A 112,813-nucleotide genomic window follows, 5' to 3' on the forward strand; every position below is an offset into this window, starting at 1 on the left:
CCTAGACGCCAGCAACTGCGCGGCTTTGAGGGGGGGGTGGGTTCACTCGCCAGGGGTCTTGCTGGCACCTCCCTCCGGCCTCCAGTTTGCCAGCTTGGCCGCTTCCTCTACGCCTGTCGCGTTCGGCGTGCCATCTTCCTTGGTCAGGCCATAGGCGGCGGCGTGTTCGTTGAGCCACTTGGTTAGGGCTTGCTTTGGCGTCTTTCCGCGCAACCGTTCGGGGTCGCTGGTCACGGCTTCCCATGCCCGAATGGCTGCTGCCAGCTTGGGCGCATAGTTCGGGTGCGTTTTTTCCAGATAGCCGGGCTGGCCTTCCTCTCGGTTGGGAAAAAAGAACCCAGCGGTAAAGCCGCGTGTCAGCAACCAGGCGCGGATATCGTTCGTTGCGATTGATGTCAGATCCCAATCAATGAGCGGCTTGTAAAAAAGCTTTCCATCAGCAGAAAGCACTTCCCCTTCTTCCGCTGTTCGGCCGCGACCATCCTCAAAAAGAATTTCGTTGTATTCAACGTCGGCGAGTGCGTCCGCATAACCATATTCTCGAGGAGAAACTCGGATTTTGGCGCTAAGTGTTCCGTCTCGGATCGCCCCTTTCAAAGCAGTAACCGCTGCCTGAAAGCTTGGGTCTAACCGAGATGGCTGCGAATTGTATTCAGCTAGCCGCAAGTAACGATATTCGCCATTGTCAATTAAGCTCGGCGTCTGTCCTATAATCAGTGCGGCAGCTTGATAAGCGTTCAGCGACTCGCAAAGGCGCCAATAATCAAGTTCATCCATTGCACCCTCCCAGGCGCTCCCACTTCCTAAATAAATCGGCTGGTCAGGCGGTGGGAAGTCCGCTTTTCGCTCCGTCGAGCTGGGCCAGCCAAAAAAACCGTTAAGCCTTGCGCTTGATGCTCACTACATTGGCGCCAGCACATAGCGCGTCTATCGAATCGGCCCAGGCTTGCATCATTTCCCGGCGCTGCTCCAGGTAGGTGGCGTGGTTGTAAATATCGCGGATTTCGTCGTTGTCGCCGTGCGCTAGCTGGCGTTCGATCCAGTCGCGGTTATAGCCGCGCCCGTTGAGTTCGGTGCTCAGCAGGTGGCGGAAGCCGTGTCCGGTCTGGCGGCCTTCGTAGCCCATCAGGCGCAGTGCCTTGTTAATCGTGTTCTCGCTCATTGGCCGGTCGGGGTTTTGCTGGCCTGCAAACACTAGCGGGTAATCGCCTGTGATTTCCTTGAGCTGGCGCAGGATGGCAACGGCTTGGCGGGGCAGGGGAACCACATGCGGGCGGCGGGCTTTCATGCGCGCTTTCGGAATGGTCCAGGTGGCGCCGTCCAGATCGAACTCCGACCACGGCGCCTGGCGCAGCTCACCAGGGCGAACGGCTGTCAGCACCAGCAAACGGATGGCGCAGCGGGTCAGGGTGTTGAGCGTGGTCGATTCGATCTTGCCCAGCAGCTCGGGCAGTTCGGCAAAGGCAACGTGCGGATGGTGCCGGGTGGCTTTAGGCGGTGCGGCTACTACGTCCAGATCGGTGGCAGGGTTGGCTTCGACTACGCCACTGGCCAGACCAAAGCGGAATATCTGGTGTAGCCATTGGCGAATCTTGCCAGCGGCATTCAGCGTGCCCCGCGCTTCGACCTTGCGCACCAGCTCGACCAGATCGGGGCGGGTGATGGCTTTGACCGGGCGGGCACCGATGCCGGGTATCAAGTCGTTTTCCAAATACAGCTTGGCTTTGTATGCCGTGCTTTCGGCCCAGCGTGGCGCGTTGTAGGCATACCACTCCCGCGCCAGCGTCTCGAATGTCACGCCATCGACCCGCTGCGCTTGTCTGGCGGCTTTTCTCTGCTCGCCGGGGTCGGTGCCCTCGGTTAGCAGTTGGCGGGCCTCGTCGCGCCTCTGGCGGGCTTTCTGGAGCGTGACGGCAGGATAGGTGCCAAGCGCCAGCATCTTTGCCTTGCCGTCGAAGCGGTAGCGATAGCGCCACAGCTTCGAGCCGGTCGGCGCCACTTCCAGGCATAACCCGTTGGCGTCCGTGAGCCGGTATAGCTTTTCCTTCGGCTTGGCGGTGCGGATGGTGGTATCGGATAAGGCCATTGCAATTCCCTCGCAAGCCGCGCCATTCGGGCGCCCCATTGTGTCGCTGTGAGTAGATTTTTAGACCGAACCGGCTCTACTCACGAATCTACGCACAATTGTTTGGGCTTACAAGGGAAGGGTAGGGAAGTGCAGACAACAAAAAACCCGCACTAGGCGGGCTTCTTGTGGGCTTTCGGGTGGTTTTGGCACCACCTGAAATTAATAGATGGTGCCCAGGGACGGAATCGAACCGCCGACACGGGGATTTTCAATCCCCTGCTCTACCGACTGAGCTACCTGGGCAACGGGGCGCTATTAGACGGATTTGCCGTTTGCCTGTCAAGCGTGGCTTTGAAAATATTTAGTTAGAACGGGCATTTAGCGATATATGCAGGCGCTTTGGTCTCTAGGCGCGACAGCAAACCTTGGCGCTGGCTCTTGCTGCGCCAAGGTTGCGAATACCTTATTCGCTCGGCGGCACGTAGCCTTCGGCCTGGGCGTATTCTTCGCCGGAGAGATATTTGTCCATCTCGGTCTGCAGGAATTTGCGGTCCTCGGCGTTCATCATGTTCAGCCTGCGCTCATTGATCAGCATGGTCTGGTGTTTCTGCCAATCGTCCCAGGCCTTCTTCGAGACGTTTTTGTAGATGTCTTCGCCCTTGGCGCCAGGATAAGGCGGGCGCTCCAGACCGGGCAGTTCTTCTTTGTACTTGCGGCAATTCACGGTGCGGGTCATGACATCTCTCCTGCGTTCAATTCGGCGGCGGCGCGCTTGAGCAGCGTCTTTACCGGGGCGGCAAGCCCCAGTCGCGGCGGGGTGGCGAGGTTATACCAGAGCCAGTCCGGCTCGGCCACGGCGCCGACTTCTGACGTGACTCTGATCAGCCAGGGCTCGATGGCCAACTGGAAATGACTGAAGGTATGGGTCAGGGTGGGGAGCTCGCGGCGCTGCTGCAATTGCAAGGCGTGACGTGCAGCGAGCGGGTCGAGCGCAGCTAGATCATCCAGCTCCGGCAGGCTCCAGAGTCCGCCCCACAGTCCCGTAGGTGGGCGGCGATAGAGCAGTATGGCGCCCTCATGGTTGGCCAGCAGCGGCATCAGGGTGCGCTTGCGCGGTAATGTCTTGCGCGGCTTGGGCGTCGGAAACTCGGTTTCGCGGCCCAGCAGGTGGGCGCGGCAGCCAGTCTTCAGTGGGCAGAGCAGGCAGCTGGGTTTGCTGCGCGTGCAGAGTGTCGCACCCAGGTCCATCATTGCCTGGGTGTAATGGTTGACTCGTGTTTGTGGGGTCAGCCGCTCGGCCACGTCCCACAGCTGCCGGGCTACCTTTGGCTCGCCTGGATAGCCCTCCAGTGCGGCAAAGCGGGCCAGCACGCGCTTGACGTTGCCGTCCAGAATTGGTGCCCGCAGGCCCATGCTCAGGCTGGCAATGGCGCCGGCAGTGGACCGTCCAATGCCGGGCAGCTCGGCCAGCTGTCCCACGTCCTGCGGAAATTCACCGCCATGCTCGGCAACAACCAGTTTGGCGGTCTTGTGCAGGTTTCGTGCACGGCTGTAGTAACCCAGCCCGGTCCATAGATGCAGAACTTCGTCCTCTGGCGCGCTGGCCAGGGCTTCGACGGTGGGTAGCGCTGCCATGAAGCGGTCGAAGTAGCCGAGCACGGTGCTGACCTGCGTCTGCTGCAGCATGATCTCCGATACCCACACACGGTAGGGCGTGATGCCTTGCTGCCAGGGCAGATCCTTGCGCCCGTGGCGGTCGTACCAGTCGAGAACGGCGACGCTGAACTGCGCGTCGCTCAACGCTTGCTGGGTCATCGATTGAACAGGCCTTTCAGTGCGTCTTTTAATTCGGGACTGACCTTGTCGCCCAGCTTCTCTTCGATGGTCTCGTTGAGCTTGTCTCCGGCGAGCCGGGCGGCGATTTTGCCGAGGCGGTCGTTGTCGAAGCGACAGGCCTTGGCACCCAGTTCGAGCGGACCGCGGCAGCGCAACGGCCATTCGATACCGACATACCGTTCATTAACTGCACAGGCCGGGTCGGGCATGTCGCCCTTGTCACCCTCGATCACGAGGCCGATGCGGTAGTCCATGCCGAGCACGCGCAGGTCAACATCACCTTCGCCGTTCACCGTGAGACCGGGAATGCTGACCTTCAGGTCGGGGTTGCTGGCAACGCCATTGCGCAGGGTGAGGTTGCCTTTCAGTTCGCGGAATGGCGTGTCCTTGCCGCGCGGCTCGCTGCTCAATGGTTTGCGGTTGAGGGTGGCAATGGCGCGACAAAGCTGCTGCTCGAGGTTGGCATCGACGAGGATGCCGTTGTCGATGATGAAGCCGATCTTGCCGTTGAAGTTGTCGATCCAGGCTTGCTGGCTGTTGCCCTGGGTGCGGATGTCGCTGTCCAGGTTGAGCAGGCCTTTGATCACCACCTCTTCGCCCTGGCTTTGCAGCAGGCCTTCGATGGGGACGCGGGCCAGGCGGGTCTGGGCGGTAATCAGGGGCACCTGCGGTCGGACATCGAGACTGGCGGAAGCTTCAACTCGACCGTTGTAGAGGCCGCCACGCAACTGCTCCAGCGTCAGCAGACCGCCCGCCGTGCGCGCTTTGAGGGCGAAGCTGTCGACCGGCAGCTTCATTGCAGTGAGGTTATCGATGCTCAGGTTGATGCGCGTGTCCAGATTGCGCAGGGCGCTGACCGGCAGAGCGGTGGTGCTACTCCATGCCTGCTGGGTTGGTTTGTCTGGCAGAGGCGTGGTGCCACTGCCGATAACTGCCGCTTGGGTAACTTTGACCTCGCTTTGACGCGCAGCGCCGGCAGAGTCTTCCTTTGCTGGCGGCGGCAAATAGCGGTCGAGATTCAGCTGGTCCCCGCTCAGGTCGACTCGCAATGCTTGCTTGGCAAAATCACTGACCGCGATTTGGCCGGTAAAGGTGCTGCCGTCCAGCTTCAGATTGATCTCTTCGAAGGTCAGGCTGGTCGGGGTGCCGGCAAGGCGGGTGACCAGCTCGGCCTTGCCCAGCGCGGTGTTGTCGGCCATGGCCGGGAGCTGTTGGCCGATGCTCTCGAGGAATTCTCGCAGGTTGAATTCGGCGATCGACAATGCTCCGGTGATTTTTGGCTGGTCCTGCAGATCGCGGGCCTTGAGTTCGCCAAGACCACGCAATTGATTGGCCGTGAACTTGAGGCTGGTCCACTCGGCGATATCGGCAGCCAGATCGGCCAAAAGCTGGCCCTGGGCGCTGAACGACAGTGTCTTGCCCTGCAATGGCTCGCCAGAGGCCTCACCGCTCAAGCGCAGATCTTCGAGCTGATAGCGCTGCAGCTTGGTATCGAAGCGCAACGCCCCCTGCAATTCGGTACGCGCGCGCATGACCGGCTTGTTGCTGCCGAAAAAGGCGTTGAGCTTGACTGGGATCGAAGTGGCTTCGCGAATGGCACCCGTGGTCAGTTCGATGCCTTCAGCGCTGAACTGCTGTCCGGTCTGTGCATCATGGTAGGTCACTCGTGCGTCGCTGATGGTCAGGCTGTCGATGTCCAGTTGCAACGGGCGCTTGGCGTTATCTGCCGTCTGCTCGTCATCCCCGGGTTCGGCCGCTTCTGCGGGTGGCGTTGCGCCTGGCGGTGTTTCGCTAGTGTCCGGGCGGCCCACGCCTTCCCAGTTACCACGTCCCTTCTCGTCGCGGTTAAGTGTCAGGTTCAGCCCATTGAGGGTGATGTCGCTCATCTCCACTTCGCGACTTAGCAACGGCAGTACCCGGACCGACAGCCCCAGCATGCGCAGGTCGGCGAAGGGGTGTTCGGGTGTCTGCACGCTGGCCAGGGTGGTGTCGTGCAGCTCCAGGCCGAGCCAGGGAAACAGGCTCCAGCCGATATCGCCGGCGATGTTCAGTTCGAGTCCGGCCTTGTCGCGAGCGAGTGTGCGGATCTCGTCTTTGTAGTCGTTAGGGTCGAACAGATGGGTCAGGGCAAAGCCCAATGCGACGATGAGGAGCAGCAACCCGAGGATTACCAGGCCCAGGATCTTGCCGAGCGCTTTCATGGACAGGTCCTTTGTGTTTGGCATTTCAAAAGCAGCGAGTATAGCGTCACGAACCACGGCTTTTGCCGTGGCTGGCGTTGGAGTGGTTACCTGCGTCTGGGTTCCTGTGTGCGATGGCGGTGCTGCCAGAGGACTATGACAGTCGGGGGAGAAACGTCGGCAGGGCTTAGATTGCGTCCAGTGGGAGATGTGCCCGTGCGGCCAAAGCTTGAGCCTCCAGCTGGTCTGCCGGTGCCGCCAGGTGCAGATCCTGCCCGGCTTCACTGGCCAGACGCCGACTTTCTTCGAGGATGCGTGCACCTACGCCCCGACGGCGAGTGAGCTTACGTACGCACAGGTGCGACAGACGCCAGTTGGACGAGCCTCGTTGCAACAGGGCGGCACCGAGCAGCCGGTCATTGAAACGACCCCCGATCAGGCTGTGGTCGGCCAACCCGGCCTCGATAAGGGCTGCTGCATCTGCGTAAGGCGTCAGGAGCCAGGCAGGGGCGTCGGCGAAGATTTTCGCCAGATCGATACGGTCCTGCTGGCTGGGCTCGGTTACGACTTCAACGAAAACGGGCATGTTGACCTGGCTGTTGTGGTGAGTGACGGAAAGGATAACCGTGCCGGCTCTGCGACGCACGACAGCGCAGCCGATAGGCCGGCCGGTGAGTCGTTGAGCGGTCAGCCTCCGTGCTGCTCGATCAGCCAGCCGGCAGTTTGCAGCAGCCGAGCCGCAGGGCGCGTATCGACGAGGGTAGGTTTGGGCCTATAATGCGGCTCATTTTTCGCCCCACGATCAGCGGAGCTGTTGATGTCCGAACGTACGGCTTGCGTAGAGCGCAACACCCTGGAAACCCAGGTCAAGGCCACCATCAACCTGGACGGCACCGGCAAGAGCCGCTTTGCCATCGGCGTGCCGTTTCTCGAGCACATGCTCGACCAGATCGCCCGCCACGGCTTGATCGATCTGGACATCGAATGCCAGGGCGATTTGCACATTGATGACCACCACACCGTCGAAGACGTTGGCATCACCCTCGGCCAGGCATTCGCCAAAGCTGTTGGCGACAAGAAAGGCATGACCCGTTACGGACATTCCTACGTGCCATTGGATGAAGCGCTGTCGCGCGTGGTGATCGACTTTTCCGGGCGTCCGGGTCTGCAGATGCATGTCCCCTACACCCGTGCCAGCGTGGGCGGCTTCGATGTCGATCTGTTTCAGGAATTCTTCCAGGGCTTCGTTAACCACGCCTTGGTGACCCTGCACATCGACAACCTGCGCGGGCACAACACCCACCACCAGATCGAGACCGTGTTCAAGGCGTTCGGCCGCGCGCTGCGCATGGCGGTGACGCTGGATGAGCGCATGGCCGGGCAGATGCCGTCGACCAAAGGTTGCCTGTAATGCAGACCGTCGCAGTCATCGATTACGGCATGGGCAACCTGCATTCGGTCGCCAAGGCGCTCGAGCATGTGGGTGCCGGTCGGGTGCTGATTACCAGCGATGCCCAAGTCATTCGCGAAGCCGATCGCGTGGTGTTTCCCGGCGTCGGCGCGATTCGCGATTGCATGGCTGAAATCCGCCGGCTGGGCTTTGACGAGCTGGTCCGTGAAGTCAGCGTCGATCGGCCGTTCCTCGGCATCTGCGTGGGTATGCAGGCACTGATGGAGCGCAGCGAAGAGAACGGCGGCGTCGATTGCATTGGCCTGTTTCCCGGTCAGGTGCGTTTCTTCGGCAAGGATCTGGAAGAAGACGGCGAGCGCCTCAAGGTGCCGCACATGGGCTGGAACCAGGTCGAGCAGGCTGTCAGCCATCCGCTCTGGCACAACATTCCCGCCGATGGCCGCTTCTATTTCGTACACAGCTACTACATCGAGGCCGGTAATCCGCGCCAGGTGGTTGGCCGTGGCCATTACGGCAAGGATTTCGCCGCCGCGCTGGCCGACGGTTCGCGCTTTGCCGTGCAGTTCCATCCCGAAAAGAGCCATACCCACGGCTTGCAGCTGCTGCAGAACTTCGCTGCCTGGGATGGCCGCTGGTAATGAGCCGGGCGAAGCTCAAGGCGCCGGTCTTGGCACTGGATTCAGCTCAGGAGCAGGCCGCACAGCAGATCATCAAGCGCTTTCTGGAAGACCGCTTCGAGTTGGAACTGGGTTCATTCGAGGCGCAAGAAGTGCTCGATCTGTTCGCTCGCGAGATCGCTCCGCTGTACTACAACAAGGCGATCTTCGACGTGCAGACGCACCTGAAAGAGCGCTTCGAAAGCATCGAAAGCGACCTGTGGGCGCTCGAGAAAAACTAGCGGCAGCGGCAGGCTTCTGCTGACGTTGCCAGAAATAGATACGCAGGCATGCTCGCCGCTATCGGCTTGCAGCTTGCCGCTCGTTTGACGAAGGAAAAAGCATGCTGATCATTCCCGCCATCGATCTCAAGGACGGCGCCTGTGTGCGTCTGCGTCAGGGCCTGATGGACGACGCCACGGTGTTCTCCGACGACCCGGTGGCCATGGCCGCCAAATGGGTCGAGGCCGGCTGCCGTCGCCTGCACCTGGTCGATCTCAACGGCGCCTTCGAAGGCCAGCCGGTCAATGGTGAAGTGGTCACCGCAATCGCTAAGCGCTATCCCGACCTACCGATCCAGATCGGTGGCGGCATCCGCTCCCTGGAAACCATCGAGCACTACGTTCGCGCTGGCGTCAGCTACGTGATCATCGGCACCAAGGCGGTCAAGCAGCCGGAATTCGTCGGCGAAGCCTGCCGCGCCTTCCCGGGCAAGGTGATCGTCGGCCTGGATGCGAAAGACGGCTTTGTCGCCACCGACGGCTGGGCTGAGGTCAGCAGTGTTCAGGCTGTCGATCTGGCGCGACGCTTCGAGGCTGATGGCGTCTCGGCAATCGTCTACACGGACATCGCCAAGGACGGCATGATGCAGGGCTGCAACGTCGAAGCCACTGTGGCGCTGGCCAATGCCAGTCGCATCCCGGTGATCGCCTCTGGCGGCATTCACAACATCGGTGACATCCAGAAGCTGCTCGACACCAACACGCGCGGGATTGTCGGCGCAATTACCGGTCGTGCGATTTATGAGGGCACGCTCGATGTTGCCGAGGCGCAGGCGCTCTGCGATCTGAAGTACAAGGACGAATAAGCCGTAGGGCGGACAACGCTTCGCTTGTCCGCCCTGCATCCGGTGACCCGGTGGACAACGCTGCGCGGTTGTCCACCCTACGAGAGAGATCGACCATGGCCTTGGCCAAACGCATCATTCCCTGCCTCGACGTGGACAACGGCCGCGTGGTCAAGGGCGTCCAGTTTGAAAACATCCGCGATGCCGGTGATCCAGTGGAAATCGCCCGTCGCTACGATGAACAGGGCGCCGACGAGATCACCTTTCTCGATATCACTGCCAGCGTCGACAATCGCGACACCACGCTGCATACGGTCGAGCGCATGGCCAGCCAGGTGTTCATTCCGCTGACCGTCGGCGGCGGTGTGCGCTCGGTGCAGGATATTCGCAACCTGCTCAACGCCGGCGCCGACAAGGTTTCGATCAACACCGCTGCGGTGTTCACGCCGGAGTTCGTCGGTGAAGCGGCTGATCGGTTCGGCTCGCAGTGCATTGTCGTTGCCATTGATGCCAAGCGGGTTTCCGCTCCGGGCGAAACCCCGCGTTGGGAGATCTTTACTCACGGTGGGCGCAAGCCGACCGGGCTCGACGCCGTGCTGTGGGCGCAGAAGATGGAAGCGCTGGGCGCTGGCGAAATCCTCCTGACCAGCATGGACCAGGACGGCGTCAAGAGTGGCTACGACCTGGGTGTGACTCGGGCGATCAGCGAAGCGGTGCATATTCCGGTGATCGCCTCTGGTGGCGTCGGCAATCTGCAGCATCTGGCCGATGGCGTTCTGCAAGGCAAGGCCGATGCGGTGCTGGCCGCAAGCATCTTCCATTTCGGCGAGTACACCGTGCCGGAAGCCAAGGCCTATATGGCCAGCTGCGGCATCGTGATGCGCTGATCGGCGCGTACCGGACTGCTCGAAGCTGCACTTACAACATACAAGGACACAGCCGCGACATACCGCGGCTGCCGCATCAAGGGACCCCGCCATGTTCAAAAACACATTGTTGTCGCTGGCCGCCAGCCTGTCGCTGATCACTTCTGCTGCGCACTCCGCGCCGGAACCAATCAATCTGCTCACCGAAAATTTCCCGCCCTACAACATGGCAGTCGACGGCAAGAATTTTGCGCGCGACGAAAACATTACGGGTATCGCCGCCGACATCGTCCGCGAAATGTTCAAGCGTGCCGGTGTGGAGTACACGCTGACGCTGCGTTTCCCCTGGGAGCGGATTTACAAGATGGCTCTGGAGATGCCAGGGTACGGCGTATTCGTCACTGCTCGGTTGCCGGAGCGGGAAGAGCTCTTCAAGTGGGTGGGGCCGATCGGTCCGGACGACTGGGTGCTGTTGGCCAGGGGCGACAGCACGATCGAAGTCAGCAGTCTCGAGCAGGCCAGCCAGTACCGCATTGGCGCCTACAAGGGTGATGCGATTGCCGAACACCTCGCGGCACAGGGGTTGGAGCCGTCGCTGGCCCTGCGCGACCAAACCAACGTGGACAAGCTCCAGGGCGGCACGATCGACCTCTGGGCCACCGGTGATCCGGCTGGGCGCTACCTGGCCAAGCAGCAAGGCGTAAACGGCCTAAAGCGGGTGCTCAAGTTCGACAGTGCGGAGCTCTACCTGGCGCTCAACAAAGGTGTCCCTGATGAGACCGTAGCCAGGCTGCAGGCCGCGCTGGAGCAGATGCGCGCTGACGGCACGCTAGCCAGTATCCAAGGTCGTTATCTGTAAGCGGTCTTTCCGGCCGCATCTCAGCTTGTTCCGATTCGTAGCGTTGTTGCGCCACAGCGCCCCGTTTCGGAACGTTATGCTGAGTCTCCTCAGCGAGCACAGGAGAGTCTCCTTCCGTTTCGCCCGTCGCGCAGCTGTAAGGGCCTGGGGTGATGGCAATATGATGCTCAAGTTTGTGCGGTTCGTCCCATTTCGGCTGTAGCCACGCTACGCCTGGATCGCAAGTTGCTAAACATTAAAGGTGCGACACACGCATGGGCTCTGCTAGTCAGTTGTCAGCGTTGTGTCGCCTGCGGATGTTTTGCATACGGGGGAGGGTGCGATGAGACGAATTCTAGCGGCCGGGCTGTTGCTGGTAATGGCCGTCTCGGCCAGGGCAGCACTGCCTGAAGACTACAAGGTGGTGCTACTGACCGAGAATTTCCCGCCGTTCAATATGGCAGCGGACGGCAAGAACTATGCAGCAGACCACAACATCAGCGGGATCAATGCCGAGATAGTGCGCGAGATGTTCAAGCGTGCCGAGATTGATTACAGCCTGACGCTGCGTTTCCCCTGGGAGCGCATCTACAACCAGGTCCTGGAGCATCCCGATCAGGGACTGTTTTCTACCACCTATACACCTGAGCGTGAGCCGCTGTTCAAATGGGTCGGCCCGCTGGCCAGTACCGGATGGGTGCTGCTGGCCCCGGCAGGCAGCCCGATGCGGCTGAGTTCGCTTGAGCAGGCCAAGCAGTACCAGGTCGGCGCCTACAAGAACGACGCGGTTAGCCAGCACTTGGAAAGCAAGGGTTTCGAGCCGATCAACTCACTGCGCGACCAGGAAAACATCGGCAAGCTGCTCAAGGGGCAGATAGATCTTTGGGCGACAACCGACCCGGTCGGGCCCTACCTGGCGAAGCAGGAGGGGGTGAGCGGTCTGACTACGGTGTTGCGTTTCAACGACGCGCAGTTGTTTCTTGCCCTGAATAAAGAGACGCCGGATGAAGTCGTCTCTCGGTTGCAGAAAGCGCTGAATGAGATGAAGAGTGACGGCGCCATCGATGCCATCATGCGTCGCTACCTCTGACCTTTCGTCACCGATACAGGCCGTTTGCGCCATGGGCGATCATGGCACGGTTGCCTCGGGTGGCGATCATTTGGCCGAGGTCCACCCAGTCGATACCCTGAGCAGCCAGCTTCGGCAGCTCCCGCTCCAACAGGGCGAGCGTTGCCGGGTGTGGGTGACCGATCACCACCACTGAACCCTGCCTGCGAGCGAGCTGTACGGCGGCGTGAAACTGCGCGGCCACGGCTTCGGGACTGGGGTCGTCATCGAGAAAAATGTCACGAGAAAGACTCGCCAGGCCGATGCGTTGCGCAGTCGCAGCTGCAACGGTAGCGGCATTGGTACGACTGTCGAGAAAGAACAGGTGGCGTTGTTGCAGCTCGCGCATGAGCGAGGCCATGGGCTCTTGGCGGTCGGTCATCTGGCTGCCCATGTGATTGTTAACACCGCTGGCATGCGGCACCTTTGCGAGGGCATCGTTCAGCCGCCGGTCGAGCTCCGCTGCAGGCAACTGCGGTTGCCAAGCGTAAGGCCCATCAGCAGGGGCCATGGGCAGGTGCAACATAACGGTCTTGCCTGCCGCGTTGGCTCGCTCCGCCAGCTCTGTGGCATGCCGAGTGTCAGGCAGGATCGCCATGCCCACAGGGCCAGGCAAGGCCAGAACGCGTGCATCGCGCGCCGCGTTCTGGCCCAGGTCATCCATGACCAGTGCCAGTTTTGGCATTCGCGAAACGGATGCCAGATCGACGGCATCGCCGTTGTCATGGGCATGGGGCGCGATATCCGTTGCGCCAACAGCCGCAAGCGGAACCAATACCCCCAACAGCGAAGCTAGAACCCTGGGCATCAACTACTGGCCGCGGGTGAGGTTCAACCCCTTGAGCAGATTCAGCGCCTGACCGAGTTGGTAGTCCTCATCCTGAGGGCGTGGAGATTCACTGACGATCGGCGCCGTTGTGGGCCGGTCCTCGCCCCCGTTGCCATTGCCAAGGTGTCCGGCCAGATCGGCCTCGCGAATGCCTTCCGCAGATTGTTCACGCGTCAGTTTGGCGCGGGTGACCCGAATATCCGGCTCGATTCCCTGGGCCTGGATGGAGCGACCATTAGGCGTGTAATAAAGCGCAGTGGTGAGCTTCAGAGCTCGGTCGTTATTCAGCGGAAGTACCGTCTGCACCGAGCCTTTACCGAAGCTGTCGGTCCCCATGACCACGCCCCGTTTCTGATCCTGCAAGGCGCCGGCCACGATTTCCGACGCCGAGGCGCTGCCTCCATTGATCAGCACGACCAGCGAAACGCCTTCGCTGGCGTCGGCCGCGTCTGCGTTGAAGCGCAGTTCGGAGTTTGCGATACGGCCTTTGGTATAGACGATCAATCCGTCAGTCAGGAAATGGTCGGATACCTCCACTGCCGCTTGGAGCACCCCTCCGGGATTGTTGCGCAGATCGAGCACCAGTCCGTTGAGCTTCTTGCCATTTTCCTTGCGCAAGCGTGCCAGGGCCTTACCCACTTCCTCGCCAGTATTGATCTGGAATTGCGTGACGCGCAGGTAGCCATAGCCCGACTCAAGCAGCTGACTCTTGACGCTGTTTACCTTGATCACGGCGCGGGTGAGCTTGACCGTAAAAGGCTTGCCGCCCTCGCGCACCAGCGAAAGCGCTATGTCGCTGCCGGGTTTGCCGCGCATCATGCCCACCGCATCCATCATCGACATGCCCTTGGTCGGCTTGCCGTCGATCTTGACGATCAGATCGCCCGCTTCGATGCCGGCCTTGGACGCCGGGGTATCGTCGATCGGCGATACCACCTTGATGAAGCCGTCTTCGATCCCGACTTCGACGCCCAGGCCGCCGAACTCGCCGCTGGTGCTCTCCTGAAGATCGGCGAAGGCATCGGGTTCAAGGTAGGCGGAATGGGGGTCGAGGTTGCTGAGCATGCCCTTGATGGCATTCTCCAACAGTGTTTTGTCGTCGACCGGCTCCACGTATGCGGCCTTGATCCGGTCCAGTACTTCGGCAAAAGTCCGCAGTTCTTCCAGTGGCAGAGGCGCTTTTTGCGTCGCGGTGTTCAACTGGAGCGGTTCTGGGGCGATCTCGGGGGGCGATTGCTGCGCCAAGGCGCTACCGTGCATCCCCAGCATGATGGTCAGGGCCAGGGTGGTGGGTTGGGCAAAACGGCACAGGTGCAGCATGTCTGACTCCAGTTGTGAGGGGCGCGCTAAGGCCTGATTGGCCTATCCCTGAGCGCGACACCATTGTGCCGGATCGCTCGGGCGACCCTGTTGGCGAATGGCGAAATACAGTGCGGCAGCCTCTTGCCCGCCACTGGTTCCTACGGTGGCGATCGGGTCGCCTGCCTTGACGATGTCTCCTGCATCACGCAGCAGACTTTGATTGTGTCCATAGAGGCTGAGATAACCGTTGCCGTGATCAAGGATCACCAGCAGGCCGGCACCACGCAACCAATCGGCGAAGACCACGCGGCCTCCATGCACAGCTCGGACTTGAGTGCCAACGTCAGCGCCAATCAGCACGCCGTCCCACTTGGTTCGAGCATCGCCGCCGCGCGGAGTGCCGTAGCGTGCCACCAATCTTCCGTCTACCGGCCAGGGCAGCTTGCCCTTGGCCTTGGCGAAAGGACCGCCAAAATTTCCGCCCGCACTTGAGACGAGCGGGCCGGACGGTGCTGGGCTAGGGCGGCCGGCCTGCTGTTGACGCGCCTGCTCTTGTTCGCGCTCGCGGGCCATGGCCAGTTCGCGTTGGCGCGCTTGTTCAGCTTCCCGCGCCTGGCGTGCAAGGGTTTCTTCAATGGTCTTGAGTACGCGCTCCAGCTGCGCCTGCTCCTGCTTGCGTGCTTTGAGCTTCTGGTCGCGACTGGACAGGTCTTTATCGAGTTTGGCCAGCGCCAGTTGGCGCTCCTCACGGACTTCGGCCAGTTGCGCCCGCCGTTGTTTGAGGCCGTCCTGCTGCTCGGCCAGCGTGGCCTGCTGCTTCTCAATACCGGCTTCGACGCCGGCCAGCTGACGCAGCGTTTCATTGAAGCTTTCGAGCTGCTCGAAGCGGGCTTTGCTGAGGTAGTCGTAGTAGGTCAGGGTGCGGCTGAATTTTTCCGGATTCTGCTGGTTGAGTAGCAGCTTCAGGTATTCCTCACGACCGCTCTGATAAGCCGCGCGTGCCTGTATGCCGATCAGGCGTTGTTGTTCGATACGGGCGCCTTCAAGCGTGGCTTTCTCGTCATTGAGGCGTTCCAGCTCGGCCTCGCTGCGATCAATTTCCTGTTGCAAGGAGTCGACCTGTTTCTCCAGCTGGCCCATTTCGCTTTCGGTCGTCTGCAGTTGCTTCTGGACCGCGGATTTCTCCTGTTCGATCTGTTTGAGCAGCTTCTGCAATTCTGCGACGTCCTGGCGTGCCGCTTCGATCTGCTTGCGCGCATCCGCGCGCTCGTCCGCAATGGCTGAGCCAAGCAGGCAGAACAGTGCGAACACGAGAAATATACGGGACATGAGAGGGCGTAACCGAGAGTTCAACGACCGTCGTAGTATGCCTAAAAAAGCACGGGCAAGCTGCACGCCATCTGCTACAGATGACGTGGGCGATAACCGGTACGCCTTTGCGGGCGCATCGGTGCTTGTCTCGTGGCGTTTAGCAGTTAGAACGATTCAGCTCAGCTCGACAATTGAGCGTCCGGTCATCTCTGGGGGTACCGACATGCCCAGCAGCGTCAGCATGGTCGGTGCCACATCGGCGAGCACGCCGCCTTCGCGGATGGTCAGGTTGCGCTTGCCCACATAGATGAAGGGTACCGGCTCGCACGTATGAGCTGTGTGTGCCTGTCCGGTCATCACGTCTTCCATCTGCTCGACGTTGCCGTGATCAGCGGTGATCAGCGCTTCGCCGCCGACCTTGTCCAGCGCTTCGACGATCCGTCCAACACACTTATCCAGGCATTCCACGGCCTTGACCGCGGCGTCGAAAACACCGGTATGGCCAACCATGTCACCGTTGGCGTAGTTGACGATGATCACATCAAATCGCCGGTTCTCGATGGCATCGACGATGCGGTCGGTCACCTCTGGCGCGCTCATCTCCGGCTGCATGTCGTAGGTGGCGACCTGCGGAGAGGGAATCAAGATGCGCTCTTCGCCGGCAAAGGGTTCCTCGCGGCCGCCCGAAAAGAAGAAGGTGACGTGAGCGTACTTCTCTGTCTCGGCGATACGTAGCTGGGTCTTGCCATTGTCCGCTAGGTATTCACCGAGCACGTTCGTCAGACCTTCCGGAGCAAAGGCGCTTGGCGCCGGGATGCTCGCGGCATATTGGGTCAGCATGACGAAGCCAGCCAGCGCTGGCACACGGGCGCGCTGGAATTCGTTGAAGCCAGGCTCGACAAAGCAGCGGGTCAATTCACGTGCGCGATCGGCTCGGAAGTTCATGAACACCACGGCATCACCGTCCTCCACGCGGACTGGCTCGCCAATGGTGGTGGCCTTGACGAACTCATCGCTCTCGCCGCGCTCGTAGGCTGCAATCAAACCGTCAACTGCATAGTCGGCGCGGTGTTCGGCCTTGCCGTCAACGATCAGGCTGTACGCCTGTTCGACCCGGTCCCAGCGGTTGTCGCGATCCATCGCGAAGTAGCGGCCGATCAGGCTTGCGACGCGACCCTTGCCCAAGCGGGTAAAGGTTGCCTGCATCAGTTCGATTGAGTGCTGTGCGCTTTTCGGTGGCGTGTCGCGGCCGTCGAGGAAGGCATGCAGGTAGATTTTATCGGCGCCGCGCTTGGCGGCCAGTTCCGCCATCGCGACCAAGTGGTCCTGGTGGCTGTGGACGCCACCGTCGGAAAGCAAGCCGAGGATATGTACCGCTTTGCCTGCACCCACGGCTTTGTCCACTGCGGTGCAAATGGTCGGGTTCTCGAAAAACTCGCCGTCACGGATGGATTTGGTGACCCGCGTGAAGTCTTGGTACACCACTCGGCCTGCACCCAGATTCATGTGGCCGACTTCGGAGTTGCCCATCTGGCCGTCCGGCAAACCGACATCCATGCCGCTGCCTGAAATCAAGCCGTGCGGTTGGCTGGCCAGCAGGCGGTCATAGACTGGCTTGTTGGCGGCGTGGATGGCATTGAATTCGGGACTGTCACTGTGTCCGAAGCCGTCGAGGATGATCAATACCAGGGGTTTGGGCGCGGCGGGCATGTGTCGGGCTCCTTGCACAGGTCGCGAAAAAAGGCGGCCAGTCTAATAGTTGGCCGGTTAGGCGTCACGATCCGCAGGGTTCAGCCCGGTGGGGGGGCTGTGTATACTGGCCCGCATTTTATCCCCCGGGTACCCTTTAGATGGTCGCTAACCTGATTGAATTTGTCTCTAATCACTATGTTCTGGTCAGCATCTTTCTGGTGTTGCTGGTTCTTCTTGCCATCACCGAGGCACGCAAGGGTGGCAAGAGCCTGAGCAACCGCGAACTGACCGGCCTGGTCAACCGCGATGAAGGCGTGGTGTTGGACGTGCGCGCGAAGAAGGAGTTCGACGCCGGCCATATCGTCGACTCATTGAACATTCCCCACGAGAAGCTGGTCAGCCGACTGGGCGAGCTGGAAAAGCACAAGGGCAAGACGATTGTGGTTGTCGATGCCATGGGCCAGCACGCCGGAACGGCCTGCCGCGAGTTGCAGAAAGCGGGCTTCACTGCCGCGAAGCTGTCCGGAGGGATTTCCAGCTGGCGCGGCGAAAATCTGCCAGTGGTTAAATAACTATGTCGAAAGTCGTGATGTACACCACCGCCTGGTGCCCGTTCTGTATCCGGGCCAAGAGCCTGCTTGATCGCAAAGGCGTCAGCTACGAAGAAATTCCTGTCGACGGTAAGCCTGCGTTGCGCTCGGAAATGGCGGCGAAGGCTGGAAGAACTTCTGTCCCGCAGATATGGATTGGTGACGAGCACGTCGGTGGCTGCGACGAGCTGCACGCGTTGGAGCGGGCAGGCCGCCTGGATGCGATGCTTCAGGCGTGAATCGATAAAAACGGCCTGTCGGTAGCGGATGAGTATTCCGCTACGGGCGGCGCGACTCAAATACGACATGCACAGCGAGAAGGCTTCACATGACTGAACAAGCAAACAACGGTGCCGCCGCAGGTCAGGAAGAGCAGGGCGCGCAGTTTTCCCTGCAGCGGATCTACGTCCGTGACCTCTCTTTCGAAGCCCCAAAGAGTCCGGAAATCTTCCGCCAGGAATGGAATCCGAGCGTTGCGCTGGATCTGAACACCAAGCAGAAGTCGTTGGAAGGTGATTTCCACGAAGTAGTGCTGACGCTTTCCGTAACGGTCAAAACCGGAGAGGAAGTGGCCTTCATTGCTGAAGTGCAGCAGGCGGGTATCTTCTTGATCAAAGGTCTCGAAGCGCAGGCCATGAGCCATACGCTTGGCGCGTTCTGCCCGAACATTCTGTTCCCCTACGCTCGGGAAACGCTCGACAGCCTGGTCACGCGCGGCTCCTTCCCTGCGCTGATGTTGGCGCCAGTGAACTTCGACGCGCTCTACGCCCAGGAAATGGCCCGCATGCAGCAGGGCGGTGAGGCTCCAGCTACCGCGCATTGATTCGGCGGCTGCCGCTCGTTGCGCACGGCTGTGGGCAACGAGCGAATCCTCTCTAGCGGACCTTCACGACCAGCTTGCCCACCGCCTTGCGCTGCCCCAGCGTATTGATTGCATCGGCTGCCTGTTCCAGGGCAAATGTCTGTGACACCAGTGGCTTGAGCTTGCCCTCGGCGTGCCATGCGAACAGCTGCTTGAAGTTCGCCGCGTTGTCGTGTGGCTGCCGTTGGGCAAAGGATCCCCAGAACACACCCACAAGCGAGGCGCCTTTCAGGAGTGGCAGGTTAGCAGGAAGCGAGGGGATATCTCCTGCTGCGAAACCGACCACCAGCATTCGACCATTCCAGGCGATGCTACGAAACGCTTCCTCGAACAGTGCGCCGCCAACCGGGTCGTAGATGACGTCGACGCCCTGGCCAGCAGTAAGCTCTTTCAGCTTTTCCTTGAGGCTGGTTTCGCTGTAGTTGATGAGTTCGTCGGCTCCTGCTTTTTTTGCCACTTCCAGCTTCTCGGCAGTCGAGGCGGCGGCAATGACCTTTGCCCCCATTGCCTTGCCGATCTCTACGGCAGCCAGGCCGACCCCGCCGGACGCGCCGAGGACCAGCAAGGTTTCGCCCGGCTGCAGATTGGCGCGCTGCTTCAGTGCATGCATCGAGGTGCCGTAGGTCATGCTGAAAGCCGCGGCGGTTTCGAAATCCATCTCCTGAGGAATCGGCAATACGTTGTGTCCAGGTGCCGCGACCTGTTCGGCGAAACTGCCCCAGCCGGTCAGCCCCATGACGCGGTCACCGACCTTCAGGTGAGTAATCTTTTCGCCTACGGCCGCGACCACCCCGGCCGCCTCGCCACCTGGGGAAAACGGAAACGGTGGCTTGAACTGATACTTGCCCTCGATGATCAGTGTGTCTGGGAAGTTGACGCCCGCTGCGTGCACATCGAGCAGCACGTCGCCCTTCTTGATCTGAGGGCTGTCGCACTCTTCTACGACGAGATTTTCGGCCGGGCCGAATGCTTTGCACAGGACAGCTTTCATCGAGTTTCCTTTTATTGTCGTATCTGGACTGATGGCACTCATGGCCTGGGTTGTGTCCGGTCAGTCTAGAAGGCTGCTCGGTCGACGCAACGAGCATGTTCGGCTCTGATGGCAATTCATAAGGCTGGGCTTGGGTCCGTGCGTATCACTGGGTATGCTGGCGCCAATAGCCCTAGGAGCAGTTCTGTGAAACGCATCATTCTTCTCTGTCTGGCCCTGGGCCTCGCGCTGCCCGTATTCGCCAACTCCCCTGAGCCCGAAGAGGGCGCAGCTGCAAAGACTGTCTACTACGGGTTGGTACCCGCATTGGTCGGCAACTATGGTTCCGACGGTAAACTCAAGTACTACAAGGCAGATATCGCGCTGCGAGTGACCGGCAGCGAAGCCGAGGCCAAGGTCAAGCACCATGAGCCGCTCATTCGGAATCAGCTGGTCATACTGTTTTCCCAGCAAACGGACGCCAGTCTCGGCTCGGTCGAAGCCAAGGAAGCGTTACGTCAGGAAGCGCTCAAGCAGGTACAGGCGGTGTTGACTCAAGAAGAAGGCAAGCCCTTGGTCGACGACTTGCTGTTCAACAATCTGATCATTCAGTAGCCGTGGTTCAGCGGGCGGCTTGCCTAGTCAACGCAGTGAAAGCACGGCCTGCCATTCCGTCTCGGAAACAGGCATGACCGAGAGCCGACTACCTTTCTTGACCAGCGGCATCTGCGAAAGCGCCGGCTGCGTCTTCAGTTGGGGCAGCGTCAATGTCACCGGAAAACGCTCGACGAAGCCTACGTCCACAGCATCCCAGGGATTTTTGGACGTAGTTGCCTTCGCATCGTAATACGGGCTGTCGGGATCCAGTGCAGTTGGGTCCTGATAAGCGCTGCGGGTGATTTTTCCGATGCCTGCGATACCTGGTACTGCGCAGCTGGAGTGATAGAAGAAGAACAGGTCCCCCTCGATCATGTTTCGTAGGAAGTTGCGCGCTTGATAATTGCGCACACCGTCCCAACGACCGGTTTCTAGTTGCTGTAGGTTTGCGATTGAAAACTCGTCGGGTTCGGACTTCATGAGCCAGTACGGCATGGTCTTTGCTCGCTGCTATCTGCATCTTGGGTTCTCAAGCGAAACTCCCCGACAACCGGTCGCAACGCCTGTTTGCGCGGCATCGGTGCATAGCGGAGAATGCCGCGCTTGAGGTTGGCATTGTCGAGTCTGAAAAACTAAAACGATACTGACTCGAATGAAACTATTCGCCTGGCAGGGGGAGGCGAAAACTATGAAACGCAAGCCAGATATTCTTTGGATATTGGTGCTGATCTTTGGCCTCGGTGTCGTTACTACCGGCTATACGCAGGGCCTTTGGGAGCAATCAGGAGATTCGTCTTCGATGGTTCCGATCAGTCACTCTCAGCAGCTTCAGCGCTGATCGAGTCCGCCGCATGGATGCGGCTAGCGACACTCTCCGCGTCACCCGCCCCGCCTCATCCCCCGTACCAACTCAGGTCCGTCACGGTAGCCTGCAGGCTCACATCCCAGGGTTCTAGCGGTAGTCGGTCCACCTTCTGGCACTCATGCGCGAGCCCAAGAAGTGTCGGTTTGTGACCATTTTTGCGCCTGCCGCGATATGCCAGGCTTCGGTCGTAAAAGCCGCCGCCCATGCCCAAGCGCCCACCGTCCTCGTCAAACCCCACCAAAGGCATCAGTACCAGATCGAGTGTCCAGATGCGCCTTTGCCGATTCGGGCGAAACGCGGGTTCTGCAATGCCAAAGCGATTCGGCCTTAGGCGCTCGTTCGGCATGAGCCGTTGAAACACCATGCGTGTCCGCGGCCAGGCGTTGAGCACTGGCAGATAGGTCGCCTTGCCGCGACGCTGCGCTTCAAGCATTAACGGGCGAGGGTCGATCTCGCCGTCGTTGGGCAGATAAAAGGCGATATGGCGAGCGCGACGAAACACCGGGTGCTGGGCAAGTTGACGGTAGAGATCTCGTGCCGCCAGCCGTTGCCGGGTCGGAGACAGTTGGCGGCGCGCCTGGCGCAGCTGACGTCGCAGCGCTGGGCGAGAAAGGCCTTTGGCTACGATCATGGGATGAGGCTCCCCAGCATGCCGCTGCCCGCGTAGGCCCTTGAACCCGAGAGTTCAAGGTGGCGACTACAGAGTACCTTAAGGCTTTCCGTCAGGCGGACATGCACACCGGCACTACGTGTAGCCTCCATGGTGTTGCTTATCGGGAGAGGGTCATCGCAGACTGGCGAACATGCCAGGGAGTGGGCGGGATTATAACGCAATCTGGCTCCCGTTCATCAGTTGCCGGTAGGGTTTGGATCGGCGGCTAAAGCGCTGTCGACTCTTTCCAGCAAAGAGCGAACATGCTCGCGGGCACTGTTGGCTTCGGCGTCCAGGCGGTCATGCTTGTGAAGCAGTTCATGAGTGATGTTCAGCGCTGCCATGACGGCAACGCGATCGGCACCAATGACTTTGCCACTGCTGCGAATCTCGCGCATCTTGCGGTCCAGATAATGGGCGGCGCCTTCGAGATTGCTACGCTCTTCGGGCGGGCAAGAAATGCAATATTCCTTGTCCATGATGTGCACGGTAACGGTGTTCGGCTGGGTCATGAGTCCTGCTCCAGAGCTTTCAGGCGCGAAATCATTGATTCGACCTTCACGCGGGCCATTTCGTTCTTTTCAATCAGATGAGCGCGCTCCTCGCGCCACGCCTGCTCACTCTGGCGCAGGAGACGATTCTGCGCCTTGAGTTGCTCGGTGCGCTTAATCAGCTGCTCCAGCTTGGCAGTCAGCAATTGCAGGTCGGCGTCTTCCATGGGATTCCCGGGTCAATGGCGCGAGCGCTGGGTGGGCCGGCTTCGATGGTCTTGGCTCGTGTGCCGATGCTAGGATACAAGGCCTTCATTCTAGACATTAGCGCCTCTGCGCGCCTAGCTGCCAATGCCCATTCAGAACTCGCCTTACGCTGCTTTCGCTACATTGTTGGCCAGCAGTGCCCAACCCGTCACACCCGCCGAGCTGCATGGCCTGTTGCTCGGGCGCAGCTGCGCCGGCGCTGGCTTCGATGCCGAAGCCTGGCTGATCGATGCTGTCGAGCTGCTGGGCGCCGAACCTGACGAGCCGGTGCGCCAAGCACTCATCGGACTGCAGGAAATGGTCAAAGGCGAACTCGCCGGCGATGACATTGCCATTGTCCTGCTGCTGCCCTCCGATGATGCACCGCTTGCCGAGCGCGCGCTCGCACTGGGGCAGTGGTGCCAGAGCTTTCTGGCCGGCTTCGGGCTGGTTGCCGGTGACCGTGCGCTGAGTGGCGAGGCCGTCGAAGTCTTACAGGACTTGGCGGCCATCGCCCAGATTCAGGATTCGCTGGACGAGTCCGAGGACGGCGAAAGCGACTACATGGAAGTCATGGAATACCTGCGCGTTGCGCCCTTGCTGTTATTCACCGAGTGCGCAAAACCCGTACCGCCGACACCCAAGCCCTCCCTGCATTGAGGACCGCCTGTCCATGACCCGCATTCCGAGAACCGAATACGTTCGCCGGCGCAAGGCGCTGATGGCGGAGATGGAGCCCAACAGCATTGCCATCCTGCCGGCAGCGCCGATGTACATCCGCAACCGTGACGTCGAGCATATCTACCGTCAGGACAGTGATTTTCAGTATCTCTCTGGCTTCCCCGAGCCCGAGGCTGTGATTGCGCTGATCCCAGGCCGGGAGCACGGTGAGTATGTGCTGTTCTGTCGCGAGCGCGATCCGGCTCGCGAGTTGTGGGATGGCCTGCGCGCAGGGCAGGACGGCGCCATCTCGGAATATGGCGCCGATGACGCGTTTCCTATCGGAGATATCGACGACATTCTTCCCGGTCTGATCGAGGGTCGCTCTCGCGTCTACTACGCCATCGGCAGTAACCAGGAGTTCGACCACCGGTTAATGGAGTGGATCAACACCATCCGCTCCAAGGCTCGACAGGGGGCGCAGCCGCCGAACGAGTTCGTTGCGCTCGATCACCTGCTGCACGACTTGCGCCTGTACAAGTCGGCGAACGAAGCAAAGGTGATGAGGCAGGCGGCAGAGATTTCTGCGCGTGCCCATATTCGTGCCATGCAGGCTAGCCGTGCGGGACTCTACGAATACCATCTGGAAGCTGAGCTCGATTACGAGTTTCGCAAGGGTGGGGCGAAGATGCCTGCTTATGGGTCGATCGTCGCTGCCGGAAAGAATGCCTGCATCCTGCATTACCGCGAGAACGATGCGGTGTTGAAGGACGGCGATCTGGTGCTGATCGACGCGGGTTGTGAAATCGACTGCTACGCCAGTGACATTACCCGGACGTTTCCGGTCAGCGGCCGTTTTTCGACGGAGCAAAAAGCGATTTACGAGCTGGTGTTGGCTGCCAACGAAGAGGCGTTCAAGCACATTGCGCCTGGTAAGCACTGGAATGAGGCACACGAGGCGACCGTGCGAGTCATCACCGCCGGGTTGGTGGAGCTGGGGCTGCTCAATGGCGATGTCAATGAGTTGATTGCCGCTGAAGCCTACAAGCCTTTTTACATGCATCGCGCTGGCCATTGGCTTGGGATGGATGTGCATGACGTCGGTGACTACAAGGTCGGTGGTGAATGGCGTGTGCTCGAGCCTGGCATGGCGATGACAGTCGAGCCGGGCATTTATATTGCGGCTGACAACCAGGATGTGGCGAAGAAGTGGCGCGGTATCGGCGTTCGCATCGAAGATGATGTAGTGGTGACTCGTCATGGTTGTGAAATTCTCACGAACGGCGTGCCTAAATCGGTTGCCGAGATCGAGGCACTGATGGCGGTTTCCGCCGAGGTCGCGTAGATGGCCGCGCTGGCAATCGTTGGCGGCGGGCTGGTTGGCGCCAGTTTGGCGTTGGCGCTGCAGCCTGGCGCTAAAGAGCGCGGCTGGACAATCGAGCTGATTGAGCCGTTCGAGCCGGGCCACGACTATCAGCCGAGCTACGACGCGCGTTCTACGGCGTTGTCCTACGGCACACGGCTTATCTACCAGCACTTGGGCGTGTGGGATCAAATCGCCGAGCGTGCAGAGCCGATCACCGATATTCATGTCTCCGACCGCGGACGGGCAGCTGTCACTCGGCTCGATGCCGCCAGCCAGCAAGTGCCAGCGCTGGGTTACGTGGTGGAGAATGCCTGGATCGGTCACTGTCTCTGGCAAGCACTTGATGACGATGTGGTGACCCGCCGCTGCCCTGCCGAAGTCGAACGCATGCGAGCGGTGCCGGGCGGCTATCGGCTAACGCTGACTGACGGTCAGACGCTCGACTGCGATCTCGCTGTGCTGGCCGACGGTGGCCGCTCGGGGTTGCGCGAGCACCTCGGTATCGAGGTCAAACAGTCTCCTTATGGGCAGACGGCGCTGATCGCCAATGTAACGCCCGGCACCCCCCACGGCGGGCGCGCGTTCGAGCGTTTCACAGATGAAGGACCGATGGCGCTGCTGCCGCTGCCTGATAACCGTTGCGCTCTAGTCTGGACTCGCCCGGAGCGGGATGCCGCGCGTCTTGCCGCAGCCCCTGAAGCCGAGTTTCTCGAGGAGCTGCAGCAGGCGTTCGGCTATCGGCTTGGGGGGTTCCAACAGGTTGGCGCGCGGCACCTTTATCCGCTTGTGCTGATCGAGGCGGAAGAACAGGTGCGCTCCGCTCTGGTCGTGCTGGGCAATGCTGCACACAGCTTGCACCCGATTGCCGGGCAGGGTTACAACCTATCCCTGCGGGACACCGAGGCGCTAGCGGTCGCGCTGTTGCGTAGTTCGGCGCCGCTGGGCGACCTGAGCGTGCTGCAGGGCTACCATCAACAGCAGCGTTCGGATCAGCGACTCACGGTGGGTTTTTCCGATCAACTGACCCAGCTGTTCGGTGAGTCGGGGCGCCTATCGGTCGCCGGGCGGAATCTCGGATTGCTGGGGTTGGATTTGCTGCCACCCGCCAAAGCCTGGTTTGCACGACAGGCTATGGGGATGGGCGTGCGCGAGCGTTAGGACTGAGTCGAGTATGCTGCGTTAGCAAGTACCGACACGTCGGACCAGCAGTATTTCGACCAGCCGCTGCGGCTGAACCCAGAGGTAGAATGCTCGAAGACGCGTTGGCGCGCGAGCGGACCGACTGTATGCAGGCTAGACGGGCAGGAGAGAGCAGTAATGCAAGCGGACCTCATCATCGTTGGCGCCGGAATGGTTGGCAGCACCCTGGCTTTGGCCCTGCAGGACTCCGGCCTTTCCATCATGCTGGTCGACGGCGGATCGCTGGACGTGCATCCGTTCAAAGCGTCGGACCCCTTCGAGCCTCGCGTCAGTGCCCTGTCGGCTGCCAGTCAGCGGATTCTCCAACGCGTGGGTGCCTGGGAGGGGATTGTCAGTCGGCGCGCCAGTCCTTATATGGACATGCATGTGTGGGATGGCTCTGGCACCGGTCAGATCGACTTCTCCGCCGCCGCGGTGCACGCCGATGTGCTTGGCCATATCGTCGAGAATCAGGTCGTGCAGGATGCTTTGCTCGACGCGCTGAAGAACCGTGGCTCAGTAGTACTCAAGGGCGATGCACGACTTGAGCAGCTACAGCAGAACGAGGACGGGTGGACTCTGACACTGTCTGGCGGACAGCAGCTGAGCGCCAACCTTGTAGTTGCGGCCGACGGCGCCAATTCTACGGTCCGCCAGCTGGCCGGCTTTGAAACTCGCGAGTGGGATTATCTCCATCACGCCATAGTCACCAGCGTGCGCTGTGCCCAACCGAACGAGCAGGCCGCGTGGCAGCGGTTCACCGACGAAGGGCCGTTGGCGTTTCTGCCATTGCAGCGGGAGGGCGATGCACACTGGTGCTCCATCGTATGGTCTGTCACGGAGGCTGAGGCACAGCGGCTGATGGCGCTGGACGATGATGCGTTCTGTCAGGCGCTTGGTCGCGCCTTCGAATATCGCTTGGGTGAGATAGTTGAGGCCGATCCGCGCTTATGTATCCCGCTGCGTCAACGCCATGCCAAGCGTTACGTGCAACCTGGTTTGGCATTGATTGGCGATGCGGCACATACCATTCATCCGTTGGCTGGCCAGGGCGTTAACCTTGGGTTGCTCGACGCAGCCGTGCTTGCAGAGGTGCTGCAGGCCGCGGTCGCGCGAGGCGCGCAGCTGGGAGATCCGCGGGTATTGGGGCGTTTCGAGCGGCGCCGAATGCCACATAATCTGACCATGATGGCGGCGATGGAGGGGTTCGAACGTCTGTTCCAGGCCGATCCGCTGCCGCTGCGCTGGTTGCGCAATGCGGGCCTGAAAGGTGTTCAGGCGCTACCGGCAGCCAAAGCGCTGTTTGTTCGTCAGGCGCTGGGCTTGAGCGGTGACATGCCGGACCTGGCTCGGATCTGATCGGTTGTGAGTTTCCCCGCCGTCGGGGCGCGCGAATTGTCGCGTTGAGAAAGTAAATGACATTCAATACTATTCAGTCTCTTGAACAATTTATAAGAGGCTGATCCATGCAGGCAAGCAAAGGTTTACTCGCCGTTCTCGCGCTCACCGCGCTGTCGAGTGCTGTACAGGCTGCCGACGAAGTAGTGGTTTACTCTTCGCGGATCGATGAGCTGATCAAGCCGGTTTTCGATGCCTACACCGCCAAGACGGGCGTCAATGTCAAGTTCATCACGGACAAGGAAGCGCCGCTGATGGCCCGCATCAAGGCTGAAGGCGAAAATACGCCTGCGGATCTGCTCCTGACGGTAGACGGCGGCAACCTTTGGCAGGCCGAGCAGATGGGTATTCTGCAGCCGATGAACTCGGCGGTTGTGAACGACAACATCCCATCGCAGTACCGCTCTTCTACTGATGGCTGGACAGGTTTGTCGCTGCGAGCGCGGACCATCGTCTATTCGCCTGAGCGTGTCGAAGAAGGCGAGCTGACTACCTACGAAGCGCTGGCCGACAAGAACTGGGATGGCCGTCTGTGCCTGCGGACCAGCAAGAAGGTCTATAACCAATCGCTGACCGCCACGCTGATCGAAACTCATGGCGCCGAGAAGACCGAAGAAATCGTCAAGGGCTGGGTAGACAACCTGGCCACAGACGTATTCGCCGACGACACCGCGTTGATTCAGGCGATCGACGCCGGTCAGTGTGATGTAGGTATCGTCAACACCTACTACTACGGTCGCCTGCATGCACAAAACCCGGATCTGAAAGCCAAGCTTTTCTGGCCGAACCAGGACGGTCGCGGTGTGCATGTCAATCTGTCGGGTATCGGCTTGACCAAGCACGCGCCGCATCCGGAGGCTGCACGCAAGCTGGTCGAGTGGATGACCACCGCCGAAGCTCAAAACATCTTCGCCGACATCAACATGGAGTTTCCGGCAAACCCCGAGGTGAAATCCTCGGCTGAGGTTTCTGCCTGGGGTGATTTCAAGGCGGACACCATCCCGGTCGAAGTGGCCGGTAAGCGTCAGGCCGAAGCGATCATGCTGATGGACCGTGCGGGTTGGCGATAAGCCGCTCTCGGCTGGCCGCCTAGGCAGCCAGCCAGGCTCTGTGCACATCTGAGTGCTGGGTTGCAGTTTGCAGCACGGCTATAATCGACGCCCCCGCACGCCGGGGGCGTTGTCTTTTTTGCTGTTGAGGCTTGCGTGTCCCACCCCGTCGAGCGCCGCTGGTATCCCATCACTTTCGCAATTGCCGCGTTGGTATTGCTGCCGCTGAGCGTCCTGCTGTTCAGTTGGAGCGATATCGATACGGACATCTGGTCGCATCTCTGGCAGACCCAGATGCCGCGCCTGATGGCCAATACGCTGACGCTGGTTCTGGGCGTTTCGGTGGGTGTAACCGTGCTCGGCGTGAGCCTCGCGTGGTTGACTTCGTTATGCGAGTTTCCGGGGCGGCGCTGGCTGGATTGGGCGCTGATGCTGCCTTTTGCGATTCCCGCCTATGTGCTGGCGTTCGTCTTCATTGGCCTGCTCGATTTCGCTGGGCCGGTGCAGACGCTGGCTCGGGAGTGGTTCGGCAGCGGCGTGCGCTTTCCGCGGGTCCGTTCCACCGGCGGTGTCATCACCGTGCTGGTGCTGGTCTTCTACCCGTATGTCTATCTGCTTGCCCGCTCAGCCTTCATTGCTCAGGGTAAGGGGCTGATGGAGGCGGCGCGCGTCCTCGGCAAGTCTCCCTGGAAGGCCTTCTGGAGCGTCGCGCTGCCGATGGCGCGCCCGGCTATCGGTGCCGGTCTGGCGCTGGCCTTGATGGAAACATTGGCCGATTTCGGTGCCGTTGCGGTGTTCAATTTCGATACCTTCACCACAGCGATCTACAAAACCTGGTACGGGTTTTTCAGCCTCACCAGCGCGACCCAATTGGCCAGTTTGTTGTTGTTGGCGGTAATGCTGGTGCTCTACGGTGAGCGGCGCGCGCGGGGAGCGGCCAGGCCGGCGAATGATCGGGCGCGCTCGGCGGTGCTCTATCGCCTTCGCGGTTTCAAGGCTCTGGCCGCCAGCAGCTGGTGTGGCCTGGTGTTTCTTTGCGCTTTCGTCATACCCGTGCTGCAGTTGCTGGTCTGGCTCTGGCAGCGCGGACGCTTCGATCTCGATGAGCGCTATACCGGCTTGATCCTGCATACCCTCTATCTGGGCGGTCTGGCGGCGTTGATCACGGTGACCGTGGCTCTGTTGCTGGCCTTTGCTCGACGCCAGGCACCGCTGCGTCCGATAAAAATGGCAGTAGGGTTGGCGAATCTGGGTTACGCGTTGCCGGGGTCGGTGCTGGCCGTGTCGATCATGCTCGCGTTCAGCTACCTGGACCGCGAGCTGGTGGTGCCGCTGTCCGGCTGGCTCGGTGGTGCGGAGAAGCCGATCTTGCTCGGCAGTCTCGGGGCTTTGCTGTTGGCCTACCTAATTCGTTTCATGGCGGTAGCCTTCGGTCCGCTGGAAAGCGCGCTGGCACGCATCCGGCCCTCCTTGCCGCAGGCATCACGCAGCCTTGGTGTCGGCGGCCCGGCGCTGTTCTTTCGGGTCTATCTGCCGTTGTTGTTGCCCGGAACACTAAGTGCCGCATTGCTGGTATTCGTCGATGTGCTGAAGGAAATGCCCGCCACGCTGCTGATGAGGCCATTCGGTTGGGACACGCTGTCGGTGAGGATCTTCGAGATGACCAGCGAAGGCGAGTGGGCGCGTGCTGCACTGCCTGCGCTGACGCTGGTGCTGGTGGGGCTGTTGCCGGTCATCCTGTTGATTCGGCGCTCTGCCCGGCGAGTCGGTTGAGCGCTCCATCACCTCACCGTGACCTGTCACGGCCTTGGGGCTACAATGCGCGCCATTCAAAATACGTCGGGCCGGCTGCTCGGCTCTAATAAGCTCTACACACGCCGCTTTGGCGACCTGCCCGGAAGGAGAAACCCATGGGTCAGCGTACTCCCCTCTACGATCAGCATCTTGCACTTGGCGCCAAAATGGTCGACTTCGGCGGCTGGGACATGCCGCTGCATTACGGCTCCCAGGTTGAAGAACATCATCAGGTGCGACGTGATTGTGGGGTCTTCGACGTCTCCCACATGACGATCGTCGATGTCGCGGGGGCGGATGCTAAGGCCTACCTTCAGCGTCTGCTGGCCAACGATGTGGGCCGCCTTGGGCAAGACGGCAAAGCACTCTATTCGGCGATGCTCAACGAGCGCGGCGGCGTGATCGACGACCTGATCGTCTATCTCACCGATTGGGGATATCGCCTGGTCGTCAACGCCAGCACCCGCGACAAGGACGTGGCCTGGATGCAGGCGCAGGCCGAGGGCTTTGCCGTGGAGGTGACCGAGCGTCCAGAGCTGGCGATGCTGGCTATCCAGGGTCCCCACGCACGGGCACGGACCTCCGAGCTGGTCAACCAGGCCCGCGCTGCATTGATTCACGAGCTCAAGCCATTTCATGGTCGTGCCGTCGGCGATTGGTTCATCGGCCGCACGGGCTACACCGGTGAGGACGGCCTGGAGATCATCCTGCCGGCCGACCAGGCGCCGGACTTTCTAAGCGAGTTGGTCGGTGCCGGTATTTCACCGATCGGCCTGGGCGCGCGTGACACGCTGCGACTGGAGGCTGGGCTGAATCTATACGGCCAGGATATGACCGAAGACGTCTCGCCGCTGCAGGCCAACATGGCCTGGACGGTAGCCTGGAAGCCGATGGAGCGTGACTTTATAGGGCGCTCCGCGCTGGAGACTCAGAAGGCGCAAAGCGATCTGCCGAAACTGGTAGGGCTGGTGCTCGAAGAGCGCGGCGTTCTGCGTGCCCATCAGATCGTTCGGGTCAATGGTATTGGTGAGGGCGAGATTACCAGCGGCAGTTTTTCGCCTACGCTTGGCAAGGCCATCGCGCTAGCGCGTGTTCCTGCCGGTTCAGGCGATCGTGCCGAAGTGGAAATTCGTGGTAAGTGGTATCCCGTGCGCGTGGTGCAGCCGACTTTCGTGCGTCACGGCAAAGTACTGGTGTAAATTCGGCCGACTGCAATTTTGCAACGGGCCGCAAAGCCTGCTTCGTGCCCGCAACCGACAGTTTTATTGAGGACCTACGAATGAGCGATATCCCCAGCGATCTGCGTTACGCCGCCAGCCACGAGTGGGCCCGTCTCGAAGCCGACGGTAGTGTGAGCGTCGGTATCTCCGACCATGCCCAGGAAGCGTTGGGCGACGTGGTGTATGTGGAACTGCCAGAAATCGGCCAGCAACTGACTGCTGGGCAGCAGGCCGGTGTGGTGGAGTCGGTGAAGGCTGCGTCGGACATCTATGCACCCCTCTCCGGAGAGGTGGTCGCTATCAACGAGCAACTCACCGACTCGCCGGAAGCTGTCAACAGCGAGCCCTATGGCAGCTGGTTCTTCCGGCTTCAGCCGAGCGATGCTTCGCAACTGGAGAAGCTGCTCGATGCAGAGGGCTACAAGGCCTCCTGCGACGCCGAAGCCTAAGCCTTCCCAACTCAAAAGCCCCGCAGTGCAGGCGCGTGAAAACCGAGCGTAGTCGCTTTTCACAGCAATCCGGCATATCGGGGCTTTCCTTTTTCGAGAGAAGCAGTGATGTCTCAAGTGCCGCGCCTTTCCCAGCTCCAGCAATCTGACGCCTTTCTGCGTCGTCATCTCGGCCCTGATGCCGCTGAACAGCAGGCCATGCTCGAAGCGCTCGGCTTGTCCAGCCGCGAAGAGCTGATCAAGCAGACCGTGCCGCCGGCGATTCGTCTGCAAGGCGACCTGGCACTGCCGGCTGCGCTGGACGAGCAGGAAGCATTGGCGCGCCTGCGGAGCTATGCGGAACAGAATCAGCTCTGGACCAGCCTGATCGGCATGGGTTATCACGGCACCATCACGCCCCCCGTCATCCTGCGCAACGTGCTGGAGAATCCGGGCTGGTATACCGCTTACACGCCTTATCAGCCGGAGATCGCCCAGGGTCGCCTTGAAGCGCTGCTGAATTTCCAGCAGCTGACCATCGATCTCACCGGGCTCGACCTCGCCAACGCCTCGCTACTCGATGAAGCAACCGCTGCAGCGGAGGCCATGACCCTGGCGCGGCGCATGGCCAAGAGCAAAAGCAACTGCTTCTTCGTCGATGAGAACTGTCATCCGCAGACGCTTTCAGTGGTGCAGACGCGTGCCGAGGCCTTTGGTTTTGAGCTGGTGGTCGGTGCGCTTGAGGATATCGCGGCGCAGGACGTCTTCGGCGCACTCCTGCAGTACCCCGACACTCACGGCGAAATTCGCGATCTGCGTCCGGCGATCGAAGCGCTGCATGCCAAGCAAGCGCTGGCCTGCGTCGCAGCGGACCTGCTCAGCCTGCTGCTGCTGACACCGCCTGGCGAGCTCGGCGCGGATGTAGTACTCGGCTCGACCCAGCGCTTCGGCGTCCCCATGGGCTACGGTGGTCCGCACGCCGCCTATTTCGCCACCCGCGACGCCTTCAAGCGCGCCATGCCTGGCCGCATCATCGGCGTGTCCAAGGACGCCCGCGGCAACACGGCGCTGCGCATGGCACTGCAAACCCGCGAACAACATATCCGTCGCGAAAAGGCTAACTCGAACATCTGTACCGCCCAGGTGCTATTGGCCAACATTGCCAGTTGCTTCGCGGTCTACCATGGCCCTGAAGGGCTCAAGCGTATCGCTCAGCGCACCCATCGGCTGACGTCGATTCTGGCCGGTGCGTTGGAGCAACGCGGCATCAAGCGTCTCAATCAGCACTTCTTCGACACGCTGACTCTGGAAGTCGGTGGCGCACAGACCGCGATACTCGAAAGCGCACGTGCCGCTCGGATCAACCTGCGCATCCTTGGGCGCGGCAAGCTGGGCGTCAGCCTGGACGAGACCTGCAACGAGCAGACGGTCGAGAGGCTCCTAACGGTCTTCCTGGGCGCAGATCATGGGCTGAGCGTCGTAGAGTTGGATGGCGGCGAAATCGTCAGCGGTATTCCGGCTGAGCTGCAACGCAGCAGCGGCTACCTGGCGCATCCGGTGTTCAATACCCACCACAGCGAAACCGAGATGTTGCGCTACCTCAAGCAGCTGGAAAACAAGGATCTGGCGTTGAACCAGGCGATGATCCCACTCGGTTCATGCACCATGAAGCTGAACGCCACCAGCGAGATGATTCCGATCACCTGGCCAGAGTTTGCCGACCTGCATCCGTTCGCTCCGCAGGAGCAAGCTCAGGGTTACAAGCTGATGATCGACGAGCTGGAAGCCTGGCTTTGCACGATCACCGGCTTCGACGCGATCTCTATGCAGCCAAACTCCGGCGCGCAGGGCGAGTACGCGGGGCTGGTTGCCATTCGTAAGTATCATGAGAGCCGCGGCGAAGGGCAGCGTGATATCTGCCTGATTCCGTCCTCGGCGCACGGCACCAATCCGGCGTCGGCACAGATGGTCAGCATGCGCGTGGTTATCGTCGAATGCGACAAGGCCGGCAATGTGGACCTGGAGGACCTCAAGCGCAAGGCCGCCGAGGCGGGTGACAAGCTGTCGTGCCTGATGATCACCTACCCATCGACCCACGGCGTCTATGAAGAAGGCGTCCGCGAGATCTGCGAAACCATCCACGCCCATGGCGGCCAGGTCTACATGGATGGCGCCAATCTCAACGCCCAGGTCGGCTTGGCGCGGCCGGCTGACATCGGTGCCGATGTCTCGCACATGAACCTGCACAAGACCTTCTGCATTCCGCATGGCGGTGGCGGTCCGGGCATGGGCCCGATTGGCATCAAGGCGCATCTGCAGCCATTCGTTGCCAACCATCCGGTTATCGAGCTGCAAGGTCCCAACCCAGAGAATGGCGCGGTCAGCGCAGCGCCCTGGGGGAGCGCCAGCATCCTGCCGATCAGCTGGATGTACATCGCCATGATGGGCCCGCAACTCCGGGATGCCACTGAGGTTGCAATCCTCAGCGCCAACTACCTCGCGATGCGTCTCGGTGAAGCTTTCCCGGTTCTCTACAGCGGTCGCAACGGCCGTGTGGCCCATGAGTGCATTATCGATCTACGACCCTTGAAGGCGCAGACTGGTATCACTGAGGAGGACGTCGCCAAACGACTGATCGACTATGGTTTCCATGCGCCGACCATGTCCTTCCCGGTCCCTGGCACCCTGATGATCGAGCCGACCGAGAGCGAGTCGAAAGCCGAGCTGGATCGTTTCGTCGAGGCGATGCTGAGCATCCGTGCGGAGATAGCCAAGGTGCAGGACGGCGGTTGGCCTGCAGAGGACAATCCGCTGGTACGGGCTCCCCATACATTGGCCGATGTCACCAATCTTTGGGATCGCCCTTACAGTATCGCCGAAGGCGTTACGCCCAGCTCACACACCCAGGCGCACAAGTACTGGCCAGCGGTGAATCGGGTCGACAACGTATTTGGTGACCGCAACCTGTTCTGTGCCTGCGTACCGGTTGAGGACTATCGCGAGTAGTGCCGCTCCGCCCGGTTTGATTTTTGAATCAGACTGGGCGGCATCTCTCCCTAAGGGTCAGCCTTCTTGATAAGGCTCGTCGGGCGCATCCTCGTCTTCTTCGCCGATCATTCCCAGCAGCTGCGCCAGCACCAGCTGTGCTTCTTCCACGCCCAGGCGTTTCGGTGCCGAGAATAGCTGGACGCTCACATCGTCTCCCCAACCTTTGCGGATGTCGCGCTGGATGGCCAGCAGCGCGTTCTTTGCTGCGCCAAAGGCAAGCTTGTCCGACTTGGTCAGCAGGATATGCAGCGGCATCTCGCTGGCGTTGGACCAGTCGAGCATCATGCGATCGAACTCGGTCAGCGGATGGCGGATGTCCATCATCAAGAACACTCCCGCAAGACTCTCGCGACTGCTCAGGTAGGCTTCCAAGTGACGCTGCCAATGTTGCTTCAGAGGGATCGGCACTTTTGCATAGCCGTAGCCAGGGAGATCGACCAACCGGTGGTGCTCGTCGAGGCTGAAAAAGTTGAGTAACTGGGTGCGTCCTGGCGTCTTGGACGTGCGGGCCAGGCTGGCGTGGGTGAGCGTGTTCAGCGCACTGGACTTGCCTGCATTCGAGCGACCGGCGAAAGCGACTTCCAGGCCTTCGTCAGCCGGGCATTGATCGACCTTGGCGGCACTGGTCATAAACGTGGCTTGCTGGCAGAGGCCTAGAATCGGGTTTTTTGGGAGCATGGGCTTTCCGGTGAGTGCGCGCGGGGGGTGCGGCAATGGTTCATTTCCGTTTCAGGAACGCCAGTATATAATGCCGCAGATTTTGTGTGCGCTTTGGTCTAAAAACGAGCCGGCTAGCCGCTCTGTCGGTCGCTTATGGCGATCGGTCGGAAGCGAGTGAGGCGTTGCTCCAGCGCCAGGTCAGACGTCACCCTGTTTATAACGAGCGTCGCCATGGCCCTAAGCGGTCGGACTGCCGAATAAGATTTCTTTAAACCCTTAGCCGTAGTTGGATGAGCTGATGAACAAAGTACTCGTGAGTCTGCTGTTGACCCTTGGCATCACCGGTATCGCCCACGCGGCTGGAAATGCAGAAGCAGGAAAAGAAAAGGTTGCCGTCTGTGGTGCTTGCCACGGTGCAGACGGAAACAGTGCCGCACCGAACTTCCCGAAGCTCGCAGGCCAGGGCTCGAACTATCTGTTCAAGCAGCTGCAGGATATCAAGGCGGGCAGCAGCCCCACAGCCGAGCCGGGCGTTGGCCGGAAGGTGCTGGAAATGACCGGTATTCTTGACCCGTACAGCGAACAGGATCTTCAGGACATGGCTGCCTATTTCGCCAGCCAGAAGATGACCATCGGTACTGCCGACCCGGCTCTGGTCGCCCAGGGTGAGCAGCTTTTCCGCGGTGGTAAGCTGGAACAGGGCATGCCAGCATGCTCCGGTTGCCATGCGCCTGACGGTGTCGGCAATAATCTTGCGCGGTTCCCGCGCTTGGGCGGTCAGCACGCGGCCTATACCGCCAAGCAGCTCACTGACTTCCGTGAGGGTGATCGGACAAACGATGGCGATGCGGCCATCATGCGCACCATCGCGTCGAAGTTGAGCAACAAGGAAATCCAGGCCCTGTCGAGCTACATTCAGGGTCTGCACTGATCGTTAATCCGATCAGCCTGCAAAAGGCGTTCAGGGCTTGAGCCTGGACGCCTTTTTTTGTTTTTGCCCTCGCTATAATGATTGTCAAGATATTGAAAAGCGTCGGAAAGCGCTGGCGAGCACGCATGAATTGCTGCAGCCTGTGGCGCTATCGGTCAGCCGTTCATTACCAAGGGAGTCACCATGCGTAAACTCGTTCTCAGTGCCCTTCTCGTTACCGCCAGCCTGTTTGGCTTTTCAGTCAGTGCGGCAGAGTTTCAGGCAGGAAAGGAATATGTTGAGCTGAAGAATCCGGTACCGGTTGCCGAGCCGGACAAGATCGAGGTTGTCGAGCTGTTCTGGTATGGCTGCCCGCACTGCTACCAGTTCGAGCCGGTGATCAATCCATGGATCAAGCAACTGCCTGATGATGTCGATTTCAAGCGCATTCCGGCGATGTTCGGTGGCGTCTGGAACACCCATGGGCAGATGTTCCTAGCGCTCGAGTCCATGGGGGTCGAGCAGAAGGCTCATGACGCCGTGTTTAGCGCCTATCATCGCGACGGTAACAAACTCGACACTCCGGAGAAGATGGCGGAGCTCCTCAAGGAGCAGGGAGTCGACAAGCAAGCGTTCCTCAAGGCTTATAACTCCTTTGGCGTGAAGAGCCGTGCCGAGCAGGCGAAGAAGCTGGCAATGGCTTATCAGATCACTGGCGTTCCGGTAATGATTGTCAACGGCAAGTACCGCTTCGATATCGGTTCCGCTGGCGGCCCGGAGCGGGCATTGGATGTTGCTGACTTCCTGATCGAAAAAGAACGCGCGGCCCGGTAAGCGCAGATGCTTCGTCGCTGGAGTTCACCGCGCTTGGCTGGCCCGGGCCAGGCGCGAGTCAATCCGATTTGTCTGGATTCCAGTGGCCTGCCCTGCGACGGCCGATTGCGTCTGCTGAGTTTCAACATTCAGGTCGGCATCAGCACCGAGCGCTATCATCATTACCTCACCCGCAGCTGGCAGCATCTGTTGCCGCACACTGGACGCGCGCGGAACCTGCAGCGCATCGGCGATTTGCTGGGCAACTACGATCTTGTGGCACTGCAGGAAGCGGACGGAGGCAGCCTGCGGTCAGGCTATGTCAACCAAGTCGAACATCTTGCGCAACTCGGCGCCTTTCCCTATTGGTACCAGCAGCTCAACCGTAACCTGGGACGCTTCGCTCAGCACAGTAATGGCGTATTGAGTCGACTGGAGCCGCAGGGACTGGAAGACCATCCATTGCCGGGCCCGTCCGGGCGCGGTGCGATACTGCTTCGGTTTGGTCAGGGTGAGGACGCCCTGGTTGTCGTGGTGATGCACTTGGCCCTGGGCGGCGGCGCGCGCACTCGCCAGCTGGCTTACATCCGCGATTTGATCGGCGGCTACCGCCATCAGATTCTGATGGGCGACATGAACACCCACGCCAGTGATCTGCTGGAGCATTCACCGCTACGTGATCTTGGCCTGCAAGCGCCGCAAATCGAAGCGACGTTTCCCAGCTGGCGTCCGCAACGCTGCCTGGATCACATCCTGCTGAGTCCCAGTCTGACCCTTGAACGTGTCGATGTGCTGGCTCAGGCGACTTCTGACCACTTGCCGGTAGCGGTGGAAATCCGCTTGCCAGACGCACTGCACGGTGCTGATGCATTGCCTGTACCTATGGATAGGACCTGATGAGCGACGACGCGCAACGCTGGAAAGACAAATATCTGCAGCAGTTGGAACAACAGGAGCAACTTGAAGGGCGCTGGAATACGCGACTGGATCTTCTGCGTCGTAGCCTGGTTCGCAGCAGTTTTGCCGTAGACGGCGCAGATCCTGCCGTCGAACGTTGCATGCGCGAGCTGCGTGACGTGCTACGTGACGACGTGCAGGATGATCGTCTGGGTGCCCTTGTCCCCCGACTCGAGCGCGCCGTACTCGACACCGAGCGCAGTAAACAGGAGCGCCTCAAGCAGTTGACCGAGGCGCTTGATCGACTGGCTTCGCAACTGCTTGAGCTGCCGCTGCCCAGTGAAATCCGCAAGCCACTGAAGCAGTTCTCACGGCAGCTTGGTGCGCGAGCCGCTCAATCGCGCGAGCTGCCCACATTATTGAGTGAGCTGGGTGAGTTGCAGAACCAGGCGTTGACTGCACAGCGGCCTTTAGGCGGCGCCACTTCGGTGGGCTTGCTCGGTCGGCTGTTCGGACAGCGCGAGCGCGCCAATGAGATCACAGCGAAACCCAGCGGTGATTCGTCAGCGTTTCCCGCTGAGCCTGCAAAGTCTCTTCAAGGACTGCCGCCCGTTGGGTCGCCGGAAACGCCCGAGCCTCTGCCTCAGCCAGACGGCCCGGATTCCAGTGCGCAGGCGGCGCAAGCGCTGCAAGCTGCCATAGATATCGCGGAACCGCGCAGCGATGTGCTAGCCGATGTGACGTTGCCGGAGCCGACGCCGGAGAATCAGCCGGCCGACCCGTATCGGTTGCCACCTTCGCCAGAGCAGGCCTATAGCGCTATCGCCGAGCGTGTTGAGTCGACGCTGCTCGGACTGCTGGAGAACCTGCGGCTTCCCGAACACCAGCAGGCGCAGGCGCAGGCCATGCGTGAGCGAATTCAGCAGGGCCTCAACTGGTATGAGCTGGTGCCAGTGCTCGATGATCTGGCTCAGTTGATGTTGGCGGTGGCGGATCAGGGGCAGCGTGAATTCGAAAGCTATCTTGGTCTGCTCAACGAGCGGCTGGCCACCATGCAGGACAGCCTTGGCGCGGCCCGTGAAGGGCACGTGCAGAGCAAAGAAACGGCCCAGGCGCTTGACGAAGAGCTGCGCCAGCAAGTCGGTGGCCTGCAAGACAGCATGCTCGGCGCCAAGGACCTTCCGAGCCTGAAGCAGACTGTTCAATTACGGCTTGATGGTTTGCTGGAGACCGTCGATGCGTATCAGCGTCAGCGAAGTGAACATGAACAGACCTTGAGTGACCGCCTTGGCACCCTGGTTGAGCGCGTGGCAAGCCTCGAAAAGGCAGCTACGGGAATGCGCGAACACCTCGAAGAGCAGCGCCAGAAGGCCCTGCGGGACCCGCTCACCACCTTGCCCAACCGAGCCGCCTGGGATGAGCGCCTAGAACTTGAGGTCGCACGTCATCAACGTTACGGCGGTGAGCTGCTGCTCGCGGTGCTGGACGTGGACCATTTCAAGCGTATCAACGACAGTTTCGGCCATCTGGCTGGCGATCGGGTGTTGAAGATTATCGCCAATGAGCTGCGCAAGCGGTTGCGCAAGACTGACTTCATCGCCCGCTTCGGCGGCGAAGAGTTCGCGCTGTTGCTGCCCGCGACGCCTCCCTCGGCGGGGCTCAAGTTGCTGGACAATCTGCGCACCGGTATCGAGAACTGTCCTTTCCACTTCAAGGGAGCTCGCATCCAGGTAACGCTGTCGGGAGGGCTCGCAAGCTTCGCTGCAGCCGATCGAGCCGAGCAGGTGTTCGAGCGCGCCGACCAAGCTCTCTACCGGGCCAAGGATTCCGGTCGCAACCGTATCGAAGCGGGCTGACGGGACGCGCTGGGAGCCCAAGGGCTGCCCCGGTATAATCCCGCGCTCTGTTCTGGCGCCGATCTCTCGGCGCTTCTCTGCGGGCCGCTCTCTGCCCGATCAGATGTTTAAGTCTGCGTCCTGTCGCTGTCGACCAGAGGTCTCCTATGAAAACCTTGATCCTCGCCCTGTTTGGCCTGTTGCTTGCCGGCTGCGCCAGCGGTCCGCGTATCGATACCCGCCATACTTCGCTGGGACATGACAGCCGCGCGCAGTTCATCGTGCTGCATTACACCTCAAGTAATCTGCAGCGGTCGCTGGAAATTCTCAAGGGCGACGGTGTCAGCAGCCACTATCTGATCGGCGAGGCGCCCGCGACCATCTACCGTCTGGTTGATGAGGATCGTCGTGCCTGGCACGCCGGGGATAGCCAATGGAACGGGCGCACCTGGCTTAATTCCAGCTCCATCGGTATCGAGCTGGTCAATCGAGGTTATATCGAAAGCGGCAACGGACGGCTTTGGTATCCCTACTCCGATGAGCAGATCGACGCTTTGATCGTGCTGCTCAAGGACATCATGCAGCGTCACAGCCTGCAGCCTGGCGCTATCATCGGGCACAGCGACATTGCCCCGCAGCGCAAGGTCGATCCCGGCCCGCTGTTTCCGTGGAAACGGCTGGCGGACGCCGGCCTGGTGCCCTGGCCGGACGCCCAGGCCGTAGCCCGTCAGCGCAGCCTGTTCGCGACGGCTTTGCCAGACGTGGCCTGGTTCCAATCGCAGTTGGCGGAGCAAGGCTACAAGGTGCCGGAGCACGGCTATCTGGATCTGGAAACCCGCAACGTCATTGCGGCGTTCCAGATGAAATACCGCCCGGCACGCTTCGATGGTGAGCCGGATGCAGAAACCGCAGCGCTGCTCGCGGTACTGAATGCAGCACGCTGAGGCATCAGCTCAACTGCGCGGGTTACAGCCGATCAGTCGTGAGTCGGCGAGTGCTGCGGTGCGGTGGATCGTGGCGACGCGGTATTCCGGGTCCGCCAGCATGGCGAGGAATGCTTCAGGCGAGGGATAGCGCACCAGCAGCACCTCGTCCCAATGTTCGTGCTCTGGCGCAATCAGCGCGACGCGGGCGTTGGCCATGATCTCCACGTCGCCTCCGGCTGCACGCACCTTCTTGATGGCCGTGCGGCTGTAGACTGCATAGGCTTCTCTGCCGGAGCACGGCTGCTGGTCACTCTCGGCAGGGTAGGCGGCTTGGTCGTTGAAGCGCAGCAGGTTGAGCATGAGGATTGGCTCGCCGGCCGGCATCTGCTCGGCGAAGCGCTTCAGCTGATCCTGGCTTGGATTGAGGCTGGGCATGGGGGCTCCTTTTTTATTCTGCTCGCCCTGCCTGGCTCAAATGGGCAGGGCGATATAGAAGATGGTGCCGTGGCCGATCCGTGAATGCACGCCGATACGACCACCATGCAGCTGAGCGATTTCCTTGCATAAGGCAAGGCCCAGTCCTGCGCCGCCACGGCGCCGACCGATCTGCACGAACGGCTCGAATATGCGCGCCTGCTGGCTGTAGGGGATGCCTTCGCCGTTGTCTTCGACACTCAGAATGACCCGTTCGCCGTGATGCCGCGCCAGCAGGCGGATCTCGCCGCCGTCCGGTGTGTGCCGCAGTGCATTGCTGAGCAGGTTGTCGAGTGTCCGGTCCATCTGCTGCCGATCTAGCAACAGGCTTGGCAGCGGCGTCTGCAGTTCCAGCTTGATTTCAATGCCGTTTTGCGCGGCGCTTGGCTGGAAACGCTGCCGTGCTTGCTCAAGGAGCGCGGCCGGGTCGCACGGCACGCGCTCGAGCTTTTGCTGGCCGCTCTGGTAGCGGGAGAAGTTCAGCAGATCGTTGATCAGTGTGACCAGGCGCTGCATCTCCTCATGCACAGTGGTGAACAGGTCGGCTTCGCGGCTGTTGTCTGGGTAATGCGTTCGTTCGCGCAGTAGGCTGAAAGCCATCTGCATGCCTGTTACCGGGGTGCGCAGTTCATGCGAGGCACGCAGGACGAACTCGTTGCGTACCCGCTCGAAAGTGCGCTGGTCAGTCACATCGTGCAGCACCATCACCGCACCGCTGATGCGGCCGTCGTGATGGTTCACGGGGCTCATGCGCCATGACAACAGGCGGCGCTCGCCGTCGGCTTCGATCACCAGATCTTCCGGCGGGGCGGATAACGGCGTGTCGGCCAGCACTTGCTGAGCGGCCTCGTCCAGCTCGGGGTAGCCGAGGGCTTGGCCAAGCGTTGAGCCGAGGTGTTCTGTCTCCCAGGCCAGTTGGCGTTGTGCGACCGGGTTGGCATGTTCCAGACGGCCTTGGCGGTCGATGATCAAAAGCCCGTCATCGATGCTGTCGAGCAACGCTTGCAGCCGTTGCTGGCCATCGACCAGCGCTTCGACATTGGTTTGTTTGAACTGGTGCAGGGCCTGTGCCATCAGACCGAAGCGACGAATTAGCGATGACAGCTCGGCGATAGGCGAGGTGGGCAGGCTGATATTGAAGTCGCCGCGGCCGATCTGGTCGGCCACGCTGGACAGTCGCTCGATGGGGTCTCCGAAACGCCGGGCAAAGCTGTGTGCGGTAACGAACCCGATCAGCAGCACCGCAATACCAGTCAACCCCAGCAGCCCGGCGAGCAGCTGCGCCCGCTCGCGGCTGCGAATCTCGGTGTCGCGAATCTGGTTGTAAGCAGCCTGCTGCATGTCGACCATCAACTCACGAACGCGGTTGAAGGATTGGCTGAGGGGATTATCCTCGAGCAGTGTCGCGTTCAGATTGGACGGTATTTCCAGCTGCACGGCAAAACGGGTGTAAGCGTCGCCGATGGCCTCATAAGCTTTGCGGTCCTGCTCGTCGGGGGCGTCCGCCATGCCGCGCGCCAGGGCGCTCAGGAAAACTTTGCGCGAAGCGTCCAGGGCTTCGGTGTCGCGGTCTTCCCGGACCAGCAGCAGCAGCTGGTTTCCCAGCGCCTGGCGCAGCTGCTGATTGACCTCGATGACACCGAAGTTATCGCGAATGAGGTGCTCCTGACTCTTGGCCATTTGCACGACGCTGACCAGGGCCAGCAGTAGCCCAAGCAAGGCCACAGTCATCAATGCGGAGAACCCCAGGAACAACCGGGTCCTCAGCTTCATCTGGATTTTCATAGGCCGTATTGCTTGCGTTTTCGATAGAGCGTCGAGGCGTCGATGCCAAGGATTCGGGCGGCTTGATCAAGGGTGTCGCTGGTGCTCAACACGCCCGAAATATGCGCTTTTTCCAGCGCTTCCAGACTGAGCGGCTCACCGATGCGCGGAGCATTGCTAACCGCCTGATCGGCCAAGCCGAGATGGCTGACTTCAATCATGTCCTGCGGGCAAATGATGCTGGCGCGCTCGACCACGTTACGCAGTTCGCGCACGTTGCCAGGCCAGCGGTAGGCTTTCAGTGCGCCTATGGCGCCGTCGCTGAAGCCGCGCGCCGGGCGTCCATAGCTCTTCACGAAGAATGCCAGGAAGCGTTCGGCGAGGGTCAGCACGTCTTCCGGCCGCTCGCGCATGGGCGGCAGGTTCAGGGTAATGACGTTCAGGCGATAGAGCAGATCCTCGCGGAATTTACCTTCGCGAACCATCTCCTCCAGATTCAGGTTGGTGGCAGCAAGAATGCGCACATCAGCGCGTCGGGTGACTGGGTCACCGACGCGCTCGTATTCTTTGTCCTGGATGAAACGCAGCAGTTTCGGCTGCAAGGCGAGCGGAAAATCGCCGATCTCGTCGAGAAACAGTGTGCCGCCGTCAGCCTGATTGACGCGCCCCAGGGTGCTTTCGGTGGCACCGGTAAAGGCCCCGCGGTTGTGTCCGAACAGCTCGCTTTCCATCAGGTCCGCCGACAGCGACGGGCAATTGATGGTGATGAAGGCTTTCTTCGAGCGCCGGCTCCAGTTGTGAATCGCCCGCGACAGTTCGCCTTTGCCCGTGCCTGACTCGCCAAGGATGAGGATGTTCGCGTCGGTATCGGCCACCTGACGGGCCGTTTCCAGCACATTCATCATCGCCGGGCTGTACGAACCCAGCGCATCGCTGCGTTTTTGCACCTCGCCTTCCAAAGCCTCAAGACGCGCTGCCATCTGACGAACTTCCAGCTGCTTGGCGGCCGACAGGCGCAGCTGCTCCGGGCTACATGGCTTAACCAGGTAATCCGCAGCGCCCGCCTGCATCGCGTCCACCGCGGTGTCCACGGCCGAATGAGCGGTCACGATGACTACGCGCATCCACGGCGCAAGCACACGCATCTGCTGCAGGACATCAAGACCGTTGTCTTCACCCAGGCGCAGGTCCAGAAAGCACAAGTCGAATACCTGTCGCTGCAGGATCGCTTCGGCCTGCGACGCGCTGGCCGCCGTGACCACCGTATAACCACGATCCTCGAGGCAGTAGCGGAACGTGCGCAGGATCGCTGCCTCGTCGTCCACCAGAAGGATGCGGCCGCCGGTGTCGGTCGTTTGGTCCATGAATGCTCCAGTCAGGCAAAAGCGGTAAATGTATGGCGAGTCGTTTGGGGGAAATCCCGGTGCTGTATCGCCGCCAGGTCGCCCGGCGCCAGCGTTAGTCTACGCAAAGCCATGCAAGTTGCACGGTGCATGAACGTCTTTCCTGCAGGCTGCAATCAGCACTGAAGCGACGATGAAGCGCAAGGCATTGATTATAAGAGGTTTCAGACGTTTTTATGGCTGGCACGGGGCTTGCGGTCGTTTAGCGGTAACGCGCGTATCGGCAGCAGTCGAGGCGCATCGCATCTGCATCAGGAGGCCCCCATGAACCAAGACATCACCCACCTCAACGAGCTCATAGAAATCACCCGCGATGGTCAGCATTTCTATCAGCATGCGCTGGAAGAAGTGAAAGATATCGAACTGCAGCATCTATTCCGCGATATGGCTCAGGCTAAGACGCACATCATTCAGGCGCTGTCGGTGAAGGTTGCGGCGAATCAGGAACAGCCCGCACAGGGAGGTACTACAGCTGGCAAGCTTCGTGAAATGTACGCCGATACCAAGGCACGGTTGGGCGACAGTGACGCGGTGTATATCGACCAGCTTGACCAAACCGAAGAGCGCATCCTGGCCGCCTTCGAAGATGCATTGAAAACTGCGGACCCTGATGTGAAGGCATTGCTGGCCATCGAGCTGCCGAAAATCCGGGCCTGCCATGAGCGTATTCACACCCTCAATCACCGTGACAACAACAGCAGGGATTAGTCCGTCGTGCAAATCGCCCGGCGCGGCGCAAGCGCATCGTGCAATATAAATTGGCGCAGCGACATTTTGATTGCATAAGTTGTTGAATATAAAGGAATAAATGTAAATCTCAGGAGTGGCACGAGCCCTGCAACATAACCACTAAGACAGACATGGCCCGCATGCTTAGAAGGAGTTGAGGATGAATCGTCAAGCACGTTTCCTACTGGTTGGAAAAGGTTTCCTTACCGCCGCTGTGGTCACGCTGATCGTTGGAGCCGAATATCCGATGTCGGAGCCGCTCAGCCAAACGCAGCAGGAGTCAGCGGAACGAATCCATATGTACGACGCTCAACCTGTAGGGATTGTGCAAACCGGACCTGCTCCGCAGACGATTGATTATGTGCAGGTGCGGTCTGAGCAACGTTGGGTTTTCTAGTTGGAGCTCGGCGAGCCGATCGTTAGCGATAGGTCCCGCTGAGGATGTTCTGAACCGAAGAGGAGTTACACCATGCTGAGTTGGGCTATCACGTTTCTGATTATTGCCATCATCGCTGCAGTACTGGGCTTCGGTGGTATCGCGGGCACTGCAACGGGCATCGCCAAGATCCTGTTTGTGGTTTTCCTGGTGCTGTTTGTCGCTTCGCTGATTTTCGGACGGGGCCGCGGCCCACGAGCCTGATGCATAACGCCGCCCGTCAGGGCGGCTGCACCGGCATAGGGAGGTTACAGCGGCTGGATGCCTTTATTTGAGCCTTCGCAGGAAGCGGAGTGCTAGTTACTGAGGTGAATCGTCCGAGGATCACCTATCAGCCCCTACAGCGGGGGAGCCAAGGGGTCGGGACGCTCTTCGATGGAGCGACCTAGGGGTACAGGGAGTGCCTCCGTAATGGACCGGGCTCGGCGAGTGCCAACCGAAGGTGGGACCTCCACCTTCGGTTTGCGATTTCTCCAGCGCTTCACGTCCTGCGTTATTTGTTCACTTCAAGGGCTATTCGAGCCCCGGCTGAACCAGCCTCAGCACGTTTTCGCTTCCCTCCGTATTTCTGCGCCCACCTTCGCTCGTCCTGTTTGGTTCATGGCTGTTCTCCAGCCGCACCGCTATCATCGCGCGCAGTCACTCGTTGGAGAATCACATGCTCAACGGCCTTTGGCTGGGCTTCTTTCTGGTCGCGGCAGTTGCTGCGCTCGGGCGCTGGCTGCTCGGCGACGACCCGGCTGTGTTTGCCGCCCTGGTCGAAAGTCTATTCGCGATGGCCAAGCTGGCTGTGGAGATCATGATCGTGCTGTTCGGCACGCTGACGCTCTGGCTCGGTTTTTTACGCATTGCCGAGAAGGCTGGCCTGATCGAGCAGCTGGCGCGTTTGCTCGGGCCGCTGTTCCGTCGGTTGATGCCGGAAGTGCCAGCCGGGCACCCGGCGTTGGGGTTGATCACTCTCAATTTCGCTGCCAACGGCCTGGGTCTGGACAATGCCGCCACGCCCATCGGCCTGCGCGCAATGCGAGCCCTGCAGGAGCTCAATCCGAGCAAGACGGTCGCCAGTAACGCGCAGATCCTGTTTCTGGTGCTCAACACCTCCTCGCTGACGCTGTTGCCGGTGTCGATCTTCATGTACCGCGTGCAGCAGGGCGCTGAAGACCCGACTCTGGTCTTTCTACCTATTTTGCTGGCCACCACCGCATCTTCACTGGCAGGCCTCTTGGCGGTTGCGCTGGTTCAGCGCCTGCGTCTCTGGGACCCGCTCGTTCTCGCCTACCTGGTCCCTGGGGCGCTGCTGCTAGGCGGCTTCATGGCGTTGCTGGCCGGGCTTTCGGCCACCGCGCTTTCATCCTTATCATCGCTGCTCGGCAACCTGACGTTGTTCGGTTTGATCATCGCGTTCCTCATCGTCGGTGCGCTGCGCAAAGTGCCGGTCTACGAGAGCTTTGTCGAAGGTGCGCAAGAAGGCTTCGATGTCGCGAAAAGCCTGCTGCCGTATCTGATCGCGATGCTGTGCGCTATTGGTGTGTTCAGAGCCTCCGGCGCACTCGATTTCGGACTCGACGGAATCCGTTGGCTGGTGGAAGCGTTGGGCTGGGATACCCGTTTCGTCGACGCGCTGCCCACTGCGCTGGTCAAACCGTTTTCCGGCAGCGCCGCGCGCGCCATGCTGATCGAGACAATGCAGAGTCAGGGCGTGGACAGTTTTGCTGCGCTGGTTGCCGCGACCGTACAAGGCAGCACCGAAACCACCTTCTATGTATTGGCCGTCTACTTTGGGGCGGTGGGCATCCAGCGGGCGCGGCATGCGGTGGGGTGTGCCTTGGCGGCGGACTTCGCCGGCATCGTTGCGGCGATTCTGGTCTGCTATTGGTTCTTCGGTTGACCGGTGCAAACAAGGGTTTCGAGTAGCGCTAAAAAAGAACCCGCCAATCGGCGGGTTAAAGCGTGGCTCGTTGCCAGACCCGAAATAACGGTTCGGCGAGAAACATCACCAGGAACAACCGCAGCACCTGCAAAGCGGTGACCAGCGCGACCGATAGCTGCAGCGCCTCGGCTGTCAGGCACAGCTCAGTAATCCCGCCTGGCATCATCCCCAGCATCAGCGACGTCTGGTTCAGCGTAGCCGCCCAACCGAGCACTTCGGCGAGGCCCGCTGCAGCGAGCATGGCCAACAGCGTAAACAGCAAGATGCGCAGCATGAATCGCGGCGCGCTGCGAAAGAACGGCCGATCGAAGTGACAGCCCAGCGAGCAGCCGATCAACCATTGTCCAAGCTGGCCAACACCCTCAGGCATGCCCAGATGCAGATCGAAGGTGGCACTGGCGACGGCACAGACCGTCAGCGGCCCAAGCATCCAGGGGTTGGGTTGGCCGAGCCGCTTCCAGAGCAGCGCAAGCAGCCCGCCCGCCGGCAATAGCACAGCCAGCCAAGGCCAGCTGACCGGAGACGGTGGTGGGGCGTCAACGGAGGGCAGGCTCCAGGTAAACAGCGCGGGAATGATCAGCACCACCAGCAGCAGACGCATGCTATGCGCTGCGGCCACCATTGCTGGCTGCGCCGCGTGGCGGCTGGCCAGATTGACCATCTCGCTGGCGCCGCCCGGCATGCTGGAGAAGAACGCCGTGGCGCGGTCGGTGCCGCTGCGCAGCAGGATGAAGATGCCGATCAGGCTCAAGAGCAGGGTGCACAGTGCACCGGCGAGAATCACTCCAAAGTGCTGGAGCACCTGCTGCATGACCTCGCTGGTGAAATGCAGACCGATAGCGCTGGCGATCAACCACTGGCCGGTCTGGCGTCCTCGGGGGATCTCGTTGACCAGCCACCCACTGCAGCGCACCGCAATGACCGCCAGCAGCGAACCGACCATCCATGGCAGCGGCCAGTTCGCCAGGCTTGCCAGCCAGCCGCCGAGGGCGCCGACCAGAGGCGTCGCCCACCAACCCGGCAGCGGGCGCGGCATATCAGGCGTGCGCCTCGTTCAGTTTGGCGCGGCGGCGCTGGCGCCACCAGCGCAGGCCCGGCATCGCCAGCATCAGAGCGGCCATAGCCCAGAGCACCAGGGTGATCGGGCTACCCCAGAGGATGCCCAGGTCGCCTGCGGAGATCGACAGCGCACGGCGCAGGTTGTCTTCCATCATCTCGCCGAGGACGAACCCGAGGATCAGCGACGACAGCGGGAACTCAAGCTTGCGCAGCAGATAGCCGAACACACCGAGACCCACCATCAGCACCAGGTCGAACGTGGTGCTGTGCACCGAGTACACGCCCACCACGCTGATCGCGGTGATCGCCGGCACCAGCACCCAGTTGGGCACGCTGAGCATCTTGGAGAACAGCCCGACCAGCGGGATGTTCATCACCAGCAGGATGACGTTGCCGATGAACAGCGAGGCGATCAGACCCCAGACCACGTCAGGCTGCTGCTCGAACAGCAGCGGGCCGGGTGTGATGTTGTACAGCGTCAGCGCGCCGATCATCACCGCCGTGGTGCCAGAGCCTGGTACACCGAGGGTCAGCATCGGGATCAGTGAGCCGCAGGCGGAGGCGTTGTTGGCGGCTTCCGGTGCGGCCAGGCCGCGCAGGTCGCCCTCACCAAACTTGCCACTATCACCGGCCATGCGCTTTTCGCTCATGTAGGTCATGGCGCTGGCGATGGTCGCCCCGGCGCCGGGTAGGGTGCCGATGACGAAACCCGCGCAAGCGCTACGCACCATGGTCCAGAAGGTCTGGCAGAACTCCTTGAAGTTGAACAACAGACGTCCGCTGGCCTTGACCGCTTTTTGCCCGCTGTGAGTCTTTTCCAGCATCAACAGCACCTCGCTGACGCTGAAGAAGCCGATCACCACGATGACGAACTGGATGCCGTCCGACAGGCTTACGCTGCCGAAGGTGAAGCGGTAAACGCCGGTCGTGGAGTCCACGCCGACCGTTGCCAGACCAAGGCCGATCAATGCTGCCATCAGCGTCTTGACCGGCTTGTCACCGACCATGCCGCCCAGGCAGGCGATGGCGAAGATCATCAGCACGAAGTACTCAGCCGGGCCGAACGCCACGGCCCATTTCGCCAGCAGCGGCGCGAACAGCACCACACCGCAGGTGGCGATGATGCTGCCGATGAACGAACTGACCGCCGACAACGACAGGGCGATGCCCGCCTTGCCCTGACGTGCCAGCGGATAACCGTCGAGGGTGGTCATCACTGCAGCTGCGTCGCCAGGGACATTTAGCAGGATGGCCGAAATACGCCCGCCGTACTCGCAGCCCAGATACACAGCAGCCAGGAGGATAAGTGCGGTTTCCGGCGGCAGGCCCAGGGCAAAAGCCAGGGGCAGCAGCAGAGCCACGCCGTTGATCGGGCCGAGTCCAGGCAGCAGACCAACCACAGTGCCAACAAAGGCGCCGAACAGCGCTACAAGCAGGTTCATCGGTCGCGTGGCGACATCGAAGCCCTGCCACAAGAAATTCAAGGTTTCCATTTTCAGCTCTCCAGCAAGCGCAGCACACCGAGCGGCAGCGGCACATCAAGCAACAGGTCGAACAGGCCAAAGAGCAGCACGCCCATCAGCACGCCGCTGATCAGGCACGGCAGCAGGCGTCCGTTGAACAAGAGGCCCAGGGCGAAGGTGGCCAGCGCCGTGGTGATGACAAAGCCAAGCTTCTCGAACAGCACTGCGTACGCCAGCAGTACCAGCACGCAGTAGAGGGCGCGACGCGCCATCGTCCAGTCGAAACGAGGCGTCGGCTCGCCGTGTGGTTTGCAGAGCAGCCAGAGCGCGCCGCAAGCCATCAGGAACAGCAGCAGTAGCGGGTAGGCGCGCGGGCCGACCGGGTCGTAGGCGAAGGGCGCCTCGAACCCCCAGGCGAGCAGCGCGAGGCCGGCGCAGGCGAGCAGCCAGGCCGCGGCAAAGACACGAACGTACATGATGGAATACCTCGGGAGGAGCCGGCCGCGGCTACCGGTCCGTCGGGACCGAAAGCCGCGAGCGGCAGGGTGTTACTTGACCAGACCGAACTCGGCAGCGAGTTCCTTGTAATCGGCGACCTGCTTGTTGACGAAGGTCTTGAGCTCATCGCCGGTCATCGACAGCGGGAACAGATCACGCTGCTCGCGCAGCTTGGCAAAGTCCTCGTCGGCCAGCAGGGTGTCGAACTGGGTCTTCCACCAGTTGAAATCTTCATCACTGACTTCTGGGCCCATGTAGAAGCCACGGATCACCGGCCAGCTGATGTCGTAGCCCTGTTCCTTGGCTGTTGGCAGATCCGACAGCTTGCCGGGCAGGCGATCATCGGACAGCACGGCGAGCACGCGAATCTTGCCGGCTTCGAGCTGCGGGGCGACTTCGCCGAGACCGCTGCTGGTCACCTGGACGTGGCCGCCCAGCATGGCCGTGAGGGTTTCACCGCCGCCTTCGAAGGCGACGTAGCGCAGCTTCTTCGGATCCACGCCAGCGGCACGGGCGATCAGCGCGGTCTGCATCCAGTCCTGACCACCAATGGTGGCGCCGGCACCAAAGACAACGCTGGCCGGATCCTTCTTCACCGCAGCGATGAGGTCGTCAAGGTCCTTGTAGGGCGCGTCGGCGCGTACCGAAATGGCGCCGTAATCGGTGCCGATGCCGGCCAGCCAGCGCACGTCGGTTTCGTCGTAACGACCGAACTTGCCCTGCGCCAGGTTCAGCAGCGAGCCGCTGGAGAACGCCGTGATGGTCGACGGGTCGTCGGCGCGCTGGGCGATCACCGCGTTGTAGGCCACAGCGCCGACACCGCCAGGCATATAGGTGACCCGCATTGGCGCCTCGAGCAGACCGGAATCTTTCAGCCCGCTCTGGGCCAGCTTGCAGGTGAGGTCGAAACCGCCGCCGGGCTTGGCCGGGGCGATGCACTCGGGGCGCTTGGGCTCGGCCATCAGCTGGCCGGACAGAACCAGGCAGGACGAAAGCAGGGCGATACGGCGGATTGCAGTCTTCATGGGTGTCTCCTTTGATTCTTATTGTGGACGGCTTTACCAGATCGGCAGGCTGTAGCTGACGATCAGACGGTTTTCGTCGGCGTCACGGGCGAAATCGGAGCGGAACATGGCGTTGCGCATGCGCACGGCGACATTCTTCAGCGGACCGGTTTGCACGACGTACTTGAGCTCGATGTCGCGTTCCCACTCGCTGCCGTTGCTGCCGCCGCTGTATTCGGCGTTGTCGCCGGAAATGTAGCGGGTCAGGAAGGTCAGCCCGGGCACGCCGATGGAGGCGAAGTTGTAGTCGTAACGCGCCTGCCAGGAGCGCTCGTCGGCATTGGCGAAATCGTTGATCTGGACGAAGTTGACCAGGTAGGGATCGCCGCCATCGATATAGGCGTAGCCGGTGTCGCCATTCATCTGCTGATAGGCGAGGCTGAGCTTATGACCGCCGAGGCTGTAACCCACCATGCCGTTCCAGGCCTGGTTGTCGATCTTGCCGGCATTGGCCGCGCCGGTGTCGTCGCTGATCATCAGGCGCAGGTCGGCGGTCAACGCCGAGTTCTTGCCCAGCGGCTGCACGGCCTGCAGATTGAAGAAATGCTGGCGGTAAATGTCGTCTAGCTCAGCCGCGTAGTAAGTGCCGATGAGCTTTTCGTTGAAGTCATAGCGCGCGCCGGCAAAGGTCAGGTGATCGGCCTCGGCCGCGCTGTCGAAACGACCATTTTTGTTGTTGATCTGCAGTTCCTGGGAATTGGTCGAGGCACGGTCGATGACCTTGTCCAGGCGCCCACCGGTCAAGGTCAGGCCGGTCACGTCCTGAGAGATCAAGATCGCACCTTCGAAGACCTGGGGCAGGGTGCGGCTGTCACTGGCTTTTACCACGGGTGTTTCCGGGATGTGGCTGCCGTAGCGGAGTTCGGTTTCCGAGATCTTCGCCTTGGCTGTCAGGCCGAGGCGGCTGAATTCGTCCGGGGTGCTGCCATCGTCGCGGACAGGGAGTAGATCGGTGTTGGCGCGGCCGCCGCCGGAGTCGAGCTTGACGCCGAGCATGCCCATGGCGTCGAGGCCGAAGCCAACGGTGCCTTCGGTGAAGCCGGATTCGATGTTGAGCAGAAAGCCCTGTGCCCATTCTTCACGTTTGGACTGGCCGGAGCCTTCGCGGAAATCGCGATTGAGGTAGATGTTCTGGGTTTGCAGAGTCGCGCTGCTGTCTTCGATGAAATCGGCCTGAGCCATGGGCGCCAGGGAGGCAGCCGCGACGGCGAGGGCAAGACGAGCAGGGGCGGGTTTAATTCTGACGACAGTCAGCATCCTTCAATCTCCACTATTGTTTTTGTTGTGGCGGCGTTGTGCCGCGCCAGGTGGATCGAGCCACCTGATCCCGATCCTAGGCGGCGAAACTTTCGCCAGGCTTTCAGGGGTGAAAGCAGCGTGTGGCGTGCCTTGCCGCTACACTGGCGCCCCGTTCCGTGTGTGGCAGAGGACAGGCAATGCGGATTCTTCTGGTCGAGGACCACCCCCAGTTGGCTGAAAGCGTGGCGCAGGCGTTGCGCGCGGCCGGATGGACGGTTGACCTGCTCAACGATGGCGTGGCTGCTGATCTGGCGTTGTCGACGGAGGACTACGCACTGGCGATCCTTGATGTCGGGCTGCCCAGGCTCGACGGCTTTCAAGTGCTGTCGCGCCTGCGCAAACGCGGCAAGACCCTGCCGGTGCTGATGCTCACAGCGCGCGGGGAGGTGACCGATCGGGTGCATGGGCTCAATCTGGGTGCCGATGACTACCTGGCCAAACCGTTCGAACTCTCCGAGCTTGAGGCACGAGTCAAGGCGTTGTTGCGGCGTAGCGTGGCCGCCGGCGAACGTCAGCAGAGCTGCGGGCCGCTGGTCTATGACCTGGATGCGCGGCGTTTCAGTCTCGGCGGCCAGCCGCTCAGCCTGACCTCACGCGAGCAGGCGGTGCTCGAGGCGCTGATCACCCGGCCCGGTCGGGTCATGAGCAAGGATCAACTGGCGGCGCAGGTATTCGGTCTCGACGAGGACGCCAGTGCCGATGCGATCGAAATCTACATCCACCGGCTGCGCAAGAAACTCGAAGGCAGCTCGGTGCGTATCGTGACCTTCCGTGGGTTGGGCTATCTGCTGGAGGCAGCGGATGCCTGACGCGCTACCCGCGCGCGCGGGCAGTTTGCGCGGTGGCTTGCTGCGCAGACTGGCCATGCTGCTGACCCTGCTGATGCTGTTCAGTGGCTGGAGCGCCTACTGGAACGGGCGCGCCGCCGCCGACACCGCCTATGACCGGACCTTGCTGGCCTCGGCCCGCGCCATCGCGGATGGCCTGGTCGCCAGCGATGGGCAGCTACGCGCCAATGTGCCCTATGTGGCGCTGGACACCTTTGCCTACGACAGCGCCGGGCGTATCTATTACCAGGTGCTGGATACCGAAGGGCGGCTGGTGAGCGGCTACGAGCATCTGCCGGCGCCGAGCGCCGAGATTCGTCGCACTGATGACTATCCCGCGCTGGCTCGCTTCTATGACGGAGAATTCCGCGGCGAGGGTGTGCGGCTGGTGAGTCTGCTGCAGCCGGTGAGCGAGCCAGAGCTCAACGGCATTGCTGAAATCCGCGTCGCCGAGACGCTGGGCGCGCGTGAGCGCCTGGCTCGCAGCCTCTTGATCGACACCCTGTGGCGGGTCGGTCTGCTGGCTGTTACCGCGCTGCTGCTGGTCTGGCTAGCGGTCAGCGCGGCGCTGCGGCCGCTGGGCAAACTCAGCGAGGCCGTCGAGGCGCGACAGCCTGACGATCTGCGGCCGTTGCCGTTGATTACCGTGCAGCGCGAACTCAAACCACTGGTTGCTGCGCTCAATCAGTTCACCGAGCGTTTGCGCGGGCAGTTCGAACGGCAGGCGCAGTTCATTGCCGACGCCGCCCATGAGTTGCGTACGCCCTTGGCGGCGCTCAAGGCGCGTATCGAACTCGGGCAACGTGAGGCGCAACCGCAGCGCTGGCAGGAAACCCTGGAAGAGGCTGGCGCGCACACCGACCGGGTAATTCACCTGGCCAATCAGCTGCTGTCGCTGGCGCGCATCGAAACCGGTGCGCAATCGATTGCCGAAGGCGGCGCCCAGCGCCTCGACCTCAGCCAGCTGGCACGCGAGCTGGGGCTGGCGATGGCCGCGCTGGCGCACAAGCGCGGCGTCGCGCTGGCGCTGGAAGCCGAGCAGCCGGTCTGGATCGACGGCGAGCCGACGCTGCTGACTGAACTGCTGAGCAACTTGCTGGATAACGCCCTGGCGCACACACCCAAAGATGGCAACGTGGTGCTACGGGTAGCGAAAGGCGGCGTGCTGGAGGTCGAGGACGATGGGCCGGGAATACCGGAGCCTGAGCGCGACAAGGTCTTTGCGCGATTTTATCGGGTGCATCAGCAGGGGCAGGGGGCCGGGCTTGGCCTTGCCATTGTCGGCGAAATTATTCGTGCCCATCGGGCCACTGTCGAGCTCGGTCAGGGCGCGCTGGGCGGGCTGCTGGTCAAGGTGAGCTTCCCTCCACCGGCTCCCGCTTCAGCTGACTGACAGCTCGGTGGCCTCGTCCGGTTCGGCAATCGCCACCTGATTACGGCCGTTGTGTTTGGCCCGATAGAGTGCCGTGTCAGCGGACGCCAGCAGTTGCGCTGAGGTGCAACTCGCCGGCGGCTGCAGGCTTGCGACGCCGATGCTGATGGTCAACGCCAGGCGCTCCCCGTCGTAAACAGGCCGCAGCGCTGCCACCGCCGCGCGGATTCGCTCAGCTTGCTCGCGGGCTTCGCGGCTGTTCATGCCGGGCAGCGCCATGACGAATTCTTCGCCGCCATAGCGTGCAACCACATCGCCCGCCCGTTGACCGTATTGCCTGAGCGTATCGGCTACCAGGCGCAGGCAGTCATCGCCGAACGGATGCCCGTAGCTATCGTTGACCCGCTTGAAATGGTCGATGTCCAGCAGCAGCACCGACAGCGGCGTCTCGGTGCGCTGTGCGCGGCGGATTTCCTCGTCGATCATCACGTCGAAATGGCCGCGGTTCGACAGCTGGGTCAACGCATCGGTGACGCTCAGGCGAGTGAGCTGTTCGTTGACCATTTCCAGGCCGCGCTTGGCATCTTCAAGCGCACGGGTGCGCTCGTAGACCCGTGCTTCGAGCGCCTCGTTTGCGCGTACCTGCGCCTCCAGGGCCTGTTGTTGCGCCTGCAGACGCTGTTCGCGTTCATGAACAAGCGCCTCAGATGCTTGCAGTGCGCTCTGCTGAGCCAGAACCCGGCGGTCCCGCTCCTGATTGATGCGCTGCGCCAATGCCATGGAAAGCAGAACGAACTCGGCAAACATACCGATCAGCTGGCCGTGCAGGGTCAGCGGGTTCAACGGCAGCATGCCGTCCAGCGCCAGCAGATGGACGATGGTCGCCAGTAGCAGTGTCGACCAGGCAATCGTGAACAGCCTTGCCGAACTGTTGCCGCGAACCCACAGGTTGATGACGGCGGCCATCGTCAGGATGCAATGCACCAGCGCGATCTGCTCGGCCATTAGATAGCGTCCGAGCGAGGGCGCGAACAAGAGGACCAGAATCACCACGCCCCAGTAGCCCATCAGCACCCAGGTGACCAGCCAGGGCCAGCCGCCGTAGCGACGAATCTTGAGAAAGCGACTGGCGAACACTAGCGGGGTAAAAAAGCACAGCGCCGCGGATAGCGCGTAGAAACGGCGGGCGATCTGTGGCATTTCGGGCCACAGAAACAACTGACCGAAGCCGGTGATCGTAAGGACGTAAAAAAGCGCGCTGAGCAGATAGAGGACATAGAGCAGATAGGCCACGTCCCGAGTGAACACAAACAGGCTGCTGTTATAGAGAAGGATCACCAGCATCCCGCCAAAGAACAGGCTGATCAACGCGATGTCGGTAAACTTTCCTGCTGCGAACGCCGTCTCGTCAAAGATGACCATTGGCAAGGCCATCAGCTCGTGCGCCTGTACATGCATGTACACCACGGCTCGATCATTGGCCCGCAGCTCCAGCGGGAAGACCAGGTTGTGGTCTGCCAGCGGTTGATGGCTCTTGGGTATGTGATCGCCAGCCTGCATCAGCGGACCCCACTCGCCCTCGGCCGGGTAGAACAGGCGAACACGCACATTGTCCAGGATTGGCCATTGCAGGCTCAGGTACCAGCGGTCGGCGTTGGCTGCCCGGCTGTCAAGGTCGAAGCGCACCCAAACGCCTTCAGGCTGTTTCTTGAGGTTGGGCTTGGCCAACGGCTGCCATTGCCAGGAGGCCGCTTGAGCCGTCGCGAAGCCGGCGTCCGAATGCCCGGATACCCACTCCAGCCCGCCCACTTGGAGTGCTGCACCGCTTTTACTGACGACGCCAGGAACCACAGCAGCGGTTACCTGGCCCGACATGAGGCTGGCAAAGGCTGTTAGAAGGCAGAGTAAAAGCCGGCGGAAGCGCATCGGGTGAAAGGTCTCGTCAAACGACCCGTCGCGACGCGTAGGCAACCGATAGGGTCAGGCAGTGGTTTGGCCATTCAAACGATACGGCTAATGTCGCTTTGATACCACTGCCAGGCTACTAACGGCTCGGCCATCCATCGGAACGGGGCTCGGAGCCTTCTCGGCCGGCTAGCCGCGTCGCCGAGTCCAGAATTGCTGTACCAGCATTTCCATGCTGTCAGCCAGCTGAGCGACACCCGAAGCGGTCTCTCGGCTGCGCAGTCCGCTTTCTACATGGTGGTCGGAGCCGCTGCGAATGCTCACGATGTTCTGATTGATGTTCTCGCTTACGGCACTTTGCTGCTCGACCGCCGAGGCAATCTGCAGGCTCATGTCGCTGATCTCGTTCACTCGATGGTTGATGCCTTGAAGCGAGCGTGCCGCCTGCTCGGCCTGCTCGACACTTTCCATGGCCTGATCTCGGCTGCGTTGCATCACCTGCACCGCCTGACGCGCTCCGCCCTGCAGCGCCGCGATCATGGCGTTGATTTCCTGGGTGGACTGCTGTGTCCGTGACGCCAGGCTGCGAACCTCGTCCGCGACCACAGCGAAGCCACGCCCCTGCTCCCCCGCCCGGGCGGCTTCGATGGCAGCGTTGAGTGCTAGCAGGTTGGTCTGCTCGGCGATGCCGCGGATGACATCCAGCACCTTGGTAATATCGTTGCTGTGCGCCTCCAGCTCGTGAATGACATCGCCGGCGTGCTGAATGTCCTGGGCCAGTCGGCCGATAGCTGCGCCCGTCTGATTGACCACATCCGTGCCGGTTGCAGCTTCACTGTTCGCTCGGCTAGCCGCTTCGGCGGTGCGCTGGGCGTTGTTGGCGACTTCCTGCACGCTCATCGCCATCTGGTTGATGGCGGTGGCAACCTGGTCGGTTTCGCTCTGTTGGCGCGATGCGCTCTGTGCACTGCTGTCCATGGCGCCCACCAGCTCCCGAGCATGCGTGCTCAGCTGGCGTGAAGCATCGCCAATTCGGCCGACCATGGCGCCGGCTTCGGTTTCCAGAAGTTTCATCGCATAACTGAGCTGACCGAACTCGTCGCGGCGGCCCGCATAGACCAGTTGACCGACTGCATCGTCTCCAACCTGACGAGCCTGAGCAGCGAGACGTTGCAGCGGTGCCAGCGCAACGTACGCCAGCACGCTCCCACCCATCGCTGCCGCTGCTGCTGCTCCCAGCGCGGCCACAAGGCCTGCGCCACCTAACAATGCGCCCCCGATGGCGCAGGGTGCAGCAACGAGCGCGACGAGAAGCGCCACGCGGCTGCGGGCACTGAGGGGCGCGCGACGCAGAGCCGCTGGTGGCCGCTTTTCCCGAAGCTGCGCATAGAGCGTTTCGGCTGCTGCCACTTGAGCGGCCTGCGGCTTGGTCCGCACCGATTGATACTCGACCACCTTCCCGTTGCGGCTGATCGGGGTGACAAAGGCGCTGACCCAGTAGTGATCACCATTCTTGCAACGGTTCTTCACCATGCCCATCCATGATCTGCCAGCACGAACGCTGGACCAGAGATCACCGAATGCTTCGGGAGGCATGTCGGGATGGCGGACGATATTGTGATGCTGACCCAGCAATTCACATTCTTCAAAACCGCTGATCTTGATGAAATCGGGGTTCACATAGGTGATATCACCGTTGAGATCGGTGGTGGACAGTATGTTGGCTGTCTCACTGAAGGATACGTCGCGTCCGGTGACCGGTAAGTTCAAGCGCATGGTGAAGTTCTCTGGAGCTAGCTAGTTGTTCCGCCACGGACGTCTTGACCGGTGCCCGGACTGGCGCACCTCGCAACCTTGCTAACCACCTTGCGGTGAATTCCTCGGACTTCCAAACGGATCCTGTTCGGTCTCGCTGAACCCTGCATCAGTCGGCCTCGGAGCGCTGCGGCTCGCAAATAGCTCCGGTCGTAGGGCAGCAACAATGATGTGGGTGATGTCATTGTGATATCACGGTATCCAGTCATCTATTCGACCAAAAGACCGAGCTCATTAGTCGGGTAATGGCGCGGTGCCATGAGCAATCTTATACGCATTAAGATTCCTGTACATATATCTGTATAGGTTTTTCAGGTTTTATCCACTTTGACGAGCAACCCTGTATCTCGAAAGCGGTCATAGCCAGGGTCATAGGGCGGCCATGAAGCGCTGAGGTTGCCGTCCGGGCTGTTAGCGGGGCATCGGCCTGCTAGACTCCAAACGTCCCGCGTGGCTCACGAGGCCTGCAGGGCAATTCCAAAACAACCAATAAGGAGTGGATCCATGAAAGGCAAATCCTTGGCATGGATATTTTCCGCCGCGTTGGCGGGAACTGGTCTGAGCGGTATGGCTCAGGCGCAAGAGCAATTCGTCACCATCGGTACCGGTGGTCAGACGGGCGTCTACTACGTCGCGGGTCAGTCGATCTGCCGCTTCGTCAACCGTAACGCCGAGGACCTCAAGTGCAACGCGCCAGCCAGCGGCGGCGGCGTGGCGAACGTCAATGGGCTGCGCAGCGGCGAGTTCAACTTCGGCATCATGCAGTCGGATCACCAGTACAAGGCTATGGAAGGCCTGGAGCCGTTCAAGAGCGAAGGCGCGATGGAAGACATCCGTGCCGTGTTCTCGCTGCAAAGCGAAGTCTTCACCGTACTGGCGCGCCGTGATGCAAACATCAAGAGCCTGGATGATCTGAAAGGCAAACGCGTCAATATTGGTAATCCCGGCTCCGGTCAGCGGGACACCCTTGAAGAAATCATGAAGGAGAAGGGCTGGGACAAGTCGGCCTTCTCGCTGGCTGCCGAACTGAAGCCGGCTGAGCAAGCCAGCGCTCTGGGCGACAACAACATCGATGCCATGACCTATTTCGTCGGTCACCCCAATGGCGCGATTCAGGAAGCGACCACCACCGTCGATGCCGTTTTGGTTCCGATCACCGGCCCGGAGATCGACAAGCTGCTGTCCGAGAAGAGCTACTACACCAAGGCTGAAATCCCGGGCGGCATGTACAAGGGCAATGACAGCGCCACGCAGTCGATTGGCGGCAAGGCAGTGCTCTCCACCACGTCCAAGGTCGATGACGAAGTGGTCTACAAGCTGGTCAAGTCGGTGTTCGAAAATATCGAGCGCTTCCAGCGTCTGCACCCTGCTTTCAAGGACCTGAAGCCGGAAGACATGATCAAGGTAGGTCTGTCTGCACCTCTGCATGATGGTGCAGTGCGCTACTACAAGGAACGAGGCTGGATGTAACGGCCTTACGGCTCGCTGCATCATGGTGGGCGGTCCTCCGTCCGCTTTCGCCTGAGAACCCGCGTGCCTTGTGCCGCGGGTTTCGCGGTTTCCGTTCCCTGAAAAAACAGGCCAGATTTCATGCAAGACAACCAACTTTCCACTGAAGAGCTGATTGCCAAGGACGTCGGCGCGCGGCTGCCCGAAGGCGTCATGGCCAAGCTGATCGCCGGCCTCGCGCTGCTCTGGTCGCTGTTCCAGCTGTGGATCGCCTCGCCGTTGCCCTTCATGCTGCGCACCGGTGTGTTCAACAACACCGAGGCGCGTTCGATTCACCTGGCGTTCGCCTTGCTACTGGCGTTCCTCGCCTATCCGGCATTCAAGCGCTCACCGCGCGACCGAGTGCCACTGATCGATATCGCGCTCGGGCTGATCGCTGCCGCCAGCGCCGGCTATCTGTTCATCGCCTATGAGCAGCTGGCACAGCGCCCCGGCAACCTCACCACCATGGACCTGGTCACCGCTTGCATCGGCATTCCGCTGCTGCTGGAGGCCACGCGTCGCGCCCTTGGCCCGGCCCTGGCGGTGATAGCGCTGATCTTCCTCGGCTACAGCCTCGCCGGCCCGTACATGCCCGGCCTGCTGGCGCACCGCGGGGTGAGTTTCACCGCACTGGCCAACCACCAGTGGATCACCACCGAGGGTGTATTCGGTATCGCCCTGGGCGTCTCAACCAGTTTCGTGTTCCTGTTCGTGCTGTTCGGCGCGCTGCTCGAACGCGCGGGTGCAGGCCATTATTTCATTCAGCTGGCCTTCAGCTTGCTTGGTCATTTTCGTGGTGGTCCGGCCAAGGCTGCGGTCGTGGCGTCGGGCATGACCGGGTTGATCTCCGGCTCCTCCATTGCCAACGTGGTGACCACCGGCACATTTACCATCCCGATGATGAAGCGCACGGGTTTCTCTGCGGAGAAGGCCGGCGCGGTGGAAGTGGCCTCATCGGTCAATGGCCAGATCATGCCGCCGGTGATGGGTGCTGCGGCCTTCCTGATGGTCGAGTACGTCGGCATCCCCTACGTTGAAGTGATCAAGCATGCCTTCTTGCCGGCGCTGATCTCCTACATTGCGCTGGTCTACATCGTTCATCTCGAGTCGCTCAAGCTCGGCCTTACGGCGTTGCCTCGCGCAAACGTGGCCAAGCCCTGGATGCAGCGGCTGATTGGCTTTGCCTTTGGCGCCGCACTGATTTCCGGTGTGTCGCTGGCGGTCTACTACGGGCTGGGCTGGCTCAAGCCTGCGCTGGGCGATGCGGCAATCTGGGTGATTGGTGTGTTGCTGGCCGTGGTCTATGTGGCCCTGCTGAAGGTCGCCGCGAGCAACCCGCCTTTGCCTGCCGAAGATCCCGACGCCCCGCTGGAGAAACTGCCGCAGACGCGTCCGGTATTGCTCTCAGGGCTGCATTTCCTGCTGCCGGTGGTGGTGCTGGTCTGGTGCCTGATGGTCGAGCGTCTGTCGCCCGGCCTGTCTGCCTTCTGGGGTTCAGTGATGCTGGTCATCATCCTGCTGACCCAGCGACCACTGCTCTCAATGCTGCGCAAGGATGGCAGCCACCAGCACGGCACCTTCATGGATGGCGTGGTTGACCTGCGCGAAGGCCTGATTGCCGGTGCGCGCAACATGATCGGTATCGGCATCGCCACAGCGGCGGCCGGGATCATCGTCGGCGCGGTGTCACAGACCGGTGTGGGCCTGGTGCTGGCTGACCTGGTCGAGCTGCTGTCCATGGGCAACCTGATGCTGATGCTGCTGCTCACGGCATTCCTCAGCCTGATTCTCGGCATGGGGCTGCCGACCACCGCCAACTACATTGTGGTGTCCAGCCTGCTGGCGCCGGTTGTGGTGGCGCTGGGTCAGCAAAGCGGGCTGATCGTGCCACTGATTGCGGTGCACCTGTTCGTCTTCTATTTCGGCATCATGGCGGACGTCACGCCGCCGGTCGGGCTGGCCTCGTTCGCGGCTGCTGCTGTGTCCAAGGGCGATCCGATCAAGACCGGTGTGGTGGCGTTCTACTACAGCCTGCGCACCGCCGCGCTGCCATTCCTGTTCATCTTCAACACCGACCTGCTGTTGATCGATGTGGACTTCTGGCACGGCGTGGTGATTTTCGTCATCGCGACGCTGGCGATGCTGATCTTTGCGGCGGGCACGCAGGGCTACTTCCTGGTTCGTAGCCGCTGGTATGAAAGCATCCTGCTGCTGTTGATCGCCTTCACGCTGTTCCGCCCAGGCTTCTGGATGGACATCGTCCACGACCCGTACCGGGATATACCGCCGAGCCAGCTGGTACAGGCGCTAGAAGCGGTCGATGAGGACAGCCAGCTGCGCCTGCGCATCCGCGGCGAAGACGCTGTGGGTGATATGCGCGAGTTCAGCCTGCTGGTGGCGATCCCTGACGGCGAAACCGGCGAACAGAAGCTGGAGAAGCTCGGCGTGATGACCTACGAGGAAGACGGAAAGGTGCTGATCGACAGTGTGACCTTCGGCAGTCCAGCCGCCGATCTGGGACTGCAGTTCGACCAGGAAATCCTCGCGGTGCGAGCGCCCACTGACCGCCTGCCGAAGGAGTGGATGTGGCTACCGGCCTTGCTGCTCTTTGGTCTGGTGGTCTGGATGCAGCGCCGGCGCAAGCTGGACTGACCATCTCGCAGCGCTGACTAGCCCCCGGCCATGCCATGCATCGCCGGGGTTTTTTTGCCTGTGGAACCCTGTAATTGCGTGGGCCGGGCAGGCCTAGTCACTGCGCCGATTAGGCTGGCTTGCCGGGGAGGTGCTCGGTTGTAGGTGTTTCCCGAGCAGTCGAAGTCTCGCCAGTAGCGCGTTGTTTGCCGTTGCCGGAGCCTTCCAGCGCCGCGTAGGCCGCGCTGCAGAACAATGAGTTGAGCCGCTTCATGTCGGCGATCAGCTCCAGATGCGCAGCGCTGGTTTCGATGCTTTCCACCACCTGCTGATGCAGACGATGGACATGGGCGTGGGCCAACTCGCGCTCGAGCTTGCGGAACTGGCGCTTCTGCTGCAGCAGCTGGCGGGCGCTGTGTGAATCACCGGACAGAAACACCGACAAGCCCAGCCCGAGATTGGCAGTGAGCAGGGTATGCAGCTGGCTGAGCTCATCCAGTCCGCTGTCGGAGAACGAGCGGCGTTTGGAAATCTTCAGGTTCTGCACCTTGCCCAGCATATGCTCGATGATGTCGCCGGCCTGCTCCAGATTTATCGCCAGTTCGATGATCTCCGCCCAGCGCCGGCTCTCCTGTTCGGCCAGATCGTCACGCGGCATGCGTGCCAGGTAGAGCTTGACCCCGCTGTACAGGGCGTCCACGTCATCATCCAGACGACGTATGTCCTCGCCGGGCTCCGGCCGGTCTTCGCGCAGCGCCTCGAGCAGGCGCGCCAGCATCGTTTCCACCAGGTCGCCAATACGCAGGGTTTCGCGCGTGGCATTGGCCAAGGCGAGCGTCGGCGTATCCAGCGCAGTGGGGTCGAGATGGCGCGGCTGGGCAATGCCGTTGTCCTGAACCCGCTCCGGTAGCAGTCGCTCGCAGAGCCCGGCCATCAGGCCCACCGTTGGCAGCAACAGCAGGCAGCGCAGCGAGTTGTAAGCCAGGTGAAACGCGACCACCTGGGTTTGTGCGCTGAAGCCAAGCGTCGCCATCCACTCGACCAGCATCGGAAGAAACGGCAGCACCAGCAGGCCAGCGAGCTTATACAACAGGTTGCCGAGCGCTACTCGACGAGCCGGAGCAGGTTGCGGCGTGGCGTTGAGCCAGGCCAGAACACCGCTGCCAACATTGGCGCCGATAACCACGCCAAGGGCAACCGGCAGGCTGATCAACCCGGCACTGGCCAGGGTTGCGGTCAGCAGCACGGCGGCAAGGCTGGAATAGGACAGTACGGCAAACAGCGCACCGACCACCACGGCGAGCAAGGTGTCGCCGGCCAGGGACGAGAACAACACCCGCATGCCGCGCGCTTCGGTGATGGGCGCGGCCGCGGCCACAATCAGTTGCAACGCGAGAATGATCAGGCCGAGGCCGATCAGCACCCGGCCGAGTTGTCCGGCGCGGGTCTGTTTGCGCGAAAGAAACAGGCAGACCCCAAGCAGGGTGAACAGTGGTGACAGCCAAGCCAGGTCCAGCGTCAGCACCCGCGCCATCAGCGCCGTCCCGACATCGGCGCCAAGCATGATTGCCAGTGCGGTGGGCAGCGCCATCAGGCCCTGGGCAACGAAGGAAATAGCCAGCAGGGCGGTGGCGTTGCTGCTCTGTACCAGCGCAGTGACGCCAATCCCGGCGGTAAAAGCCATGGGCGCGTTGGCCATGCTGTGGCCGAGCAGCCGACGCAGATGCGAGCCATACACCCGCATGATCCCGGTGCGCACGATGTGCGTCCCCCAGACCAGAAGCGCGATGGAGGACAGCAGATGCAACAGCGTCAGCATCGGGCAAGGCCTCCGGCTCTGGATGGTCAACGGCCACAGCTCCCTGCACCTGGGAGGACAAAAAGCTGTGAGTTATAGAACGTTGACCATCGCCGGTAGCCGGCCGTTCACCAAAATGACATCAGTGATGACGCCACAGGTGCCTATTGCCGAGCCGTCAGGCTCATTTAGGTGTGTAGTAGCCCACGCCCAGCAGGACGTCATCGACTCGACGGATCAAGGTGTGTTTTTTCTCTACCGCATTGGTGGCCGGGTTGCGCCACACGTAGTCGACGGTGCCGATGCCCTTGTCCTTGGCCATTTCGATCATCTGCTTGAACAGCGGCGTACCGGCGGCGTCGGTGATTTCACGAACGTCGACGCCCACCAGGTTGGGCGAAGCGCCACTCGCGCGGTATTTGCCGTCCTCCAGGCCAATGACGAAAACGTATTCGTCGTTCATCACGAAGCGGCCCTGAGGGTCGTTGAAGGCCTGATAGGCTGCCTCTTCTCCCGAACGTTTCACCAGCGAGACGGCTTCGTCGAGCATCTTCTGAGCGTGCTCGGCGGAGGAGCGCGGGATGTAGTAGCCGACCACCAGAATCTGATCGCCGACCTTGCGGTACAGGCTGGTCTTGTTCTCGACCTTGTTGTCGGCCGGGTTCAACCAGTGGTACTTGACCTGGCCGCTGTCGCTGGTCTTGGCCCCTTCGACTATCTCGCGGATGAAGGGCTGGCCGGCGGCATCCTTCAGATCCATCACGTTGAGTCCGACCAATGCACGGGAAGCGCCGTTGCTGGCGAGCATGGTCCCGGCCGTGTCCAGAACAAACACATAATGCTGGCCGTCAACGAAGCCGCCCTTACGGTCATTGAAGGCTGCAAGGGCTTGCTCTGGCCCCGCTTGCTGCAGGTGTGTGGCGGCGCGATCAAGCAGTGCGTTGGCCTGTCGTGCATGGCTGCGTTCTACCGAGCCTTTGGCCTGGGCTCCATCAGTGGCGGAATACGCCAGCGGTGAGGCGCATAGCGCTGCGCCCAGTGAAAGAATCAGCAGGTTCCGGTGGTTCAGTTTCATCGGTTGCTCCTAGCCTGAGGCAGGCGATGGCTGCAAAGGTGCATGGGGACTGCCTGCTATGAAATATCCTACGGCCCGTGGGGGCATTGATATTGATCACAAGGACCGTTGGCTTCCTGCAAAAGGAGTAGGAACAATCGCCGCATGGCAGATGGGCGACACGCTCCGCGCGCCGACCCGAACTTGCTACCCTTGCCCGCTGACCCAACCGAAGCCGCCCCGATGCTCAGCCTCTATCACGCTCCTGACCTTGAAACCCTCGGTGAACTGGCCACGCGCCTGCTCGCCCAGCCGCTTGCCGACCCCTTTGCCCCGGCGCTGGTGGTGGTGCCGAGCCAGGGCATGGGTCGCTGGCTGACGCTGGAGCTGGCGCGCAAGCAGGGCATCGCCATGCAGCTGGAGATTCAGCTGCCGGCCAAGTTCGTCTGGGACCTGAGCCGCACCGTGCTGGGCAGCCTGCCGGAGCAATCGGCGTTCTCCCCGACCACGCTGACCTGGCGCCTCTATGGCTGGCTTTGCGAGCCAACCAATCTTGAGCTGGCGCCACGTCTGGCGCAGTACCTCGACGGCGGTGACGAGCGCCGACGATTGTCGCTGGCGGCGAAGATCGCTGACGGCTTCGACCAATACCTGCTCTATCGCGACGACTGGCTGGCGGCCTGGGAACGTGGCGAAACGCTTGATCTCGGCCCCGACGAATCCTGGCAAGCACTGCTCTGGCGTGAGCTGACCAAGGACGGCCACCCGCACCGCGCGCGGCTGCTCGGCGACCTGCTACAGCGGCTCTACAGCGACGAACCCTTACCCGGTCTGCCGGAGCGTCTGCTGGTGTTCGGTATCAGCAGCCTGCCACCGCACCACCTGCGCGTGCTCGACGGTCTTGCGCGGCATATCGACGTGGTGGTCTGCGCGCTCAATCCAAGCCGAGAAGCGTGGGGCGAGATCAGGGATATCCGCGAGCTGGCGCGCCAGCCCGAGAGCGGTGCTGACGATTGGTACCTGGACGTGGGTCACCCGTTGCTGGCCAGCCTTGGCAAGCAGGGCCGGGACTTCTTCGATTCCTTGTTCAGCCTGACAGCCAGCGAAGGCAGCCAGGAGTTCGGCCTGTATTCCGAAGACGAAGACCTGCGCGACGACAGCCTGCTGCACGCGTTGCAGAACGACATCTTGCGCCTGCGCACCCGGCAGCCCGAGGAGCGCATCAGCCTGGCCGAGGACGACCGTTCGCTGGAAGTGCATATCGCCCATTCGCCGCTGCGCGAGGTGGAGATTCTGCATGACCAGCTGCTGGCGCGTTTCGCCGCCAACCCGGCGCTAACGCCTGATCAGGTGGTGGTGCTGACCCCCGATATCGAGCGCTACGCACCCTTTATCGAAGCCGTGTTCGCCCCCCGCGAGGGCAGCCCGCGGATTCCCTACAGCCTGGCCGACCGCAGCCTGCGCGCCGAGATGCCGCTGATCGAGGCCTTCCTCGAATTGCTGATGCTGGCGCAGAGCCGTTTCACCGCCGAGGAAATCCTCGCCTGGCTGGAGCAGCCGGCTGTTGCCCGTCGCGCCGGAATCGAAAGCGAAGACCTGCCGCTGCTGCGCGACTGGTTACACGACGCCGGCGTGCGCTGGGGCCGTGACGGCAGTCAGCGGGCGCGTCTCGGCCTGCCGGACGAATCGGCTTTTACCTGGCGCCAGGGTCTGGACCGTCTGCTGCTGGGCTTTGCCGCGCCGCCGCAACTGGCTGGCGACCACGCGCCACTGCTCGGCGAACACTGGCCACTGGATGCCCTGGAAGGCGCGCGCGGGCAGTTGCTGGGGCGGCTGGTGGAATTTGTCGAACGTCTCGGCACACTGGCCGATCAACTGGCTCGGCCGCGTCCGTTGGCCGAGTGGGCCGATGACCTGCAAATCCTGATTGACACCCTGTTCGACGAGCGCGAAGCCGGCGACACGCTGCTGCTTTTGTCCCAGGCCTGCGCGGCGTTGCGCGATCAGGCCCAGGCTGCTGACCTCACGCGACCCATCGAACTGGAATTGGTGCACCAGCAGCTCAGCACCGCCCTGCAGCAGGGCGGCGGCGCCTCGGGCTTTCTCACCGGCGCGGTGACCTTCTGCACCATGGTGCCGATGCGCAGCCTGCCGTTCCGCGTGGTCTGCCTGCTGGGCCTGGACGATGGCGCCTTCCCGCGGCGCACGCCGCCGTCGGGCTTCGACCTGATCGGCCGCCATCCACGGCGCGGGGATCGTGCACGACGTCTCGATGACCGCTATCTGCTGCTGGAAACCCTGCTCTCTGCGCGAGAGGCGCTGTACCTGTCCTATGTCGGCCGCGACCCGCGTGACAACGCGGTGTTGCCGCCTTCAGTGTTGCTCAGCGAAGTGCTCGAAGCGGTCGATATGACCGCTGTGTTGCCGCCTGCTGATCTGACATCCAAGAGCGCCAACGAGCCTGCGCCCAAGACGGCTAGCCAGAAGATCCTTGTCGCCCACCCATTACAGCCGTTTTCTCCACGCAATTTCGGCGACGCGCCCTGTGCGGGTTTTTCGCTGCCCTGGTTCCGCGCCGCGCAGCGTCTGGCCGAGCCGCCGCAGACCCAGCCGCAGCCGTTCGCCAGCCTTCTCTCCGAGCCTGACGAGGCCTGGCTGACCATCGAGCCGTCGCAGCTGTTGCAGTGCTTCCGCCATCCGGCGCGCTTCCTGCTCGAACAACGCCTCGGTTTGCGCCTGGCTGACGATCAGGAATCGCTCGCCAGCGACGAGCCCTTCGATCTGGAGATGCCGGCCTGGAACGGCCTGCGGCGCCTGTCACTGCAGGCGATGGAGCACGGCTGGAGCGATGAAGACGAACGCCGCATGGCCTGTGCTGCCGGTTGGCTGCCCACCGGCGAGCTGGGGCAGGCGCTGTGGGGCAAGCTTCGCGGGCCGGTGCTTGCCTTCGCGCCGCGCCTGTTCGAACTGCGCCCGGACGCCGTGCCCGAGCCGCTGCCGGTCGATATCACCCTGGCCGGCGTGCGCGTGCACGGTTGGCTCGACGGCGTGACGCCGGCCGGATTGTTCGGCTGGAAACTCGGCAAGCTGGGCGAATGGGATCTGCCGCCGTTCTGGCTGCGCCATCTGCTGCTAAACCTGTCTGCCACGCCGGGTATCGAACGCAGCAGTTTGATGCTTTCGCCTGCAGGCGATTGGCAGCTGGGCCCGCTGGCGAACGCCACCGAGCTGCTCGAACCCTGGCTCGCCGCCTATCGCAGTGCCATCCGTGAGCCGCTGCCGCTACTGCCGCGTAGCAGCCATGCCTTCGCCAAGGGTTATCGCAAGCCAGCCCGCGGCAGCGAACCGCTCGACTGTGGCCGCAAGCGCGCCCGTGAAGCCTGGCTGGGGGCGGAATTCAGTCCTATCGCTGCCGAGGCTGAAAACCCTTGGAACGCCTTGGCCTTTCGCGACCGTGATCCGCTGGATGAGCGCTTCGAAACCCTGGCCCAACAGCTAATAGGTCCCGCACTGGATGCCTTGGCCGATGAGGAGGAAGACCAATGAAACTCGACCTGCTCGATTCGCCTTTCGACGGCCGCTCGCTGATCGAGGCCAGCGCCGGCACCGGCAAGACTTGGACGCTGACGGCGCTTTACGCCCGTTTGCTGCTGGAGCGGCAGTTGTCGGTGGGGCAGATCCTCGTGGTCACCTACACCACTGCAGCCACGGCCGAACTGCGCGAGCGCATCCGTGCGCGGTTGGCCGATCTGCTGGCGGTCTATGAAGGCACGCCGAGCAGCGACGATTTCCTCAACCGCTTGCACGCGCGCTACCCGGATGAAGCCTCGCGCCGCCGCCTGTTGCTGGCCGTGCATGGTTTCGACGAAGCGGCGATCTTCACCATTCACGGCTTCTGCCAGCGCGCGCTGCAGGATGCGGCCTTCGAGGCCGGTGGCGATTTCGACAGCGAGCTGACCGCTGACGACCGCGAGATCATCGACGCGCTGCTCGCCGACGCCTGGCGCAGCGAACTGGCTGACGCCGATGCAGCCTGGGCGCGCTTCCTGGCGAAGAGCCGAATCACACCCGTCTGGCTGCGCCAGCGGCTGCGCAGCCACCTGGGCAAGCCCTATCTGCGCGTCGAGCCGCAAGGGGCGCCCGTTGCCGCCGACCTGCGTCCGGTAGAAGCGGCCTGGCAGCGCGCTGCCGAATTGTGGAAGCGAGCTGGCAGCGCTTGGGTCGCCGAGTTGGTGGCCCATGGCGGGCTCAGCCAGAGCACCCACAAGAACATCAAGTTCGCCCCCTGGCAGGTGGAACTGGACGCCTATTTTTCCGACCCGGCAGTGATGTTCGACCTGCCCGACGGCGCGGCCAAATTCGGCGTTCGAGCTTTGAACAAGGCCTGTAAGAAGGGCTATGACGCGCCGGTCTGTGAGCTGGCCCATGCACTGGATGAACTGGCCGATCAGGTCGCCGAAGCGCTGCCGGCCGGCAAGCAACGGCTGATCGCCCTGCAGGTCGCACTGCTCGAACGGCTCAACCGCGAATTGCCGGAGCGCAAGGCGGCGCAGCGGCTGTTGGCCTTCGACGATCTGCTCAACCGGCTGGATCAGGCGCTGCAAGGGCCTGTCGGCAAAGACTTGGCGGCTTCGTTGCGTGCCACCTATCCGCTGGCGTTGATCGACGAGTTTCAGGACACCGACCCGATCCAGTACGCCATCTTCAACCGCATCTACGCACAGGCCAGCGAGGCGTCGCTGTGTTTTGTCGGCGATCCCAAGCAGGCGATCTACGCCTTCCGCGGCGCGGATCTGGCGACCTATATGACCGCCAAGCAGCAGGCCGATCGCGACCCCTTCAACCTGCCGACCAATTACCGCTCGACGCCGGAGCTGATCGCCGCGTTGAACCAGCTGTTCGATCATCCGCAGCCGTTTGCCCAATCTGATCTGCGCTATCCAGCAGTAGGTGCGGCCGACAAGCCGCGTGCGAGCTTGCGGCTGGTGGAGGCGGACGAAGCGGCGCCGCTGTCGCTGGTCTGGCTCGGCGACGATCCGCTGGGCAAGGGTGAGGCCGGGCAATTGGCGGCGAGCGACACCGCACGGCGTATTGCCCTGCAGCTGGCCGGCGCCGCCGAGGGGCGCGCCGGTTTCGACAAGGACGGCGTGTTCACCCCCCTGAAAGGGGGCGACATTGCCGTGCTGGTCGCCAACCACCGGCAGGCAGGGATGATCGCCGACGAGCTGGCCACCCGTGGCGTGCCCAGCGTGCGCCGTGGGCGCGACAGTGTCTGGCGCAGCGAAGAGGCGGGCGAGCTGGCCGCCGTACTCGCCGCCTACGCCGAACCCGGTCGCGAAGGCTTGCTGCGCTACGCCCTGGCCACGCGCCTGCTGGGCCGCAGCGCTGCCGATCTGGCCCGCTGCCAGGACGATCAACAGCAGTGGGATGCCGAGCGTGAAGCCGCCGAACGCTATCACCAACTTTGGCAGCAGCAGGGTTTTATGCGCGTGTTCCGTGCCTGGCTCGACGAGCAGGCGGTGGCCGAACGGCTGCTGGCGCGGGTCGACGGCGAACGTCGGCTGACCAATCTGCTGCACCTCGGCGAGTTGCTACAGGCCGAGAGCTTGCTGCGGCCTGGGCTGGAACCGCTGCTCGCCTGGTTCAACGCCCAACGCGGTAGCGAAGGCGCCGGCGAAGAAGCGCTACTGCGCCTGGAAAGCGATGCCGAACGGGTGCAGATCGTCACCATCCATACCAGCAAGGGCCTGGAATACCCGTTGGTGTTCTGCCCCTTCCTCTGGGACGGCAAGCTGCTCGGCAAGAACCGCGACAGCGCGCGTTGTCACGATGCGAGCGGCCAGCCGCTGCTGGACCTGGGCAGCGATGAGCTTGAGGAAAACCTCGACCGCGCCCGCGAGGAAGTCTTCGCCGAGCAGTTGCGGCTGGCCTACGTCGCGCTGACGCGCGCCCGTGATCGGCTCTGGTTGCATTGGGGCCCGGTGTGCCTGTGCAAGCCGAAGAAGGACGGCACGCTCGCCGACGAAGGCCTGCACACCAGCGCGCTTGCTTGGCTGCTGCACGGTCGCGAACTGCCTGGTACAAAACCGCTGACCGAACTGGGCAACTACTTGGCCGACCTCAACGGCGGCAGCCTGCGCCTGGCCATCGAGCGACTGGTGCAGGGGAGCAGCGGCCATATGGCCTTGCTGCCATTCGAATCACGCGAGGCCAGCGCGCAGGGCCCCGGTCGGGCGTTGCCGCCTCAGGAGCTGTCGCAGCTCGGACGCAGCCTGCACAGTGCCTGGCGCATCGGCAGCTTTTCCGGCCTTGCCGCCGGGATGCACATGGAGGCCCCGGACCGCGACGCCCTGGCCATCCCCGATGCTGGCGAGCCCGGCAGCGGCTTCTTCGCCTTTCCCCGCGGCGCCCGCGCCGGTACTTGCCTGCATGCAATCCTCGAAGACTGGGCACGTGGCAAAGGCGAACTAGAGGCGCTGGTCGAGCCCGCTTTGCAGGCATACGGCCTGCCGCTGGAGTGGAAAGATATCGCCATCAGCCATCTGCAGAAGGTGCTCGAAACCGATATGGATGGCGCGGGTTTGAGCCTCGTGGCGTTGCAATCGGCTAGACGCCTGCCCGAGTTGGGCTTCACCTTCCCGGTGCGTGACCTGGACGTAGCGCGGCTGCGCAGCCTGCTGGTCGATCCGGCCAACGGCCTTGCCGAACCGCTGCGCGAAGCGGCGGCACGGTTGGAGTTCGACAGCCTCAAGGGTTTCCTGAGGGGCTTTATCGACCTGACCTTCGAGCACGACGGCCGCTGGTATATCGCCGACTACAAATCCAACTGGCTCGGCCCGGATGCGGGTTACTACGGTGGCGAACGGCTGCTGCAGGCGCTGGCGGGCGAGCATTACTACCTGCAATACCTGATTTACCTAGTGGCGCTACGGCGCTTTCTGCGTCAACGCCTGGCGGGTTTCCAAGACGAGCAGCTCGGCGGCGCCTTCTACCTGTTCCTGCGTGGCATGCCGGATGCCGGGGTGTATTTCGCGAGGCCGGATGATGCCTTGCTCGATGCGTTGGATCGGTTGTTTGAGGAGGGGCGGTGATGGTGCGCTTTGGCGGCATTGACCGCGAATGTGGGCGTGGCAGCGCCTTCCTGCCTATCAGGAGCGACATATGACCCTTGCCGGTCTACCCCTCGGCCCGCTGGAGCGCGCACTCGTCGCCAGCCTGCAGCGGCTCGAACCGGCGGCACCCGAGCCGGTGCTGCTCGCCGCCGCGCTCTGCTGCGAGGCGCTGGCATCGGGTGACGTTTGCCTGCCGCTCCAACGCTTCGCCGGCAAGCGCCCCTGGCCTGAGGCCGACCTTAGCCTGCCGTCGCTGGCTCAATGGCGTACGCAGCTTGAGGCTTCCCCGTTGATTGGCGCGCCAGACGATTACGCGCCGCTGACCCTGATCGGTGACAGGCTCTACCTGGCCCGTTACCAGGCTTATGAACAGCAACTGGCCGAACAATTACTGGCCCGCGCGGCGGACGCGCCGGATGTCGATGACGCTCAGCTGAGTGACAGCCTGGCGCGTTTGTTTGCGTTCAATCAGCAAAGTCCCGACTGGCAGCGCCTCGCCGCCGCTCAAGCGGTACGCCGGCGCCTCGCGGTGATCTCCGGCGGCCCGGGTACCGGAAAGACCACCACTGTTGTGCGACTGCTGGCGGCATTACTGGAGCAGCCCGGTGGCGAACGCCTGGCCATCGGCCTCGCGGCACCTACCGGCAAGGCTGCTGCGCGCATGGCCGAAGCGATCCGCAACGCCAAGGCCGATCTGCCGGTCAGTGATGCCGTCAAGGACACTCTGCCGGACGAGGCGCGCACATTGCACCGCCTGCTCGGCAGCCGCGGCGACAGCCCGAAGGTGCGCCACGATGCGGCCAACCCGCTGGCGCTGGATGTGCTGGTGGTGGACGAAGCCTCGATGGTCGATCTGGCGTTGATGGCCAAGCTGGTCGCCGCGCTGCCACCGAAGGCGCGCCTGATCCTGCTCGGCGACAAGGACCAGTTGGCCGCTGTCGAAGCCGGCGCGGTGTTCGCCGAGCTGTGTGAAGGACGTGGTTTCGATAGCCAGGCCGCGGCCGATCTGCAACGCATTACCGGGCAGGACGTAGCGGTCGAGACGCCGCGCTCGCGGCTTGGCGATGCGGTGGTGCTGCTCACCCACAGCCACCGCTTCGCCGGCGACAGCGGTATCGGCGAGCTGGCGCGGCGAATCAATAGCGGCGATGCCAAGGGCACGGTCGCGCTGCTGCAGGAAGGGCGCGCGGACCTCGCCTGGAGCGCAACGCCCAGCCCCGCCGCACTGATCGAACGACTGGAGCAGGGCTATTCGCCCTATCTGCAGGCAGTACGCCGGGCCGATCCATCCGCCGCGTTCGAGGCCTTCAACGGCTTCCGCGCGCTCACCGCCCAGCGCGAAGGCGCGTTTGGCGTTACCGGCATCAACGAGGCGCTGGAAGCGCGCTTCAAGCGACGCCTCGGTGTGCCGGCGCGCGAGCGCTGGTATCCCGGCCGCGCAGTGATGGTCCGGCAGAACGACTACGCGCTGGGCCTGTTCAACGGCGATATCGGCCTGTGTCTGAAAACCGAGCAGGGTCTGCGGGTGTTTTTCGAAGGTGACGAGGGCTATCGCGGCTTTGCCCCAGCGCGCCTGCCGAGCCATGACAGCGCCTTCGCCATGACCGTGCACAAGAGCCAGGGTTCGGAGTTTGCCGAAGTGCTGCTGGCGTTGCCGGAACAACCCAGCCCGCTGCTGACGCGCTCGCTGTTCTATACCGGTATCACCCGCGCCAAGCGCAAGGTGGAGATCTGGGCGCTGCCGGCGCGGCTGGCCGAGGCGGTGAGTACCCGCGCGGAGCGTGCCGCCGGGCTCGCCGAGCGCTTGGTGTCTAGCGACGCAATGAACAGATCCGAAGCGGCTTCCGTGGCCAAGCCGTCGTCGATCAGCGAACCGGTGGCCGATCAGCTCAGCCTGTTCTGATACGTGCGCGGCTGCTCGAAGCCGGCCTGTTCGCGACGTTTCTCGGCCGGTTTCGTGAAACGGTTGCGCGTATGCCTTGAGGGATTCTGTTCCGATGGGCATTCGCTGATAACTGACAACCGACAACTGGGGCCTGCGATGAAAAGTTTCTTTCTTATTGTATGGGCCTTGCTCAGTCTGACGGCCACCGGTTTCGTGGCGCGCGAGCTCTGGATCGCCCCATCTTGGATCAACGCGTTAGCTTTGCTGTTGCCCGCCTACTACAGCCTCTGCTTTTTCCAGCTGATTCGTGCAGCCTTTCGTCCCTGGGGGCTGCTAGGGCCACGGCGGCGTGGTGGGTTCTGGGTGTGCCTGTTGTTGCTGCCGTTGTGTCTCTGGCCACTTCGGTCGGCTTACGAGATCTGGCAGGCGGGGGCCTATGGGCTCAGGGATGATGGCGATGAAGCCCGCCTGATGATCGTTCGCCCGCTGCTCGCATGGCTGCAGGAGCTGGTCGGCTACCTGGGCCCGATGCTGGTGTTGGTTGCAGCCGGGGTGGGCATGGCACTGCTGCTGTTGCGCCTGTCGCGCGGCCAGGTTGTTCGCTAGCGGCATACGCTTCGCTGATCGCGATGCTTCTTTCAATAGTGGCGCAGGCTGCGCTCCATTCGTTTGCAAGGGCGGCAAGGGTGTTGATGAAGGGATTTTGGAACCGGACTCTGCTGTTAAGCCTGGCCGTTTGTTTCGGCGCGCATGGCACGGAACTGCAGCTAGTGACTGGCGATGACTACGCCCCGCTCACGGGACGAGCGCTGTCCGGGGGAGGGATGCTGACGGCGGTGGTGCAGGCGGCACTCGACCGCAGCGGGACCGCGTCGTCGCTTGCCTGGCAGCCCTGGAAGCGGGGCTACATGATGACCCTGCGCGGCGAGTACGACGCGACATATCCCTATATCCGGGCCAAACAGCGCGAGCAGGCGTTTCTTTATTCAGCACCGCTGTACGTCTCCGAGCAGCACCTGTTCAGTCGCGCCACGGATGCGGTCGAGGTCGATGAACTTGCCGGCAGCAGCGGCAGACGGCTTTGCCTCCCCCTGGGCTGGCAGCTGCCAGTCGCGGTTCAGTCGCTGGTTGATCAGGGGGTGCTGGTCCGCCATTCGCCGCGGGGTTTGAACGAATGCGCACTGTTGCTGTTGCTCGGTCGAGATGACTTCTTTCTGGCCGATCTTCAGCTGGGCCTCCATGCCCTGCAGTCAACCGGAGCGGCTCGGTCGCGGTTTCATGTTTCCGGCTCGGTGCTGAGCCGTCAGACGATGCATCTCATCGTCCCGCGCAGCCGGCCAGACGCCGCACAACTGATCGAAAGCTTTGACCGGGGGCTTCAAGCCCTGCGGGAGAGCGGCGACTATCAGCGGCTGATCGAGTCGTTCACATCCGACGAAGTGTCCCGGCGCCAACTCACCACGACCGCGCAATGACAGCTGCGATGACGTTTGTTCGGTGAGGATGTCAGCGTTCGAGCAGCGTCAGCACCAGCGGCAAGCTGGCCGCGGCGAGTAGCGTCTGCAGGGTGATGATGCCCGCCATCAGATGACTGTCACCGCCGAGCTGGCGGGTCAGCACGTAGGCGGTGGGCGCCGTGGGCAGGGCAAAGAACAGCACGATGATGGTTGTTTCCATTGCGGGCAGATGGAGCAGCCTGGCGACCGCATAAGCCAAGAGTGGAACCGCCAGCAGTCGCAGGGCGCTGTTCCAGCCGAGCGCGGGGATTTCACCACCGAGCTCCCGCGGCTTCAGCGCTGCACCGACGCACAACAGGCCCAGGGGCAGGCTGGCAGCGGCGAGCAGGCTCAACAAGCGATCAGTGCCGCCGGGCAACCCCAAGCCTGAGAGATTCACCAGCGCGCCGGTCAGGCAGGCGAGTATCAGCGGGTTTTTCAGGATCGGCAGCAGCAACGAGCGCACGCTGACGCCGCGCTCGGCGGTCAGCGCCCACACCGACATCACGTTTACCGTGGGTACCATCAGCGCCAGCATCAGTGCTGCCAGCGCCAGTCCTTCCTTACCAAACAGGCTGCCCACCGCCGCCAGTCCGAGATAAGTATTGAAACGCAGGCCGCCCTGAGCAAAGGCACCGAAGCGGGCCGCCGGCCAGTTGCGTACGCGTTTGAGCAGTAATAAAGCCACCCACACGAGCCCCAATGCGAGCATGACTGCCCCGGCCAGGCGAGGCAGCGCGGGGTTGTCCAGCGGAGCGGTGGCCAGGCTGCTGAATAGCAGTGCCGGGAACAGTACGAAGTAGTTGATCCGCTCGGCGCCTGGCCAGAATGCCTCACTGGGAAAGTCCCGCAGTCGCAGGAAGTAGCCGGCAATGATCAGGGCGAATAAAGGCCAGAGGGCGAGCAGAAGGGCGGTCACGCGGTACATCCAACAATGTAGGTGACTCGATAGTGGCGCCTCGCGCCGGTGTCGGCAAGAGACGCGCGGCGTATCTGGCGCTGCGTCAAAGCGGCTGTTGCACGTTCATCGGGAAATCAGTAGCGATGATGTCCAAGTGATATCATTGCCGGCGCCTTACCATGAGCCACCCTGATGCAACCCCTAGAACAGCAGTCCGCTGAAGATTTCCGCGATACCCCGCATGGCAGACAGCTGCTCGGAGGCTTTCGTGGTTTGCTGTTTGCGCCAGACCTGGAGCGCGAGTTTCGTCGTTACCTGGGACGTCAGGCACGCTTCGCACAGGTACTGGGCGCCTGCCTCTTGCTGGTCGTGGTTGCTGGCTACCACTATGTCGAATGGCAGCTGTATGCCCAGTCGGACCGGCAGTGGCTTCGTGAACTGGCGCTATTGCGCTTGGTGGAGGCGGCACCGGGCGTCGCGATTCTCGTGATGACGCTTTTCAACTGGCGAATCCGTCTGGTTGCCAACCGCCTGTTCCCGTTGCTGCTGGTGCTGGTCGGAATCGTCGCTGCGCGCATCGATATCCACTACGAGGTCTCCCAGCCAGAACTGGCGTTCCGCTACGGTGCGGGTCTGTTAATCGTCTGTTCGTTCTTCTTTCTCGGCATTACCTTCTGGCGCGCGCTGATCAGCGCGGCATCGATCATCGTGATCGATATCCTGATGGCGGCGCTCATCCTGTCGTCTAGCGAAATGCAGGTGCACTGGATCGCGGTCAGTTATTACGTCCTGCTGTTGTTGATCGGAGCAATCAGTCGCTATATCCACGAGTACTCGCAGCGTGAGCAATTCCTGGTGCGCCAGCTCCTCGGCTGGGTCGCTCAGCACGACTCGCTGACTGGCCTGGCCAACCGCCGTAGCTTTGATACAGCCTTGCGGCAGACGCTGTTGCAGGCCCGCCGGGACCGCCAACCGTTGGCGCTGATACTGCTGGATCTGGACAATTTTAAAGCCTACAACGACAGTCTGGGCCACCCGGCTGGCGATGCGCTGATCCGTGATTTCGGCGAGCTATTGGGCCGCTTCTCTCGGCGGCCGATGGACCTGGCGGCACGGGTTGGCGGCGAAGAATTCGCCTTGCTGCTGCTCAACTGCGATGCGAGTTCGGCGCAGGCCATAGCGGCGCAGCTGCTGTCGACATTCACCGAACGTGCCATACCGCACCCGGCATCGGCTCAGGGCGCTTGCGCCACGACAAGCATTGGCATCGCAATGTGGCAGCCGGGGCAGACTGCCGAGCAGCTCTATCAGGCTGCCGATGCCGCGTTGTACCAAGCCAAGCAGGATGGAAAGAACCGCTACGTGCTGCGGTGACCGTCGCTCAGCGGCGCGGTGTGACGGGGCGGGTGCGTCCGCTGCCGTCAATGGCCACAAAGACGAACACCGCCTCGGTGACCTTGCGCCATTCGCTGGACAGCGGGTCGTCGCTCCATACCTCGACCAGCATGCGGATCGAGCTGCGGCCGACATCCAGCGTCTGGGTGTAGAACGACAGCTGCGCGCCGACTGCCACCGGCACCATGAAGGCCATGCGGTCGATGGACACCGTGGCTACACGGCCCGCGGCGACGCGGCTGGCCATGGCCGTGCCGGCCAGATCCATCTGGGACACCAGCCAGCCACCGTAGATATCGCCGAAACCGTTGGTCTCACGCGGCAGGGCGGTCAGCTGCAAGGCCAGGTCGCCCTGCGGGATTGGGTCTTCCTGTTCGTATTCGTTCATCGCTTGGACTCGCGGCGCGTTTGTTTTTCTTGCGCGAAAAAGCCCGCAGCAGTGCGGGCGGGGCGAGTATAGCGGCTGTAGGTAGGGACAGCGACCGGACAGGCCTAAAGTTCAGTATCGTCACCAGATTGTCATATTCAGTTCATAGAGTGTTCACACGGCCTGCAGACAATGGCCCCCGTTCCAAACACTGACACACCTCTGCTAGGAGCATGGAATGAAACTGAATCGTTTGATGGCGGCCTTGACCTTTGTTGCCGCTGGTGTAGGCGCTGCCAACGCAGTGGCCGCGGTTGATCCAGCACTGCCGACCTATGAGAAAACCTCTGGCGTATCCGGCAACCTGTCCAGCGTCGGTTCCGACTCCCTGGCCAACCTGATGACCCTGTGGGCTGAAGACTTCAAGCGCGCCTACCCGAACGTCAACATCCAGATTCAGGCCGCCGGCTCCTCCACTGCACCGCCTGCGCTGACCGAAGGCACTGCCAACCTCGGCCCGATGAGCCGTCCGATGAAGGACAACGAAATTCAGGCCTTCGAAGAGAAGTACGGCTACAAGCCGACGGCCGTGCCGGTCGCCATCGACGCCCTGGCGGTGTTCGTCCACAAGGACAACCCGATCAAGAGCCTGGACATCGAGCAGGTCGACGCCATTTTCTCCAGCACCCGCCTGTGCGGCGGCGAAAAGGACATCACCACCTGGGGTGACGTCGGCCTGACTGGCGAGTGGGCGAGCAAGCCGATCCAGCTGTTCGGTCGTAACTCGGTCTCCGGCACCTACGGCTACTTCAAGGAAGAAGCGCTGTGCAAGGGCGACTTCAAGCCGAACGTCAACGAGCAGCCGGGGTCCGCTTCGGTGGTGCAGTCGATCTCCAGCACCCTGAACGCCATCGGTTACTCAGGCATTGGCTACAAGACTTCCAGCGTCCGCGCTGTGCCCCTGTCCAAGGGCGGCGAAGCCTTTGAAGCCAACGAAGAGAACGCTCTGGCTGGCAAGTTCCCGCTGGCTCGCTTCTTCTACGTCTACGTCAACAAGGCGCCGAACAAGCCGCTGAGCCCGATCGACGCCGAGTTCCTCAAACTGGTGCTGTCGAAGCAGGGCCAGGAAGTCGTGGTCAAGGACGGCTACATCCCGCTGCCGAAGAAAGTCGTCGACAAGACCCTCAGCGACCTGGGTCTGCAAAACGACTAAACCCAGCAGCGTTCAGGCCTGCAGCGACCGCTGCAAGGCTTGAGTACGACGCCCGCCACGCACCTTGCGCCGGCGGGCGTCGTCACGTCACCTCGCTGTAATTTTTCTGTCACACAGCTGCATTAAATTAGGCGCCCTACCGGCCATCAAGCCAGGAAACGACTCGCGCCAACGCGGCGCAGCAGTTTTAAGCGGCCTGAGTGGCCAGGAACCTTCGCATGAACGATATCGAGACCATGAGCGCGAATTCCGATGTGCAACGGCTGGATTTCAATACCCCTGCCTTGCAACGCAAGCGCCGTATCCGCGCACTGAAAGACAAGCTGGCGCGCTGGTATGTCTCCATTGGCGGCCTCGCGGTGCTCGGCGCCATCACCCTGATTTTCTTTTATCTCGCCCAGGTCGTGGCGCCCATGTTTCAGGGCGCCGAACTGGAAGCGCGTGAAGCGCAGCAGCCAGCCTGGCTGGCCGACGCCAGCGAGCCGCTGCTGCTGGCTGTGGAAGAGCAGAACAAGGTGGCGATGCGCCTGGGTAGCGATGGCGCCGTGCGTTTCTTCAGCGTACCCACAGGCGAGTTGCTGCGCACCGTAGAGCTGCCACTGCCGGCCGGCAGCCAGATCGTCTCGGTTGGCCAGGACACGCCTGGCAATCGCCGCATGGTGCTGGGGCTGAGCAACGGCCAGGTGCTGGTTGCCGAGCACAATTACAAAGTCAGCTACCCGGAAGGCACTAAGACCATTACGCCGCAGCTGGACTATCCCTTCGGTGAGGAGCCGCTGAACCTCGACCCGCAAGGGCGGCCCATCGAGCATGCCGGCATCAGTCTCAACGGCTCGACCCTGATGGTCGCAGGCGCGACGAATGGCGCTTTGCATGCCTTGAAGATCGCATCCACTGAAAACCTGATGACCGGTGAAACAACGCTTGAAGAGGAGCGCATGGATCTGCCGCAACTCTCCGAACCGATCAAGGCGCTGCGTATCGACCCGCGGCACATGTGGTTGTTCGCGGTGAGCGGTCGCGCCAGCGTCGACGTCTTCGATGTGCGCCGCAAGCAACTCAACGGACGCTACAAGTTGCTGAGCGGCAAAGGTGAGATCACCACGGTGGCCTCGCTGCTGGGCGGCATCTCGCTGATGGTTGGCGACTCGACGGGCGGCATCGGTCAGTGGTTCATGGTGCGCAGCAGTGATGGCCAGGCCGAGCTGAAGAACGTGCGCAACTTCCAGCTGGCCGATCAACCGATCACGCAGATTCTTCCTGAAGAACGCCGCAAGGGTTTCCTTGCCCTCGACAGCGCCGGCACCCTGGGCATCTTCCACAGCACGGCGCATCGCGAGCTGCTGACCGAGCAGGTCGCCGAGGGCGCCGCCGTCGCCGCCATGTCGCCTCGGGCCACGCGCCTGTTGGTCGAGTCAGGTGACCAGCTGCAGCGTTTCGTGATCGACAATCCGCACCCGGAGATTTCCTGGAGCGCGCTGTGGGGCAAGGTCTGGTACGAAAGCTACCCGGAGCCTGACTACGTCTGGCAGTCGACCTCCGCGACGGGTGACTTCGAGCCGAAGCTGAGCCTTTCGCCGCTGGCGTTCGGCACGCTCAAGGCGGCGTTCTACGCGATGCTGCTGGCCGCTCCGCTGGCAATCTGCGCCGCGCTGTACACGGCCTACTTCATGGCGCCGACGCTGCGCCGCAAGGTCAAGCCGGTGATCGAACTGATGGAGGCGCTACCGACGGTCATCCTCGGCTTCTTTGCCGGCCTGTTCCTCGCGCCCTACCTGGAAAATCACCTGCCCGGCATTTTCAGCCTGCTGTTGCTGATGCCCGTGGGCATCCTTCTGGCCGGCTGGTTCTGGAGCCGGTTGCCAGAAAATATTCGCCTGAGCGTGCCGGATGGCTGGGAAGCCCTGCTGCTGATCCCCGTCATCCTGGCGGTGGGCTGGGGCTCTCTGGCGGTCAGTGGACACCTGGAGAACTGGTTCTTTGGCGGTGACATGCGCCTGTGGCTGTCCAACGACATGGGCATTCCGTTCGATCAGCGTAACGCCCTGGTCATTGGCATCGCGATGGGCTTCGCGGTGATCCCGACCATCTACTCGATCGCCGAAGACGCCGTGTTCAGCGTGCCGCGCAGCCTCACCCTGGGTTCCCTGGCGCTGGGTGCGACGCCCTGGCAGACGTTGACCCGCGTGGTGCTGCTGACGGCCAGCCCAGGCATCTTCTCTGCGTTGATGATCGGTATGGGCCGTGCCGTGGGCGAAACCATGATCGTGCTGATGGCCACCGGCAACACGCCGATCATGGAAGCCAACATCTTCGAAGGCATGCGCACCCTGGCGGCCAACGTGGCGGTGGAAATGCCCGAATCGGAAGTGGGCAGTACCCATTACCGGGTGCTGTTCCTCGCCGCGATGGTGCTGCTGATGTTCACCTTTGTGATGAACACTCTGGCCGAGCTGATCCGTCAGCGCCTGCGCCGCAAGTACGCCAGCCTCTAATACAGAACGCAGCCGGCGACGGCTGCGACAAGTTTTCGACAAAGGTATCGATCCGTGAAAAAGGATTCGCTGAAAACCTGGATCAAGAGCGGCAGCCCCTGGGTCTGGATGAACGCCGGCGCCGTTTCCATCGCCGTGATCATGACTCTCGGCCTGCTGGCGGTGATCGCCGTGCGCGGCCTGGAGCATTTCTGGCCGGACGACGTTATCGTCGCCGACTACCAGATTCCGGGTGCCGAGCCGCGGGTCATGGCCGGTGAAGTGGTACAGGCCGAAGAGGTACCGCGTGCACGCTTGGCGGCCAGCGGCTTGCCGGTGGACGTCGAAGGCGGCGAGTTCATGACCCGTGAACTGCTCAAGGTCGGTAACCGCGAAGTTTACGGCGCGGATTTCTCCTGGGTCGTTGGCGAGTGGCTGAGCAACTCGCGCAAGCCGGCCGATCTGGTGGCGCTGGAGCGCCGCGAGTGGGGCAACTTCTATGGCGAGCTGTTGAACGTCAAGGAAAGCGGCCAGCTGGTTGCCGAGGGCGAGGCGGCATGGCCAGAGCTGCAAAAGCGGATTGACCGCATCGACGAGCTGCATGCTGACATTGCCAAGCTGGAGAAGGTCGACATCGGCCGCATCAACCATGGTCTGGAACGCCTGCGCCTGAAAACCCGCAAGCTTGAACTGGATGATCAGCTCGATGCGGCTGCCCAGGCCGAACTGGATGCCGAGCGTGCGCAGTGGGACGCCGAGTACAAGGCGCTTGAGGGCGAGCTGACCTCGCTCTACACCGGCTTCAACCGCGACAGCATCACCATGCGCACCATGGACGGTCAGGAAAAGGAGATCAGCCTCGGCAAGATCGTCCGCGCCTATCGCCCGAACGCCATGTCGACGCTCGACAAGCTGGGCTTCTACTTTGCCAAGGTCTGGGAGTTCGTCAGCGACGAACCACGTGAGGCAAACACTGAAGGCGGCATCTTCCCGGCGATTTTCGGCACTGTGCTGATGACCATCATCATGGCGGTGATCGTCACCCCGTTCGGCGTGATCGCCGCGGTTTACCTGCGTGAATATGCCAAGCAGGGCGTACTGACCCGCATCATCCGCATCGCGGTCAACAACCTCGCCGGGGTGCCGTCGATCGTCTACGGGGTGTTCGGCCTGGGCTTCTTCGTCTACGTCCTGGGTGGTTCGCTTGATCGCATCTTCTACCCCGAAGCAGCGCCTGCGCCGGTATTCGGCACGCCGGGCCTGATGTGGGCCTCGCTGACGCTGGCGATCCTGACGTTGCCGGTGGTCATCGTGGCCACCGAGGAAGGCCTGGCGCGGATTCCGCGAATCCTTCGCGAGGGCTCGCTGGCGCTGGGTGCGACCAAGTCCGAAACACTGTGGAAAGTGGTCCTGCCAATGGCCAGCCCGGCGATGATGACCGGCCTGATTCTCGCCGTGGCCCGTGCCGCCGGCGAAGTGGCTCCGCTGATGCTGGTGGGTGTGGTCAAACTGGCGCCGAGCCTGCCGCTCAACGGCAACTACCCCTACCTGCACCTCGACCAGAAGATCATGCACCTGGGCTTTCACATCTATGACGTCGGCTTCCAGAGTCCCAACGTCGAGGCGGCGCGGCCATTGGTTTATGCGACAGCGCTGCTGCTGGTGCTGGTGATCGCGACGCTGAACCTCAGTGCGGTCGTGATCCGTAACCACCTGCGCGAAAAATACAAAGCGCTCGACCACTAACAGCCGACAGACCCGCTGGAGGCCCGGCGCTGCCACGATTGCAGCCCGCGCTTCTAGCCTCCAGCGATACGGAGACATCCATGTCACAAGCAAAGACGCATTCCATCGACATTTCGGCGCTGGGTCGCGACAAGCGCGCGCTGAGCCTGGCCAACGAAGCCGTGGCCATCGAAGTGCCTGACCTGAGCCTCTACTACGGCGAAAAGCAGGCGCTCTACAACGTCAGCATGAACATTCCGCGTCAGCGCGTAACGGCCTTCATTGGTCCGTCCGGTTGCGGCAAGTCGACCCTGTTGCGCTGCTTCAACCGCATGAACGACCTGGTCGACGGTTGCCGCATCGAAGGCGCCATCAACCTCGACGGCCACAACATCTACCGCAAGGGCGAAGACGTCGCCGACCTGCGTCGCCGCGTCGGCATGGTGTTCCAGAAGCCCAACCCGTTTCCCAAGAGCATCTACGAGAACGTCGTCTACGGCCTGCGCATCCAGGGCATCAAGCAGAAGCGCGTGCTCGACGAGACCGTCGAATGGGCGCTCAAAGGCGCGGCGTTGTGGGAAGAGGTGAAGGACCGCTTGCACGAGTCGGCTCTTGGTCTTTCCGGTGGTCAGCAGCAGCGTCTGGTGATCGCGCGGACCATCGCCGTGCAGCCCGAAGTGCTGCTGCTGGACGAACCCAGCTCAGCGCTCGACCCGATTTCCTCGTTGAAAGTCGAAGAGCTGATCTACGAGCTCAAGGCCAAGTACACCATCGTCATCGTCACGCACAACATGCAGCAGGCCGCGCGGGTATCCGATTACACCGCGTTCATGTACATGGGCAAGCTGATCGAATATGGCGACACCGATACGCTGTTCACCAATCCCGAAAAGAAGCAGACCGAAGACTACATCACCGGCCGCTACGGTTGATGCCATGGGAAATCTCCTCTGGCTTTGTCGGGCGCGCTTGCCGTACTACTCGTACTGTCAGCGCGCGCCCTCCGCGCCAGTGAAGATTTCCCAAGGGCCTCAACGTTAACTCGACAATTTTTCAGGTGCGCTGCGCACCAGAGCCGCCTAGCGGCAGCCTCCTCGGAGCGAAAAGATGATCAGCAAAGACAGCCACACGCAACACATCTCCCAGCAGTTCAACGCCGAGCTGGAAGAGGTGCGCAGCCATCTCCTGGCCATGGGTGGCCTGGTGGAAAAGCAGGTCAACGATGCGGTCACCGCGCTGATCGATGCCGATTCCGGGCTCGCGCAGCAGGTGCGCGACGTGGATGACCAGATCAACCACATGGAGCGCGACATCGATGAGGAGTGCATCCGCATCCTCGCGCGCCGCCAGCCGGCAGCCTCCGACCTGCGCCTGATCATCAGCATCTCCAAGTCGGTCATCGATTTGGAACGCATCGGTGACGAAGCCACGAAGATCGCCCGTCGCGCCATCGAACTGTGTGAGGACGGCGAGTCGCCGCGTGGTTACGTCGAAGTGCGCCACATCGGCGATCAAGTGCGCCGGATGGTCCAGGAGTCGCTGGATGCTTTTGCCCGCTTCGACGCCGAGCTGGCGCTGTCGGTGGCGCAGTACGACAAGACCGTCGACCGCGAGTACAAGACCGCGCTGCGTGAACTGGTCACCTACATGATGGAAGACCCGCGCTCGATCTCCCGCGTGCTCAGCGTGATCTGGGTGCTGCGCTCGCTGGAACGGATCGGTGACCACGCACGCAACATCGCCGAAATGGTGATTTACCTGGTGCGTGGCACCGACGTGCGCCACCTGGGCCTGACCCGCATGGCTGAGGAAGTCGCCAACAAGCGCAGCTGATCTGATTGCTCGACGGCCCTGGCTGGTGGGCTGAAGCCCACCCTACATGGAGTCTGAGTCAGTGGCTGGTTGCGTATCGACGGCAGAAAGAAAGATGGGGCGGGGCGCTCGGCTTCATTCTGTCCGTTAGTCCGACCGCCCGCCGGTAGGGTGGGCTTCAGCCCACCGAGGGCATGCCCGCTGTCGTGTGCTCAGCGCGATGCCAATGTCTCGCTCAGGTAATCGATCAGCACCCGTTGCTTGGGCGGCAGGTGCTGGTTCTGCCGCCACAGCAGCCAGGCTGCGCCTTGGTACGAGCCGGTGTAGCGCCACTGCGGCAGCACCTCACGTAAACGTCCCTCAGCCAGTGCCTGCGCCGCCGTGAACTGCGGCAGCACGGTGAGACCGATATCGCCCAGCGCCGCCTCCAGCCGCGCTTCGCTGTGGTTGCAGATGTAGCGCCCCCGCACTGTCACCACTTCCTGCTGTTCGCCGCAGCCGAAATGCCAGCGGTTGTCGCCTGCACTCTCCCCCAGATACAGGCAGCTATGGCGCAGCAGTTCCTGCGGGTGCTGGGGCTCACCGTGCAGGCTGAGATACGTCGGGCTGGCGCACAGGATTTGACGCACCGCTCCGAGTGGCTTGCCAGCCAGTTCTTCGGGCGGTTGATCAGTGACCTTCACCAGAAGGTCAAAGCCATCCTCGATCAGATCCGGGCTCTGATCGCTGACCTGCAACTGCACATCGACATCGCTGTAGCGCTGCAGGAAGCCCGGCATCAAAGGGCTGATGACGAACTTGCCGTAGGCCTTGGGCACGCTTAGGCGCACCAGCCCACGCGGGCTGCTCATCAGGCGCTCACCGATGGCCAGTGCCTGGTCGGCGGCGTCCAGCATCGTGCGGCAGTGCGCATAGCACTCACTGCCGGCTTCGTTCAGCCGCAGCTGGCGCGTGGTGCGCTCCAGCAGTCGTAGCGACAAGGCGTGTTCCAGTCGCGCTACCTGGCGACTGACCGCCGAGGCGGTGGTGCCTAGTTCACGGGCCGCTGCGGAGAAACTCCCGGCCTCGACCACGCGCACAAAAACCGCCATGCCCGGCAGCAGAGAGGCGCTGTCATTCGTTCTCATGACGCACAAGTCCTTTTCCGAATCGCTGGATTATCGATCTCAGCGTAGCAATGGACAATCGACTCGTTGATTCAACCGAGCAATCGAAATGCAGAACTTGAGTGGTATGGCGCGACGCAACCTCTGGCTGGCCGATGCCATGCTGCTGGTGGTGGCGATCATCTGGGGCAGCAGCTATGCGGTGGCCAAGCAGGCGCTGTGGTTCTATCCGGTGCTGGGGTTTCTGGCCATTCGATTTGGGCTGACGTTCATATTGCTGTTGCCACAATTGCGCGGAGAAGGGCTACGTGCGATTCGACCGGGCTTGCCGTTGGGCTTGGTGATGCTGTGCATCTTTCTTTGCGAGACCTGGGGCGTGATGCTGACAACGGCCAGCAATGCCGCGTTTCTTATCAGTTTGTGCGTGGTGTTCACGCCCTTTGTGGAATGGGCGATGTTGCGCCAGCGTCCAAGTAACCTGTTGTTCGCCGCCTGTGCGCTGTCGCTGGTCGGCGTCTGGCTGTTGACTGGTGGAATGGCGATATCCCTCAACCTGGGTGACGGGCTGATGCTTGTAGCAGCGGTGCTGCGCGCCGTACTGGTCTGTCTGACGCGACGCCTGACTGCCAATCTCGGCGTGCCGCCCCTGGCATTGACGGCGGTGCAGAGTGGAGTGGTCGCATCGGGTTGCCTGGTGCTGGGTCTGTCGTTGCCGGGAGGCCTGCCGGCCTTGCCGCAGAGCCCAGCGTTCTGGGCCGCCACCTTGTATCTGGTCGGCTTCGCAACCTTGTTTGCGCTCTATGTACAGAACCTGGCGCTGGGCCGTACCAGCGCGACGCGGGTGTCATTACTGATGGGCTCGGAACCGCTGTTTGGCGCCCTCATCGCGGGGCTCTGGTTTGGCGAACGACTGGGCATGCAGGGATGGATTGGCGGGCTGCTGATTATGATTGCGACACTGGGCACCTTGTGGCTCAGCCGTTCGGATTCGCCTGCGCCGCGTTCGTCTACCGTTGATGGTGCGTTACCGGCAGGGACTGATCGCCAAACGGTGGGCTGAAGCCCACCCTACGACCATTCACCATTCACCATTCACCATTCACTATTGGTGCGGTTGGCCTGCATGCGCGGGTTAGTCTTCTCTCACTCTGCAGGCTCCGCTTTGTAGGGTGGGCTTCAGCCCACCACAAACCACCCGGAAGCATATTGCCCCCAAACCGCTGTTCGGCGGGCTAAAGCGGAGCGCTGCCTGGCCCCGCCATGCCGGCGAGCGCTCTTCACGGCGCCAACCGGGCTCAGTCTTTGCGTAGGTTGGCTAGTAGTCCCTCAATCGCTACCTGTCGCTCGCTGTCTTGCAACCGTGCGCCTGGATTCAGTGATGACCATTGCGGATGCGCGCGACAGCGGTGCAGCGCCTCGGGCAGCTTGCCTTCGCGCCAGGTCTTGTCGTCCGGTGCATCAAGACGGATCGCCTCCATCGCGGCGTGCCCACGGGCGGCAAGGGTTATCAGCAGTTGGCGCTGACGCAGGGCAAGCAGGCGCAGTACCGCATCATCAACCGTCAGCTCGCGCTGGCCCTTGAATTTGCCCAGCAGCCGGTTCCCATAGTGCCTGGCGGTCTGCGCACCGCCGCCGGCAAGCGCGCCCAGCAGCGCCGCGGCACCCATGGTGATGCCGCCGACCATCAGGTCGACCCCGGCACCGGCGGCGGCGCCGGCCGCCATCCCGCCGCCGATTTTTACGCCCAACTCCTTCAGCGTTTCGGGATTGAACAGGTCGTCGCCCCAGCGTCCGTCGAGCAGTGGCAGATCGGCCGCCGCGGCATCCTGCGAGCGAAAGCCATAGAGCCGCAACAGGGCTTCGACGCAGCCCTGTTCGCGGGCGCGTACGGCGTCATGCAGCTCACGGATGGCCCCGCGCTCGAGGTCTGGCTGCGCCGCCACGCTACGGCGGCAGGCGGCAACGTCGACCAACAGTTCGGCGATCAGGCGGTTGCCTTCGCTCAGCCGTGCCAGGGCCTGGGCTTCATGGTCGTCGATCAGGCGCTGCAGCTTGGGCCGCGACTGTTCCAGCAGCAGCGCCAGGCTTTCATAGAGCCGGCGCTCGCCGTCGATCGGCGGCGCCACGCTGTCGAAACGCACCAGCGCATGCAGGCCCAGCCGCGCCAGGGCTTCACGCCACTGTTCCTCTCGATGGCCAGGCTGAGCGACGAAATTGAGCACCGGCAGCAGCGGTTTGCCGCAGCCGGCCAGCACCGCCAGCTCATCCTTGTATTTGGCAAGCACCGGCTCGCGCGCATCGATCACGTAGAGCCCGGCGTCGCTGGCCAGCAACTGGCGCAGCACCTTGGCCTCCTGCTCGAAACGCTGGCGCGCTTCGCTGCCGTCGAGAAACCGCGCGGTGCGGGCCGGGCCGTCGAGGCGCTCGCCAGGGCGTTCGATTCGCTCCAGATGGTCGAGCAGGGCAATGGCGTCTTCCAGGCCGGGGGTGTCGTAGAGCTCGAGCAGCGGTTCGCCATCGACCGACAGGCGTGCGCCTTCGACGTGACGGGTGGTGCTCGGTCGATGCGAGACCTCGCCAAAGCTGACGTCCCGGGTCAGGGTACGCAGCAGCGAGGTCTTGCCGACATTGGTGTGGCCGACCAGGGCGAGTTTTAGCGGTGCGCTCATGGTCGAGACTCCAGTCTGGCTGTGGTGCGGCAAGGGACGAATAGAGTGGCTCCAGCAGACATCCGCTGCTGTTGTAATAGCCCGCGTGCAGCCGAAGCTGTCGACGTTGCCACCGCTTTGATCGGCAGCACGCTGGGCCTTACCAGAATCGAGCCAAGCTCAATCATGGCCAGTCTCCAGCCAGCTCACCGGGGCGCTTCCCGAATGGGGTAGACCGAGGCCATCCAGCGCCTGGTGCCAATCCTGCAGGCGATGGCTGTCCAGCGCTTCGCCAGTGGGCTGCTGCAGCAACCAGATGCGACTCTCTGCGGCGCAACGGCTCAGCTCGCCGATAAGGGCCAGCGTGCCACGGTCTGGTGAGCGACGCGGGTCGCAGGCAATGGCCAAACGCTGCGGTGGGAAGCGGGTCAGCTGTTCCAGCAGCCGCCGGCGTTGCTCGCGATCATCCAGCACGCCTGCATCGGCGACCGTTTTCGGCAGCTTGGGCGGCCAGGGATGGCTCTGGTCCAGCTCGATGCCGACCAGCACCGCGCCCTCGCTGCCGTCCAGTTGCGCTCCGGCGCTCGGCGCATGCAGCTGTGGCGGCGCGGCATCATTGATGCCGAGGCGTTCAGTGGGTGGCTGAAGCCGCTCACGCAGCAGGCGGTAGGCCGGAAGCTGCAGGTCGAGCCGCAGCTGTGCCCGTCCACGCCGCCAGCGCCAGAGGCAGAACAGCGCCAGCAGCAGGCGCGGAATCAGCCCGTAGATCAGCAGCACCCCGACCAGCCAGCCCGCCCAGCTCTGGCGTGCGCTTTCCGCGTCACTGGCAAGGTCGCCGCTGGCGCGGATCTGAGCGATGTCCGGCACGCTGAAACCCAGCAGCGACGGCAGCGCGCCGAGCGCTTGGGTCAGGCTGATAAATGTGCTTTCGCCGAGGATGGTGGTTTCCCAGACGAAGCCGTAACGACGTGTCGCCAGCAGCGCGAGCAGGGTCAGCAGCGCGCTGGCCATCGCTATCAGCCAAACACCGTGTACCCCGAGCCCGAGCAGCCAGCGCCCAAGACGCCGTTGCTCCAGAACCGCCAACAGCGCCGGGGCCAACTGCACGGCGCGGGCATCACGGGCCAGCTTTTCACTGAGCCAGAGCCACAACCGGCCCAGCGCACCTCCGGCATCGCCAGCAAAGACGAAGCCCAGCAGCCAACCCAGCAGGGTCAGCAGGTTCAGCCCGAGCAGGCTGCCCAGCGCCCAGAACACGTTGACCGGCCGAATACCGTCACCCAGCGCTGCAAATGCCAGACCGGCACCGGTCAACAGCGCCAGCAGAACCAGCGCGAAACCCGCCAGCCGCGCGCCCTGACGCCAATGGCGCAGTGCGTCGATCAGGCCGTCACGGCGTGCCAGCCACAGTGCGCGGTGCTCGATCAGTTCAGGCAGTTCACCGCCCTGTGCTCGGGCCTGGCGATTGGCTTCGGCGTCGTCCAGCGGGCCGGCGTGTTCTTCGCGCAGCCGCACGGCTTCGGTCAGCCAGAGACGGTCAAGGGGATTCGGTGATGGCGGAGGAGGTGCGGGCACGCGGTTTCTCGGAGAAGGGCTCGGTCCTGAGGATAACCGGTGCCGGCCACAAGGGCGAACAGCTCAGCGCGCCCGGATACGCTCCTGCCAATAACGCCTTACCGCGAAGAAAAGCGACAGCGCGGTGAGCACGATGAAGATCCAGGTGATGGGGCCGCGGAAGAAGATCATGGGGTCGCCGCGGCCGATCAGCAGCGTGCGCCGCAGGTTGTCCTCGAACATCGGCCCGAGAATGAAGCCCAGGAGGAAGGGCGCTGTCGCGAAGCCGGTGCGGTTGAACAGATAGCCGATCACGCCGAAGAGCAGCATCAGGCCAATGTCGAACAGGCTGTTATTCACGGCGAAGGCACCGTAAACGCAGAACATCAGCACGATGGGGAGGAGGATAGCCTTGGGAATCTCGGCGATCAGCGAGAAATACTTGATCACGCCGTGACCGACGAACAGCAGCACCGCCGAGCTCAGCATGATCCCGCAGAACAACGCGTAGACAAGCGTCAGGTTTTCCTGGAACAGCACCGGGCCAGGCGTGAGGCCATGGATCATGAAGGCGCCAAGGATGATCGCGGTGATGACGTCGCCGGGGATGCCCAGCGACAGCAGCGGAATGAGCGTCGCGCCAGCCACGCCATTGTTGCCTGACTCGGCCGCGGCGACGCCTTCAAGCTCGCCCTTGCCGAAATTTGCCCGGTTGGCCGATCGGCGTTTGGCTTCGCTGTAGGAAATGAATGACGCGGCGGTGGCGCCGGCGCCCGGAATGGCACCGATGATCACGCCGATAAACGAGCCGCGCACGATGGTTACCAGGCTGGACTTGAGCTCGCTAAGCGTCAGGCCTGCTCCGCTGGAAGCGGCGCGGATATGGGGGCCAGCCTTCTTCAGGTAGAAGTCGATCACCTCGGGTATGGCGAACAGGCCGATCAGCAACGGCACGAAGGACACCCGGTCCATCAGGTTGTAATTATCGAACGTCAGGCGCTGGCTGCCGTACACCGCATCCATGCCGATCATGGAGACGATGACGCCGAAGCTGGCGGCGATCAGACCCTTGACTGGCGAGTCGCCCGCGATGGAGACGATGATGGTCAGCGAAAAGCAGATCAGCCAGAAAAACTCTGGCGGCCCGAAATTGAGCGCGACCTTGGCCAGGTAGGAGGCAAACAGGATCAGCGCCAGGTTCGATAGCACATCGGCAATACAGGACGAGTAAAGCGCCATCTGCAGCGCCTTCTTTGCCTTGCCCTGTTGCGTCAGTGGATAGCCGTCGAGCAGGGTGCAGGCAGCGGCCGGAGAACCTGGCGTGTGAATCAGGATGGCGGTGATCGAGCCGCCGTACATGCCGCCCTTGTAGATGCCGACCAACAGCAGAATTGCCGTCACCGGCTCCAGGGAAAAGGTGAAGGGCAAGGCCAGTGCTACGGCCATGGTCGCGGTAAGGCCAGGAATCGCTCCGATGACCACCCCAATCAATACGCCGATAAAGATAGCGATGAAATTGTCGACGCTGAGGAACAAGTCCAGGACTTCGGAAAAACCTTCCATTCGGTTACTCGCGTGAGGGCGCTGTCAGTTCCAGAGCGTGCCGGAGGGCAGCGGGACATTCAGTACGTGGATGAACAGCAGGCTTACCAGCCACGGCAACGCGATCGCCAGCAGGTAAAGCCAGGGCTTGCGCACAGGGTGAGCGGCAAACAACAAGAGCGTGCCAAGGATGCCAGCAGCGATGGCGCCGAGCAGGTCGAACAGCACCCAGTAAGCGCCCAGCCCGGCCAACATCAGCAGCCAGCGCCGGGCCGGCGCACGTTCGGATTCGTCCTCTGCCATTTGGTCCGGCGGCCGTAAGCAGCCCTCGACGATCAATGCCAGCGACAATGCCACGATCAGCCAGCCCGCCACGCTGGGTAGCCAGCGTGGCGACTGCATGGGATTGTCGACCATGGGCGCTTCGTCGATATGGTTCGGCACTAGATAGAACAGGAACACCAGCGCCGCGATCAGCCAGAACGCGCCCAGCCATGTGTTGAGATTGGCCCAGCGCGGGCGGCGCAGCGCGGCGTTGGTGGTCATGGCGCGTCTCCGATCAGTTCAGCTCGGCCTGGCCTGCGACGCGCTGCCAGCGTTGAACGTCTTCAGCAACGTAGTCGCGGAAGCTATCGCCTTCCTCGGTCGCCGGCTCTCCGCCGATCTGTGCGGCGAAATCCTTGAAGCCCTGATCGTCCATGACCTTGTCCAGCGCGGTCTGTAGCGTCTCGACGGCCTGGTCGGACATCTGGTCGTCGGCGATCAGCCCGAACCAGGCGGTGGTGACGAATTCGCCAAGACCCAGGTCCGCGCCGACCTTCGACAGCGGCTCGACATCGGGCAGGTAGGGCGATGCCTCTTTCGAGGTCACGGCCAGCGCCTTGAGCTTGCCGGACTGGATGTGCGACAGCACCGTCGGCATGTTTTCAAAGGAGACGTCGACGTCACCGCTGAGCAGTGCCGGCAGCGCTTCGCCACTACCGCGGAAGGGCACGTGGGTCATCTTGGTGCCGGTCATGGTCTTGAACAGCTCGCCGGACATGTGAATCGAGCTGCCGATGCCGGCAGAGCTGAACGTCATTTCCTTGGTCTTGGCCGCCTCGACGAATTCCTCTACCGAGTTGTACGGGCTGTCGGCCGGTACCACCATGACGTTGGGGATTTCGATGATGTTGCGGATGAATTTGAAGTCTTTTACCGGCTCGTAGGGCAGCTTCTTGTAGATCACCGGGCCGATGGTATGCCCGGGAGACGCCATCAGGATGGTGTGATCCGCGCCACGCCCGCCGCGGGCCAGTTGTCCGGTAGCCATGGTCGAGCCGGCGCCCGGCCGATTCTCGACAACCACCGTGCCGACCTGTTGCTGCAAAAGATCGGCGACTTTGCGCGACAGCACGTCCGTCGTACCACCCGGCGCGTAGGGCACCACCAGGCGAACGGTGTCGGTCGGCCATTTGGCGGCCTGGGTCAGCGAGGCGAGGGGGAGCGTGGCAGCCAGGAGGAACAGGCTCAGGGTGCGCTTTATAGTCAGGGGCATGGTGGTGTTCTCTTCTTGTAGTTGTTGTAAGTCTGCACGTGTAGCGATCAGCCGACGCTGCCACCTTAAAAGGATCGAACCCTGACGGGAGTCCGATGAGCGAAAAACGGTTCGGTAATCGCACAGATGTTTGCAGGCCATCTGTTGTGGTTTCGACCCGCTTGCGCCAATTTCGTCGCCATCGCCCGTTCAAATATGTAGGAGAGTCGATGAGCGTTCTGCAAGGCATCAAGGTACTGGATCTGACTCGCATCCTCGCAGGGCCCTGGTCGACCATGGCCCTGGCCGACCTTGGCGCCGAGGTGTGGAAGATCGAAAGTCTGGAGGGTGATGACACCCGCAGCTGGATGCCGCCGGCCAAGGCCGGCATCTCCACCTACTACCTCAGCGCCAATCGCAACAAGCAGAGCCTGGCGGTGGATATGCGCAAGCCCGAAGGCCGCCAGTTGATCCTCGACCTGGCTGCGCAGGCCGATGTGGTAGTCGAGAACTTTCTGCCGGCGAGTCTCAAGCGCCTCGGGCTGGATTACGAAACACTGGCCGCGATCAATCCACGGCTGATCCATTGCTCGATCACCGGTTACGGCCGCGGTAACCCGATGGAGAACCGTCCAGGCTACGACTTCATCATTCAGGCCGAGAGCGGCTTCATGTCGATCACGGGTGACAAAGAGGGCGAGCCGATGCGCCTGGGTGTTGCCTTCATCGATCTGGTGACCGGCATGAACGCCGTTCAGGGCATTCTTGCGGCGCTGTACGAGCGCGAAAAATCCGGACTCGGCCAGTCCGTGGATATTGCCCTGTCCGACAGCGCGCTGCATTTTCTGGCCAACGTCGCCTCTGGCTATCTCAACACCGGCAAGGTGCCGCAGCGCTACGGCAATGCCCACGCCAGCATCGTGCCCTACCAGCTGTTCAACACCGCAAACGGCAGCATCGCTCTGGCGGTGGGCAACGACGAGCAGTACCGGCGCTTGTGCCTGGAGGTACTCAAGCGTCCTGAACTCCACAGTGATCCACGCTTCACCCAGAACAAAGGCCGCACCGAGCATCGCGAGCTGCTGATTCCGCTGTTGCAGCAGGCATTTGCGCAGTGGCCCAGCGAGGCTTTGATCGAAGCCCTGCGCGCGCAGGCGATCCCGGTCGGCGAAGTGAAGGATGTCGCGCAGGCGCTTGAATCGGAAACGGCACGCTACCGCGATCTGGTAGTCAGCGCCGAGCATCCGGTGGCAGGCGAGGTGCGTATGGTGCGCAGCCCGTTGCGGCTGTCGCGCACGCCGACGGTTGCGGCAAAGGCCCCGCCGTTGCACGGCGAACACACCGACTCGGTGCTCGGGCGGGTGCTGGGTAAGGATCAAACCAGCCTTAACGCATTGCGCGAAGCCGGCGTCATCCGCTGACACCGGCTGCTTGTCACCTCCCCCCAGCCAGGGGCGATCAACCCGTGGCTGTATCGGTCAGTTCTGCTGTTGGCGCAGGCGTACGGCAATGTCCGGCTGGTCGATGAACAGCCCGTCGATACCGGCATCGAGGAAGGCCTGGATGTCAGCCTCGACATTGCCGCGCTCGGCTGGCGAATCGCCGTTGCGCAAGTTGGTCGGCAGGAACACGTTCTCGGCGCGGAAGGTGTACGGGTGCACCTTCAGGCCCGCCGCATGGGCGTTCGGCACGAAGTCGGTCGGCTGGCCGAGATTGCCGTTGGCATCGCGCGGGATGATGTAGCCCTTTTCCGGGCCGACGCCGGCTGCATAGCGGGAGATCGCCTTGAGCCCTTCGGCCGTGGCCATCTGTGCGTAGGTCAGGTCGCTGCCGCGAACCTTTTGATCGTAAGGCTGACCGCCGCCAAACAGCTGGACCAGGCGCAGCTGCGTCATCCGGCTGAGGATTTTCAGGTTTTCCACTTCGAACGACTGGATATAGACCGGCGCGCTGCGGCCCGCGTAGCCGTTGCGATGAAGAATGCTGACCAGCGGCTTTTCCATCGCCAGGCCAAGTTTCTGGAAGTGCGTCGGGTGCTTGGTTTCCGGGTACAGGCCGATACGGCGGCGCTCGCTCAGCTGCAGGATCTTCACCAGATCGATGATTTCCTGCAGCGTCGGGATTTCCAGGCTGCCGTCCATTCGCGCGTTACCCGGACGGATCGTTGGTATACGCTCGATGGCGCGCAGTGTCTTCAACTCGGCCAGGGTAAAGTCTTCGCTGAACCAGCCGGTGAGCTTCACGCCATCCACCCTCTGCGTGCGCTTGCGGTCGGCGAACTCGGGGCGTTGCGACACGTCGGTGGTCAGCCCCAGCTCATTGTCATGACGGGCTACCAGCTCGCCGTCGCGGGTCATCACCAGATCGGGTTCGACGTAATCGGCACCCTGCAGAATCGCCAACGCGTAAGAGGCGAGCGTGTGCTCGGGCACGTAGCCGCTGGCGCCACGGTGGGCGATGATCAGCGGACGGGGTTCATCGCGCCCGTGCTTGGCGGCAACCGAAGCATCGGGTGTGGCGGCAAACGAAGCGACCGGCAGCAGCAGGCTGCAGGCGGCAAGCAGGTGGCGCAGGGTAAGGCGGCTGTGGCGGGCCATTGCGGGCGTCTCCTTGGAAGGGGAGCGGTTAGCCTGAAGTTTGATAATGACCACAGCTTGACGCTTCGGTAAACCGGATATGACCGTTCGATGATGCTGACGTGTATCTGGCGGCGCTGACTGCCCGGCGGGCGCTCTGCTATCCTCGCGGCCATGAATCAGACCTCTCTTCCCCTCGCAATGATCGCAGCCCTGGCGGATAACCGCGTCATCGGGCTGGACAACAAGATGCCCTGGCATCTGCCGGCCGACCTCAAACACTTCAAGGCCACGACCCTCGGCAAGCCGATCATCATGGGTCGCAAGACCTGGGATTCGCTTGGCCGCCCACTGCCGGGGCGCTTGAACCTGGTGGTCAGCCGTCAGCCCGATCTGCAAGTCGAAGGTGCCGAAACATTCACCACGCTGGATGCTGCGCTGGTTCGCGCCGAGCAGTGGGCGCGTGAGCAAGGCGTCGACGAGCTGATGCTGATCGGCGGCGCGCAGCTCTATACCCAGGCCCTGGGTCAGGCGCAGCGGCTCTATCTCACCCGCATCGAAGCCAATCCCGCGGGCGACGCCTTTTTCCCCGCCTATGACGAAGCTGACTGGGAACGTGTCGACAGCGAGGCACACCCGGCCGAGGGTGAAACGCCGGCTTACCGCTTTGAGACCTGGCAGCGGCGCTAAGCCCGTCACCCTACGCTTCCTTGACTGACGCCAAGTCCTGACCTGGCGTCAGTGCTTATGCTTTCCGTCCGCTCCACACGAGACATTTTCCATGCACAACGACAAGCCGAGCCCAGTGCAATGCGACGCTGAGCAGGCGGAAACCATTGCGCCGATATTTGTCCGCCATCCGCTCTGGGAGGACGCCCTTGCGCTGCTCTTGGGCACCGCGATGGTGGCGCTGGGGATCGCCTTCTACAGCCACGCCGGGCTCTTGACCGGCGGCACGGTCGGTCTGGCCTTTCTGCTCAAGTACTTCGCCGGCTGGCCTTTCGGGCTGGTGTTCTTCACCCTGAACATTCCGTTCTATCTGTTGGCCATCTGGCGCATGGGCTGGAGCTTCACGTTGCGCACCGTGATCGCGGTGGGACTGGTGTCGCTGCTGGCCGAGCTGACCCCGAACTGGATCCGCTTTGCCGAGCTGAACATCTACTACGCGGCGCTGTTTGGCGGTTTCGCCATGGGCGTCGGGCTGCTGATGCTGTTCCGTCATCGGGCCAGCCTCGGCGGGGTAAACATCCTTGCGCTGTTCCTGCAGGAGCGCATCGGGCTGCGCGCCGGCACTTTTCAAATGGGCATCGATGCATTGATCGTGCTGGCGGCGGTCTTCATCGTGCCGCTGGATAAGGTTGCGCTTTCGGTGCTGGGCGCGGTGGCACTGAATCTGGTGCTGGCGATCAATCACCGCAGCGACCGCTACATGGGCGTGAGCTGAGCGCTTAACCCAGCGTCACCAGCTGCGCGCGCGGCTGGCCGTCCTCGATGTCCAGCAGCGCCAGGCTGATAGGTAAGGTGAAGCGGCGGCGGCCTGCGCTTCCCGGATTGAGGAAGAGCACGCCGTTGACCTGCTCGATCTTCGGTTGGTGTGAATGGCCGGCAATCACCACGTCGACCTGCTCTGCAATCGGGTCGATGCCCATCGTCTTGACGTCGTGGGTGACGTAGACGCGCAAGCCGCCGATTTCCAGGTCCAGATGCTCCGGGACCTCCGCCGCCCAGTCACCGCTGTCGACATTGCCGCGGATCACATCGAGCGGCGCCAGTGCGCGCAGCCCCTCTAATACCTCGGGTTTGCCGATGTCGCCGGCGTGGATGATGCGCTCGCAGCCTTGTAGCGCCGCGAGGGTCTCAGGGCGCAGCAGGCCGTGAGTGTCGGAGATGACGCCGATGCGCATGGTGGCTCCCGTTTTCGAAATTGCCTGAGGGTTGGGCAAGCGAGACTTGGCCCTGGTTCGATCTTGCGGCAGTCTGGCGCTCGCCTAAACGAAGGGGAAACAAATGGAGCAGGTCGATTGCGTCGTGATCGGGGCCGGCGTGGTGGGGCTCGCAGTCGCGCGGACACTGGCCCTGGCCGGGCGCGAGGTGTTGATACTGGAAGCCGAAGCGGCAACCGGCACCGGCACCAGCTCGCGTAACAGCGAAGTCATTCATGCCGGCATCTACTATCCGCAGGGCTCGCTGAAGGCACGGCTGTGCGTGGCCGGGCGCGACGCGCTTTATGCCTTCTGCGAGAGCCACGGCGTTCCCTACCGGCGCTGCGGCAAGCTCATCGTTGCCACCGATGACTCGCAATTGGCAGGACTTGACGCGTTACAGGCGCACGCCTTGGCCAACGGCGTAGACGATCTGCAGCGGCTCAATGGCGCTGAGTTGAAGGCATTGGAGCCGCAGCTCAACGCCGTGGCTGGCCTGTTGTCGCCCAGCACCGGGATCGTCGACAGTCACGCCTTGATGCTGGCGCTGCAGGGTGATGCCGAAGCCGCGGGCGCGCTGCTGGCCTTGCTGGCACCAGTGGAGGCTGTCGAGGTGATGGATGACGGCTTGAAACTGGACGTCGGCGGGGCTGAGCCGATGACCTTGCTCGCCAAGACGCTAATCAATTGCGCAGGTCACGCAGCTCCTGCGATTGCGTTGCGCACCAAAGGGTTGCCTGTCGACAAGGTGCCGCCGCGCTATTTCGCCAAGGGCAGCTATTTCAGTCTGGCGACTGCCACGCCGTTCCGCCATCTGGTCTATCCGATGCCCGAGCCCGGCGGCCTGGGCGTGCATCTCACGCTGGACCTCGGCGGGCAGGCGCGTTTCGGCCCTGATGTCGAGTGGGTCGACAGCCTCGATTACAGGATGGATGAAAGCCGCGCTGAGGGCTTCTACGCGGCGATCCGACGTTACTGGCCGGCATTGCCCGATGGTGCGCTGCAGCCGGCGTACACCGGCATTCGGCCGAAGATCAGCGGGCCCGGCGAGCCGGCAGCGGACTTCTATATCGACGGGCCTGCCGAGCATGGCATTGCGGGGCTGGTGAACCTGTTCGGCATCGAATCACCAGGACTGACGGCTGCCCTGGCGATTGCCGATGAGGTCTGCCGGCGCCTCGCTAAGGAAGCGCGGACCGGTTGATCAGACCGGATCCTGCTCCGCACTTGCTGGCGACTCGGGCAGGAACCAGTTCATCACCAGGGCGCAGATGCCGCCGGTGGCCACGCCGGATTCCAGCACGTTGCGCAGCGCTACCGGCAGGTTCGCGAGGAACTCCGGCACCTGAGAAAAGCCCAGGCCCAGCGCCAGCGATACGGAAATGATGAGCAACGCGCGACGGTCCAGCTTGATGCCCGCGAGAATATTGATGCCAGCGGCCGCTACCGCACCGAACATAACCAGAGCTGCACCGCCCAGCACCGGCTCCGGAACCGCCTGCAGCACGCCGGCGACTGCCGGGAACAACCCGAGGATCACCAGCATCACCGCGATCCACATACCGACGTAACGGCTGGCGATGCCGGTGAGCTGGATGATGCCGTTGTTCTGCGCGAACACCGAGCTCGGGAATGTGTTGAAGAAGCCCGCCAGCAGCGAGTTGGCGCCGTTGACCAGCACGCCGCCCTTGATGCGCTGCATCCATAGCGGGCCTTCCACCGGCTGACGCGAAAGCTTGCTGGTGGCAGTGATGTCGCCGATGGCTTCGAGTGAGGTGACCAGATAGATCACCACCATCGGAATGAACAGGCTCCAGGAAAAGCCGAGGCCGAAGTGCAACGGCATCGGCACTTCGAACAGCTCGGCTTCGCGCATACCAGTGAAGTCCAGTCGGCCCAGGTAGGCGGCCAGCGCATAGCCGATGGCCATCGCGATGATGATCGCGCAGCTGCGCATCCACTGCACGGGCAGGCGGTTAAGCACGACGATGGCGGCCAGCACCACGCCGGAGAGCAGCAGGTTTTCGCGACTGGCAAAGGTACCGTTGCCCATGGCCGAGTAGCCGCCACCCATGCTGATCAGCCCGACCTTGATCAACGTCAGCCCGATCATCAGCACCACGATGCCGGTCACCAGCGGCGTGATCAGCCGCTTGATGAAAGGCAGCACGCGCGAGACGCCCATCTCAATGAACGAGCCGGCGATCACTACGCCGAAGATCGCAGCCATTACGCCTTCGACCGGCGTGCCCTGCTTGACCATCAGCACGCCGCCCGCGATCAGTGGGCCGACGAAGTTGAAGCTGGTGCCCTGCACGATCAGCAACCCGGCGCCGAGCGGGCCGAAGCGCTTGCACTGCAGAAAGGTGGCGATGCCGGAGATCACCAGCGACATGGAGACAATGATGTTGGTGTCGCGCGGCGATACGCCGATGGCCTGGCAGATCAGCAGGCCGGGCGTGACGATCGGCACGATGATCGCGAGCAGATGCTGCAGCGCGGCGAGAAAGGCAATCCATGGGCGTGGCCGGTCATCGAGGCCATAGAGTAGCGCTTCGTTCGTGTCGCTCGCGTTGAGCTGTTCGGGGGCGTTCATGGGCATCCTTGCGGATTGAAAAGGAGCGCGATTCTACTGAGCGCTGCCGGTCTCGCACAGGGCAAGCAGCCGGCAACCCGCACTGATCCACGTCGTGAGGTAGCCGCAGTCCACTGCGACAGCACGGTAGAGGCACCCGTCGGAACGTTGGGTCACCGTGCATGCCGACTGGAGGCTGTAGGCGTGTGCCCGGCGGACCAGATGGTGGCTCGAGCGTTGGAGCCTCGCTCGCTGTACAGCAGGCATAAAAAAGCCCGACACGATGGTCGGGCTTTCATTGTTGCTGCAACGCAGACGATCAGCCGTCCAGCATCGCCTTGTTGCGCACCGCGCCCTTGTCGGCGCTGGTGGCGAGCAGGGCGTAGGCCTTGAGCGCCGTGGTCACCTTGCGCGCGCGTGGCTGGGCCGGTTTCCAGCCTTGCTTGTCCTGCTCGATGCGGCGGTGGGACAGTTCTTCATCGCTAACCTGCAGCTGGATGCTGCGGTTGGGGATGTCGATCAGTACCTTGTCGCCGTCGCGCACCAGGCCAATGGCACCGCCCGCTGCGGCTTCAGGCGAAGCGTGGCCGATGGACAGGCCCGAGGTGCCGCCAGAGAAGCGGCCATCGGTGAGCAGCGCGCAGTCCTTACCCAGCCCCTTGGACTTCAGGTACGAGGTCGGGTAGAGCATTTCCTGCATACCGGGGCCGCCTTTCGGACCTTCGTAGCGAATGATGACGATGTCACCGGCCTTCACTTCGTCATTGAGGATGCCTTTAACAGCGCTGTCCTGGCTCTCGAAGATCTTCGCCGTGCCTTCGAACACGTGGATGGATTCGTCCACGCCGGCGGTCTTCACCACGCAACCGTCTAGAGCGATGTTGCCGTAAAGCACGGCGAGGCCGCCTTCCTGGGAATAGGCATGCTCGACGCTGCGGATGCAGCCGTTTTCGCGGTCGTCATCAAGGCTGTCCCAACGGGTCGACTGGCTGAACGCCGTCTGCGTCGGGATACCAGCCGGGCCCGCCTTGAAGAAGGTATGTACCGCTTCGTCCTGGGTCTGGGTGATGTCCCACTGGGCGATACCTTCAGCCATGGTGCGGCTGTGTACGGTGGGCACGTCGGTGTGCAGCAGGCCGCCACGGGCCAGTTCGCCAAGGATGGAGAAAATGCCGCCGGCGCGGTGCACGTCTTCCATGTGGTACTTCTGGATGTTCGGTGCGACCTTGCACAGTTGCGGCACCTTGCGTGACAGGGCGTCGATGGCGCGCAGGTCGAAGTCCACCTCGGCTTCCTGAGCTGCTGCCAAGAGGTGGAGGATGGTGTTGGTGGAACCGCCCATGGCGATATCCAGGGTCATGGCGTTCTCGAACGCGCGACGGCCGGCAATATTGCGCGGCAGAACCGACTCATCACCTTCACCGTAGTAGCGCTGGCACAGCTCGACGACGGTACGGCCGGCGCGCAGGAACAGCTGCTCGCGGTCGCTGTGGGTCGCCAGGGTCGAGCCGTTGCCGGGCAGGGCAAGGCCCAGGGCTTCGGCCAGGCAGTTCATCGAATTCGCGGTAAACATGCCGGAGCAGCTGCCGCAGGTAGGGCAGGCGCTGCGCTCGTATTCCGCGACCTTCTCGTCCGAGGCGGTTTCGTCGGCGGCGATGACCATGGCGTCGACCAGGTCCAGGCCGTGGCTGGCCAGCTTGGTCTTGCCGGCTTCCATCGGGCCGCCGGAGACGAATACCACTGGGATGTTCAGGCGCAGCGCGGCCATCAGCATGCCGGGGGTGATCTTGTCGCAGTTGGAGATGCAGACGATGGCGTCGGCGCAATGCGCGTTGACCATGTACTCCACCGAGTCGGCGATGATTTCGCGCGACGGCAGCGAATAGAGCATGCCGTCGTGGCCCATGGCGATGCCGTCATCGACCGCGATGGTGTTGAATTCCTTGGCGACGCCGCCGTGCTTCTCGATCTCGCGGGCGACCAGCTGGCCCAGGTCCTTCAGATGCACGTGGCCTGGCACGAACTGGGTGAAGGAGTTGGCGATGGCGATGATCGGCTTCTTGAAGTCTTCGTCCTTCATGCCGGTGGCGCGCCACAGCGCGCGGGCACCAGCCATGTTGCGGCCGTGCGTGGAGGTTTTCGAGCGGTAATCGGGCATGACGGTTCCTGCGGCTAATCAGTTGGTCGAGTGGTGCTAATGGTGAGCGTCACCTGTGCCGCATGCAACGACAGGTAGCCGTGCGTGCGCAGGGGCCGGATCGAGGCGGGGTATCGCTCGGGCGGCCTGGGCTCATGGCCCGCCGGGGGATAGCGGCGAGGAATGCGGGCGATTCTACGCGCGTTACTGTCAGCGAGCCAAACGGCGCGATTGCCGGCGCTCAACCAGGCTGAGCCGACCGCATCAACACTGGAGCTGATGACGCGTTATTCAGCCAGCGCCAAGCGAAGCCGTTCATCCGCTTAACCGGTGCCTGAGGTGGCGCAGTGAGTTTTGCTGGCTAGGGTTGGTTCGGGCTGGCTGGCCACCCGTAGTTCAGGATTCGGGCGGGTGGCCTGGGCGGTGCCTTGCGTCGGCTCGGATTTCGAGCAGGCGCCAACGTAGCTTCAGATAAATAGAACAAGAAGAGGAATACACATGCTCGACATCAAACTCGGCGGTATTGCCGCTGCGCTAGCCCTGGCGTTTTGCGGGTCTGCCATTGCTGCTTCGCTGCCGGACACACCCGGAGCGCCGTTTCCGGGCGTGACCAGTTTCGACCGTTCCGGCCCCTACGCCACCACCAGTCGCAGCGAAGGCCCGAACTGCCGAGTCTATCGGCCCGCCACGCTGGGGCAGGGCGGCGTGCGGCATCCCGTGCTGCTGTGGGGCAACGGGACCGGAACGGGGCCATCCGCGTATTCGGGCCTGTTGTCGCATTGGGCCAGTCATGGCTTCGTCGTCGCCGCGGCAGAGACCTCCAATGCCGGAACCGGGCAGGACATGCTGGCCTGCCTCGATTATCTGGTGCAGGAGAGCAACCGCAGCTTCGGTACCTACGCAGGCGTGCTCAATACTGGCCGCGTCGGGACTTCCGGTCACTCCCAGGGCGGCGGTGGTTCGATCATGGCCGGGCAGGATGATCGCGTGAGCGTGACCGCGCCCATCCAGCCCTACACCATTGGCTTGGGGCACGACCTGGCGTCACAGCAGAACCAGCAAGGCCCGATGTTCCTGATGTCCGGCGGTGGCGACACCATTGCCTTTCCCTATCTGAACGCGCAGCCGGTCTATACCAGGGCCAACGTGCCAGTGTTCTGGGGAGAGCGGCGTTATGTCACTCACTTCGAGCCGGTCGGTGATGGCGGGGCGTACCGCGGACCGTCGACGGCCTGGTTTCGCTATCACCTGATGGATGACGAAACGGCCCGCAGCACCTTCTATGGTCGCTTCTGCGGGTTGTGCACCAGTTACTTGTGGAGCGACCAGCGCAAGGGCATCGAGTAAGCGTCCGTCGAAGCCCTCGTACGCGTCTCGGTGCGAGGGCTTCGTCTGTCGTCAGACGCTGATCAGCTGTTGGGCAGGATGCGGCAGGTGATGCTCTTGATGTAACGGGTTTCCGGGATCGCTGGATGAACCGGATGGTCCGGCCCCTGACTGCCGCGTTCGAGCAGTTGGATATTGCGATCTAGGTGGCGGGCGCTGCCGAGCAGGATGTTCTGCAGGTTGTCTTCTTCCAAATGCATGGAGCAGCTGGCGCTGACCAGGATTCCGTCCTTGTTCAGCAGACGCATGGCGGCTTCGTTCAGGCGGCGGTACGCGGCTTCGCCATTCTTGATGTCCTTCTTGCGCTTGATGAACGCGGGCGGATCAGTGATGACCACATCGAAGCGCTCTTCGGCGTTCTTCAACTCCCGCATCGCTTCGAAGGCATCGCCCTCGACGCAGGTCATCTTCTCGGCCACGCCGTTGAGCGCAGCATTGCGCTCGACACCATCCAGCGCGAACGCCGAAGCATCCACGCAAAATACTTCGCTGGCGCCGAAGGCCGCGGCCTGGACACCCCAACCACCGATGTAGCTGAACAGATCGAGCACGCGCTTGCCTTTGACGTAAGGCGCCAGGCGCGCGCGGTTCATGCGGTGGTCGTAGAACCAGCCGGTTTTCTGGCCTTGCAGCACCGGCGCTTCGAATTTCACGCCGTTTTCTTCCAGCGCCACCCATTCCGGGACCACGCCAAAGGCGGTGTCAACGTAGCGCTCAAGGCCTTCGGCGTCGCGGGCGCTGGAGTCGTTCTTCCACAGCACGCCGCGCGGCTTGAGCACCTGCACCAGCGCTTCGAGCACGGCGTCCTTGTTGCGCTCCATGGTGGCAGAAGCCAGTTGCACCACCAGATGATCGTGGAAGCGGTCCACCACCAGGCCGGGCAGCAGGTCAGAGTCGCCGTAGATCAGGCGGTAACAGGGCTGGTCGAACAGGCGATCTCGCAGCGAGAGGGCGACCTGGATGCGATGCACCAGCAGCGACTTGTCCAGGCTGTGCTTGAGGTCGCGGGACAGCAGGCGGGCGCAGATCAGGTTGTTCGGCGAGACGCCGACAATGCCCAGCGGCTTGCCCCCAGCCGCTTCGAGAATGGCCTGATCACCGGCAGCAAAACCGCTCAGCGGGGTGGCTGCGGTATCCACCTCGTTGCTGTAGACCCACAGATGGCCGGCGCGCAGGCGGCGGTCGGCATTGGCTTTGAGGCGCAGGCTGGGCAGGCTCATCGGGAGGCTCCGGGAAAAGGGCGCGATTATAGGCGAGCGGGCTGACAAAAGCGCTGGCAGGATGCAGAACGGGCAGCCGGTTGGCCCAACGCTGCTGCACGCGGTTGCTTCCAGCAGGTGGCTCTGATGAGGCATCGGTCAGGTCGCGTCGACCGGATTCGCGATGCCTCTGCGCGACGAGGCTGGCGTCAGTCGGCGAGGGCTTTGACCAGCGCTTCGCTGAACGCCGGGATATCGTCCGGCTTGCGGCTGCTGATCAGATGACCATCGACCACGACCTGCTCGTCGACCCACTGAGCACCGGCGTTTTTGAGGTCGTCGGTCAGCGATGGCCAGCTGGTCATCTTCATGCCCTTGACCAGACCGGCCGAGGCCAATAGCCAGGCGCCATGGCAGATCACGGCGATGGTCTTGTTTGCTCGCGCCGCGTCGCGGACCAGCGCCTGAGCCATCTCGTCGGTGCGAATGGTGTCGGAATTTACCACGCCGCCAGGCAACAGCACGGCGTCATAGTCTTCCATGCGAATGCTGTCGAAGGTCTTGTCGACGTGAAACTTGGTGGCCGGTGTGGTGTGGTTCCAGCCGGTGACCTCGCCGTTCGATGACGAAACGATCTCAGCGGTCGCGCCGGCTTTTTCCAGCGCTTCCTTAGGGCCAGTCAGCTCGACCTGCTCGAAACCATCGGTTACCAGGATCGCTACGCGTTTGCCTTTCAGCGAATCGGCCATCTCGTTTCCTCCTCGTCGGATTGCAAAGTGATCTACTTGAATCCGACCATGAACTCGGCCAAAGTTCGCACTCTTTTCTTAGTGGCCTTGTGCTATTCGCAAGGCCTGGCCGCCTCCATGTCCATCGAACTCACCGACGAACAGATCCGCAGCGTGCTGCAGGGGATCAGTGTTCCACCGCAGCCGCAGATCATGGTTGATCTGCAGATGGAACAGGTCATGCCTGATCCCGACCTGCGCGCGATTGCGCGGCTGATCAGCCAGGATCCGGGGTTGTCGGGCGCCTTGCTGAAAACCGTGAACTCGCCGTTTTTCGGCCTTGCCAACCGCATCGCTTCGATTCAGCAAGCCGTCAATTTGCTGGGTTGCCGTTCGGTGATCAATCTGATCAACGCGCAATCGATCCGCGGCGAGCTGACCGATGCCGCCATCGTCACGCTCAATCGTTTCTGGGATTCGGCGCAGGACGTGGCCAGCACCTGTCTGGCGCTGGCCAAGCGGATCGGTCTTCCGGCACCTGATGAGGCCTATACCCTCGGTCTGTTTCACAACTGCGGCATCCCGCTGATGCTGACCCGTTTCCCCGGCTATATGGCCGTGCTGGAAGAGGCTTACGCCAGCGTTGGTCCCGAGACGCGCATCACCGACATCGAGAATCGGGTGCTCAATACCAACCATGCCGTGGTGGGTTATTTCGTCGCGCGCTCCTGGAAATTGCCGCAGCACCTGTGTGAAGCCATCGCCAATCACCACAACGCCATGGCCCTGTTCAGCGACGAGTGGAGCGATCCGCAGATCAAGACGCTATTGGCGATCCTGAAGATGGCCGAGCACATCTGCGCCTGTCATCGCGTATTAGGTGAGCAGCCGCAAGACCATGAGTGGGATGCCGTGGCGCAGCTGGTGCTCGAATACGTCGGCCTGTCGGAATACGATTTTGAATGCCAGCGCGACATCATTCGCGAACTGGGCGTCGGCTGACCCGGCTGCGCGTTAGCTGCTAAGGTCGCCATCCGGTCCACACTGCATATTTTTCTCTGATGCCCGAACTCCCAGAAGTTGAAACCACCCGCCGCGGTATCGCGCCGCACCTGGTCGGCCAGCGTGTCAGCCAGGTCGTCGTGCGCGAGCGGCGGCTACGCTGGCCGATTCCAGACGATCTCGATGTGCGGCTGTCGGGCCAGCGCATTGAAGGCGTCGAGCGGCGCGCCAAATACCTGCTGATAAAAGCGGAAGTCGGCACCCTGATCGCACACCTGGGCATGTCCGGCAGCCTGCGTCTGGTTCCGGCGGATCAGCCGGTCGGAAAGCACGAGCATGTCGACATCGTGCTGGAGTCCGGCATGGGGCTGCGCTACACGGATCCACGGCGCTTCGGTGCGCTGCTCTGGAGCGATGATCCGCTGAGTCACGTGCTGCTCGCCAGCCTGGGGCCGGAACCGCTGAGTGATGCGTTCGATGGCGAGCGTCTGTACCAGATGTCGCGTGGACGCAGCATGGCGATCAAACCCTTCATCATGGATAACGCAGTGGTCGTTGGCGTCGGCAATATCTATGCGAGCGAGGCGTTGTTCGCTGCCGGAATCGATCCGCGGCGTGCCGCCGGCGCAGTGTCACGGGCGCGCTATATGAAGCTGGCCGTAGAGATCAAGCGCATCCTTGCCTACGCCATTGAACGTGGCGGCACCACGCTGCGTGATTTCGTCGGCGGCGACGGCAAACCGGGCTATTTCCAGCAGGAGCTCCTCGTCTACGGCCGGGGCGGGGAGTTTTGTAAGACCTGTGGCTCGACCTTGCGCGAAATTCGCCTCGGCCAGCGGGCCAGTGTTTATTGCGTACGCTGCCAGCGATGATCTCGCCTGAGTGCGCAGGCGTTGACGTTGTTCACGATCAATAACCGACGGCCGCTGCTATAGTGGCCAACACCACAATTACCTGCCTCGTATCGCCCAGCTGAAGGACCACACCATGAATCTGTTTCGCTCCACTGCTGTTGTCTTGGCCCTGACCACAGGTCTGCTGACGATGCCCGTGCAGGCGCAATCGGTACAGCAGAACGCCAGCGGCGATCCGATGTACACCGTCGAAGCTCCCAAAGCCTTTTCCATCGTTGGCGATCTGTTGATTGCGCGCCCGTTGCTGATCGCAGCCACCGCCATTGGCGCAGGGCTGTTCGTGGTCAGCTTGCCGTTCAGCGCCATGGGCGGCGGCATCAAAGAGGCGGGTCATGCGCTGGTCGTCGAGCCAGGCGCTGCAGCCTTTGCTCGCTGCCTGGGCTGCACCCGCGTCGGCTACAACCGCCAGGACTGAATCCCCGGCCAGCATCGGTCAGTCTGAACTGCGATGACCTGCCATTCACGGCTCCGCCGCTTCACTGCGTGCGGAGCCGTGCTGTTTCCGGGGTTCGATTTGTTTCGCTGGATTGCCTGCAGACGCAGCCAGGCGTGTGAGTGCCAGCCTGTAGCGAGATCGTTTGGAGTTTTAGGCGAGAGGGAGTGCTGACCTCACCGTTCGGGTGAGGCCGCAAAAGATAAATCAGGCCTTTCCGGTGATGATCATGTACTTCTGCATCAGCTCGTCCTTGCTCTCGACATTGCTCTCGTCGAGGGGGATGCAGTCCACCGGGCAGACCTGCTGGCACTGCGGTTCGTCGTAGTGGCCGACGCATTCGGTGCAGAGGTTCGGGTCGATGATGTAGATTTCCTCGCCTTGGGAAATTGCGCTGTTCGGGCACTCGGGCTCGCACACGTCGCAGTTGATACAGTCATCGGTGATTATCAGGGACATCCAGCTGGCTCCAGCTGCGGCATCTGCCGCAGCGCAAGTAATAACGACGCGCCAATTTTGCCGCATCGACTCGCCCGGTGCACGCGGCAGTGATCACCCTTTTGTCGATGAGTGTCCGCCGCGCAAAGGCTGGAATGCTTCAGCGCGAGCCGTAGCGCTCGGTCAACGCCTTCATCACCGAGGGGTGAACGAATTTGCTGACATCGCCGCCAAGCCGGGCGATCTCGCGGACCAGGGTCGAGGAAATATAGGAAAATTTTTCCGATGGCGTCAGAAACAAACTCTCCACGTCCGGAACGAGCTGACGGTTCATATTGGCCAGCTGGAACTCGTATTCGAAGTCCGAAACCGCCCGCAGGCCGCGCAGCAGCACGTTGGCTTTCTGTTCGGTGACGAAGTGCGCCAGCAGAGTGGAAAACCCCATCACCTTGACGTTCGGCAGGTGCGAGGTCACTTCCTTGGCCAGTGCAACGCGTTGTTCCAGCGGGAACAGCGGATTCTTGTTGGGGCTGGCAGCGACGGCAATGATGACTTCATCGAACAGGCGCGAGGCGCGCTCGACCAGGTCGGTATGGCCCATGGTGATCGGGTCGAAGGTTCCCGGATACAGCACTCGATTCATCGCGGCGTCCTGACGCTTGCGTGGGGGGTGGATGGTAGCGGCTCGGTGTCGGCAGCGTAAAGCATCAAAGCGGATGGCTGCCGAATGTCAGCACAACGAAGCCGTTCATGGGTTTTTCAACCTTTCGGCCAATTGACTCGAGAGGTTCGCGGCAAGGCCATAGATGGACAATTGCGGGTTGGCACCGATGCTGGTGGGAAACAGCGAACCGTCGTGGATCGACAGGTTGTCCAGCTGATGATGCCGGCCAAGGCTGTCAGTGACCGCCTGACGCGGGTCTTCGCCCATGGCGCAGCCTCCCATCACATGGGCGCTGCCGAGACGCGTGCGGTACAGCTCCAGACTCAGCCCATCGATCATCTGGCGCGCGTGTTCGAGGCTGGTGGCATGACTGGCGTCGCTGTGCAGCGGCAGGACGGTTCTGGCGCCCGCAGCGAACTGGACATCCGCCATGCTGTGGTAGGCGCGGCGAATCCCGTCCCAGGTGTAGGGCGTCATCCGGTAGTCGAGGGTGGGGGTGCCGTCGCTACGTAGCTGAACCGTGCCCTCGGCGCTGTCAGGGTGAAAGCCGTCGCGCATAAGCGCAATCATGGCATTGGTATGCGGCAACTGCTCCATGCGCAGGGCATTGTCGATCCCTCCGCGGCCGAGCAATGTTGCGGCCAGGGCCGGGTGGATGGGCGGCACTTCCAGCTTGTAGGACATACGCCCGGCGGTGCCGTCATCCCATTGGAACTGATCAGAATAGATCGACTGGGGCGCGCCGTAGAACGGGTTGATCACCTGCTCGAACTGGGCGGCAGAGAAATTCACCAGATGCAGAAAGGTGCGTTTACCGACGCGCTGATGTGGGTCGGGCGCGTCTGAGCGCAACAGGATTGCCGGTGTGTTGATCCCGCCGCCAGCGAGAATGTAGTGGCGAGCACGCACCCGAATCTTGTGGCCGGTCGGCGCGACGCTGCGCGCATCCATGGCGAGGCACTCCAGTGCGGTGACGCGCGACTTGTCCAGAACAAGGCGCTCGGCGCGAGCGAGGTAAAGCAGCTCGCCGCCGGAGTTCAGAGTGGCCGGGATGGTTGTCACCAGCATCGACTGCTTGGCATTGGTCGGGCAGCCCATGCCGCAGTAACCCAGGTTCCAGCAGCCTCGCACGTTGCGCGGGATCACCGCCCAGCTGTAACCGAGCGCTGAACAGCCGTCGCGGATCACCTGATTGTTGGCGTTGGGCGGCAGTGGCGATGGCTCGATGCCCAGACGCTGTTCCATGCGTTCGAACCAGGGCGCCATGGAGTGTTCGGAAAGCCCTTTGACGGAATGTTCACGAGCCCAGTGCTCCAGGGTGGCAGCTGGGGTGCGGAAACTCGATGTCCAGTTCACCAGTGTCGAACCGCCGACGGCGCGGCCCTGCAGGATGGTGATGGCGCCGTCCTTGCTGGTACGGCCGATCGCCTCCTGATAGAGCGAGGCGTAGGCGGACGGCTCCTGCATGTCGAAGTCGCGGCTGCTGCGCAGCGGGCCCTCCTCGATCAGCAGTACCTTGTAGCCGGCTGCGCTGAGGAGCTCGGCACTGGTGGCACCGCCAGCCCCGCTGCCAACGATGGCAATGTCGGCGTCGAGTGTAAGGTCCCGTTCGAGCTGCGAACCGTCATGGGTCTTCCAGCCTCGGGCTATACCTTCGGCAAAGGGGTCGGTAACAGGCATTGCGGATTCCTCAAGTCGGTCGAGCGGTCACTGCATTCACTGCTAGATAACCGGCGGGCCGGGGTAGCCGCAGTGACGCCAGGATTCCGGTCGGCCATACCAGGCCATCAGGATCATCTGCTGAAGTGAGGCATGACCCTGGCGCAACAGTGCGACCGAGCTGTTCTCCCATCGCTGTAGAAACGCCTGTACCTCGCCATCCTGCGCCTGTTCCCAGGCGCCCCATATGCCAGTCAGCGGGCCGCGGGTGAGGGTAAGAGAGAGCAAATCAAACAACTGCTGCACCTGTTTCAACACGGCGGGCGACAGATGAGCGAGCCCTTGATCGAGGTTCGTCAGGGTGCCCTGCACGGCGCTGGGCATGTTCGATTCCGGCACGGTACCCTCCAGCAGGACTGGCGTCAGGCGCTGTAGCATCGGCAGGTCGCTGTCGCGCAACTGCGTGAAGCCCGCAGCAGACCGCTCGCCACGACAGCCGGACAAACTGCCGAGCAGGCCTGCGCCGGCCAAGGCGGCGCTGCCAAACAACCCAACCCTGAGAAGGCTGCGGCGGGAAAATGATCGCTCGGTACTGGTCATTGTTGTTGTCACCGATTGCGCTTTTTCAACGCACGAAGAGCTTGTAGACCAGCTTCTGCAGCGCCTTGCCGTAAGGGGGGTAGATCATTCGGGCGGCATTGAAGCGCTGCTTAATGAATACCCCTTTGGCCTTGCTGAACGTAAGGAATCCGTCGTGCCCGTGGTAGTGGCCCATCCCTGACGGGCCAACGCCACCAAAGGGC

The 112,813-nt window shown here is 62.2% G+C and carries 101 protein-coding genes, 1 tRNA gene and 1 other RNA gene (1 of these 103 cut by a window edge); 54 read left to right on the top strand and 49 right to left on the bottom strand.

Annotated features, from left to right (window positions below):
* Positions 1–42: 42 nt before the first annotated feature.
* From ALTERO38_RS00005 to ALTERO38_RS00035, 7 genes are all read right to left on the bottom strand, one after another.
* The gene (locus ALTERO38_RS00005) at positions 43–777 is read right to left on the bottom strand and encodes a hypothetical protein (protein WP_159966810.1); all 735 of its coding nucleotides are present in this window, start codon (positions 775–777) and stop codon (positions 43–45) included.
* Positions 778–877: 100 nt separating this feature from the next.
* A complete protein-coding gene (locus tag ALTERO38_RS00010) occupies positions 878–2,086 on the bottom strand; it encodes an integrase arm-type DNA-binding domain-containing protein (RefSeq protein WP_159966811.1) in 1,209 nt (402 codons plus the stop codon).
* A 209-nt stretch (positions 2,087–2,295) separates the two neighbouring features.
* Positions 2,296–2,371, bottom strand: a tRNA-Phe gene (locus ALTERO38_RS00015).
* Between the two features lie 160 nt (positions 2,372–2,531).
* Positions 2,532–2,804, bottom strand: a complete 273-nt coding sequence (locus ALTERO38_RS00020; protein ID WP_102836561.1) for an oxidative damage protection protein — start codon at positions 2,802–2,804, stop codon at positions 2,532–2,534.
* Entirely contained in the window at positions 2,801–3,883 is a 1,083-nt protein-coding gene (mutY, locus tag ALTERO38_RS00025) for an A/G-specific adenine glycosylase (protein ID WP_372239341.1), read from the bottom strand. The genes ALTERO38_RS00020 and mutY overlap by 4 nt, the downstream gene beginning before the upstream one ends.
* A complete protein-coding gene (locus ALTERO38_RS00030; protein WP_159966812.1) occupies positions 3,880–6,105 on the bottom strand; it encodes an AsmA family protein in 2,226 nt (741 codons plus the stop codon). Before ALTERO38_RS00030 ends, mutY begins: the two co-directional genes overlap by 4 nt.
* Positions 6,106–6,271: 166 nt before the next feature.
* Positions 6,272–6,670 carry an acetyl-CoA sensor PanZ family protein gene (locus ALTERO38_RS00035; RefSeq protein WP_159969605.1) on the bottom strand — a complete coding sequence of 133 codons (399 nt, stop codon included), beginning with the start codon at positions 6,668–6,670 and terminating at the stop codon, positions 6,272–6,274.
* A gap of 231 nt (positions 6,671–6,901) precedes the next feature.
* Here ALTERO38_RS00035 and hisB point away from each other — a divergent pair, with 231 nt between their 5' ends.
* The 7 genes from hisB (at position 6,902) to ALTERO38_RS00070 (ending at position 12,011) form a co-directional block, all read left to right on the top strand.
* Complete coding sequence (gene hisB / locus ALTERO38_RS00040; RefSeq protein ID WP_102836564.1) at positions 6,902–7,495, top strand: imidazoleglycerol-phosphate dehydratase HisB; 594 nt, start codon at positions 6,902–6,904, stop codon at positions 7,493–7,495.
* Positions 7,495–8,133, top strand: coding sequence for an imidazole glycerol phosphate synthase subunit HisH (hisH, locus tag ALTERO38_RS00045; protein WP_148925552.1), 639 nt, complete (start codon positions 7,495–7,497; stop codon positions 8,131–8,133). The genes hisB and hisH overlap by 1 nt, the downstream gene beginning before the upstream one ends.
* Positions 8,133–8,393 (top strand): DUF2164 domain-containing protein, encoded by a 261-nt coding sequence (locus tag ALTERO38_RS00050; RefSeq protein WP_102836566.1) that lies wholly within the window; start codon positions 8,133–8,135, stop codon positions 8,391–8,393. Before hisH ends, ALTERO38_RS00050 begins: the two co-directional genes overlap by 1 nt.
* Before the next feature lie 101 nt (positions 8,394–8,494).
* A complete protein-coding gene (hisA, locus tag ALTERO38_RS00055) occupies positions 8,495–9,238 on the top strand; it encodes a 1-(5-phosphoribosyl)-5-[(5-phosphoribosylamino)methylideneamino]imidazole-4-carboxamide isomerase (RefSeq protein ID WP_102836567.1) in 744 nt (247 codons plus the stop codon).
* Positions 9,239–9,333: 95 nt separating this feature from the next.
* Positions 9,334–10,104 carry an imidazole glycerol phosphate synthase subunit HisF gene (hisF, locus tag ALTERO38_RS00060; RefSeq protein ID WP_148925550.1) on the top strand — a complete coding sequence of 257 codons (771 nt, stop codon included), beginning with the start codon at positions 9,334–9,336 and terminating at the stop codon, positions 10,102–10,104.
* A gap of 91 nt (positions 10,105–10,195) precedes the next feature.
* The gene (locus tag ALTERO38_RS00065; protein WP_159966813.1) at positions 10,196–10,942 is read left to right on the top strand and encodes an ABC transporter substrate-binding protein; all 747 of its coding nucleotides are present in this window, start codon (positions 10,196–10,198) and stop codon (positions 10,940–10,942) included.
* A 322-nt stretch (positions 10,943–11,264) separates the two neighbouring features.
* A complete protein-coding gene (locus ALTERO38_RS00070) occupies positions 11,265–12,011 on the top strand; it encodes an ABC transporter substrate-binding protein (RefSeq protein WP_148925548.1) in 747 nt (248 codons plus the stop codon).
* A 7-nt stretch (positions 12,012–12,018) separates the two neighbouring features.
* Here the strand turns inward: ALTERO38_RS00070 and ALTERO38_RS00075 are convergent, their stop codons facing one another.
* The 4 genes from ALTERO38_RS00075 to gpmI all read right to left on the bottom strand — a co-directional run bounded on the left by ALTERO38_RS00075 (position 12,019) and on the right by gpmI (position 17,181).
* A complete protein-coding gene (locus ALTERO38_RS00075) occupies positions 12,019–12,837 on the bottom strand; it encodes a divergent polysaccharide deacetylase family protein (protein ID WP_159966814.1) in 819 nt (272 codons plus the stop codon).
* Positions 12,838–12,840: 3 nt separating this feature from the next.
* Positions 12,841–14,178 (bottom strand): S41 family peptidase, encoded by a 1,338-nt coding sequence (locus tag ALTERO38_RS00080; RefSeq protein WP_159966815.1) that lies wholly within the window; start codon positions 14,176–14,178, stop codon positions 12,841–12,843.
* A gap of 42 nt (positions 14,179–14,220) precedes the next feature.
* Positions 14,221–15,489 carry a murein hydrolase activator EnvC gene (locus ALTERO38_RS00085; RefSeq protein WP_102836570.1) on the bottom strand — a complete coding sequence of 423 codons (1,269 nt, stop codon included), beginning with the start codon at positions 15,487–15,489 and terminating at the stop codon, positions 14,221–14,223.
* A gap of 156 nt (positions 15,490–15,645) precedes the next feature.
* On the bottom strand, positions 15,646–17,181 hold the full coding sequence (gpmI, locus tag ALTERO38_RS00090) for a 2,3-bisphosphoglycerate-independent phosphoglycerate mutase (RefSeq protein ID WP_159966816.1): 1,536 nt from the start codon (positions 17,179–17,181) through the stop codon (positions 15,646–15,648).
* 140 nt (positions 17,182–17,321) lie between these two features.
* Between gpmI and ALTERO38_RS00095 the strand changes: the two genes are divergently transcribed.
* From ALTERO38_RS00095 to secB, 3 genes are all read left to right on the top strand, one after another.
* Positions 17,322–17,735 carry a rhodanese-like domain-containing protein gene (locus ALTERO38_RS00095; RefSeq protein ID WP_045423476.1) on the top strand — a complete coding sequence of 138 codons (414 nt, stop codon included), beginning with the start codon at positions 17,322–17,324 and terminating at the stop codon, positions 17,733–17,735.
* Between the two features lie 2 nt (positions 17,736–17,737).
* Positions 17,738–17,992: a glutaredoxin 3 gene (gene grxC, locus ALTERO38_RS00100; protein WP_045423478.1), complete on the top strand. Its 255-nt coding sequence runs from the start codon at positions 17,738–17,740 to the stop codon at positions 17,990–17,992.
* An 89-nt stretch (positions 17,993–18,081) separates the two neighbouring features.
* The gene (gene secB, locus ALTERO38_RS00105; RefSeq protein WP_159966817.1) at positions 18,082–18,576 is read left to right on the top strand and encodes a protein-export chaperone SecB; all 495 of its coding nucleotides are present in this window, start codon (positions 18,082–18,084) and stop codon (positions 18,574–18,576) included.
* A gap of 52 nt (positions 18,577–18,628) precedes the next feature.
* Here secB and ALTERO38_RS00110 read toward each other — a convergent pair whose 3' ends face one another.
* Positions 18,629–19,606, bottom strand: a complete 978-nt coding sequence (locus ALTERO38_RS00110; protein WP_159966818.1) for an NADPH:quinone oxidoreductase family protein — start codon at positions 19,604–19,606, stop codon at positions 18,629–18,631.
* Between the two features lie 186 nt (positions 19,607–19,792).
* Here ALTERO38_RS00110 and ALTERO38_RS00115 point away from each other — a divergent pair, with 186 nt between their 5' ends.
* Positions 19,793–20,200, top strand: a complete 408-nt coding sequence (locus tag ALTERO38_RS00115) for a flagellar basal body-associated protein FliL (protein WP_127840408.1) — start codon at positions 19,793–19,795, stop codon at positions 20,198–20,200.
* 27 nt (positions 20,201–20,227) lie between these two features.
* On the opposite strand, the gene ALTERO38_RS00120 is transcribed toward ALTERO38_RS00115, so the two are convergent.
* Positions 20,228–20,677, bottom strand: coding sequence for an EVE domain-containing protein (locus tag ALTERO38_RS00120; protein WP_159966819.1), 450 nt, complete (start codon positions 20,675–20,677; stop codon positions 20,228–20,230).
* Between the two features lie 157 nt (positions 20,678–20,834).
* Between ALTERO38_RS00120 and ALTERO38_RS00125 the strand changes: the two genes are divergently transcribed.
* The gene (locus ALTERO38_RS00125; protein WP_045423487.1) at positions 20,835–21,020 is read left to right on the top strand and encodes a hypothetical protein; all 186 of its coding nucleotides are present in this window, start codon (positions 20,835–20,837) and stop codon (positions 21,018–21,020) included.
* Positions 21,021–21,075: 55 nt separating this feature from the next.
* Here ALTERO38_RS00125 and ALTERO38_RS00130 read toward each other — a convergent pair whose 3' ends face one another.
* The 4 genes from ALTERO38_RS00130 to ALTERO38_RS00145 all read right to left on the bottom strand — a co-directional run bounded on the left by ALTERO38_RS00130 (position 21,076) and on the right by ALTERO38_RS00145 (position 22,417).
* A complete protein-coding gene (locus ALTERO38_RS00130; RefSeq protein WP_159966820.1) occupies positions 21,076–21,678 on the bottom strand; it encodes a 5-formyltetrahydrofolate cyclo-ligase in 603 nt (200 codons plus the stop codon).
* 6 nt (positions 21,679–21,684) lie between these two features.
* Positions 21,685–21,863, bottom strand: a non-coding RNA gene (gene ssrS, locus ALTERO38_RS00135) — 6S RNA.
* 33 nt (positions 21,864–21,896) lie between these two features.
* On the bottom strand, positions 21,897–22,211 hold the full coding sequence (locus ALTERO38_RS00140; protein ID WP_046161525.1) for a cell division protein ZapA: 315 nt from the start codon (positions 22,209–22,211) through the stop codon (positions 21,897–21,899).
* Positions 22,208–22,417: a TIGR02449 family protein gene (locus ALTERO38_RS00145; protein ID WP_159966821.1), complete on the bottom strand. Its 210-nt coding sequence runs from the start codon at positions 22,415–22,417 to the stop codon at positions 22,208–22,210. The genes ALTERO38_RS00140 and ALTERO38_RS00145 overlap by 4 nt, the downstream gene beginning before the upstream one ends.
* A 124-nt stretch (positions 22,418–22,541) precedes the next feature.
* Here ALTERO38_RS00145 and ALTERO38_RS00150 point away from each other — a divergent pair, with 124 nt between their 5' ends.
* The 9 genes from ALTERO38_RS00150 (at position 22,542) to gcvP (ending at position 34,536) form a co-directional block, all read left to right on the top strand.
* Positions 22,542–23,096 carry a YecA family protein gene (locus tag ALTERO38_RS00150; protein ID WP_159966822.1) on the top strand — a complete coding sequence of 185 codons (555 nt, stop codon included), beginning with the start codon at positions 22,542–22,544 and terminating at the stop codon, positions 23,094–23,096.
* Between the two features lie 13 nt (positions 23,097–23,109).
* Positions 23,110–24,441, top strand: coding sequence for a Xaa-Pro aminopeptidase (gene pepP, locus ALTERO38_RS00155; protein ID WP_159966823.1), 1,332 nt, complete (start codon positions 23,110–23,112; stop codon positions 24,439–24,441).
* Positions 24,442–25,620, top strand: a complete 1,179-nt coding sequence (gene ubiH / locus ALTERO38_RS00160) for a 2-octaprenyl-6-methoxyphenyl hydroxylase (protein ID WP_159966824.1) — start codon at positions 24,442–24,444, stop codon at positions 25,618–25,620. It begins immediately after the preceding gene.
* Positions 25,621–25,779: 159 nt separating this feature from the next.
* Positions 25,780–27,000 (top strand): 2-octaprenyl-3-methyl-6-methoxy-1,4-benzoquinol hydroxylase, encoded by a 1,221-nt coding sequence (locus ALTERO38_RS00165; protein WP_159966825.1) that lies wholly within the window; start codon positions 25,780–25,782, stop codon positions 26,998–27,000.
* Positions 27,001–27,107: 107 nt separating this feature from the next.
* The gene (locus tag ALTERO38_RS00170) at positions 27,108–28,109 is read left to right on the top strand and encodes an extracellular solute-binding protein (RefSeq protein ID WP_159966826.1); all 1,002 of its coding nucleotides are present in this window, start codon (positions 27,108–27,110) and stop codon (positions 28,107–28,109) included.
* A 135-nt stretch (positions 28,110–28,244) separates the two neighbouring features.
* On the top strand, positions 28,245–29,861 hold the full coding sequence (locus ALTERO38_RS00175) for an iron ABC transporter permease (RefSeq protein ID WP_102836583.1): 1,617 nt from the start codon (positions 28,245–28,247) through the stop codon (positions 29,859–29,861).
* Positions 29,862–29,998: 137 nt separating this feature from the next.
* A complete protein-coding gene (gene gcvT / locus ALTERO38_RS00180) occupies positions 29,999–31,081 on the top strand; it encodes a glycine cleavage system aminomethyltransferase GcvT (protein WP_159966827.1) in 1,083 nt (360 codons plus the stop codon).
* An 80-nt stretch (positions 31,082–31,161) separates the two neighbouring features.
* On the top strand, positions 31,162–31,551 hold the full coding sequence (gcvH, locus tag ALTERO38_RS00185) for a glycine cleavage system protein GcvH (protein ID WP_159966828.1): 390 nt from the start codon (positions 31,162–31,164) through the stop codon (positions 31,549–31,551).
* A gap of 108 nt (positions 31,552–31,659) precedes the next feature.
* Positions 31,660–34,536 (top strand): aminomethyl-transferring glycine dehydrogenase, encoded by a 2,877-nt coding sequence (gene gcvP, locus ALTERO38_RS00190; protein WP_159966829.1) that lies wholly within the window; start codon positions 31,660–31,662, stop codon positions 34,534–34,536.
* A gap of 57 nt (positions 34,537–34,593) precedes the next feature.
* On the opposite strand, the gene yihA is transcribed toward gcvP, so the two are convergent.
* Entirely contained in the window at positions 34,594–35,256 is a 663-nt protein-coding gene (yihA, locus tag ALTERO38_RS00195) for a ribosome biogenesis GTP-binding protein YihA/YsxC (protein WP_159966830.1), read from the bottom strand.
* Between the two features lie 280 nt (positions 35,257–35,536).
* Between yihA and ALTERO38_RS00200 the strand changes: the two genes are divergently transcribed.
* The 5 genes from ALTERO38_RS00200 (at position 35,537) to ALTERO38_RS00220 (ending at position 40,637) form a co-directional block, all read left to right on the top strand.
* Complete coding sequence (locus tag ALTERO38_RS00200; protein WP_102836588.1) at positions 35,537–36,169, top strand: cytochrome c; 633 nt, start codon at positions 35,537–35,539, stop codon at positions 36,167–36,169.
* Between the two features lie 183 nt (positions 36,170–36,352).
* Complete coding sequence (locus ALTERO38_RS00205; protein WP_159966831.1) at positions 36,353–36,982, top strand: thiol:disulfide interchange protein DsbA/DsbL; 630 nt, start codon at positions 36,353–36,355, stop codon at positions 36,980–36,982.
* Between the two features lie 6 nt (positions 36,983–36,988).
* Positions 36,989–37,858, top strand: a complete 870-nt coding sequence (locus ALTERO38_RS00210; protein WP_159966832.1) for an endonuclease/exonuclease/phosphatase family protein — start codon at positions 36,989–36,991, stop codon at positions 37,856–37,858.
* On the top strand, positions 37,858–39,714 hold the full coding sequence (locus tag ALTERO38_RS00215) for a GGDEF domain-containing protein (protein ID WP_159966833.1): 1,857 nt from the start codon (positions 37,858–37,860) through the stop codon (positions 39,712–39,714). The genes ALTERO38_RS00210 and ALTERO38_RS00215 overlap by 1 nt, the downstream gene beginning before the upstream one ends.
* Before the next feature lie 146 nt (positions 39,715–39,860).
* Entirely contained in the window at positions 39,861–40,637 is a 777-nt protein-coding gene (locus ALTERO38_RS00220; protein ID WP_159966834.1) for an N-acetylmuramoyl-L-alanine amidase, read from the top strand.
* 9 nt (positions 40,638–40,646) lie between these two features.
* On the opposite strand, the gene ALTERO38_RS00225 is transcribed toward ALTERO38_RS00220, so the two are convergent.
* Genes ALTERO38_RS00225 through algB form a run of 3 tightly spaced genes read right to left on the bottom strand, consistent with a single transcriptional unit; the run spans position 40,647 to position 44,221 of the window.
* Positions 40,647–41,054, bottom strand: coding sequence for a DUF1330 domain-containing protein (locus ALTERO38_RS00225; RefSeq protein ID WP_159966835.1), 408 nt, complete (start codon positions 41,052–41,054; stop codon positions 40,647–40,649).
* A gap of 36 nt (positions 41,055–41,090) precedes the next feature.
* Positions 41,091–42,878 carry a KinB sensor domain-containing domain gene (locus ALTERO38_RS00230; RefSeq protein WP_159966836.1) on the bottom strand — a complete coding sequence of 596 codons (1,788 nt, stop codon included), beginning with the start codon at positions 42,876–42,878 and terminating at the stop codon, positions 41,091–41,093.
* Positions 42,875–44,221: a sigma-54-dependent response regulator transcription factor AlgB gene (algB, locus tag ALTERO38_RS00235; RefSeq protein ID WP_102836595.1), complete on the bottom strand. Its 1,347-nt coding sequence runs from the start codon at positions 44,219–44,221 to the stop codon at positions 42,875–42,877. The genes ALTERO38_RS00230 and algB overlap by 4 nt, the downstream gene beginning before the upstream one ends.
* Positions 44,222–44,524: 303 nt before the next feature.
* Between algB and ALTERO38_RS00240 the strand changes: the two genes are divergently transcribed.
* From ALTERO38_RS00240 to ALTERO38_RS00255, 4 genes are all read left to right on the top strand, one after another.
* On the top strand, positions 44,525–44,968 hold the full coding sequence (locus ALTERO38_RS00240; protein ID WP_102836596.1) for a PA2169 family four-helix-bundle protein: 444 nt from the start codon (positions 44,525–44,527) through the stop codon (positions 44,966–44,968).
* 181 nt (positions 44,969–45,149) lie between these two features.
* Entirely contained in the window at positions 45,150–45,386 is a 237-nt protein-coding gene (locus ALTERO38_RS00245) for a hypothetical protein (RefSeq protein ID WP_102836597.1), read from the top strand.
* A gap of 72 nt (positions 45,387–45,458) precedes the next feature.
* Positions 45,459–45,629 carry a DUF1328 domain-containing protein gene (locus tag ALTERO38_RS00250; RefSeq protein ID WP_019341907.1) on the top strand — a complete coding sequence of 57 codons (171 nt, stop codon included), beginning with the start codon at positions 45,459–45,461 and terminating at the stop codon, positions 45,627–45,629.
* A gap of 454 nt (positions 45,630–46,083) precedes the next feature.
* The gene (locus ALTERO38_RS00255; RefSeq protein WP_159966837.1) at positions 46,084–47,313 is read left to right on the top strand and encodes a nucleoside recognition domain-containing protein; all 1,230 of its coding nucleotides are present in this window, start codon (positions 46,084–46,086) and stop codon (positions 47,311–47,313) included.
* 55 nt (positions 47,314–47,368) lie between these two features.
* Here the strand turns inward: ALTERO38_RS00255 and ALTERO38_RS00260 are convergent, their stop codons facing one another.
* From ALTERO38_RS00260 to ALTERO38_RS00280, 5 genes are all read right to left on the bottom strand, one after another.
* Positions 47,369–48,391, bottom strand: coding sequence for an AbrB family transcriptional regulator (locus tag ALTERO38_RS00260; protein ID WP_159966838.1), 1,023 nt, complete (start codon positions 48,389–48,391; stop codon positions 47,369–47,371).
* Between the two features lies 1 nt (position 48,392).
* Entirely contained in the window at positions 48,393–49,907 is a 1,515-nt protein-coding gene (locus tag ALTERO38_RS00265; RefSeq protein ID WP_102836600.1) for a tripartite tricarboxylate transporter permease, read from the bottom strand.
* Between the two features lie 2 nt (positions 49,908–49,909).
* On the bottom strand, positions 49,910–50,353 hold the full coding sequence (locus ALTERO38_RS00270; RefSeq protein ID WP_102836601.1) for a tripartite tricarboxylate transporter TctB family protein: 444 nt from the start codon (positions 50,351–50,353) through the stop codon (positions 49,910–49,912).
* Positions 50,354–50,425: 72 nt separating this feature from the next.
* Complete coding sequence (locus ALTERO38_RS00275) at positions 50,426–51,400, bottom strand: tripartite tricarboxylate transporter substrate binding protein (RefSeq protein ID WP_159966839.1); 975 nt, start codon at positions 51,398–51,400, stop codon at positions 50,426–50,428.
* A 33-nt stretch (positions 51,401–51,433) separates the two neighbouring features.
* A complete protein-coding gene (locus tag ALTERO38_RS00280) occupies positions 51,434–52,696 on the bottom strand; it encodes an OprD family porin (RefSeq protein WP_159966840.1) in 1,263 nt (420 codons plus the stop codon).
* A gap of 179 nt (positions 52,697–52,875) precedes the next feature.
* Here ALTERO38_RS00280 and ALTERO38_RS00285 point away from each other — a divergent pair, with 179 nt between their 5' ends.
* Positions 52,876–53,547 carry a response regulator gene (locus tag ALTERO38_RS00285; protein WP_102836604.1) on the top strand — a complete coding sequence of 224 codons (672 nt, stop codon included), beginning with the start codon at positions 52,876–52,878 and terminating at the stop codon, positions 53,545–53,547.
* Positions 53,540–54,958, top strand: a complete 1,419-nt coding sequence (locus ALTERO38_RS00290) for a sensor histidine kinase (RefSeq protein WP_148925520.1) — start codon at positions 53,540–53,542, stop codon at positions 54,956–54,958. Before ALTERO38_RS00285 ends, ALTERO38_RS00290 begins: the two co-directional genes overlap by 8 nt.
* Here ALTERO38_RS00290 and ALTERO38_RS00295 read toward each other — a convergent pair.
* Both ALTERO38_RS00295 and ALTERO38_RS00300 read right to left on the bottom strand, forming a co-directional pair.
* Positions 54,947–56,812 carry a diguanylate cyclase gene (locus ALTERO38_RS00295; protein WP_256663736.1) on the bottom strand — a complete coding sequence of 622 codons (1,866 nt, stop codon included), beginning with the start codon at positions 56,810–56,812 and terminating at the stop codon, positions 54,947–54,949. The genes ALTERO38_RS00290 and ALTERO38_RS00295 overlap by 12 nt on opposite strands.
* A 219-nt stretch (positions 56,813–57,031) precedes the next feature.
* Positions 57,032–58,618 carry a PAS domain-containing methyl-accepting chemotaxis protein gene (locus tag ALTERO38_RS00300; RefSeq protein WP_159966842.1) on the bottom strand — a complete coding sequence of 529 codons (1,587 nt, stop codon included), beginning with the start codon at positions 58,616–58,618 and terminating at the stop codon, positions 57,032–57,034.
* Between the two features lie 543 nt (positions 58,619–59,161).
* Between ALTERO38_RS00300 and ALTERO38_RS00305 the strand changes: the two genes are divergently transcribed.
* Positions 59,162–60,127 (top strand): TAXI family TRAP transporter solute-binding subunit, encoded by a 966-nt coding sequence (locus tag ALTERO38_RS00305; protein WP_148925518.1) that lies wholly within the window; start codon positions 59,162–59,164, stop codon positions 60,125–60,127.
* Between the two features lie 120 nt (positions 60,128–60,247).
* Positions 60,248–62,800, top strand: coding sequence for a TRAP transporter permease (locus ALTERO38_RS00310; protein WP_159966843.1), 2,553 nt, complete (start codon positions 60,248–60,250; stop codon positions 62,798–62,800).
* Positions 62,801–62,909: 109 nt separating this feature from the next.
* Here the strand turns inward: ALTERO38_RS00310 and ALTERO38_RS00315 are convergent, their stop codons facing one another.
* On the bottom strand, positions 62,910–64,598 hold the full coding sequence (locus ALTERO38_RS00315; RefSeq protein WP_159966844.1) for a Na/Pi cotransporter family protein: 1,689 nt from the start codon (positions 64,596–64,598) through the stop codon (positions 62,910–62,912).
* Positions 64,599–64,761: 163 nt separating this feature from the next.
* A complete protein-coding gene (locus tag ALTERO38_RS00320) occupies positions 64,762–65,652 on the bottom strand; it encodes a cache domain-containing protein (RefSeq protein ID WP_159966845.1) in 891 nt (296 codons plus the stop codon).
* Positions 65,653–65,874: 222 nt separating this feature from the next.
* Here ALTERO38_RS00320 and recC point away from each other — a divergent pair, with 222 nt between their 5' ends.
* The 5 genes from recC to ALTERO38_RS00345 all read left to right on the top strand — a co-directional run bounded on the left by recC (position 65,875) and on the right by ALTERO38_RS00345 (position 76,103).
* Positions 65,875–69,177 (top strand): exodeoxyribonuclease V subunit gamma, encoded by a 3,303-nt coding sequence (recC, locus tag ALTERO38_RS00325; RefSeq protein ID WP_159969606.1) that lies wholly within the window; start codon positions 65,875–65,877, stop codon positions 69,175–69,177.
* Positions 69,174–72,722, top strand: a complete 3,549-nt coding sequence (gene recB, locus ALTERO38_RS00330) for an exodeoxyribonuclease V subunit beta (RefSeq protein WP_159966846.1) — start codon at positions 69,174–69,176, stop codon at positions 72,720–72,722. Before recC ends, recB begins: the two co-directional genes overlap by 4 nt.
* A gap of 70 nt (positions 72,723–72,792) precedes the next feature.
* The gene (gene recD, locus ALTERO38_RS00335) at positions 72,793–74,646 is read left to right on the top strand and encodes an exodeoxyribonuclease V subunit alpha (protein WP_159966847.1); all 1,854 of its coding nucleotides are present in this window, start codon (positions 72,793–72,795) and stop codon (positions 74,644–74,646) included.
* Positions 74,647–74,784: 138 nt separating this feature from the next.
* Positions 74,785–75,234: a hypothetical protein gene (locus ALTERO38_RS00340; RefSeq protein WP_159966848.1), complete on the top strand. Its 450-nt coding sequence runs from the start codon at positions 74,785–74,787 to the stop codon at positions 75,232–75,234.
* Between the two features lie 164 nt (positions 75,235–75,398).
* Entirely contained in the window at positions 75,399–76,103 is a 705-nt protein-coding gene (locus ALTERO38_RS00345; protein WP_159966849.1) for an ABC transporter substrate-binding protein, read from the top strand.
* A 31-nt stretch (positions 76,104–76,134) separates the two neighbouring features.
* On the opposite strand, the gene ALTERO38_RS00350 is transcribed toward ALTERO38_RS00345, so the two are convergent.
* Positions 76,135–77,052 carry an AEC family transporter gene (locus tag ALTERO38_RS00350; RefSeq protein WP_178114561.1) on the bottom strand — a complete coding sequence of 306 codons (918 nt, stop codon included), beginning with the start codon at positions 77,050–77,052 and terminating at the stop codon, positions 76,135–76,137.
* Positions 77,053–77,217: 165 nt separating this feature from the next.
* Between ALTERO38_RS00350 and ALTERO38_RS00355 the strand changes: the two genes are divergently transcribed.
* Positions 77,218–78,399 carry a diguanylate cyclase gene (locus ALTERO38_RS00355; protein WP_159966850.1) on the top strand — a complete coding sequence of 394 codons (1,182 nt, stop codon included), beginning with the start codon at positions 77,218–77,220 and terminating at the stop codon, positions 78,397–78,399.
* Between the two features lie 7 nt (positions 78,400–78,406).
* Here ALTERO38_RS00355 and ALTERO38_RS00360 read toward each other — a convergent pair whose 3' ends face one another.
* On the bottom strand, positions 78,407–78,808 hold the full coding sequence (locus tag ALTERO38_RS00360) for an acyl-CoA thioesterase (protein ID WP_102836616.1): 402 nt from the start codon (positions 78,806–78,808) through the stop codon (positions 78,407–78,409).
* A gap of 217 nt (positions 78,809–79,025) precedes the next feature.
* On the opposite strand from ALTERO38_RS00360, the gene ALTERO38_RS00365 reads away from it, so the two are divergent.
* The 5 genes from ALTERO38_RS00365 to phoU all read left to right on the top strand — a co-directional run bounded on the left by ALTERO38_RS00365 (position 79,026) and on the right by phoU (position 86,032).
* Positions 79,026–80,000, top strand: a complete 975-nt coding sequence (locus ALTERO38_RS00365) for a PstS family phosphate ABC transporter substrate-binding protein (RefSeq protein WP_045423571.1) — start codon at positions 79,026–79,028, stop codon at positions 79,998–80,000.
* Between the two features lie 218 nt (positions 80,001–80,218).
* Complete coding sequence (locus ALTERO38_RS00370; protein WP_159966851.1) at positions 80,219–82,495, top strand: ABC transporter permease subunit; 2,277 nt, start codon at positions 80,219–80,221, stop codon at positions 82,493–82,495.
* A gap of 108 nt (positions 82,496–82,603) precedes the next feature.
* Positions 82,604–84,220: a phosphate ABC transporter permease PstA gene (pstA, locus tag ALTERO38_RS00375; RefSeq protein WP_178114614.1), complete on the top strand. Its 1,617-nt coding sequence runs from the start codon at positions 82,604–82,606 to the stop codon at positions 84,218–84,220.
* Between the two features lie 80 nt (positions 84,221–84,300).
* Positions 84,301–85,131, top strand: a complete 831-nt coding sequence (pstB, locus tag ALTERO38_RS00380) for a phosphate ABC transporter ATP-binding protein PstB (RefSeq protein WP_045423577.1) — start codon at positions 84,301–84,303, stop codon at positions 85,129–85,131.
* A gap of 175 nt (positions 85,132–85,306) precedes the next feature.
* Entirely contained in the window at positions 85,307–86,032 is a 726-nt protein-coding gene (gene phoU, locus ALTERO38_RS00385; protein ID WP_073299219.1) for a phosphate signaling complex protein PhoU, read from the top strand.
* Between the two features lie 191 nt (positions 86,033–86,223).
* Here the strand turns inward: phoU and ALTERO38_RS00390 are convergent, their stop codons facing one another.
* Positions 86,224–87,138, bottom strand: coding sequence for a LysR family transcriptional regulator (locus tag ALTERO38_RS00390; RefSeq protein ID WP_159966852.1), 915 nt, complete (start codon positions 87,136–87,138; stop codon positions 86,224–86,226).
* Positions 87,139–87,226: 88 nt separating this feature from the next.
* Here ALTERO38_RS00390 and ALTERO38_RS00395 point away from each other — a divergent pair, with 88 nt between their 5' ends.
* A complete protein-coding gene (locus ALTERO38_RS00395) occupies positions 87,227–88,177 on the top strand; it encodes a DMT family transporter (protein ID WP_159966853.1) in 951 nt (316 codons plus the stop codon).
* 235 nt (positions 88,178–88,412) lie between these two features.
* Here ALTERO38_RS00395 and ALTERO38_RS00400 read toward each other — a convergent pair whose 3' ends face one another.
* The 5 genes from ALTERO38_RS00400 to ALTERO38_RS00420 form a co-directional block, all read right to left on the bottom strand.
* Positions 88,413–89,786 (bottom strand): GTPase/DUF3482 domain-containing protein, encoded by a 1,374-nt coding sequence (locus tag ALTERO38_RS00400; protein ID WP_159966854.1) that lies wholly within the window; start codon positions 89,784–89,786, stop codon positions 88,413–88,415.
* A gap of 159 nt (positions 89,787–89,945) precedes the next feature.
* Complete coding sequence (locus tag ALTERO38_RS00405; RefSeq protein ID WP_159966855.1) at positions 89,946–91,340, bottom strand: DUF2868 domain-containing protein; 1,395 nt, start codon at positions 91,338–91,340, stop codon at positions 89,946–89,948.
* A gap of 63 nt (positions 91,341–91,403) precedes the next feature.
* Entirely contained in the window at positions 91,404–92,882 is a 1,479-nt protein-coding gene (locus ALTERO38_RS00410; protein ID WP_159966856.1) for a tripartite tricarboxylate transporter permease, read from the bottom strand.
* Positions 92,883–92,906: 24 nt separating this feature from the next.
* A complete protein-coding gene (locus tag ALTERO38_RS00415) occupies positions 92,907–93,407 on the bottom strand; it encodes a tripartite tricarboxylate transporter TctB family protein (protein ID WP_159966857.1) in 501 nt (166 codons plus the stop codon).
* A gap of 13 nt (positions 93,408–93,420) precedes the next feature.
* Positions 93,421–94,398, bottom strand: a complete 978-nt coding sequence (locus ALTERO38_RS00420; protein WP_159966858.1) for a tripartite tricarboxylate transporter substrate binding protein — start codon at positions 94,396–94,398, stop codon at positions 93,421–93,423.
* 209 nt (positions 94,399–94,607) lie between these two features.
* Here ALTERO38_RS00420 and ALTERO38_RS00425 point away from each other — a divergent pair, with 209 nt between their 5' ends.
* On the top strand, positions 94,608–95,798 hold the full coding sequence (locus ALTERO38_RS00425; protein WP_159966859.1) for a CaiB/BaiF CoA-transferase family protein: 1,191 nt from the start codon (positions 94,608–94,610) through the stop codon (positions 95,796–95,798).
* Positions 95,799–95,855: 57 nt separating this feature from the next.
* Here the strand turns inward: ALTERO38_RS00425 and ALTERO38_RS00430 are convergent, their stop codons facing one another.
* Entirely contained in the window at positions 95,856–96,974 is a 1,119-nt protein-coding gene (locus ALTERO38_RS00430; protein ID WP_159966860.1) for a glycerophosphodiester phosphodiesterase, read from the bottom strand.
* A gap of 153 nt (positions 96,975–97,127) precedes the next feature.
* Between ALTERO38_RS00430 and folA the strand changes: the two genes are divergently transcribed.
* Complete coding sequence (gene folA, locus ALTERO38_RS00435) at positions 97,128–97,643, top strand: type 3 dihydrofolate reductase (protein ID WP_159966861.1); 516 nt, start codon at positions 97,128–97,130, stop codon at positions 97,641–97,643.
* Between the two features lie 91 nt (positions 97,644–97,734).
* Positions 97,735–98,397 carry a YitT family protein gene (locus ALTERO38_RS00440; RefSeq protein WP_159966862.1) on the top strand — a complete coding sequence of 221 codons (663 nt, stop codon included), beginning with the start codon at positions 97,735–97,737 and terminating at the stop codon, positions 98,395–98,397.
* 4 nt (positions 98,398–98,401) lie between these two features.
* Here ALTERO38_RS00440 and ALTERO38_RS00445 read toward each other — a convergent pair whose 3' ends face one another.
* Positions 98,402–98,857, bottom strand: a complete 456-nt coding sequence (locus ALTERO38_RS00445) for a metallophosphoesterase family protein (protein ID WP_159966863.1) — start codon at positions 98,855–98,857, stop codon at positions 98,402–98,404.
* Positions 98,858–98,960: 103 nt separating this feature from the next.
* Here ALTERO38_RS00445 and ALTERO38_RS00450 point away from each other — a divergent pair, with 103 nt between their 5' ends.
* Positions 98,961–100,079: an NAD(P)/FAD-dependent oxidoreductase gene (locus tag ALTERO38_RS00450; RefSeq protein ID WP_159966864.1), complete on the top strand. Its 1,119-nt coding sequence runs from the start codon at positions 98,961–98,963 to the stop codon at positions 100,077–100,079.
* Here ALTERO38_RS00450 and ALTERO38_RS00455 read toward each other — a convergent pair whose 3' ends face one another.
* Positions 100,080–101,471: a uracil-xanthine permease family protein gene (locus ALTERO38_RS00455; protein WP_159966865.1), complete on the bottom strand. Its 1,392-nt coding sequence runs from the start codon at positions 101,469–101,471 to the stop codon at positions 100,080–100,082.
* 298 nt (positions 101,472–101,769) lie between these two features.
* Entirely contained in the window at positions 101,770–103,608 is a 1,839-nt protein-coding gene (gene ilvD / locus ALTERO38_RS00460) for a dihydroxy-acid dehydratase (protein ID WP_159966866.1), read from the bottom strand.
* Positions 103,609–104,085: 477 nt separating this feature from the next.
* Here ilvD and ALTERO38_RS00465 point away from each other — a divergent pair, with 477 nt between their 5' ends.
* Positions 104,086–104,934 carry an alpha/beta hydrolase gene (locus ALTERO38_RS00465; protein ID WP_159966867.1) on the top strand — a complete coding sequence of 283 codons (849 nt, stop codon included), beginning with the start codon at positions 104,086–104,088 and terminating at the stop codon, positions 104,932–104,934.
* 62 nt (positions 104,935–104,996) lie between these two features.
* On the opposite strand, the gene ALTERO38_RS00470 is transcribed toward ALTERO38_RS00465, so the two are convergent.
* The gene (locus tag ALTERO38_RS00470) at positions 104,997–106,193 is read right to left on the bottom strand and encodes a class I SAM-dependent rRNA methyltransferase (RefSeq protein ID WP_102836635.1); all 1,197 of its coding nucleotides are present in this window, start codon (positions 106,191–106,193) and stop codon (positions 104,997–104,999) included.
* Between the two features lie 188 nt (positions 106,194–106,381).
* Positions 106,382–106,921, bottom strand: a complete 540-nt coding sequence (locus ALTERO38_RS00475) for a type 1 glutamine amidotransferase domain-containing protein (RefSeq protein WP_102836636.1) — start codon at positions 106,919–106,921, stop codon at positions 106,382–106,384.
* A gap of 117 nt (positions 106,922–107,038) precedes the next feature.
* Here ALTERO38_RS00475 and ALTERO38_RS00480 point away from each other — a divergent pair, with 117 nt between their 5' ends.
* The 3 genes from ALTERO38_RS00480 to ALTERO38_RS00490 all read left to right on the top strand — a co-directional run bounded on the left by ALTERO38_RS00480 (position 107,039) and on the right by ALTERO38_RS00490 (position 109,231).
* The gene (locus tag ALTERO38_RS00480) at positions 107,039–107,902 is read left to right on the top strand and encodes an HDOD domain-containing protein (RefSeq protein ID WP_148925968.1); all 864 of its coding nucleotides are present in this window, start codon (positions 107,039–107,041) and stop codon (positions 107,900–107,902) included.
* 59 nt (positions 107,903–107,961) lie between these two features.
* The gene (mutM, locus tag ALTERO38_RS00485; RefSeq protein WP_159966868.1) at positions 107,962–108,774 is read left to right on the top strand and encodes a bifunctional DNA-formamidopyrimidine glycosylase/DNA-(apurinic or apyrimidinic site) lyase; all 813 of its coding nucleotides are present in this window, start codon (positions 107,962–107,964) and stop codon (positions 108,772–108,774) included.
* A gap of 115 nt (positions 108,775–108,889) precedes the next feature.
* Positions 108,890–109,231: a multidrug transporter gene (locus tag ALTERO38_RS00490; RefSeq protein WP_102836638.1), complete on the top strand. Its 342-nt coding sequence runs from the start codon at positions 108,890–108,892 to the stop codon at positions 109,229–109,231.
* 225 nt (positions 109,232–109,456) lie between these two features.
* On the opposite strand, the gene ALTERO38_RS00495 is transcribed toward ALTERO38_RS00490, so the two are convergent.
* The 5 genes from ALTERO38_RS00495 to ALTERO38_RS00515 all read right to left on the bottom strand — a co-directional run.
* Complete coding sequence (locus ALTERO38_RS00495) at positions 109,457–109,708, bottom strand: YfhL family 4Fe-4S dicluster ferredoxin (protein WP_159966869.1); 252 nt, start codon at positions 109,706–109,708, stop codon at positions 109,457–109,459.
* Between the two features lie 139 nt (positions 109,709–109,847).
* On the bottom strand, positions 109,848–110,330 hold the full coding sequence (gene coaD, locus ALTERO38_RS00500) for a pantetheine-phosphate adenylyltransferase (protein ID WP_029404817.1): 483 nt from the start codon (positions 110,328–110,330) through the stop codon (positions 109,848–109,850).
* 105 nt (positions 110,331–110,435) lie between these two features.
* Positions 110,436–112,031 (bottom strand): GMC family oxidoreductase, encoded by a 1,596-nt coding sequence (locus tag ALTERO38_RS00505; protein ID WP_159966870.1) that lies wholly within the window; start codon positions 112,029–112,031, stop codon positions 110,436–110,438.
* Positions 112,032–112,073: 42 nt separating this feature from the next.
* Positions 112,074–112,610, bottom strand: a complete 537-nt coding sequence (locus ALTERO38_RS00510) for a twin-arginine translocation pathway signal protein (RefSeq protein ID WP_159966871.1) — start codon at positions 112,608–112,610, stop codon at positions 112,074–112,076.
* Positions 112,611–112,635: 25 nt separating this feature from the next.
* A protein-coding gene (locus ALTERO38_RS00515) for a coniferyl aldehyde dehydrogenase (protein WP_159966872.1) crosses the window boundary here: on the bottom strand, positions 112,636–112,813 show its end. 1,253 nt of this gene lie beyond the right edge of the window; the window shows 178 of its 1,431 coding nt (coding positions 1,254–1,431); its start codon lies beyond the right edge, outside the window — the gene reads right to left on this strand; it ends in the stop codon at positions 112,636–112,638.

It is taken from the genome of Pseudomonas sp. 9Ag, assembly GCF_902506445.1.
Lineage (GTDB): Bacteria > Pseudomonadota > Gammaproteobacteria > Pseudomonadales > Pseudomonadaceae > Stutzerimonas > Stutzerimonas stutzeri_AB.

Coding starts and splice junctions, on each gene's coding strand:
- ALTERO38_RS00245 (WP_102836597.1), top strand. CDS start 45,150: ATGAATCGTCAAGCACGTTTCCTACTGGTTGGAAAAGGTTTCCTTACC.
- recC (WP_159969606.1), top strand. CDS start 65,875: ATGCTCAGCCTCTATCACGCTCCTGACCTTGAAACCCTCGGTGAACTG.
- ALTERO38_RS00300 (WP_159966842.1), bottom strand. CDS start 58,618: ATGCGCTTGAACTTACCGGTCACCGGACGCGACGTATCCTTCAGTGAG.
- ALTERO38_RS00350 (WP_178114561.1), bottom strand. CDS start 77,052: ATGTACCGCGTGACCGCCCTTCTGCTCGCCCTCTGGCCTTTATTCGCC.
- gcvT (WP_159966827.1), top strand. CDS start 29,999: ATGGGTCAGCGTACTCCCCTCTACGATCAGCATCTTGCACTTGGCGCC.
- ALTERO38_RS00050 (WP_102836566.1), top strand. CDS start 8,133: ATGAGCCGGGCGAAGCTCAAGGCGCCGGTCTTGGCACTGGATTCAGCT.
- ALTERO38_RS00370 (WP_159966851.1), top strand. CDS start 80,219: ATGAACGATATCGAGACCATGAGCGCGAATTCCGATGTGCAACGGCTG.
- ALTERO38_RS00210 (WP_159966832.1), top strand. CDS start 36,989: ATGCTTCGTCGCTGGAGTTCACCGCGCTTGGCTGGCCCGGGCCAGGCG.
- pstA (WP_178114614.1), top strand. CDS start 82,604: ATGAACGCCGGCGCCGTTTCCATCGCCGTGATCATGACTCTCGGCCTG.
- ubiH (WP_159966824.1), top strand. CDS start 24,442: ATGGCCGCGCTGGCAATCGTTGGCGGCGGGCTGGTTGGCGCCAGTTTG.
- ALTERO38_RS00035 (WP_159969605.1), bottom strand. CDS start 6,670: ATGCCCGTTTTCGTTGAAGTCGTAACCGAGCCCAGCCAGCAGGACCGT.
- ALTERO38_RS00240 (WP_102836596.1), top strand. CDS start 44,525: ATGAACCAAGACATCACCCACCTCAACGAGCTCATAGAAATCACCCGC.
- ALTERO38_RS00295 (WP_256663736.1), bottom strand. CDS start 56,812: ATGTCGGGCCAGGTAACCGCTGCTGTGGTTCCTGGCGTCGTCAGTAAA.
- ALTERO38_RS00130 (WP_159966820.1), bottom strand. CDS start 21,678: ATGATCGTAGCCAAAGGCCTTTCTCGCCCAGCGCTGCGACGTCAGCTG.
- ALTERO38_RS00280 (WP_159966840.1), bottom strand. CDS start 52,696: ATGCTGACTGTCGTCAGAATTAAACCCGCCCCTGCTCGTCTTGCCCTC.
- mutY (WP_372239341.1), bottom strand. CDS start 3,883: ATGACCCAGCAAGCGTTGAGCGACGCGCAGTTCAGCGTCGCCGTTCTC.
- ALTERO38_RS00475 (WP_102836636.1), bottom strand. CDS start 106,921: ATGGCCGATTCGCTGAAAGGCAAACGCGTAGCGATCCTGGTAACCGAT.
- ALTERO38_RS00320 (WP_159966845.1), bottom strand. CDS start 65,652: ATGAAACTGAACCACCGGAACCTGCTGATTCTTTCACTGGGCGCAGCG.
- yihA (WP_159966830.1), bottom strand. CDS start 35,256: ATGCTCCCAAAAAACCCGATTCTAGGCCTCTGCCAGCAAGCCACGTTT.
- recB (WP_159966846.1), top strand. CDS start 69,174: ATGAAACTCGACCTGCTCGATTCGCCTTTCGACGGCCGCTCGCTGATC.
- ALTERO38_RS00010 (WP_159966811.1), bottom strand. CDS start 2,086: ATGGCCTTATCCGATACCACCATCCGCACCGCCAAGCCGAAGGAAAAG.
- ALTERO38_RS00085 (WP_102836570.1), bottom strand. CDS start 15,489: ATGTCCCGTATATTTCTCGTGTTCGCACTGTTCTGCCTGCTTGGCTCA.
- ALTERO38_RS00275 (WP_159966839.1), bottom strand. CDS start 51,400: ATGAAGACTGCAATCCGCCGTATCGCCCTGCTTTCGTCCTGCCTGGTT.
- ALTERO38_RS00490 (WP_102836638.1), top strand. CDS start 108,890: ATGAATCTGTTTCGCTCCACTGCTGTTGTCTTGGCCCTGACCACAGGT.
- hisH (WP_148925552.1), top strand. CDS start 7,495: ATGCAGACCGTCGCAGTCATCGATTACGGCATGGGCAACCTGCATTCG.
- ALTERO38_RS00420 (WP_159966858.1), bottom strand. CDS start 94,398: ATGCCCCTGACTATAAAGCGCACCCTGAGCCTGTTCCTCCTGGCTGCC.
- hisF (WP_148925550.1), top strand. CDS start 9,334: ATGGCCTTGGCCAAACGCATCATTCCCTGCCTCGACGTGGACAACGGC.
- ALTERO38_RS00310 (WP_159966843.1), top strand. CDS start 60,248: ATGCAAGACAACCAACTTTCCACTGAAGAGCTGATTGCCAAGGACGTC.
- ALTERO38_RS00410 (WP_159966856.1), bottom strand. CDS start 92,882: ATGGAAGGTTTTTCCGAAGTCCTGGACTTGTTCCTCAGCGTCGACAAT.
- gcvH (WP_159966828.1), top strand. CDS start 31,162: ATGAGCGATATCCCCAGCGATCTGCGTTACGCCGCCAGCCACGAGTGG.
- ALTERO38_RS00290 (WP_148925520.1), top strand. CDS start 53,540: ATGCCTGACGCGCTACCCGCGCGCGCGGGCAGTTTGCGCGGTGGCTTG.
- ALTERO38_RS00395 (WP_159966853.1), top strand. CDS start 87,227: ATGCAGAACTTGAGTGGTATGGCGCGACGCAACCTCTGGCTGGCCGAT.
- ALTERO38_RS00125 (WP_045423487.1), top strand. CDS start 20,835: ATGAAACTATTCGCCTGGCAGGGGGAGGCGAAAACTATGAAACGCAAG.
- ALTERO38_RS00285 (WP_102836604.1), top strand. CDS start 52,876: ATGCGGATTCTTCTGGTCGAGGACCACCCCCAGTTGGCTGAAAGCGTG.
- mutM (WP_159966868.1), top strand. CDS start 107,962: ATGCCCGAACTCCCAGAAGTTGAAACCACCCGCCGCGGTATCGCGCCG.
- secB (WP_159966817.1), top strand. CDS start 18,082: ATGACTGAACAAGCAAACAACGGTGCCGCCGCAGGTCAGGAAGAGCAG.
- ALTERO38_RS00145 (WP_159966821.1), bottom strand. CDS start 22,417: ATGGAAGACGCCGACCTGCAATTGCTGACTGCCAAGCTGGAGCAGCTG.
- ALTERO38_RS00065 (WP_159966813.1), top strand. CDS start 10,196: ATGTTCAAAAACACATTGTTGTCGCTGGCCGCCAGCCTGTCGCTGATC.
- grxC (WP_045423478.1), top strand. CDS start 17,738: ATGTCGAAAGTCGTGATGTACACCACCGCCTGGTGCCCGTTCTGTATC.
- ALTERO38_RS00415 (WP_159966857.1), bottom strand. CDS start 93,407: ATGACCACCAACGCCGCGCTGCGCCGCCCGCGCTGGGCCAATCTCAAC.
- ALTERO38_RS00230 (WP_159966836.1), bottom strand. CDS start 42,878: ATGAAAATCCAGATGAAGCTGAGGACCCGGTTGTTCCTGGGGTTCTCC.
- folA (WP_159966861.1), top strand. CDS start 97,128: ATGAATCAGACCTCTCTTCCCCTCGCAATGATCGCAGCCCTGGCGGAT.
- ALTERO38_RS00110 (WP_159966818.1), bottom strand. CDS start 19,606: ATGAAAGCTGTCCTGTGCAAAGCATTCGGCCCGGCCGAAAATCTCGTC.
- ALTERO38_RS00305 (WP_148925518.1), top strand. CDS start 59,162: ATGAAAGGCAAATCCTTGGCATGGATATTTTCCGCCGCGTTGGCGGGA.
- ALTERO38_RS00360 (WP_102836616.1), bottom strand. CDS start 78,808: ATGAACGAATACGAACAGGAAGACCCAATCCCGCAGGGCGACCTGGCC.
- ilvD (WP_159966866.1), bottom strand. CDS start 103,608: ATGCCCGATTACCGCTCGAAAACCTCCACGCACGGCCGCAACATGGCT.
- ALTERO38_RS00480 (WP_148925968.1), top strand. CDS start 107,039: ATGTCCATCGAACTCACCGACGAACAGATCCGCAGCGTGCTGCAGGGG.
- ALTERO38_RS00030 (WP_159966812.1), bottom strand. CDS start 6,105: ATGAAAGCGCTCGGCAAGATCCTGGGCCTGGTAATCCTCGGGTTGCTG.
- ALTERO38_RS00140 (WP_046161525.1), bottom strand. CDS start 22,211: ATGACCCAGCCGAACACCGTTACCGTGCACATCATGGACAAGGAATAT.
- ALTERO38_RS00095 (WP_045423476.1), top strand. CDS start 17,322: ATGGTCGCTAACCTGATTGAATTTGTCTCTAATCACTATGTTCTGGTC.
- ALTERO38_RS00255 (WP_159966837.1), top strand. CDS start 46,084: ATGCTCAACGGCCTTTGGCTGGGCTTCTTTCTGGTCGCGGCAGTTGCT.
- ALTERO38_RS00250 (WP_019341907.1), top strand. CDS start 45,459: ATGCTGAGTTGGGCTATCACGTTTCTGATTATTGCCATCATCGCTGCA.
- ALTERO38_RS00355 (WP_159966850.1), top strand. CDS start 77,218: ATGCAACCCCTAGAACAGCAGTCCGCTGAAGATTTCCGCGATACCCCG.
- hisB (WP_102836564.1), top strand. CDS start 6,902: ATGTCCGAACGTACGGCTTGCGTAGAGCGCAACACCCTGGAAACCCAG.
- ALTERO38_RS00510 (WP_159966871.1), bottom strand. CDS start 112,610: ATGACCAGTACCGAGCGATCATTTTCCCGCCGCAGCCTTCTCAGGGTT.
- ALTERO38_RS00440 (WP_159966862.1), top strand. CDS start 97,735: ATGCACAACGACAAGCCGAGCCCAGTGCAATGCGACGCTGAGCAGGCG.
- ALTERO38_RS00170 (WP_159966826.1), top strand. CDS start 27,108: ATGCAGGCAAGCAAAGGTTTACTCGCCGTTCTCGCGCTCACCGCGCTG.
- ALTERO38_RS00445 (WP_159966863.1), bottom strand. CDS start 98,857: ATGCGCATCGGCGTCATCTCCGACACTCACGGCCTGCTGCGCCCTGAG.
- ALTERO38_RS00470 (WP_102836635.1), bottom strand. CDS start 106,193: ATGAGCCTGCCCAGCCTGCGCCTCAAAGCCAATGCCGACCGCCGCCTG.
- recD (WP_159966847.1), top strand. CDS start 72,793: ATGACCCTTGCCGGTCTACCCCTCGGCCCGCTGGAGCGCGCACTCGTC.
- ALTERO38_RS00150 (WP_159966822.1), top strand. CDS start 22,542: ATGCCCATTCAGAACTCGCCTTACGCTGCTTTCGCTACATTGTTGGCC.
- ALTERO38_RS00075 (WP_159966814.1), bottom strand. CDS start 12,837: ATGCCCAGGGTTCTAGCTTCGCTGTTGGGGGTATTGGTTCCGCTTGCG.
- hisA (WP_102836567.1), top strand. CDS start 8,495: ATGCTGATCATTCCCGCCATCGATCTCAAGGACGGCGCCTGTGTGCGT.
- ALTERO38_RS00005 (WP_159966810.1), bottom strand. CDS start 777: ATGGATGAACTTGATTATTGGCGCCTTTGCGAGTCGCTGAACGCTTAT.
- pepP (WP_159966823.1), top strand. CDS start 23,110: ATGACCCGCATTCCGAGAACCGAATACGTTCGCCGGCGCAAGGCGCTG.
- ALTERO38_RS00220 (WP_159966834.1), top strand. CDS start 39,861: ATGAAAACCTTGATCCTCGCCCTGTTTGGCCTGTTGCTTGCCGGCTGC.
- ALTERO38_RS00430 (WP_159966860.1), bottom strand. CDS start 96,974: ATGGCCCGCCACAGCCGCCTTACCCTGCGCCACCTGCTTGCCGCCTGC.
- ALTERO38_RS00450 (WP_159966864.1), top strand. CDS start 98,961: ATGGAGCAGGTCGATTGCGTCGTGATCGGGGCCGGCGTGGTGGGGCTC.
- ALTERO38_RS00315 (WP_159966844.1), bottom strand. CDS start 64,598: ATGCTGACGCTGTTGCATCTGCTGTCCTCCATCGCGCTTCTGGTCTGG.
- ALTERO38_RS00365 (WP_045423571.1), top strand. CDS start 79,026: ATGAAACTGAATCGTTTGATGGCGGCCTTGACCTTTGTTGCCGCTGGT.
- ALTERO38_RS00265 (WP_102836600.1), bottom strand. CDS start 49,907: ATGGAAACCTTGAATTTCTTGTGGCAGGGCTTCGATGTCGCCACGCGA.
- gcvP (WP_159966829.1), top strand. CDS start 31,660: ATGTCTCAAGTGCCGCGCCTTTCCCAGCTCCAGCAATCTGACGCCTTT.
- ALTERO38_RS00070 (WP_148925548.1), top strand. CDS start 11,265: ATGAGACGAATTCTAGCGGCCGGGCTGTTGCTGGTAATGGCCGTCTCG.
- ALTERO38_RS00465 (WP_159966867.1), top strand. CDS start 104,086: ATGCTCGACATCAAACTCGGCGGTATTGCCGCTGCGCTAGCCCTGGCG.
- phoU (WP_073299219.1), top strand. CDS start 85,307: ATGATCAGCAAAGACAGCCACACGCAACACATCTCCCAGCAGTTCAAC.
- ALTERO38_RS00165 (WP_159966825.1), top strand. CDS start 25,780: ATGCAAGCGGACCTCATCATCGTTGGCGCCGGAATGGTTGGCAGCACC.
- ALTERO38_RS00200 (WP_102836588.1), top strand. CDS start 35,537: ATGAACAAAGTACTCGTGAGTCTGCTGTTGACCCTTGGCATCACCGGT.
- coaD (WP_029404817.1), bottom strand. CDS start 110,330: ATGAATCGAGTGCTGTATCCGGGAACCTTCGACCCGATCACCATGGGC.
- ALTERO38_RS00260 (WP_159966838.1), bottom strand. CDS start 48,391: ATGCCGCGCCCGCTGCCGGGTTGGTGGGCGACGCCTCTGGTCGGCGCC.
- ALTERO38_RS00270 (WP_102836601.1), bottom strand. CDS start 50,353: ATGTACGTTCGTGTCTTTGCCGCGGCCTGGCTGCTCGCCTGCGCCGGC.
- pstB (WP_045423577.1), top strand. CDS start 84,301: ATGTCACAAGCAAAGACGCATTCCATCGACATTTCGGCGCTGGGTCGC.
- gpmI (WP_159966816.1), bottom strand. CDS start 17,181: ATGCCCGCCGCGCCCAAACCCCTGGTATTGATCATCCTCGACGGCTTC.
- ALTERO38_RS00020 (WP_102836561.1), bottom strand. CDS start 2,804: ATGACCCGCACCGTGAATTGCCGCAAGTACAAAGAAGAACTGCCCGGT.
- ALTERO38_RS00390 (WP_159966852.1), bottom strand. CDS start 87,138: ATGAGAACGAATGACAGCGCCTCTCTGCTGCCGGGCATGGCGGTTTTT.
- ALTERO38_RS00495 (WP_159966869.1), bottom strand. CDS start 109,708: ATGTCCCTGATAATCACCGATGACTGTATCAACTGCGACGTGTGCGAG.
- ALTERO38_RS00400 (WP_159966854.1), bottom strand. CDS start 89,786: ATGAGCGCACCGCTAAAACTCGCCCTGGTCGGCCACACCAATGTCGGC.
- algB (WP_102836595.1), bottom strand. CDS start 44,221: ATGGACCAAACGACCGACACCGGCGGCCGCATCCTTCTGGTGGACGAC.
- ALTERO38_RS00340 (WP_159966848.1), top strand. CDS start 74,785: ATGAAAAGTTTCTTTCTTATTGTATGGGCCTTGCTCAGTCTGACGGCC.
- ALTERO38_RS00225 (WP_159966835.1), bottom strand. CDS start 41,054: ATGCCCAGCCTCAATCCAAGCCAGGATCAGCTGAAGCGCTTCGCCGAG.
- ALTERO38_RS00080 (WP_159966815.1), bottom strand. CDS start 14,178: ATGCTGCACCTGTGCCGTTTTGCCCAACCCACCACCCTGGCCCTGACC.
- ALTERO38_RS00505 (WP_159966870.1), bottom strand. CDS start 112,031: ATGCCTGTTACCGACCCCTTTGCCGAAGGTATAGCCCGAGGCTGGAAG.
- ALTERO38_RS00215 (WP_159966833.1), top strand. CDS start 37,858: ATGAGCGACGACGCGCAACGCTGGAAAGACAAATATCTGCAGCAGTTG.
- ALTERO38_RS00455 (WP_159966865.1), bottom strand. CDS start 101,471: ATGAACGCCCCCGAACAGCTCAACGCGAGCGACACGAACGAAGCGCTA.
- ALTERO38_RS00205 (WP_159966831.1), top strand. CDS start 36,353: ATGCGTAAACTCGTTCTCAGTGCCCTTCTCGTTACCGCCAGCCTGTTT.
- ALTERO38_RS00425 (WP_159966859.1), top strand. CDS start 94,608: ATGAGCGTTCTGCAAGGCATCAAGGTACTGGATCTGACTCGCATCCTC.
- ALTERO38_RS00120 (WP_159966819.1), bottom strand. CDS start 20,677: ATGCCGTACTGGCTCATGAAGTCCGAACCCGACGAGTTTTCAATCGCA.